A 112,195-nucleotide genomic window follows, 5' to 3' on the forward strand; every position below is an offset into this window, starting at 1 on the left:
TGCAGGCGCTGGTAGCGCCGACCTCACTCGGCACGCCGCGGCGCGCCGTGGTCGGTTGGGACTCGGCACGGCTGTCAATGATCCTGGCGGTGCTGGAAGCCCATTGCGGCGTCAGGCTCGGCCAGCACGACGTCTACCTCAACGTCGCCGGCGGTTACCGCATCTCCGAACCGGCGGCCGATCTTGCCGTCGCCTCGGCGCTCGTTTCCTCGCTTGCCGGTATTGCCCTTCCCGCCGATTGCGTCTATTTCGGCGAAGTCAGCCTGTCGGGCGCCATCCGGCCGGTTGCGCACACCGCCCAGCGCCTCAAGGAAGCCGAGAAGCTGGGTTTTTCTGCAGCACTGCTTCCATCCGCCTCCGCCGAACTGCCGAAAGGCTCCGGCGGGCGCTGGAGCGAAGTCGGAAGCCTGCCGGATCTGGTCGCGCGCATCGCCGGATCGAAGGGAGCGCTGCGTGTGGAAGACGAGGTTTGATCCTTTCATTGCCGAGAGTGGTGATGATATAGGAGCACACGATAAGGCACGACACGGCCGCCAAGCGGCAGTCCTGGAGTTGAATTTACATGCCCATTACGATTTTCGACGGTATTGTCATCGGCGTCGTGCTCTTCTCCGCCGTGCTGGCGATGGTCCGCGGCTTTTCGCGCGAGATTCTTTCGATCGCAAGCTGGGGCGGTTCGGCCGCGGCTGCCTATTACCTTTATCCGTACCTGCTGCCTTATGCGAAGAAATATACGGATGACGACCGTATCGCGATCGTCGGTTCGGCAGCGGTCGTCTTCCTGATCGCGCTGATCGTCATCTCCTTCATCACGATGAAGATCGCCGATTTCATCATCGACAGCCGTGTCGGCGCGCTCGACCGCACGCTCGGCTTCCTGTTCGGGGCGGCGCGTGGCGTGCTGCTCCTGGTCGTTGCCGTCGCCTTCTGGAATTGGCTCGTCGATGTCGACCACCGTCCGGCCTGGGTCAATGAGGCGAAGTCAAAGCCCTTCCTGGATTCGATGGTCGTGAAGCTGAAATCGGTTCTGCCGGAGCAATTTGCCCAGATGATACCGGAAAGCATCCGTGATAAGCTGCAGCCACCGGCACAGGGCGCTGGAGGCACCACTCCGCCGACGGGCGACCAGGCTCCGGCGGAAGACGCACCGACCGCGCCCGCAGGCGGCGCACAGCAGCCGGCGAATTGACACAGTGTTCAAGAGCTTGACCCGCCTTCCGGCAGTTGCCATTTGAGCGGAACATGAACTACAGCGCCGCGCGTCTTTCAGACGCGCAAAGGACGCTGTAGCACTTTAAATTCTGCATAATTTTATCCTTAAATCGATTCCGATTTAAGGAATTATGCAGTGGGTCCGGCCGGGCATTCCAGCTCCGCCGGGCTCAGCTGTTTCTGGAAATGCCGATCCATTCTTGTGAGAGCAGAGGCCCGCAGAAATGAACCAGTCCCATTCCTTCCCGACCGACGATCCGCTCGACGGAGATACGCTGCATGAAGAATGCGGGGTTTTCGGAATTCTGGGACATCCCGATGCCGCCGCGCTGACGGCTCTCGGCCTGCATGCCTTGCAGCACCGTGGACAGGAAGCGGCCGGCATCGTCTCCTTCGACGGCAAGCGCTTTTATCAAGAGCGCCACATGGGCCTCGTCGGTGACCACTATACCAATCCGATGACGCTTGCCCGCCTGCCCGGCAGCATTACGATCGGTCATACCCGCTACTCGACAACCGGCGAAGTGGCCATGCGCAACGTCCAGCCGCTCTTTGCCGAATTGGAAGAAGGCGGCATCGCCATCGCCCATAACGGCAATTTCACCAACGGCCTAACGCTGCGCCGCCAGATCATCGCGACCGGCGCCATCTGTCAGTCGACCTCCGACACCGAGGTCGTCCTTCACCTCATAGCCCGCTCCCGTCACGCTTCGACATCCGACCGCTTCATCGACGCCATTCGCCAGATGGAAGGCGGCTATTCGATGCTCGCCATGACGCGCACCAAGCTGATTGCCGCGCGCGACCCGACCGGCATCCGCCCACTCGTCATGGGGGAATTCGACGGCAAGCCGATCTTCTGCTCGGAGACCTGCGCACTCGACATCATCGGCGCCAAGTTCATCCGTGACGTTGAGAACGGCGAGGTCATCATCTGTGAAATCCAGCCGGACGGCTCGATCAGCATCGATGCGCGCAAGCCCAGCAAGCCGCAGCCGGAACGCCTCTGCCTGTTCGAATATGTCTATTTCGCTCGCCCGGACTCGGTGGTCGGCGGCCGCAACGTCTATACGACGCGCAAGAGCATGGGCATGAACCTCGCCAAGGAATCGCCCGTCGATGGCGACGTGATCGTGCCGGTGCCGGATGGCGGGACGCCGGCAGCGCTCGGCTATGCCCAGCAGAGCGGCATTCCCTTCGAATACGGCATCATCCGCAACCACTATGTCGGGCGCACCTTCATCGAGCCGACGCAGCAGATCCGCGCCTTCGGCGTAAAGCTGAAGCATTCGGCCAACCGGGCGATGATCGAAGGCAAGCGCGTGGTGCTGGTTGACGATTCCATCGTGCGCGGCACGACGTCTCTCAAGATCGTCCAGATGATCCGCGAAGCCGGCGCGCGCGAAGTCCATGTCCGCGTCGCAAGCCCGATGATCTTCTTCCCGGATTTCTACGGCATCGACACCCCTGACGCAGACAAGCTGCTGGCAAACCAATATGCCGATGTCGAAGCCATGGCCAAATATATCGGCGCGGATTCGCTCGCCTTCCTGTCGATCGACGGCCTCTATCGCGCCGTTGGCGGCGAGGACCGCAACCCGGCCCGGCCGCAGTTCACCGACCATTATTTTACCGGCGACTATCCGACCCGCCTGCTCGACAAGAACGGCGAGTCCATGGGCAACAAGATTTCGATGCTTGCCAGCAACGGCTGACACGGCGCGCCGGCTTTTCCATTGTCCCATCCCGAGGGGTTCAATCGAACCCCTCTCCCTTCGTGAGGGAACACGGCATCATGAATATCAATCTTGAAGGCAAGATCGCACTCGTCACCGGTGCGTCGCGCGGCATCGGCTATTTCACGGCGCTGGAACTTGCCAAAGCCGGCGCCCATGTGATTGCCTGCGCCCGCACGGTCGGCGGGCTCGAGGACCTCGACGATGCGATCAAGGCTGTCGGTGGCACGGCAACACTCGTGCCCTTCGACCTTGCCGACATGAATGCGATCGATGCGCTCGGCGGCTCGATCTTCGAGCGCTGGGGCAAGCTCGACATCCTCGTTGCCAATGCCGGCGTGCTCGGCGTCATTTCGCCGATCGGCCATATCGAAGCGAAAGTGTTCGAGAAGGTGATGACCATCAACGTCACCGCGACATGGCGGCTGATCCGCTCGGTCGACCCGTTGTTGGCCCGCTCGGATGCCGGCCGCGCGGTGATCATCTCGTCGGGTGCTGCCCACAAGTGCCGCCCCTTCTGGGGCGCCTATTCCGCTTCCAAGGCTGCGGTCGAAGCGCTGGCACGCACATGGGCCGGCGAGAGCCAAAGCACACCGCTGCGGGTCACCAGCGTCGATCCGGGGGCGACACGCACGGCGATGCGGGCGCAGGCAGTGCCGGGCGAAGATCCGCAGACGCTGCCGCATCCCTCCGAGGTCGCAAAGGCAATCCTGCCGTTGCTGGGGCCTGGTGTGACGGAGACGGGCAAGCTGTTCATCATCCGGGAGAACAAGCTCGTCGATTATCGCCTGCCGGAATAAGCTTGACGTTCAGTTCGCTGCAACGGCTGGGAACAGCTGCGCCAGGCCCGTTTCCGACGGGCATAGCGCATTCAGGTCAACCGGTCCCTGGATGCCGTCCAAGGTGCCGTTATCGGCAAATTGCCAGATCGACCAACGACTGCACTCTTCCTGCCTCGGCTCTCTGAACACGCTGCGCAGCCACAGATAGTGGTCGGGGAAGCGTGATTCATTGCCTTTCAGATATTGATCGAAGAACTCCTGCGTGACGTAGAAAATAGGCTTTTCCGGAAAAGTGCCGTTCAGCTCGGTGAAAAAGGCGTTCACCTCGGCAACCATTTCCTCGAGCGTCGGGATCTTGTTGCAATTGCCGACAAACTCCAGATCGACGGCGATCGGCAGAGTTCCCTGCTCCTTCGGCACGGTCGCCAGGACATTCTGCGCTTGATCCTTGCCTGAGCGGCAGAAGGTGAAGAAATGATAGGCGCCCCTGACCACTCCAGCATCTCCAGCGCGCTGCCAGTTGTCGGCGAACTTGGAATCCCGATGGTCTCCGCCTTCCGTCGCCTTCATGAAGGCGAAACGGGCATTCGGCTGCGCGGCAACAACCTTCCAATCGATATCGCCCTGGTGATGGCTGACATCGATGCCTTGGATTGGATAGTTGCTAAGAGAGGGGTTGTTGAAGCGAAGCATCCCGAAATCGTATGCGAAATATGCAGCAAATGCGACCACCAGAACCGCAGTCGCTCCGATTGTCGATCGCGCAAGTCTCCGCATCCCTTCCCCCTATTTTCAACAGCTTCTCAACTGGCTATGCGAGATTTGTGCTCCGAAAATGGCGGACGAATTTCAAGGAGCGCGCTGATCGGTTTCAAAGACGTTGGTTGCTGCAATCGATTCACCGGATAGATGGATCCCGTTGCCGCTGGATCGCTCTTCGCCCCCTTGACCGGAAGCGCGAACCGGGCCATAAAACGCGCCATGAAAACGGTTATCTGCATTATCTGCCGGAAGATTATTCGCTAGCGCGAGCGCTGGCCCGGCCGTTTTCGTCTCCCAAATAGTCAAGATGCGAAACGCCCCGGTCCGCCGGTCGCACTATTTTTCTGATCGTGCATTTGGGAGAGTGAAATGGACGCGACGCCGGAACTGAAGCTGTACAACACGCTGACACGGGAAAAATCGGTCTTTTCGCCGATCGATCCCAACAATGTCCGCATGTATGTCTGCGGCCCGACCGTCTATGACTTCGCTCATATCGGCAATGCCCGGCCAGCCATCGTCTTCGATATGCTGTTCCGGCTGCTGCGCCATGTCTATGGCGAAGACCACGTCACTTATGTCCGCAACATCACCGACGTCGACGACAAGATCAATGCGCGGGCGCTTCGAGACCATCCGGGCCTGCCACTCAATGAAGCGATCCGCGCGGTCACCGAAAAGACCGAGACCCAATATCACGCCGATGTCGCCGAACTTGGCTGCCTGGAGCCGAGCTTCGAGCCGCGCGCCACCGACAATATCGTCGAGATGACCGAGATCATCGAGAAGCTGATCGGCAACGGCCATGCCTATGTCGCATCAGGCGAAGTGCTGTTCGACACCAAATCCATGGCGGATTACGGTCAGCTTTCGAAACGTCCGCTCGACGAGCAGCAAGCGGGTGCCCGCGTCGCTGTCGACGCGCACAAGAAGAACCCGGGTGATTTCGTGCTGTGGAAGCTGTCGAGCCATAACGAACCCGGCTGGGAGAGCCCATGGGGCCGGGGCCGGCCCGGTTGGCACATCGAATGCTCGGCGATGAGCAAGCGTTATCTCGGCGATATCTTCGACATTCACGGCGGCGGGCTGGACCTAATCTTCCCGCATCATGAAAACGAGATCGCCCAATCGCGCTGCGCCCACGGGACCGAGGTGATGGCGAATGTCTGGATGCATAACGGCTTCCTGCAGGTCGAAGGCCGCAAGATGTCGAAATCCGAAGGCAATTTCATCACCATCAACGAGTTGCTTCAGACGGAAATCTTCGGCGGCCGCAGATGGCCGGGTCAGGTGCTGCGCCTTGCCATACTGATGACGCATTACCGCGAGCCGATCGATTTTTCGATCAAGCGACTGGAAGAAGCCGAACGTCTGCTCGCCAAATGGCCGGCGGCAGAAGCCGGCGATGCGCCGCCCGATGAAACCGTGCTGAACGCGCTTTCCGACGACCTCAACACCGTCGCGGCAGTGCAGGCATTGCATGCGCTGGCGCAGGCTGCCCATGCGGATTCCGCAGCCCGCGCCGTCTTTGCCGCAACGGCCGACCTTCTGGGCCTGCTGCCGAAAAAGATGGAGATCGACGAAGCCGTCGCATCGGCGGTCGATGCGCTGGTCGCGATGCGGCTCGAAATGCTGAAGGCGAAGAACTTCCCCGAGGCTGACAAGATCCGCGACGAACTGACGGCGAAGGGCATCCAGTTGAAGGATGGCAAGGATCCGGTGACCGGCGAGCGGGTGACGACGTGGGAGGTCAAACGGTGAGAGTGGCGTGTTGGGATAAGACCCCTCCCCAACCCCTCCCCACAAGGGGGAGGGGCTACGGTGCCGCGCTGCTCCGATGCGAGATCACCACGACCGCAAACATTCGAGGCGGAAGCGAAGGCGGTGCCACGAGAGAGCCCTCCCCCTTGTGGGGAGGGTTGGGAGGGGTCTTGGCGCCTAGGCTGAAATCCCAAGGGAGACATACTCGATGACGACCTATACAGGCGGCTGCCAATGCGGAGCGATCCGTTTTCGCGTCAGCGGCGACATCAAGGATTCGTCGATCTGTCATTGCCGCATGTGCCAGAAGGCGTTCGGGGCTTATTATGCACCGCTGGTCTCGGTGCGCGGCGCCGATTTCGAATGGATACGTGGAGAGCGGAAAAAATTCCGCTCTTCCAACTTTGTCGAGCGCGGCTTTTGCGGCGATTGCGGCACGCCACTCACCTATGAGGCGCCGGATGGAATAGCGATTGCCGCGGGCGCCTTCGACGATCCCTCGGCATTTCCGCCGGTGGTCCAATTCGGGATCGAAGGCAAGATCGGTTTCGTCGATCATCTGCACGAATTGCCGGGGCACCGAACGGAAGAGGATGCGCAGGCTGCTCCCTTCCTGCTTGAGCTCGTCTCCCAACAGCATCCCGATCACGAGACGCAGGTATGGCCACCCAAGGAGCTCGGATGACGGCGGAATCAGACAGAAGCGGCGGGTGCCAGTGCGGCGCGGTGCGCTACCGCGCCAAAGGCGAACTCGGCTATCCCCATCTTTGCCATTGCCGCATGTGCCAGAAGGCGGCCGGTAATTATTTCATGCCGCTTGCCGCCGCGATGCGGAGCGATTTTACCCTGACGCGCGGCGCACCGAAATGGTTTCAGTCCTCGGATCTGGTGCGGCGCGGCTTCTGCGGCGATTGCGGCACGCCGCTGTTTTATGACATTCCGGAAGCGGAATTCATCAATATCACGCTCGGCTCACTGGATGATCCCGATGCGATCAAGCCGGTGATGCAATCGAACACCGGCCGCAAGATGTCCTGGTTTCATACGCTCGACGGCCTGCCGCTGGAACCAGAGGCTGAAACGCGCGATCGCGAGAACGCGATCGCGGCAAGCAACCATCAGCACCCCGACCACGACACGAAAAGCTGGCCCCTCGGAGAAACCTCATGACGGACACGATAAAAACAGGCGGATGCCAGTGCGGTGCCGTGCGCTTCCGCATCTCGGGCAGACTGGGGCGACCCTCGATCTGCCATTGCCGCATGTGCCAGAAACAGTTCGGCGGCTTCTTTTCGGCGCTCGTCACCGCGCCTGAGGAAGGGATGGAGTGGACACGTGGCGAGCCGAGCTACTTCCAGTCCTCGGTCAATATCGACCGCGGCTTCTGCAGCAATTGCGGCACGCCGATGACCTATCGTCATCCGGGCGGGCTGGAGCTTGCGATCGGCACTTTCGACGACCGCAGTGAGCTCGCACCGCTGATCCAGGTCAATTACGAGGCCCGCCTGCCCTGGGTCGAGGAAATCTTCGAGGCGCCGGTGCTGAAGGATCAGGATTTCTACTCACGACAGGAGGCGATCATCTCCTTCCAGCATCCCGATCACGACACCGAAGTCTGGCCCACGAAAGGCGTGAAGATATGACCGAGATACTGCGCACGCTCTATCCCGAAATCGAACCTTATGCTTCCGGCCATCTCGATGTCGGCGACGGCCATGTGATCTATTGGGAGCGCTCGGGAACGCCCGGCGCCAAGCCCGCCGTCTTCCTGCATGGCGGCCCGGGCGGCGGCATTTCGCCCGCCCATCGCCGGCTTTTCGATCCTGCTCTCTACGACGTCATGCTGTTCGACCAGCGCGGTTGCGGCAGGTCGACGCCGCATGCGGAACTCCATGCCAACACGACCTGGCACCTCGTCGCCGATATCGAGCGGCTGCGCGAAATGGCCGGTGTCGACAGCTGGCAGGTGTTCGGCGGCTCCTGGGGCTCGACGCTGGCGCTCGCCTATGCCGAAACGCATCCAGAGCACGTGTCCGAGCTCATCCTGCGCGGCATCTACACGCTGACCAAGGCCGAGCTCGACTGGTACTACCAATTCGGCGTCTCGGAGATGTTCCCTGACAAGTGGGAGCGGTTCATCGCGCCCATTCTGCCGGAGGAGCGGCATGAGATGATGCATGCCTATCATCGTCGCCTGACGCATGAAGACAAGAATATACGCCTCGTGGCGGCGCAGGCCTGGAGCATCTGGGAAGGCGAAACGATCACGCTGTTGCCGGAACCTTCGACCAGCGGCAAGTTCGAGGAGCCGGAATTCGCCTATGCATTTGCTCGCATCGAGAACCATTTCTTCGTCCATGCCGGCTGGATGGACGAGGGACAGCTGATCCGCGATGCTGGCAGGCTCAGGGACATTCCCGGCGTGATCGTGCATGGCCGCTACGACATGCCCTGCCCGGCCAAATATGCCTGGCTGCTGCACAAGGCCTGGCCGACGGCGGAGTTCCACCTGATCGAGGGCGCGGGCCATGCCTATTCGGAGCCTGGGATTCTCGATCGGCTGATCCGGGCGACGGATAGGTTTGCGGGGAAGAAAGACTGATGTCGCACGCTGTGGCTAACCCCCTCTGCCCTGCCGGGCATCTCCCCCACAAGGAGGGAGATCGGCTGGGCGCAAGCTCCTTGCCAGAGCCTCGATGGTCTGCACCACAGCTCAGCGGATTTCCGATCTCGCCCCTTGTGGAGGGTAAGTCCCGAATAAAAGCAGTCAATGCCTGGGAGGCATCGTGGTGACTAAGGAAAAAATCTACCTCTTCGACACGACGCTCCGGGACGGGCAGCAGACGCCCGGCATCGATTTTTCCGTCGAGGACAAGATCGCGATCGCCGCCATGCTGGACGAATTCGGCATCGATTACGTCGAGGGCGGATATCCCGGCGCCAATCCGACGGATACCGCCTTCTTCAGCGAGAAACGCACCAGCCAAGCCAGTTTCGTCGCCTTCGGCATGACGAAGCGGGCGGGCGTTTCGGTCTCCAACGATCCCGGCATTGCCGGGCTGCTGCAGGCGAAATCCGACGCCATCTGTTTCGTCGCCAAGAGCTGGGATTATCATGTCGCGGTAGCGCTTGGCTGCACCAATGAGGAAAACCTCGAATGCATCGCCGAAAGCGTCAAGGCAGCGGTTGGCGCGGCCAAGGAGGCGATCGTCGATTGCGAGCATTTCTTCGACGGCTTCAAGGCCAATCCGGCCTATGCGCTCGCCTGCGCCAAGACGGCCTATGAGAGCGGCGCCCGCTGGGTCGTGCTCTGCGACACCAATGGCGGCACACAGCCGCCGGAGGTGCGGGCCATCGTCGAGGCGGTGATCGCCTCAGGCGTTCCCGGCCACTGTCTTGGCATCCATGCGCATAACGACACCGGACAGGCAGTTGCCAATTCGCTTGCCGCAGTCGAAGCCGGCGTCCGGCAGATCCAGGGTACGCTGAACGGCATCGGCGAGCGCTGCGGCAATGCCAATCTGGTGACGCTGATCCCGACGCTGGCGCTGAAGAGCGCCTACAACACACGTTTCGAAACGGCGATCGATGAGGAGCGGCTGCTCAACCTCACCCGGCTCTCGCATGCCTTCGACGAGCTGCTCAACCGCTCGCCCGACCACCAGATGCCCTATGTCGGCGCCTCCGCCTTCGCCACCAAGGCCGGCATCCATGCATCGGCGCTGATCAAGGACCCACGGACCTACGAACATGTGCCGCCGGAAACCGTCGGCAACTTCCGCAAGGTCATGGTCTCCGACCAGGGCGGCAAGGCGAACTTCATCAATGCGCTGAAACGGCGCGGTATCGCGGTCGCCAAGGACGATCCGAAACTCGACCTGCTGATCTCCATCGTCAAGGAACGTGAATCCATCGGCTATGCTTATGAGGGCGCGGATGCGAGCTTCGAACTGCTGGCCCGCCGCACGCTCGGCACGATCCCGGAATTCTTCACCATCGAAGGCTTCCGCGTGATGATCGAGCGCCGCTTCGACAGTCTCGGCCGCGTGAAGATCGTCTCGGAGGCGGTGGTCAAGATCACCATCGACGGCCAGACGCTGATGTCGGTTGCCGATGCCGAAGGCCCGGTCAACGCGCTCGACCTCGCGCTACGCAAGGATTTCGGCAAGTACCAGCACGAGATCGACGATCTGGTGCTCGCCGATTTCAAGGTGCGTATCCTCAATGGCGGCACCGAGGCGATCACCCGCGTGCTGATCGAATCCACCGACAGCGACGGCGTGCGCTGGTGGACGGTCGGCGTCTCCGAGAACATCATCGACGCTTCGTTCCAGGCTTTGATGGATTCGGTCATTTACAAGCTGATGAAGAACCGGCAGTTGGCGGGCAAGATCGCGGCGGAATAAAACTATTCCGTCGGTCTGGCGTAAAAACCCCAGCCCGAATACCATTCGCTTCCTTCGGACGCCGCCCTCCACCGCAGGGCGCCGGATCATCGCGTCGTCTCCCGCTTCAAATCCTCTCACCCTTCATTCAACGAAATGAATTGGCCTATTCACGGCGCTTAAGCTAGGCCGGATCAGAAGAAGAACAAAGATGGAAACACCGATGTCGACCGATGCATCCGTTCCTTTGGCCAAGAACGAAGACAGTCCGCGCGGGTTCGCCTTCGCGCTGACGGCCTACCTGCTCTGGGGCTTCCTGCCAATCTACATGAAGGCGGTGGCGCATATCTCGCCGGCCGAGGTGATCGCCCATCGCATCGTCTGGTCGCTGCCGCTGGCGGGCATTGTGCTGATCGTGCTCGGTCGCACGCAAGACATCCGAACGGCACTCGGCTCGCCGCGCATGCTGGCGATGGCGGCGCTGACGGCGTCGCTGATCACCGTCAACTGGGGCACCTATGTCTGGGCGATCGGCGCCGGCCATTCGCTCGATGCAGCACTCGGCTATTTCATCAATCCGCTGTTCAGCATCTTCCTCGGCGCTATGTTCCTCAAGGAAAAGCTGCAGCCGCTGCAGATCGCGGCGATCGCGCTTGCGGCGCTTGCCGTCGCCATTCTCGCGCTGGACAGCGGCGGCATCCCGTGGGTGGCGCTGACGCTGGCGATCAGCTGGGGGTTCTACGCCCTGTTGCGCAAGACGCTGCCGCTCGGGCCGAACCAGGGCTTCTTCCTCGAAGTGCTGATCCTCAGCGGACCGGCCCTCCTCTACATTCTCTATCTCGAATTCGGCGGCCAGGGCCACCTCTACCGCACCGGTCTTGCCGACACGACCCTGCTGCTCGGCTGCGGCGTCATCACCGCCGTGCCGCTGATGATCTATGCGAACGGCGCCAAGCTGTTGAAACTCTCGACGATCGGCATCATGCAGTATATCGCGCCGACGATGATCTTCCTGATCGCGGTCTTCGTCTTCCACGAGCCATTCGGCACGGCGCGCATGATCGCCTTCCCGCTGATCTGGGCGGGGTTGTTCCTCTATAGCTGGTCGATGCTGAAGGGAAGCCGCGGGCGTTAGCTGCGGGCTTTTCCTGGCCACACCCAAAGCATGTAGTCGGTGCTCCGTAACGATCCATCAAAGCAGGAGCGTGTTGGCTCAAAGCCAGGACACCAGCGCCGTGCGGACAAGGATTCCCGCCAATGCGCTCACGATGGCAACGCCTGCCACCGACCGGAGCGCTGGCACCGAAGCGATAAGGATGGAAAGACCAGGAAGGTCGAGAGCGTTTACCAGAAATGCGGATCCGCGAATTATTTTCTCAGGCTGAAGACGTAGCTCCTTGTGGACGTCGAGTAACAGGGTGACCGCTGCACTTGATCCTGCCAGGCACTTTGTGAGGAAGAACAGGACATCCTGCTGCGAAGCGCTGAGCAACTGAAGCAATGGCAGCGCGACGGACGTGAAGGCCGAAAGTGCGCCTGTGGTTTGGATAAGCCTGACCATTAGAAGTGAGATCACCAGCACCGGCAGGATTGCAGAAATGAGCCGAACGGCGTCTGCGCCACCGCGGTTGATCGCCGTCAGCAGATCGAGCCTTGCGGCGACGGGCTCATCCGCCTTGTAACAGGAACAGATCTGTCCAGACTGGAAACGGAGCCCAACCAGCCAGCAGGCAAGAGTGGAGGCCACAAGCGCTCCGCAAATACCGTTCACGATGATCAAGCCGGGATCGACACCGAGACTTGCGAGCGGAAAACTGGCATTTGCCGGCGCGGCCGCAAGCACCGCGGCAAAGGCAGCGGCCCGACATCTCTCCGACGTCCCCTTGTGCGCCATGAGCGACAGGGCCGAGACCGGGGCAGCCGAACTGACGAGGCTGAGCTGGATAATCGCCAAGGCTCCGAAACCGTCCAGACCGAACAATCCGAAGAGCGGATTGGCCTTGCCGGCGATCCATCGCAATGCCCTCATGCCTTCGAGATAGCGCATCAGCGAGAAGGTCACGATCATCAACGGCAGAAAGGTGAATATTGCTATGTCGACGGCACTTCGTCCGGCATCCAGAATGGCGGTGATCAGAATTGTCATGGGAACGAGTGGCTTGATGGCCGCGCCGGACTTGCGGCGGACTTAACGGAGGAAACGGGCTCCGAAATCCGATCCCGGAGCCCGTTCGTTCAAATTCTATTCCGGTTGGAAGGATTCATCGAAAAAGCGGGCAACCTCGGAATAGGCCTGCATGCGGTTGGTTTCCATGAGAGCGAGGTGCGTCGCCTCCCCGATTCCCACCCATCGCCTGTAGGAGGCGCCGGTCAGTTGCTCAAAATAGGTTCGCGCCAGATCAAGCGGAACGTCGATGTCCCATTCGCCGTGCAACAGCAGCACCGGAGAGCGGATTTCGCTCGGCCGATAGTAGGGATTTCCAGATCGCCAGTAGGTGCGGATGTCCTGGATCGGCCCATTCGTGGCCCGAAGTTGGCCTTGCTCCCTGTCAGCCTGCGACGTCTCTTCCGAAAGGGTCAGTTTGGCCCAGAGGTCGAACCAGCCCTCCGGCACAAGTCGCTCACGCGCGTATTCGGGTGCGGTGCTCAGCCAACGCGCCAAGGCCGCATGGACTGGGACAAGCCGATATGAACCGAGGACACCACCCTGGTCGATCGGGATGGGAACGTCGCTCAGCCATTGCGGCGCGAGCAGTGCAAGCTTGACGATCTTGTCGCCGTTGCTCGCAGCATATGCGCCGGCCACGGTGCCGCCCCAGGACATTGCGAAGACGTTGACGGCGTTGAGACCGCGAAGTCGAAGGACGAAATCGACAGCCGTTGCGAAGTCCATGACGCCAGTGTCGGTGCCGACAAGCGGCGGGTTGAGATCGGGCTCCGTCTGCATTTCCGGCGGGCGGGTCGACTTTCCATAGCCCCGGACATCAACCGCAAAGACATCGAAGCCTTGATGGGCGAGGAAGTCTATGAAAGAAATCCCGTTGAAGGGAACATCGTAAAGACTTCCGGACGAGAAGGTCGCCCCGTGCACCATTACGATTGTTTTCTCCGCGAGAAAGGCTTTGTGATCTCTCCTTCGCTTATTGCGGAGATAGAGCTTGATGCCATCGGTTCCGCTATCGACGTAATGCTCGTCGAATACGATCTCGCCTGCGTCAAAAGCTGAAGATGCAAGCTTGTTCTCAGACATAGGACCACCTGAATTTTTCGCCGTCGCGGGTCACATAACCAGCAGACGAGCCGGGGAAATGCGTGGAGAAGTAAATGGCACGATTATCGGCTGCGAACTCGAGGACACGCCGTCTGGACTGGGCAGCCTGATCCAGGAATTCGCAGAACACCGTGTTGAGGTCGGGACGCTCCACCTGGATCGGATGGTGCATAACATCGCCGCCAAAAAACGCCGCTTCCTTGTCCGATTCCAGAATAACGGACATATGGCCGATGCTGTGGCCAGGTGTCGGCAAGAAGGTGAATCGATCCAGGAAAGGACCGCCTGCGCTGTCGATGAAATCAGCAAGCCCCGCCTCGATCACGGGCCGCACGCTGTCTTCATAGACGCCGGAACTGGGAATGTTGACGTCGTTGTGGCTTGCCGTTGACGAGTAATATTCCTGCTCGGCGCGGGGGAAGATGTAGCGCGCATTTTTGAAGGTGGGAATCCATCTTCCGTCCTCAAGCACGGTATTCCAGCCGGAATGATCGACGTGGAGATGGGTATTGATGACGAAGTCGACGTCTTCCGGCCCGACACCCGCCTGGCGCAGCCTGTTGAGAAACGGGATGGTCTGATGGTGGAAGCTGGGATTACGCGGTCTTTCCTTGTCGTTGCCCGAGCCGGTATCGATGAGGATGATGTGGTCGGGCGTCCTTACAAGCCAAGTATGTATACTCACCACAAGGGCATCGCGGCCCTCTTCCATATCGACAGCGGAAGGCCGCGGCTCGACCGCCCTAAGTTCCTCAGAAGCGGCAGCCGGATAGAGAAACGAGGGCGGGACGTTGTGCAGATACTGCTCTTGCACCTTCCTCACCGTCACGCCGGCAATATGATATTCCTTTTCAAGATCGCTCATGGAATTTCCTTTCGAGTTGAACTGGAACCGGGGACAGCGCTGTCTGATGCCTATGGACAATAGGGAGATTTCGTGCAACGATCAAATCGATGAATGAAATTGTCTCCATCGATCATTTCAATTTGTGGTCCTTTGACCTGAACCTGCTCGTCGCATTCGATGCGCTCATGAAGGAGCGGAGCGTGACGAAAGCTGCTGTTCGTCTGAAAATCCAGCAGCCTGCCATGAGCCACAATCTCGGAACTCTTCGCACACTGCTTCAGGATGAGCTGTTCGTGCGTGTCGGCCAGGTCATGCAGCCGACCCATCGCGCGCTGCGTTTCGCCGAGGCGGTGGAGCAGATACTCAGCCGTACGCAGCAGGCGATCGTAACGCCTAATGCCTTTGAGCCCGGCAAGGCCGAGCAGATATTCCGTATCGGCTTTTCCAGCGAGCTTGAGGTGCTGCTCGTGCCGCGTCTCGCCGCTATGTTGAACGAGACGGCGCCCGGCATTAGAGTGCTCGCCCGTGCGGTCAATCCCGAGATGGTCCACAAGCTTCTGGACGACAACGTCATCGATCTCGGCGTCGGCTGCTACGATGACGGCAACAATAGACATCGGCGCAGCCTGCTGTTCGAACAATCACTGATGTGCTGCTACAATCCGAAGCTTCTCGATCTTCCCCAAGCATTGGACCGCGACAGCTATGTCGGGCTGAAGCATGCACTGGTTTCACAGAAGGATGCCATCGAAGGCTGCATTGATGATGCGTTGAAGCGGATCAACGTGCGGCTCGACGTGTCGGTGGCAGCGCCGGAATTCCTGACTGTGCTGACGGCTGTCCTGGAAGCGCCCTTGATCGCGACGCTGCCGACCAGAATTGTGAAGCGGTATGCCGGCCTATTTGGCTTGGCAGTCGCCGACGTTCCCCTCGATTTAACGGTAAGCCCGATATCGATGGTCTGGTCGGCAGCAAGCGACAATGATCCCGCCAATAGATGGATACGATCTCAGGTGACGCAGCTTGTTTCGGCTTATAGCTGAATTTGCTTGCAAAATAGCTTGACCGCGCGAGGGCCGCCTGCCCGCCTACATCTTCGAAATCACCTCGTCCTCGCCGTCACGATCGGCGGCGAGCTGGGCTGCCTGGGCCATGATCGCCGGAATGATGCCGGAGATCTCGTCGACGACGAGCGGTTGCACCCGATGGGCGGTATGCAGGAAACCTTCTTCGGTCATATGGCGCATCAGTTCCATCATCGGATCCCAGAAACCGTTGACGTTGGCAAAGACCATCGGCTTCTCGTGGCGGCCGAGCTGCGCCCAGGTCATGATCTCGACGATCTCCTCCAGCGTACCGATGCCGCCGGGCAGCGCCACGAAGGCATCGGAGCGCTCGAACATGGTGTGTTTGCGCGCATGCATGTCAGGGGTTACAATGAGTTCGTTCAGCTGACCGAGCGAGTGGCGAGTCGCTTCCATATCGATCAGGAATTCGGGAATGATGCCCGTGACCTGACCGCCGCCTGAAAGCACGCCGCTGGCAACCGCGCCCATGATGCCTTTGGTACCCCCACCATAGACGAGGCGCAGGCCGTATTCGGCGATCTCTCTTCCGAGAGCACGCCCGGCCGCCATGTGGGAAGGATCGCGTCCCGGCCTTGAGCCGCAGTAAACGCAGATGGATCGAATCGATACAGATTGTTCGGTCATGAGGGCAAAACAACTATTCCATTTCAATGCAGTCAAGAAAATTGACTGAAAAGCAGCATGCCTAGCTTGCCTAATTGCTTTGAATGCTTGTGGAAAGCAACGGGAATCGCTAGCAATTTTGGGTATTACGGCAAATTGCCGCTCTGGGAGACATAATGATGAAGAACCGTGCCGGCTTGCTGGCTCTTGCAGTCCTCGCAATCGCAATCATACTGATGGTGTTTTTCGTCATGCCGCGCATCGGCGGCGATGCAGCCAAGGTCGGCGACGCCATCAACCAAGCGAGCACGGAGCTCAAGAACACGGTTAACGAGGCGGCAAAGACATCGCGCTCCGCTGTGGGCGACGCGGCTGCGGTCGCCGACCAGGTGGGCCGCCTATCGGCCGATGCCGGCGTGTCGCTCAGCGAGCTCAAGGCGCTGTTTGCCGACGGCAAGGGCCCTGCCATCGATGTCTTCACCGCCGCCAAGACCAAGGCCGTCAGCGCGCTGACCGCGCTTGCTGATTTTACAATCCCCGAGGGCCTCGATCCCGCGACCCAGACCCTTGCCACAAAGGCCAAGGACGGCGGCGCGAAGGCGCTCGCCATCGTCCAGGCGCTGCCTGAGAACATTGCCGATGCGCTTGCCGCGATCGCCAAGGCAGAGGCTGCTCTGACCGGTGCGCCGGAGACCGCCCCTGCGGCGAACACGGCAGTGGAGAATACCGGCCCGAAACTTCCGGCCTTCGACGTATTGCGCGTCGAGCCCGACGGATCGACGGTGATTGCCGGTTCCGCCGAACCGAACGGCAAGCTCGAGGTGCTCGACGGCGAGAAGGTGGTGACGACGGCCAATGTCGATGCGAGCGGCGATTTTGCTGCCGTTCTCGACGATCCGCTTCCGGCCGGCGACCACCAACTCGTGCTCAAGTTCACGGGAAAGGACGGCAAGAGCACGCTTTCCGAAGAAGTCGCGACCATTTCCGTGCCGAAGGACGGCAATGGCGCCAATCTGCTCGCCATGGTCTCCAAACCCGGCGCGGCGAGCCGTATCATTACTGCGCCGAAGGCCGGAACCGAAGTTGCCGATGCCTCCAATCCGATGGCTCCGCCTGCGAACAAGCCGGCAACGGACGAAAGCTCGGCTACGCCTGCCGCAACAGCTGCACCAACCGGCGAGCTGGCGCTGCAGGCGCCGAACCTCACCGACACCTCCTCCGGCGGCGCAGCTACGCCATCGGATAAGACGAATGTGCCCGATGTGATGGTCAATGCCGTCGAAATCGAGGGCAGCAAGATCTTTATTGCCGGCACGACGCGCCCTAACGCCAAGGTAATCGGTTATGCCGACGACAGCCTCGTCGGCCAGGATACCGCCGGCTCCGACGGCCACTTCGTCATCGACGGCGTGGTGGCGCTCTCGGTTGGCGACCACAAGATCCGCGTCGATGTCGTTGATCCCACGGGCAAGGTGATCGTGCGCGCGGCGGTCAACTTCAATCGCCCTGCCGGCGACCAGGTCAGGGTCGCCGCGCAATCGGTACCCGCCGACACGAACAGCGCTCCCTCGATGGTGCCGCTCGACGAAGGCGAGCTCGACAAACTCAAAGCCGAAGTCGGCAAGGCCTTCGGCCTGCTCAAGGGGCTGTTTGCCGATGGCAAGCTGCCAGGCGCCGAGCAGCTCGCCGCGGCGCGCTCGGGAACGGAATTCGCTCTCCGTTCCGTCGCCGATTTCCGGCCTGCGGCCGATGCGCCGGACGCCTTCAAGCACACGTCAGGCGCCGCCTCTCAGATCGCCGGCAATGCGCTGAAACTGCTGCAGGGCCTGCCGAAGGATGCGAAATCCGTGGGCAGCGCACTCGACAGGCTCGGCGCGATGATCGCCGAACTCTCCGTTGCACCCGCGCCGGCAGCGCCGTCCGCAAACGATGTCGGAAGCAGCCAGCCGAAGACGATCGAACAGGCGCCGCTGACGGCAAACAACGCGGCAGTCATCATTCGCCGCGGCGACACGCTGTGGCAGATCTCACGCCGCACCTATGGCCTCGGTGTTCGTTACACGACGATCTACATCGCCAACGAGGACAAGATCGTCAATCCGGATCGCATCCGCCCCGGTCAGATCTTCGGCCTGCCGAAGGATGTGTTGCCGAATGCCGAAGAGCTGCACCGCAAGCGCATGTCCGGCCAGCATCTCTAAACTGCAAAACAACGCGACGAGGCCGGGTGGGATAAACGCCCGGCCTCGTCGTTTCCTTACCCCTGCATTTGTTGTATTCGTCCGCCTGGCACCCTATCTGGCGGTGGCGGCCGCGGGTTGTGGGAAGCGCTTTCAGGCACGTCCCGGTTCCGTGCTTTTGCCGGCATCGAAGCGCCGCAATCGCGGCAAGCCCATCCGGGCTGGAGACAAGCATGGCAAACGGCAAGACAGTCTCGGAATCCAACCTGCTGCAGACGCTTCTCAACCTCTGGCCCTATATGTGGCCGGCCGGCCGGCCCGACCTCAGGATGCGCGTCGTCTGGGCCTCGGTCTTTCTGCTGATCTCCAAGTTCGTATTGCTGCTCGTTCCCTATTTCTTCAAATGGTCGACCGATGCGCTGAACGGCAGGATGGATCTTGCAGGCTCTGTGCCGCCGCTGCTGGCCGGCGCCATCGCGCTGGTGATTGCTTATAACATCACCCGGCTGATCCAGCTTGGCCTCAACCAGTTGCGCGACGCGCTCTTTGCCAGCGTCGGACAACATGCGGTGCGCCAGCTTGCCTACAGAACCTTCGTGCACATGCATGAGCTGTCGCTGCGCTTCCATCTGGAGCGCAAGACCGGCGGGCTCTCGCGCATTATCGAGCGCGGCACCAAGGGCATCGAGACGATCGTGCGCTTCACGATCCTCAATTCTGTCCCGACCGTCATCGAATTCCTGCTGACGGCAGTGATCTTCTGGTGGGGCTACGGCTTCTCCTATCTCGCCGTTACCGCTTTTACCGTCTGGGCCTATATCTGGTTCACGATCCGCGCCTCCGACTGGCGCATCGCCATCCGCCGCTCGATGAACGACAGCGATACCGACGCCAACACCAAGGCGATCGACTCCCTCCTCAATTTCGAGACCGTCAAATATTTCGGCAATGAGGAGATGGAGGCAAAGCGCTTCGACAAATCGATGGAACGCTACGAGAAAGCGGCGACCGACGTCTGGACTTCGCTCGGCTGGCTGAACTTCGGCCAGGGCGTCATCTTCGGCATCGGCACGACGATCATGCTGGTACTGTCGGCGCTGGCCGTGCAGCGCGGGGAGCAGACGGTCGGCGATTTCGTCTTCGTCAATTCGATGCTGCTGCAGCTTTCCGCACCGCTGAACTTCATCGGCTTCGTCTACCGCGAAATCCGCCAGGGGCTGACCGATATCGAGCAGATGTTCGACCTGCTTGAAGTGAAGGCCGAGGTCAACGATGCGCCCGATGCGACAGAACTTCGGATCGGCCAAGGCGCGATCTCCTTCAAGGACGTGCACTTCGCCTACGATCCGGCTCGCCCGATCCTGAAGGGCATTTCCTTTGAGGTGCCGGCAGGCAAGACGGTCGCCGTCGTCGGTCCATCAGGTGCGGGCAAATCGACGCTGTCGCGCCTGCTCTATCGTTTCTACGATATCCAGAGCGGCGCGATCACCGTCGACGGTCAGGATATCCGCACGGTGACGCAGAAGAGCCTGCGCTCTCTCATCGGCATGGTGCCGCAGGATACCGTGCTCTTCAACGATACCGTCGCCTACAACATTCGCTACGGCCGCACATCGGCCAGCGAGGGCGAGGTCTTTGCGGCGGCTGAGGTGGCGCAGATTGCGCATTTCATCGAAATGCTGCCCGAGGGGTTCGAAACCAAGGTCGGCGAGCGCGGGTTGAAGCTTTCGGGCGGCGAGAAGCAGCGGGTGGCGATCGCCCGCACCATCCTTAAAGCGCCGCCGATCCTGATCCTCGACGAGGCGACGTCTGCGCTCGACACGACGACGGAGCGGGAAATCCAGGAGGCACTCGACCTGGTTTCGAAGAACCGCACGACGCTGGTCATCGCCCACCGGCTTTCGACTGTCATCAACGCCGATGAAATCATCGTACTCAAAAGCGGCGAGATTGCCGAGCGCGGAACACATGCCGCCCTCCTCGAAAGAAACGGCCTTTATGCCTCGATGTGGAACCGCCAGCGCGAGGCGACGCAGGCCGAAGAACATCTGAAGCAGGTGCGCGAAAGCGACGAGCTGGGGGTCATAAGTCGGCTTGCTCCGGCAAGCTGAGGGGGAAACCGACGCCGGCCGGCTTTTGTTGTTCAGAACCCCGGCGTGGAAACCAGGGCCGAGGCCGCAGCATTGCCCCGGAGACGGTTTTTCGCTAACCAGCAAAAATGAAAACGCAAGGAGACCGGCAGCCATGAGCCTGTTCAATACGGTTCGCAACACGATCGTCCCCGTGCACAAGGAGGGTTATCCCTTCGTTGCCGCCTTCTTCGTCGCGTCGCTTGTCTTGGGCTGGATCTTCAAGCCGCTCTTCTGGATCGGCATGATCTTCACGCTCTGGTGCGCCTATTTCTTCCGCGATCCCGAGCGCGTGACCCCGCAGGACGACGATCTGGTGATCTCTCCCGCCGATGGCAAGGTCTCGGCGATCCAGATGGTGACCCCTCCGGCAGAGCTCAATCTGGGCTCCGAGCCGATGCTGCGCATCTCGGTCTTCATGAACGTCTTCAATTGCCATGTGAACCGGGCGCCGATGCGCGGGCGCATCGTCAGCATCAACTACCGCTCCGGCAGCTTCGTCAACGCCGAGCTCGACAAGGCGAGCGAGGACAATGAGCGCAATGGACTGGTGATCGAAACCCGCCACGGCCAGATCGGCGTCGTGCAGATCGCCGGCCTCGTGGCGCGGCGTATCCTCTGCTGGGCAAACCCCAACGAACCGGTGGATGCCGGCGAGCGCTTCGGGCTGATCCGTTTCGGATCGCGGCTCGACGTATTCCTGCCCGCCGGTGCTGCGCCACGCGTCTCGCTCGGCCAGACGGCGGTTGCGGGAGAAACCGTCATCGCCGAATTCGCCTCCGCCAAGGGTCCCGTCATCAGCCGCCGCAGCTAGAGCGGTTCAGATTCACGGAAGCGACCGCTGCGCAGTTTTGCTGGAATTGCTTTAGGAACGATTGGAACGCGATATGGAAACGCCTTTTCCGCCTTTCGAGCCCAATGGGCCGGATGATTCCGCCCGCGGCCCACGTCTGCGCGAAATCCCGCTCCGGCTCGTCTTTCCGAACCTCATCACCATTCTGGCGATCTGCGCCGGGCTGACCGGCATCCGGCTGGCTTTCGAGAATCGTTACGAGCTCGCCGTCTCGATGGTGCTGCTCGCTGCCTTCCTCGACGGTATCGACGGGCGCGTGGCGCGGCTGATGAAGGCGACTTCCAAATTCGGCGCGCAGATGGATTCGCTTGCCGACATCGTCAATTTCGGCGTCGCACCCGCCCTCGTCGTTTATGTCTTCGCGCTCGACCAGGCGCGCTCGCTCGGCTGGATCGCCGCCCTGATCTATGCGATCGCCGCCGGGCTTCGCCTTGCCCGTTTCAACGTCATGGCCGAACGCGAAAACAAGGCGAGCTGGCAATCGGAATATTTCGTCGGCGTGCCGGCGCCGGCCGGCGCCATGCTGGTGCTGCTGCCGGTCTATCTCGGCTTCCTCGGGCTGGCGACGGACCGCACCTTCGCCTATCTCTCGTCGATCTATACCGTGCTTATTGCCTTCCTGCTGATCAGCCGGCTGCCGGTCTGGTCGGGCAAATCGGAAGGCAACCGCTTGCGGCGCGATCTCGTGCTGCCGATGATGCTCGGCGTCGTGCTCTATGTGGCTCTGCTGATGAGCTACACCTGGGAGGTGATGGTCTTCACCGTTGCCGCCTACCTCGTATCGCTTCCCTTCGGCGCGCGGAAATGGCAGCGGAAATATGGGACGCTGACGATCGAGGAACCCGGCGTCGGCGACGACGATATCGGCCGGCACATCTGATCTGCCAGCATTTCCGGATTTCTCCAAATGACGGAAATGCTTCTTTCCCTTCGTTCTGACGGATCCCCGTGAAAAGCATGCGTTTCCCCGGAGAAACCGTGCGCTTATCCGGGTGAAAACTGTTCCGCGCTTCCCCAGAAAACCGACTTCGCACTTTTATTGGAACTGCTCTCTTCAGTAAGTATTAACCAACATAGGCTTCAGTTAAGCCTCGCGAATTGTGGTGCGCGTTTACAAATCCTGATAAGCTACGCCCCCATTTTGTCGCTATTCGTGACGAAACATCAAACTATAAAATACCCAGGGAAGAACCACGTAAGGAGAGTATCGTGACTTCGAAGAAGAGCAGTACCGGCGAACAGCAGGCGGCCAAGCCAGACCTCGCCGCAAACTATCGCCCCGTCGGCCTGAAGGCTGTTGCCGCAGCGTCGCTGATGGCGAAGCATAAGCCGACCAGCGTCAAGAAATCCGCTTGAGGCGGAAGGCTTCACATTGGAATCATGCGTGCTTTCGGGTTACATGCGTTAGGCAGCGCTGACGAAGTGACGAGGCAATTGCCGGAAATCTCCTGACAACGCTCTGGCGACATCAGCACAACCCGAAAACCTGATGGACGAAGCGACGCATCGCCGCCGCTTATGTGAGACGTCGGCGCCGATAGGTCGCCGACGAGCCTGCTGGTGCGGCGGATAGTGTTCAGAAGAAGCTGAGCTGGCCGTCGTCAGGCTTTTGCTTTTCGGGCGCCTTCAGCGGCTTTTCGACGACGACCGGCTCCTGCAGGTCGGGACCCATATTGGCAACCTTGTTGACCTTGTCGGAGACCGGGACGGCCTCGAAAAAATTGTCCTGAACGGGCTGCATCAGGTCGACCACGTCGCGCGGTTCCCGCGTGTTGCAATCGAGCCAGCGCGAGAAATCCTCAGGTCTGACGACGACAGGCATGCGATCGTGGATCGCTGATATGGCTGAATTGGCTGATGTTGTCAGGATCGCGCCGGTATCGACCTCGGAGCCGTCGGCCGAGGACCATGTCTCCATCAGCCCGGCAAAGGCGATGACCCCGCCCAGGCGCGGCCTGATCCAGTAGGGCTGCGGCCGCTCGCCGCTTTCCTTCGACGGGCGATGCCATTCATAAAAACCGGAGGCTGGAATGAGCACGCGGCGATGACGCATGGCCGCGCGGAAGGAGGCTTTGCCGATCGCGGTTTCAGAGCGCGCGTTGATCAGCAGCGGGAAATCTCTCGGATCCTTGACCCAGCCCGGCGTCAGGCCCCAGCGCACGAGCACGGCGCGCCGGTCGGCCAAGTTGCTGCCTTGCTCCCTGCCCTCGCCGGATATGACGACGAGGATCGGTTGCGTCGGCGCGATGTTGTAGCGCGCCGGAAAATCGTCGAGATCGAGACCGGAGAAGACGTCGCTCAGGTCGGCGCTGGAGCTTGTCAGGGCGAAACGTCCACACATCGGCCTGTCTTTGCACCCGGCTCATGTCCGGTCAAGACGCCTCAGCCTCTCGGTGCGAAGAGGATGAGGCTGGCGCCAGCAAGGCAGATCAGCGCGCCGCCGATATCGTAACGATCAGGCACGCGGCTCTCGACCAGCCAGAGCCAGAGCAGCGAGGCGAGGATATAAATGCCGCCATATGCCGCGAAGGTGCGGCCGGCGGCCTCGCTCGGCACCAGCGTCAGAAGCCAGGCGAAAAGCGCCAGGGAGACCATGCCCGGTGCCAGCCACCAGAGGGGCTTTTCGAGCTTCAGCCATGCCCAGAAGGCAAAGCAGCGCGATCTCGAAGAGAGCGGCAAACGCAAATATGATGTAGGTCATGGAAGCACCTTTCGAATCTCCGCCGCACTCTTCATCCGATAAGATGGGCGATCACAGCAAGGGCAGGCCCCGATGACCTCCACCGCCAGAGCCGCCTCCTCCGCCATTCTCAAACGAGACGAGCGATTCCTCCTCGTGTTGCGGCGCAATCCGCCTTCCGCCGACATGTACGCCTTTCCCGGCGGGCGGGCCGAGCCCGGCGAAGCGCCGGAGCAAACGGCATTGCGCGAATTTCATGAAGAGACCGGCATTTCGGCACGCAATCCGCGGCTGTTTTCGACCTACGAGCTGAAGACGCATGCGGCCGACGGCAGCGTCAACAGCCATTTCCTGCTGTCGGTTTTTCGGGTTGATGCCGATGAAGACGCGGTGGCGGAAGCCGCCGACGACGCGGTCGCCCTCGGCTGGTTCACGGTGGAGGAAATCCGGCAACTGCCCGTGCCGCAGAGCGTGCTCGAATGCGCAGAGCGGCTGGCGAGCGGCGAATAGACGTGGAAACTTTGAAGCACGCCTTGTTGCTGTCATGCTGAGCGTATCAACTGGGAGCATGATTCCCGTTCGACGCGTTTTCCTGTCCCTGCTCGTGCTCGCCGGCCCTACGATGGCGCAGGGCAAGAATACGCCGCCTCCACAGGAGGAGGAGATTGCGCCGCCGATCGTGAGCGTGCCCTACGACGACAAGCTGGCGCGGTTCGCCGAGGTGCTGGGTTCGGTGCATTATCTGAGAACGCTCTGCAAGGCGCCCGGCGGCGACGAGTGGCGAAACGGCATGCAGCAGCTGCTCGATTCGGAGACCGGCAACGAGCCGCAGCGCAAGGAAAGGCTCACAGCGGCCTTCAATCGCGGCTATCGCGCCTTCGCCTCGGTCTATACGGATTGCACCCCGGCGGCCATCGTGGCAGAAGAGCGCTACCGTAACGAAGGTGCAACACTTGCCACAGAAATTACCTCGCGCTTTGGAAATTGACGTTTAATTAACCTGTTTTCGCATGCGGACGTGTCGTTTTGGGAAAAGGCTGTTAGTGTTGTTAACGGTGCAGTAAGACATGAGAAGTTCTGAGGAAAAGACAATGGAAGCAAGCCTCAACGACATCGACGACATGATCGTCCACGAAAAGATGCAGGCGGCTCTGGAGTACCAGAACGAGGCTTGGGCCGATGGCATGGCCGACGGTATCGAGCCTGAAATCATCGCTGATGCCGCCATTGCGCATGCGTTGCGCGAGACGATCAGGTTGCATGGGGAAAAGAGCGCGGAAGCCCTGCTCGATTCGCTGCGTGAGCGCATGCTTGCTGGCGAATTCTCCGCAAACCGCACCCTGCAATAATTGTTATCAGAGAGCTTGATGCACACCGGTAAAGAGAAAGTTTCGCGAATTCCGCTCGCGCCGGTGCTGCTTGCGTTCAGCCTCGCCGCCGGCAATATATTCCTTGCGCCGGCAGCCTATGCGCTTTCCGAACTGCACAAGATCCCCGGCCAGGCGGCCAACGACACGCCGCCCGCGCAGGGAAGCGCTCAGGGACAGAACCAGCCGCAGGGCGGGACCACTCCCGGCGTTCCCATGGCCGATCCGCTGGTCAACAGCCAGAACAATCAGGGTGCCGACAAGACGCCGGGCGCTCAGGACAGCTCCAAGGCCGTCGAGGTGATCTACGACATCAGCAAGGTGCCGGAGCCGGTTCGAAAGATGCGCGAGCAGATCGTCGAGGCGGCCGCCTCCGGCGATCTTGAGCGGCTGCGGCCGCTGATGGGCACCGGCGCCGACCAGACGCAGGTGACTGTGGGCGAGCCGACCGACGATCCTATCGGCACGCTGAAAGACCTTTCGGGCGATCCCGACGGAGACGAGATCCTTGCCATCATGCTCGACATTGTCTCGACCGGCTTCGTGCATGTCGGCCAGGGCACAGCAGAAGACATGTATGTCTGGCCTTATTTTGCCGAGAAAGACCTGAAGTCGCTGACACCGCCGGAGCGCGTCGAGCTGCTGCGCATCGTCACGGCCGGCGATCTCTCCGACATGCAGGAATTCGGCGGATACAATTTCTATCGCCTCGGCATTACGCCTGAGGGCAAATGGAAATTCTTCACGGCGGGCGACTGACACTCGTCTTGGCTGCGCCTTTCACGTCTCGCATGGCGCTTGCGATCCAGCTCATGAAGACATACCTCTGAGCGATGATCAACGCGACAGGTTCTGCCATGCCAGCCGTATTCCTGAAAGACCGCTCATTGCTCTTCGTCAGCGGCGCGGACGCCCAATTCTTCCTGCAAAACCTGATCACCACCGATATCAGCTCGCTTGGGCCCGACGAGGCGCGGCCCGGGGCACTCTTGACGCCGCAGGGCAAGATCCTGTTCGATTTCATGATCTGGCAGGACGGCGACGGTTACATGATCGAAACCGATGCCGGCCAGCGCGACGGGCTGCTGAAGCGGTTGACGATGTACAAGCTGCGCGCCGCCGTCACACTTGCGCCAAGCACCGAAGAGGGCGTCACCGTTTGCTGGGGCGAGGATGCCGAGGGCGTCCGGGATAGCCAGGGCGCCCGAGACAGCCGTTTCGCCAAGGCGGGCGTCACGCTGATCCGCCGGCCCGGCAAACATGGTGATGGCAAAGAAGCGCTCTACGACGCGCTGCGCATCAGCCACGGCATCGTCACGTCAGGATCGGACTTTGCCCTGCAGGACGCCTTCCCGCATGACGTGCTGATGGATTTCAACGGTGGGCTCTCCTTCAGGAAAGGCTGCTATGTCGGCCAGGAGGTCGTCTCGCGCATGCAGCACCGCGGCACCGCGCGCCGGCGCGTCGTCACGGTGTCCGCCGCAACAGCCTTGCCGGCGACAGGGACAGAGATTACCGCTGGCGGCAAGCCTGTGGGAACGCTCGGTTCGGTCGAAGGCGGCAGTGGACTTGCGATCGTGCGCATCGACCGCGCCGGCGCGGCGATGGCCGCAGGCACGCCTCTGCTGGCCGGAGAAACGCCCGTTTCTCTCACCCTGCCGGCATGGTCCGCCCTTGTCTTTCCCGCCAGCGCCGACGAGGCCAGCGCGTGACAACGACGAAAGCGCCGCGTGCCTGGCAACGCATGCTGTCCGGGCGCAGGCTCGACCTGCTCGACCCCTCGCCGCTCGATGTCGAACTCGCCGACATCGCTCATGGGCTTGCGCGCGTCGCCCGCTGGAACGGCCAGACCTCCGGCGATCATGCTTTTTCGGTGGCCCAGCACAGTCTCGTCGTCGAGGATATTTTTCGCCGCTTCAACGACGCGCGGCCGCAGGAATGCCTGATGGCGCTGCTGCACGATGCACCCGAATATGTGATCGGCGACATGATCTCGCCGTTCAAATCGGTGGTCGGCGGCGGCTATAAAACGGTGGAAAAGCGGTTGGAAGCTGCCGTGCACCTGCGCTTCGGCCTGCCGCCGCATCCCTCGCGCGATCTCAAGGACCGGATCAAGAAGGCCGACACGATCGCCGCCTATTTCGAGGCGACGGTGCTTGCCGGCTTCACCCCCGCCGAGGCACAGAAATTCTTCGGCCAGCCGCGCGGAATCAGCAAGGACATGCTGTTGATCGAGCCCCTGCCGGCGATCGAGGCGCAGCGATTGTTCTGCGAGCGTTTCGCGGCGATCGAGGCCGAGCGGGAGATGGTGTCGTGACCTTTGTCGTCGTCTCGCCGCTGTCGCGCATTGCCGAAATGGCAGTGCGCCATAAGGCGCGTGATATGATCAGCCTGATCGCCAAGGAGCAGGCCTTTCACCGGCCGGGCGTGATCGCGGCCGAACGTCATTTGACACTTGGCATGAACGACATCGTCTTCAAGGGCACCGGCGATCTCGTGGCGCCTGATGAGACGCATGTGCGAGCAATTATCGACTTTGCTGCCTCGTGGCGACAGGAGACGCCGCTGCTCATCCATTGCTGGATGGGCGTGTCGAGATCGCCGGCGGCAGCCCTCATCGTCGCGCTGTCGCTGGCACCCGATCAGAGCGAGGAAACGCTTGCCCGCCGGCTCCGGGCCGCTTCACCGTTCGCGACGCCGAATGCTCGGCTGATCGAGATCGGTGACGTGCTGCTCGGCCGCAGCGGCCGGCTGGTCGCAGCAGTACGGGCAATCGGGCGTGGCGCCGATGCCAACGGCAACGCGCCCTTCGTGCTTGCGATCCGGGACGCCGCCTGCGGTTGACGCTGCCGCCAGCCGCTCCATTTAGGCCCCGACCACGCACAGTCGACAGGGCCAGATCATGGAACAACAGGCAGCCGATGTCCTCCTCGCCACGCAAACGGCACTCAGCCAGGCAAGTGCGCTTGCGGTGCAGTATTCCTTCTCCGTCCTCGGGGCGGTGATCCTGCTCGTCCTTGGTTGGGCGCTCGCCGGTTTTACCAGCCGCTGGGCCTATGAAGGCCTGTCGCGCGTTCATGGCATCGACGAGACGCTGGCACGATTCTTCACCAATGTGCTGCGCTACGCCCTGCTCATCCTGGTGTTCATCACCGTGCTCGGTCAATTCGGCGTCCAGACCGCTTCGATCATCGCAGCCCTCGGCGCAGCAGGCCTGGCGATCGGACTGGCGCTGCAAGGGACACTGCAGAACATCGCCGCCGGCATCATGCTGCTGATCCTCAGGCCTTTCCGCGTCGGCGAATATATCGAGACCAGCAGCGTGGCCGGCACGGTGCGCGAAATCGGATTGTTTGCAACCGAGCTCAGAACCGGCGACGGGCTCTATCGGTTGGCGCCGAATTCGACGCTCTGGAACACACCGATTACCAACTTCAGCCGCGAGCCCACGCGGCGGGACGAGCTGAAAATCAGCGTCGCCCATGAGGATGACATCGATCTGGCGATGGAGAGGCTGATGGGCCTTGCCAAAGCCGATTCCAGAGTGCTGATGTCACCGGCACCCAGCGTCTTCATCGACAGCCTCGGTGACGGCGCGATCTCCGTAACGCTGCGCTACTGGGCAAAGACCGGCGATTGGTGGCTGGTCAGCCGTGACATGGTGAAGCGCGTGAAACTCGCCTTCGATGAGAAGGACAATCCCGCCGCTGTGCGGGATGTATCAGACGCAACTCCAGAAAAAAAGCACAACGGCAGGGCGGCGGCCGAAAAACCGACATCGGCGCGGCAGTGAGACGGCAGCTATTGAACAACGCCGCAGGCAAGCCGTTCACCAGCATCTCCTGACGGCTGGCTGCGATAATCATCCGAATTGACATGCACCATCAATGCGCGGCCGCGAATGCCGTCGGTCTTGCCGTCGAGTGTCACCATGGTATTGAAGATCTGTGCCCGCAGCACGCCGTCCTGCCCGACATATTGATTGGGCATATCGCCTGCGTGCGGACCGTTAGCGGCAAGGAGGCCATGCTCCGCCTTCCCGGGATTGAAATGACCGCCCGCCGATTCGAGGTGGGTCGCGGCGTCGCAGCGGCCGGTCTCATGAACGTGGAAGGCCACCCATTTGTTCGCCGGCAGTCCCGATATCTCGACTTCGATCAGGACGCCGCCATTGGCAGCAGCCGTCAGCTGCGCGCGGCCATCTTCCTTGCCGTCCTTGTCGACGAAATTGGCGACCGCCGTCTGCTTGTCCTGAGCGCCTGCCGGCAATGCAACCGCAAGCAGGCTCAAGGCGGCGATGGTGCACATGGCTTTCATGGAGATCTCCTTCCGTCCGATTGTCTTTCTGAACGTGTCAGCTTGGAAGGTGTTCCTGATTAGAGACCATCGAACAAGAAAAGCCGGCCAAACGGCCGGCTTGCAGATCACTCGAATTGAATCGCAGCTCAGGCGACGGCGTCGAAATCGAACTGGCCGTAAGTGTTGCGGTAGAGATCGTCGGACCGATTGCCTGATGTCGGCGCGATCTGTTGCAACGGATAGGAAACGGCGATGCTGTTTGCCGTGCCGCTATCGTGCGTGTCCATCATCAGAGCAATCAGGCTGCCGGAAAATTTCGGCTGCGTGTCGCTGCTGGTGTCGTCTTCCAAGATTTCTTTGATGATGCCGGGCTTCTCATCGGCGGCACGTTCGCCGCGGCTGAGGACGCCATCGCCGTTGGCGTCGAGCCGCGAAAGCGTCGCCAGATATGCATATGACGTCTCTGAAACGGATGTGGTGCTGGTCATACAAACCTCCATTCACCGCCTTTTGCCGGTGGTGTTTGTACGCAATACGAACGTGGAAAATCAGTGCTGACTCGGTGGTTAAACTGATTTGCGCAGTGCGTCAATAAGCTGTTAACTTCTCATTAACGATGATTGACAAAAGTTAACGCGGCGCCGTGAGAGTGACCTTCCGCCTGCGCCAGCCGGCCGATTTCCCACATATTTCAGCGATTTTTCACATACAAACCAATTGTCTGACGAAGTGAAGTCGCTGCTGCACTGCAACCGAATATTAATTCGGCCCATAGAAAATGGGCGTCACACAACTACCACCAGACGGTCCCGGCTTATAAAAAAGCAATTTCTGTGTTCCTTTAGAAAGGTCTTTCATGTCCGGCGCAGTGAGGCACGTGCATCAACTAAAGACGCTTTTGGTCATTGCGGTCGCGATTGCTGCGCAAGATGCGTGCACATGAAAGCTGAGGCGCTTTTCTGGCAGCAATGCACCCAGGCCGTCACCGACGATGGATCGATCGATCCGCAGCGCCTGATGGATTTTGTGATCGCGACCTATCGCGTCCATGAAAGCGACTATGACGAAATCGAGAGAAGCGCGGAAACGCTGCTGCGGGAAAACCATGTGCTGAGAGGCAATATATCAGCCCTCAGTCAGGCATTCGACGGACAGAAAAAACTCTTCGAAATCATTCTCAACAACCTGCCGCTCGGCCTCAGCGTCTTCGACGTCGAACAACGGCTGATGCTTTCCAACATCCGTTTCCGTCAGCTCTTCGACCTGACAGACGAAGATGTCACTGCCGGCGCGACAATCGCCGATCTCACGGCCAAAATGCGCGGCACTGAGAGCGCCAGCGCCAAGCTCCGCCGACGGACCGGGCGACATTCCTCCGCAACCGCAAGAAGCAGTCGTCTCCGTCGGCGCGAATGGTTGATGGACGATGGCCGCATCATCCAGAGCATGGTGACCATCCTTTCCGACGGCAGCAACATTTCCATTCATGCCGACATTACCGAGGATCGAAGGGCGGCCGAGCGTATCACCTATCTCGCCCACCACGACCCGCTGACCGGCCTTCCGAACCGCATCCATTTCCGCGAGCAGGTCGATGCGACGCTCACAGAGCGCAGGCCAGATCAGCAGATCGCCCTTGTTCACCTCAATCTCGACCGGTTCAAATCGATCAACAACACGATGGGCGTGTCGGTCGGCGACAAGATCCTGCAGCAGGTCACCGAGCGCATCCGCGCCTCCGCCGGTTCGGAAAACACCCTGGCGCGCCTCGGCTCGGACGAATTCGCCATCTTGCAGGCGGGCAAGCAGCAGCCGTGGAACGTGACGGCGCTTGTCGAACGGATCCGCCGTGAGCTTTCCGAACCATTCCTCCACGGCGAAAAACGGGTGGAGCTCAGCGTTTCCATGGGCATCGCAATCGCCCCTGATGATGGCAAGGAAACCGATATCCTGCTGAAGAATGCCGGCGTGGCGCTGTCACATGCCAAGGCCGACGGGCGCAAACAAGAGCGTTTCTTCGCCAGCGAGATGGAAGCGCAGATGCAACTGCGCCACGCGCTGGAGGCGGACCTCAGAGCAGCCGTAGGGAACGAGGAATTCGAGCTGCATTACCAGCCGCTTTATGACCTCTCGCAGCGGCGCATTTGCGGCTTCGAAGCTTTGATCCGCTGGAACCACCCGGTTCGAGGCCGCGTTCCGCCGATGGATTTCATTCCGCTTGCCGAAGAAGTCGGCCTCATCGTCGATATCGGCCGTTGGGTTTTGCGCCGGGCCTGCAACGATGCAGCGCAATGGCCGCAGGACATCAAGGTCGCCGTCAACGTTTCGGCAATCCAATTCAGCAGCAGCGACCTGACGCGAGATGTCGGCGAGGCGCTTGCCGCCTCCGCGCTGTCGCCGTCGCGGCTTGAACTCGAAATCACCGAGAGCGTGTTGATGGAAAATCTGAGCGAAGTGCTGCCGATCCTGCATGCGCTGAAGGAGCGCGGCATCCGCATCTCGATGGACGATTTCGGAACCGGCTATTCCTCATTGAGTTACCTCTCGAGCTTCCCCTTCGACAAGATCAAGATCGATAAATCCTTCGTCAACGACATCGTCGACAATAGGGAAGCGCATGCGATCATGCACGCGATCATCCTGCTTGGCGATGCGCTCGGCATGCGCGTCACCGTCGAGGGCGTCGAGACGGCCGCGCAGCTGGCGCTGCTCGAATGCGAGGAATGCGCCGAGATCCAGGGCTATCACATCAGTCCGCCGAGACCGGCGCATGACGTGCCTCATCTTCTCTCCCTGTCGCCGAAGAACGGCGGCATGATGCGTCTTCCTGAAGCCAAGCACTGAGATCCCCCTTGATTGCGACTCGCACGGCAAGCCGTTAGAACAGGATGATTTCAGGCCGAGTCGGCCTACAATCTGAATCCTGTTCTACAATATATAGTTAGAGCATGATGTCGCCCGAAAACCGCTCACACTTTTCGGCATCATGCTCCAGAAAATCGGCTGTGATTCCGAGATCTGGTTGTCGCATTCTTTTACCCGCCCGCACCCACTTCCGCGCCGATGCCCTGTCGGCGGAAAAACGATCTTCCTCATGACAGGTGGCGCAATGTTCGAGACTGAAGCCTTCTCTCCACACGAAACGCTTGCCGCGGCGTTGATTGCGCATGCGGCCGACGGCGACGACGGCTCGCACGACCTTGCCCATATCCTGCGCGTCTTCAGGAATGCCATGCGCATCCATGAGGGAGAAGGCGGCGACGGGCGGGTGCTTGCCGCTTCCGTGCTGCTGCACGACTGCGTCGCCGTCGAGAAGAATTCGCCGCTACGGGCAAAAGCATCGGCTTTGGCGGCGCAGAAGGCTTCGGCGATCCTGGCGAAACTCGGCTGGAGCGCCACGGATATCGAAGCCGCGGCCCACGCAATCACCGCGCACAGTTTCTCGGCCGGGGTGGCGCCGCAGACGCTGGAGGCGAAGATCCTGCAGGATGCCGACCGGCTGGATGCGATCGGCATGATCGGCGTCGCCCGCTGCTTCTATATTGCCGGCCGACTGGGATCTGGGCTCTACGATCCGTTCGACCCCACGGCGGCAGACCGCCCGCTCGATGACAAGCGTTATGCCATTGACCATTTCCAGACGAAGCTGTTCAAACTGGCGGAAGGATTCCAGACCGAGACCGGCCGCAGGCTGGCGGCTGCGCGCGACAAAAGCTTGCGCGACTTCCTCTCGGCCTTCATGGACGAAATCTAGGAGCACGACATGCGTGTCAGCGACCTCTTCATCTACCCGCTCAAGAGCGCCCGCGGCATTGCGCTGCCGGCCGCCGACATCGACGGTTACGGACTTCCCGGCGACCGGCGGGCGATGATCACCGATGCGCAGGGTCACTTCATCACCCAACGCGAACTGCCGGATCTCGCACGCATCGAGGTGCGACCGGAGGCAAGCGCCTTTCGGCTGCTGATGCAGGGGAAAGCGGACATATCGGTAGCAGCGCCTCAGCCTGAAACCCGCATGGATGTGATCGTGTGGAAATCCGCCGTCAGCGCCGCCGCCGCCGATCCAGAGAGCAACCGGCAGCTTTCCGAATGGCTTGGTCGCGAGGTGCGCCTGGTCTTTTTCGACGGCCAGGCGCGGCGGACGGCGAATGCCGAATGGGCCGGCAAAGGCACGCCCGTCACCTTTACCGACGGCTATCAGATCCTGGTGACGACGACGGGCTCGCTGAAGGCATTGAATGCCGACCTCGCCGCCCATGGCGAAGGCAGTGTCGGCATGGAACGCTTCCGTCCGAACATCGTCATCGATACCGACGAAGCCTGGCCGGAGGACCGCTGGGCGGCGATCGAGATCGCCGGTATCCGCTTCGATCTCGTCAAACCCTGCTCCCGCTGCATCATGACGACGCAGGACCAGATGACCGGTTCACGCGAGGGACCAAACCCGATGCCGGCCATGGGCCGCATCCGCATGTCGGCCGACCGGCGCGTGCCCGGCCCGCTCTTCGGCTGGAATGTCACGCCACGCGGCGGTGGCAGGATCACGATCGGTGACACCGTCAGCATCATTGAAGAGAGGCCGGAAGGCTGGGCGCTCAAGCGTCGCGTCGCGGCATAAAAACAACTCCAGGAAAAGTGCGAAGCGGTTTTCCGTCCGGAATTGCGTAAAAACAAAGAGTTAGAGCGTCACACGCGCGCGAGTGCGGTGTCGATCCCTGCCATGACATCGGCCGGCAGGGGTCCCTTCTCCAGCGCGCCGGCATTTTCCTCCACCTGGGCGACGGTGCGGAAACCCGGGATGGGAAGGGTGCGCGGCGAGCGTGCCCAGAGCCAGGCAAGCGCGCCCTGCGTCAGCGTGCGGCCGCCCGATGTCAGGAGATCGCGGACGGCATCGAGCCTTGCGGCGAATTCCGGGGCCATGCGGCCATCCTTGAAATAGACCATCCAGTCGAGGGCTGCACCGCGGACGTCCTTGGCGCCCACTGCCTTGTCGGCGGTGAACTTGCCGGTCAGCAGACCCATGGCCAGCGGACCACGATTGATGGAGATAAGCCCCTTCCCTTCGATCACCGCGATCATTTCCGGCACCGGCTCGAAGACGTTCATCGTATGCTGGACCGAGACGTAGCCCTGGCGGCCGGTATGACGGGCGGCGCGATCGGGAAAATCGGTGCTCCAGCCGAAAGCGTCGATCTTGCCTTCGGCGCGCAGCGCCTCCAGCGTATCGAAGACGGCATCCGATTGATCCAGCGGAAAATCATTGAGATGGAACTGCAGGAGATCGAGACGATCGCGCTTGAGGCGGCGCAACGAGGTCTCGACCGAACGGCGGATGAAGGCCTCATCGGCGAAGGCGCCGGTTGCCTGCTTGGTTTCCGGATCGGTGGCGAAGCCGAACTTGGTGGCGACGACGATATCGTCGCGATTGCCGATCGCCCGGCCGAGCACTTCCTCCGAGTGGCCGGCGCCGTAGTTCGAGGCCGTATCGAAGAAGCGGATGCCGCGTTCGATGGCACGGTTGATCGCTTCCACGGATTCATCGTCGTCGACATCGCCCCAGCCGAGCGGGGTGTCGCCGGCGAAGAAGGGACCGCCGATCGCCCAGCATCCCATGCCGAGGCGCGGAATTTCGCGGCCGTTCCAGAGCGTGATCGTCGTCGGTGATGCGGTCTTGGTCAGCATGAGGTCCTCCTTAATTGGCAATCCTGTGAAGACATAGGAAGCGCTCATGGGCAGGTAAACCGCCAAATCCGGAGGATGTTTTGCACCCGTAAAAAACGAGGTCAGGCTGAAATACCATTCGGGCCGGAAAGCGTCCGCAAGGCCGGATTAAGCGCCTTGAGCGCCGCCTGAACGAAGCCGTCGCGGGCCGCTGCGGCCTCGATGCCGCGCGGCTCGTAGACATGGCGATGCAGAAAGAACCCTGTCAGACGGAATGCGGCTGAAAGACTATCGAAGTCGGCCGCATGATTGCCTTCGACGCTGAGGAACGGCGGCAGGAGCAGCATTTTGTCGGCCCAGGGCGCACCCGCCGCACGGCTGACGGCGCGGCCGGATTTCGGCGAAACATAGGCGAGATCGGAACGGACACCGGTCGCGGCGCATTCGGCAAGATCGAGGCCGAAGCCGAGATCATTCAGCACCGCAAGTTCGAAGCGTACGAAGAGTTCGCCGGCATCGGCCGGGTTGTGCAGGTGATCGAGGATGACCTCCAGCGCATCGAAGAGGTGCGGATGCGGGTCACGCTCAGGCAGCAGCCGCAGCAGCGCGCCCATCGCCTGGACACCGTAGACGGCGGTCGCGGTTTCCATCAGTCGGGCGGCGCGGAGCGTCACCGGTTCGACGCGGAATTCGCCGAGATGCTCATCAAGCCGGGCACGCCAGATGACCTCCACGGCATTGCCCGCCTGCAGCACCGGCTGCATGGCGCGCGAGCGGCCGGAACGCACCAGGCCGAGATGACGGCCGCGATCACGCGTCATCACCTCGGCAATGACGCTCGTCTCGCCGTGGCGCTTGACGCCCAGAATGATCGCCTGATCCTGCCATTGCATCGAAAGAAGTCCCTGCGGCTGACGAATCCATCTTAATCCAAGGCCCGGTTTCTGTCATGGACCACTTCTGTCATGGACCACCTATCATGGATGGGGTCAGGCTACAGTCGGGAAAAGCCTCTGCAGGAATTCACGCATCGCCGTTTCGTCGAAAGGTTTCACCAGAAGCGGTATGTGCTGCAGGTCGGACGGGAAATCGCCGGTATCGGAATAGCCGCTGACGAAGCCGAAGGGGATGCCGAGATCGAGAAGATGGCGGGCAAATCCGAAGCTCATGCCCTCGCCGAGATTGACGTCGAGGAGGGCGAAATCATATTTCTCCGCAGCGATGGCAGCCCTCGCCTGGTCCAAACTGCCGACGATATCGATGCTCTCGACGCCTGCCAGGCGCAAAATATCTTCCGCCTCCATCGCGATGATCAGACTGTCTTCAAGAACCAGAACACGGATTGCGCTCATGATTCCATGCCCCTCGTCGGGCACCTGTCGCAGCGCCCCGGCCATTTCGCCAACATCATTGCCCTCCGCTGCCCCGCATGGCACGCTATCGGTGAATTCCGCCACCTTTTCTGAATAAACCATTTTTCTGCCCGGTCGATAAGAATCAAAATCGGAGGAAAGATGTCGACTGACCTTATTTTCCCTGCTGCTAATCTGCATTTAAAAAAGACATAACCAGACCGCTTGGCTAAAGCATGTCGGGCAAAACTGTGCAGCGGTCTTGCGACAACGACATGCGTAAAACAAAGACCTGAAGCGCCAGGAGCGAATCTGAAAGATCGCGACGCGCTTTAGATGAACGGGCGTTTGCCCTCTCCAAGCCCTTCCCAGCCGGCGATGACCATCAATTCCTCGCCGTTCAGCACCTCGCAGCCGCGCTCCTGCCAGCGGATCAACCCACGTTCGCTGAGCTTTTTCAAGGTTTTGTTGGTGTGAACGATGGAGAGACCGAGCGTGTCGGCAATGTGCTGCTGGGTGATGGGGATAAATTTGCGGCCGTTGAAAATATTGAGCTTCCGGCCGCGCTCGAACAGGAAAGCGATCAGGTAGGCTGCTCTTTCCAGCGCCGTGCGGCGGCCGATGCTCAAGAGATGCTCATCCAGGATGCGCTCCTCGCGCGCGGCGATCCAGGTAATGTCGAAGGCGAGCGAGGCGTGCTTGTTGTAGAGCGTCATCAGCCTGTCTCGTTCGAAGACACAGAGCGAAACGGGTGAAAGCGCTTCGACGGAATGCTGCATCTCGCCGCCGATGGTTCCCTGCAGTCCGATCAGGTCACCCGGCATGATATAGTTCAGAATCTGGCGACGCCCGTCCTCCAGCATCTTGTAGCGGAAGCCCCAGCCAGAGAGCACCGTGAAGAGATGAGCGCTATGGGCTCCCTCGACGAGAATGGTGGAGCCGGCATCGACGGCAAGCTCACCCCTTTTGAAGCTCGAGACGAATTCCAGCTCGTCGCGGCTGAACTCCCTGAAATGCGGCAGCGGCCGCAAAGGACATTGCTCGCATGGGGTTTTGAACGAATTGATGGGTCTCGACGTCGCCATACGTGCCCTTGCCGTCGCAAAACCGGCGCGCCAGCAGGGGCCAGCGTCTACCCGATGACATCCTTGCCATGCTTATTTCGGGAAATCGAGACCCATTTCGCGGAACCGCTCGGGATCATCACCCCAATTCTCGCGAACCTTGACGAACAGAAAGAGATGGACAGGCTGTTCGAGGATCTCCGACAATTCCTTGCGGGACGCAGTCGAGATCGCCTTGATGGTTTCACCACCCTTGCCGAGCGCAATCTTCTTCTGGCTGTCGCGCTCAAGATAGATCACCTGCTCGATCCGCACCGAGCCGTCCTTGCGCTCTTCCCACTTCTCCGTTTCGACATGCGAGGCATAGGGAAGCTCCTGATGCAGGCGCAGAAACAGCTTCTCGCGGGTGATCTCGGCGGCGAGCTGGCGCATCGGCAGGTCGGAGATCTGGTCTTCCGGATAATACCACGGCCCCTCCGGGAGCGTTTTTGCCAGATAGTCCATGACGTCGTCGCAGCCGGAGCCGTTTTCGGCGGAGATCATGAAGGTGCGCTCGAAAGCGATCTTCTCGTTGGCGGCGGCGGCCAGTGCCAGCAGATCCTCACGGTTGACGCGGTCGATCTTGTTGAGCAGCAGGATCTTCGGCTGCCGGACTTCCTTGAGGCCTTCGAGGATGGCTTCTGCATCGCCGCGCAGGCCGCGCTCGCTGTCGATCAGCAGCACGATCAGATCGGCATCCCTCGCACCGCCCCAGGCCGAGGTCACCATGGCACGGTCAAGCCGGCGGCGCGGCTTGAAGATACCAGGCGTATCCATGAAGACGATCTGGGCATTGTCGTGGATCGCGATGCCGCGAACGATGGCCCGCGTCGTCTGCACCTTATGGCTGACGATCGAGACCTTGGCGCCGACGAGGCGGTTCACCAGCGTCGACTTGCCGGCATTGGTCGGCCCGATCAGCGCGACGAAGCCCGAATGCGTCGGACCATTGGTTTCTGCGGCAGCTTCGACCGCGATATCTTCTTCTTGTGTCATTGTCCCGTCAGTTTCCGGCAGGCGATTGCTGCCAAATGCCTTCGCGCTCAAGCATCTTCGTTGCCGCGACCTGTTCGGCGGCACGCTTCGACCGCTCTACGCCGGTTTCGGGCTTAATGCCAGCAACTTCCACCGTCACCTTGAAGCGCGGATCATGATCCGGTCCGCTGCGTTCATCAACCCGGTAGATTGGCGTGACGCCGAATTTCGCGTGCGACCATTCCTGCAGCTCGGTCTTGGCGTCGCGCTTGGCACCATCGGCCCGCACCGCCCTGCCCTGCCAGTAACGCAGAATGAACCGGCGGGCAACTTCGAGGCCGCCGTCGAGATAGATCGCGGCGATCAGGCTTTCGACGACGTCGGCGCGCACGTTCATCATGCGCTTGCCGGTCAATTTCTTCACATCGGCGCCGGTGCGGATATAGAGGTGAAGATTGAGCTCGTCGGCGACCGCCGCACAGGTTTCAGCACTGACGAGCTGGTTGAGGCGAACCGAGAGCTCGCCTTCTCCCGCCGTGCCGAAAGTGCGGAACAGAAGCTCGGCGATGCAGAGCCCGAGGACCCTGTCGCCGAGGAATTCCAGCCGTTCGTAATTGCTGCCCTTTTCCGTGCGGGCGCTGGCATGGGTCAGCGCGCGGTCCAGGCGTTCCTTATCAGCGAAGTCATGACCGATCAGGCCTTCAAGCTTTGCGCGTTCCGCCGCAGAAAGCGTCTGCGCCTTACTCATTCAACAACCTTGAATAGGCGGTCCCAACGCATGTTCGTCGGCCACTTCCAGATTTCGCGGAAGGAGGTATCGTTGCCGAGCGAGAAGAAGATGACGCTGGCGCGGCCGACAAGATTTTCCGCAGGCACGAAGCCGACGTCAAAGCGGCTGTCGAGCGAGTTGTCGCGGTTATCGCCCATCATGAAATAGTGGCCTTCCGGCACGATGAACTCGCGGGTATTGTCGCCGCGCGATACCGGAGACTGATCAAGCGTGTCATAGGTCTTGCCGTTGTCGAGCGTTTCGCGGAACACCGGCACATCTGCGCCCGGATCAAGCTTGTAATCCGAGGTGAAGCTGCCGTCCGCCACCTTCGGAACCGGCTTGCCGTTAACGTAGAGCACGCCGTCGGTAACCTGGATATGGTCACCCGGCAGGCCGATGCAGCGCTTGATGTAATCGATCTCGGGGTTTGGCGGGAAGCGGAAGACGACGATGTCGCCACGCTTCGGATCGGCGCCGAACAGGCGGCCGCTGAAGACGTCAGGCGAGAAGGGCAGCGAATATTTCGAATAGCCATAAGCGAACTTGTTGACGAAGATGTAGTCGCCGACGAGCAGCGTCGGCATCATCGAACCGGAGGGAATGGTAAAGGGCTGGAACAGCACCGTACGGATCACCATCGCCAAAATCAGCGCCTGGATGATGACTTTGATATTTTCCCAGAGGGCATTCGGCTTGGCTTCGACTTTTTCGGACACGCAGTCTTATTCCTTCAAGACGCCGCGGCGGCGCAGTTCTTTCTGTCGTTCTCTCTAGCGGCTTCGGTCGGTTGCGGCAATGGCGACAACACCAAAAGCGACGAGAGGTCGCGATCAACAGCTCCCGAGGTCGCGATCAACGCTCCCGAGGTCGCGATCAAAGGCTCTCGGGCAACGCCTCGATAATGACGAAGGCCTGCGCCAAGGGATAATCATCCGTTATTGTCAAATGAATGGCGGGCCTGTGGCCCGCGGGCAGCAGCGATTCGAGGATCAGGGCGGCGCCGCCTGATAAAAGCATGGTCGGCTTGCCGCTCGACAGGTTGACGACGCCCATGTCCTTCCAGAAGACGCCCTGCGCTAGGCCGGTGCCGAGCGCCTTGGAACAGGCCTCCTTGGCGGCGAAACGCTTGGCATAGGATGCGGCACGATTTGCCCGGCGGTCAGAACGCGCGCGCTCGATCTCGGTGAAGCAGCGATGGGTGAAGCGCTCGCCGAAGCGCTCGATGGATTTCTCGACACGGCGAATGTCAATCAGATCGCTGCCAATGCCGATGATCATGCGGAACCTTCCGTCGCTTAAGAATTCTCGATCAGGTTCATACGCTCGGCATGTCGCCGGCCGGACTGGCAAGACGCAGGCGCGCCCGCTCCATCAGCCGTATGTGGCGGCGCGTCTGAAAACCCTTCACGGTGTAGAACGTCAGCGCATAGAGCGCAACGGAGGTGATCATCGCCGGCGGAATGGCGCCGACCAGCATCGGCTCCAGCACCGGCTTCCACAGCTCAGCGAAGTTCAGCTTGTGAAAAAGGGCAGCGAGATCCACCGTCTGACCGGCCAGATGATCCTCGCGGTTCAACAGCAAATGCCCGATTTCCCAGGTGATGCCCCAGATGAAGGGATAGGTCAGCGGATTGCCGAAAGCGGCGCAACCGAGGGCGGCGGCCACCATGCTGCCGGAGAGGAAATAGGTGATGACGAAAGCCATGACAAAATGCACACCGATGAAAGGCGTCCACGAGACGAAGACACCCGCAGCGACGCCGGCGGCAACCGCATGCGGCGAAGCGCTCAGGCGCAGGATGCGCATTGTCAGGTAACGGATCGGGCGAAGGAAACCTTTGCGAGGCCATAAAAGCTCCCGCATCTTTTCCTTGAATCCCGCAGGCTTGCGACGGCGAAACAACATGGCCGGTATTTAGTGCAGCGCACACCACCATGACAAGAGCGGCAAATGATACCGCTCGAAAAACCACCCCTCATTTCTCTCTGCGAAGAGGAGCTTCTTCATGCCGAGGGGCGTCCGTTATGCATAACGTCCCTCACTCGTCTCAAGTATAAAGTTCGGTATCAGCGATTGCGGAACAGACCGCGGTCGACCTGGCGCTGACGAAACTCGAGATCAATACGATCGAGCGAGCCGTTCAAATAAGCCATTTCACGTTCCTGTGTGGTCGGAGCGCGGAAGGCACGTGCGAATTTCTTGATAGGGTCAAACATTATCTTGTCTCATCTTCTGTTTACGTTTCGATGACCAGAAGATAGGCCCGAAAGAGGTTAATTACCACCGCCGCAACATGGACGCAGCCATGCACTCAACGCATCTCTTGCCCCGTTGATGCGCCGCTCCGATTATAAAATGTGCAATATTTCGGCCAACCCTCTGGGGCGGCTTAACAAAAGCTTACTCGTAGAGGCGCCGGACCGTGGCGATACAATCCAGTTCCTTCATCTGGGCGAGCAACTGGTTGAGCTGACGCAGGTCCCAGACCTCGACCTCGATCATCATTTCGGTGAAATCGGCGGCTACCCGCACCGTATTCAGCAAGCGGATATTGACGTCGAGGCCTGCAACCGTCTGGGCGACCTTGGCAAGCGTACCGGGTTCATTCAACCCATTCACCATGATGCGCGCCATGAAACGCGACTTGTTGGCTTCGTCGAGGTCCCAGCGCACGTCGATCCAGCGGTCGGGCTGATCGTCGAAGCGCTGCAGGCTCGGCGACTGGATCGGATAGATGGTGATACCCTTGCCCTGATCCATGATGCCGACGATGCGATCGCCGGGCACGGCGCCGGTCGGCGCGAACTTGACGTCGACATTGCCGGACAGGCCGCGGATCGGCCCGATATCGGCATCGGCGTCGATTTCCGAATGGCCGCCGTCGTGCCCTGTCTTGGTCTTGCCGGGGATCTTGAAGATCATGCCGGCGGCGCTGCGAACGTTGAACCAGCCGTCATCGCCCGACGGCTTCACGGTGACGCGCTCATCTTGATGATCGGGATAGACGGCGCGCAACACGTCGAGCGAGGACATCTCGCCGCGGCCGACGGCGGCGATCGCATCCTCGACATCCTTCTGGCCGAGACGGGGCAGCGCCGGCTTCATCGCCTCGCGCGAGAAGATCTTGCCGGCCCTGTTGAAGGTGCGCTCGAGAATGCGGTGGCCGAGGCCGGCATATTGCTTGCGGATCGCCATGCGGGTGGCGCGGCGGATGGCGGCGCGCGCCTTGCCGGTCACGACGATCTCCTCCCAAGCAGCGGGCGGAACCTGCACGCCGGAGCGGATGATCTCGACCTCGTCGCCATTTGCAAGCCGCGTCACCAACGGCATGATACGGCCGTTGATCTTGGCGCCCACCGTGGTGTCGCCGATATTGGTGTGCACTGCATAAGCGAAATCGATCGGGGTGGCACCGCGCGGCAGGGCAATCAACTTGCCCTTCGGCGTGAAGCAGAAAACCTGGTCCTGGAAGAGCTCGAGCTTGGTGTGTTCGAGGAACTCTTCCGGGCTGTCGCCCTCGGCCAGGGCCTCGATCGTATGACGCAGCCAAGAATAGGCATTGGATTCGCGGGACAGGATGTCGCCATCGGCATTGGTGGCGCCGTCTTTATAGAGCGTGTGGGCGGCGATGCCGAATTCGGCGATTTCGTGCATGCGCTTGGTGCGGATCTGCAGTTCGATACGCTGGCTGGAGGGGCCGACGATGGTGGTGTGCAGCGAACGGTAATCGTTCTGCTTCGGCGTCGAGATATAGTCCTTGAAGCGGCCGGGCACGACGCGCCAGCGCGTGTGGACGATGCCGAGCGCCCGGTAACAGGACGGGATGTCCTCGACGATCAGGCGGAAGCCGTAGACATCGGAAAGCTGCTCGAAGGAAAGCGACTTCGACTGCATCTTGCGGAAGACCGAATAGGGCTTCTTCTGCCGGCCCGTGACATAGGCGCTCGTCAGGCCGCTTGCGACCAGAAGGTCGCGCAGTTCGGCCTCGATCTTCTTGACGATGCCTTCGTTGCGCTTCGAAAGCTCTTCCAGCCTTTTGGTGACGGTCTCGTAGGCTTCCGGGTTCATATGGCGGAAGGAGAGTTCCTCGAGTTCCTCGCGCATGTCCTGCATGCCCATGCGGCCGGCGAGCGGCGCATAGATTTCCATCGTCTCCTCGGAGATGCGGGCACGCTTGTCGGCCGACATGTGATCGAGGGTACGCATATTGTGCAGGCGATCGGCAAGCTTGACAAGCAGCACGCGCACATCGTCTGATATGGCGAGCAGCAGCTTGCGCAGGTTTTCCGCCTGCTTGGCCTTTTTGGTGACGAGATCGAGCTTCTTGATCTTCGTCAGACCCTCGACCAGCCGGCCGATATCCTCGCCGAACAGCTCGTCGATCTCGGCGCGCGTCGCCGTCGTATCCTCGATCGTATCGTGCAGAAGGGCGACCGCGATCGTCGATTCATCGAGATGCATGTCGGTGAGAATCGCAGCGACCTCGAGCGGATGGGAAATATAGGGATCGCCGCTCGCGCGCTTTTGCTGGCCATGCTTCTGCATGGCGTAGACATAGGCTTTGTTCAGCAGTGCTTCATTGGCATCGGGCTTGTATTGCTGAACCCGCTCCACGAGCTCGTACTGCCGCATCATTCCGAAGCCACTCCGATAAAAATAAAAGCGCGCCAATCAACGATTGGCGCACACATGGGCAATAATATGCCTAAGCAATAAAGGTGCAAGATTGACGATTGGTAATCATCGCTCTTTTGCGCCGCATGCCGCTTTTTCAGGTCGCATCTGACCGATGCGACCGGAGGTGCCGCCTGCGCGCTTAGTAGTCGTCGCTCTTTTCCGGCGGCACGAGGCCTTCGATGCCGGCAAGCAGCTCTTCTTCCGACATCTGGTCGAAAGTGATCGTCTCCGGCACGTCGTCCTGCTCTTCGCTGTCGGCCGCAGTGGCACCGCCGGCGGCGATCATGCTTGCCGGATCGGGCTCGGGCTCGTCGACTTCGACATGCTTCTGCAGCGAATGGATCAGATCTTCCTTGAGGTCGTCGGGCGAAAGCGTCTCGTCGGCGATTTCGCGCAGGGCCACCACAGGATTCTTGTCGTTGTCGCGATCGATGGTGATCGAGGCACCCTGGGAAATCAGCCGGGCGCGGTGGCTGGCGAGCAGAACCAGCTCGAAGCGGTTCTCCACCTTGTCGATGCAATCTTCAACTGTGACACGGGCCATTGCCTGTCCTTTACGGTCGTCATTTCGGGATTAACACGCCCGATACAATTAAAACCGGGCAAATACAAGTTTTTCATTCCGCCTCCCCTCGCCTTTATCCGTGGCTGAGCTAAATTTCCATGGAGAATGTCATAATTCCACCGAAGGTTGCTTGGAATATGTCGAATCGTGCCCTAAATCTTTCATATATGAATAATTCATAAAGTAAGGATCAGGTCGAAATTGAAACACAAGATATTGTTTTTATTGAGGTTTGTTGCCTTCTGATTTCGATTGCTCTCATTGGATTGGTAAGCGATGTTTGACCCACGCGAGAAAATTGCACTCTTCATTGACGGCGCCAACCTCTACGCTGCATCCAAGAGCCTCGGCTTTGACATAGATTACCGCAAGCTCCTGAAAGCATTCCAGAAGCGCGGATATCTGCTGCGTGCCTATTATTATACCGCTCTGATCGAGGATCAGGAATATTCATCGATCCGGCCGCTGATCGACTGGCTCGACTATAACGGCTACAAAGTCGTCACCAAGCCCGCCAAGGAATTCACGGATTCCATGGGTCGCCGAAAGATCAAGGGCAACATGGACATCGAGCTTGCGATCGACGCGATGGAACAGTCCGAAACGGTCGATCACCTCGTCATCTTCTCGGGCGACGGCGACTTCACGAACCTGGTCGAGGCGCTGCAGCGCAGAGGCCGCAAGGTCTCGGTGATCTCAACCATGGCGACGCAGCCGCCGATGATCGCCGACGACCTGCGCCGTCAGGCCGATCATTTTATCGACCTCTTGTCTCTTAAGGCTGAAATCGGTCGCGATCCCTCGGAGCGGGCGCCACGCCCGGCCGAAGTCGCCCCGGCCAGCGATTTCGAGGACTAAGCGGGTTTTACACTTCGAAGCCGACTGGCTCGTCAAAGCGCCGCGGGCTTCTGGCGCGCCGTTCGAAACAAGTGATGAAAACCTGGCGGATGGCGACCATTGCCAGCCATCGTCATACTGTCAGCCTCTATCCTTCAGCAGGCGGCTCTTCTGCCGATTCCAATCGCGTTCCTTCTCCGACTCGCGCTTGTCGTGCAATTTCTTACCCTTGGCGAGCGCCAGTTCCATCTTCGCCCGACCACGGTCGTTGAAATAGATCTTCAGCGGGATCAGCGTCATGCCTTCGCGGTTGATGGCGGAGCGCAGGCGATGGATTTCACGGCCCGACAACAGCAGCTTGCGGCGCCGGCGCGGTTCGTGATTGAAGCGGTTGGCCTGCAGATATTCCGGTAGGTAGGAATTGATCAGCCAGATCTCGCCGCCCTCATCCGAGGCGTAGGATTCGGCGATATTGGCCTTGCCTTCGCGCAGCGACTTGACCTCCGTGCCCATCAGCACGAGGCCGGCCTCGTAGGTATCGATGATCTCGTAGTTGAAGCGGGCCTTGCGGTTTTCCGCCACAACCTTGTTCACTACACGCTGGCTGCCTTTGGGGGCCATGACGATATTCCAATTGCTTCCGAGCATGATGCCGAAAAGTGTGAGCGGTTTTCGGGTGCCATCATGCTCTATTTCTTTGATGTACGTCTGGATGGCTTTAGGCCGGTCCAGCCTAAAATCATTCGGAACTAGGGCGCGAAAAGCCGCGCCCTCATTCCTTGCCCTTTATGTAAGGGAGAGACCCTGTCTTGTGAAGAAGGCCGGTCTCGTCAGTTCAACAGGCCGGCATGGCGCATGGCGGCGTCGATGGCCGATTCCGTTGCCGGTTCCAGCGTCGAAAGCAGCGGCGAGCGGACGTTACGGCTCATCCGGCCAAGCCTGGAGAGCCCGTATTTGGCGCCGCAAAGACCCGGCTCAAGGAAAATCGCCTTGTGCAACGGCATCAGCCGATCCTGATATTCCAAGGCGCGGGCATAATCGCCTGCCAGCGTCGCTGCCTGGAAATCGGCGCAGAGGCGTGGGGCGACATTGGCCGTTACCGAAATACAGCCGACACCGCCATGGGCGTTGAAGCCCAGCGCCGTCGCATCCTCGCCGGACAGTTGCCGGAAATCCGTCCCGCAGGTGATGCGCTGTTCCGAAACGCGCTCGATCTTGCCCGTCGCATCCTTGACGCCAACGATATTCCTGTGCGCCTTGGCGAGCGCACCCATCGTTTCCGGCGTCATATCGACCACCGAGCGGCCGGGGATGTTATAGATATAGATCGGCAGATCGACGGCATCGGCGATGGCCGAAAAATGCGCAATCAAACCCTTCTGCGTCGGCTTGTTGTAATAGGGAGTGACGACCAGAACGGCGTTCGCACCGACCTTTTCGGCATGCTGGGCAAGCTCGATCGCCTCCCGCGTATTGTTCGAGCCGGCGCCAGCCATGACGGGAACGCGTTTTGCGGCAACCTCGATGCAGAGTTCCACGACCCGTTTGTGTTCGGCATGCGACAGCGTCGGGGATTCGCCCGTCGTGCCGACCGGAACGAGACCACCGCTGCCTTCCTTGATCTGCCAGTCGACATGAGCGGCGAAGCTGTCTTCGTCGATCAGTCCGGCATCGGTGAAGGGGGTGACGAGGGCGGGAATGGACCCATTGAACATGCGAAGCTCCTCACGACCAAATCCTTGCTTCGGCCGCATTCCATGAATAAGAGTTGCGCACCATAGAGCGCCGAAATCATCGCGACAAGCGCGTAGAGTTCGGTTTAGGGCAAATTCCGATAGCAGATGTGAACGAATTTTACCTGGTACGGTAAGGTTTCGTTAAGATGCCTCTAGCCTAATGGCAGGGCGTGTTTTCGTTGCGAGATCCCGGATGAAGAAAGCTGTCCTGATTCTGTCCGCCTTCGGCTTCATTGCCGCTGCGTGGGGCAGCTTTGCGTCGCCGCTTCCCGGCGAGAGCCCTTCGATGCCTGAGGTCAAGCCGCTCGGCTTCATTCCCGAGACATCCATACCGGAATCGATCACAACGGGTGCCATTCCGCACAGCCCGGCAATCGCGCCTGTCAACGGCGACCTGAAAGCCGGCCTCGATGCGCTTTCCGACAAGGACCCGCAGCTGGCGCTTTCGATCCGTGACGGCATGCGCGACGCGACGCTCGACCGCCATATCCTCACCTGGGCGATTGCCGTTTCCGGATTGAAGGGCGTTCCCTCCTATGAAATCGCCAGCGCCGCGCAGGAGCTCAAGGGGTGGCCGGGCCTTTCGCGGCTGCGCGCCTATTCCGAGCGCGCGCTCTATGACGAAAATCCCGCCCCTCCCGCCATACTTGCCGCCTTCGGCGATACCGCGCCTGAGACGATGCAGGGTACGGTCATCCTCGGCCGGGCGCTGGTTGCATCAGGCGGCCAAGCGCAAGCGGCAAAATATATCCGCAAGGTCTGGCGTGGAGAGGCTCTCGACAAGGCGACCGAGGACAAGATCCTCATCGAGTTTTCCGCGCTGTTGACACCCGCCGACCACAAGGCGCGGATGGACTATCTGATGTATCGCGGCCGTGTGGCGCAGGCCAAGCGCTTCGGCGATATGGGCGAGGCACAATCGCTCTACAAGGCCTGGGCTGCGGTCGACGCCAAAGCGGCCAACGCCAGCGCTTTGCTCAACGCCGTCGATGCGAAGTGGCGCACCGATGCCGGCCTGCTGTTTGCGCGGATCGAATATCTGCGCAAACAGGACAAATATGCCGAGGCGGCAGCACTTCTGGAGCAAATGCCGCCCGAGCGCAGCGAACTGGTCAACTCCGGCGAATGGTGGAACGAGCAACGCATCGTCAGCCGTGGTCTCGTCGACCAGGGACAATTCAAGCCTGCCTATCGCATCGTCGCAAACTACGCCGCAACGAGCCCGACGGATATCGTCGAGGCTGAATTCCATGCCGGATGGTACGCGCTTCGCGGCCTGCAGGAGCCGGCAACGGCGGAAACACATTTCCGCAAGATCCTCGAGACATCAAACGGGCCGATCTCGGTTTCACGCGCCTGGTACTGGCTGGGACGGGCAGCCGAAGCCGGCGGCCCCGGGAAATCCAGCGAATTCTATATAAAGGCCGCGAATTTTCCCGGCACCTTCTATGGCCAGCTCGCGGCCGAAAGGCTGGGGCGAAAGACGCTTAATGTCACCTATCCGTCGCCGAGCACTGCCGACCGGCAACGCTTCCAGGCACGCGAAGCCGTGCAGGCGATCGCCCGGCTGGAGGCCGCAGGTCATGGATGGCGGGCCGATATTCTCTATCTCGCGCTTGCCGATCAGTTGCAGAGCCCGGGCGAATTGGCTGTCCTTGCGGCACAGGCCGAGCAATCCGGCGATCATCATCTCTCGCTGCAGATCGGCAAAATCGCGTATGGACGCGGCATCGATGTCGCGGCGCTCGCCTTTCCGGTCGGCGTGATCCCGGCGAACGCCAATATATCAGGCTCCGGCAAGGCGCTCGCCTATGCCATCGCCCGGCAGGAAAGCGCCTTCAACCCGGCCGCCGTGTCGGCGGCCAATGCACGCGGCCTGCTGCAGCTTCTGCCGGGGACGGCCCAGGCGGTGGCCAAGCGCCACAACATCGCCTATTCGAAGGACAAGCTGACGGCCGATGCCGGTTATAATGCGACGCTTGGTGCGCATTATCTCGGCGAGCAAATCGACGCCTTCGGCGGCTCCTATATCCTCACCTTCATTGCCTACAATGCCGGGCCGAAGCGAGTACCGGAATGGATCGGCCGTTACGGCGATCCGCGCGGCAGGCCGATCGACGAGATCGTCGACTGGATCGAGCGCATCCCCTTCCCCGAAACGCGCAACTATGTGCAGCGGGTGATGGAGAATTATGAGGTCTACAAAGCCCGTCTCGGACAGCCGACCGACATTGAGCGTGACCTCATCGGCGGACGCAGCGCTTCCTGAAGCCGTTTGGCGCGGCTCGAAAAGCAAGCTACATCTGCGGGATCAAACAGGTCTCGGGGGATGCGATGCCGGATACGGATGCGGTTGGTTTCCAGGAACGATTTTACAAGTCTGCCGATGGGCTGAGGCTTTATGCCCGCGACTACCGGCCCGACGGGGCGGCAAGCCCCGGACGGCTGCCGGTGATCTGCCTGCCAGGCCTGACCCGCAATACGCGGGATTTTCATCCGCTGGCGCTGCTTCTTTCCCGCGACACGACGGCGCCACGCAGGGTGATTGCGCTCGATTCGCGCGGGCGGGGGAATTCGGCTTGGGATGAGAACAAGGCGAACTACAATCTCGCCATCGAGGCCGGCGACGTCATCGCCGCCTGCGCGGCGCTCGGCATCGAGCGGGCGATCTTCATCGGCACGTCGCGAGGCGGGCTAATCCTGCACCTGATCGCGGCGACACGGCCGGATCTTCTCGAAGCCGTCATCCTCAACGATATCGGGCCTGTGCTTGAGGCTGAGGGTCTGGCGAGAATTCGCGACTACCTCAACAGCGGCAGGAAGCCGGGGGACTGGAACGAGGCGGCCGTTATATTGAAGGAAAATCATGGCGTTTCATTTACCACGCTTGCAGAAGAAGATTGGCACGAGATGGCGCTTGCCCTCTATCGGGATATCGATGGAAGACCTGTCGCCGATTTCGATCCGGCGATCGCGGAGGCACTGAAATCGGTCGATTTCAGCCAGCCGATGCCCGATCTCTGGGAGCAATTCGACCGCTTGAGCCGATTTCCACTAATGCTGATCCGCGGCGAAAATACGTCTCTGCTTTCAAAGGAGACCGCCGATGAAATGGCGCGCCGGCATCCGAGGTTGATCCTGCATGCTGCCGATGGACAGGGACACGCACCCCTTCTGCATCACGCCGGTACTCCCGCAGCGATTGGAGCATTTCTCGCCACCTGCGGATTGCCTGATTGACGCCGGACATCCGGCACCTATCCCTGCCATTTGTCGAAATACAAAAAAAGCCCGGCTCGAGAGCCGGGCTTTCCTGATTGACCGAAATCAGATCAGATTAGAACGAACGCTGCAGGCGGAAGTAGCCCGAAGTTGTGTCGTCACCATCATCCGGATCGAGGTACTGAACCGAAGCCTTGGCGTAGAAGTTGTCGACGATCTGGTAATCGACCGTCAGACCGACCTTCCAGGCATCGCCGAGACCGTCGAAGTCATCCGGAACGACCTTGGAGCCGCCGAAGTAGTTGCCGTAGTACTGAACGGCCGGCGTGATCTTCAGCTTGTCGGTTGCCTTGATTGCGTATTCAGCAGCAACAGCCCATTCAGCCGAGGAGTAGTAGGAGTTCGGGCCGGAAGAGTATACGCCGGCGAGACCGAGCGTACCGGGACCGATGTCAACCGTACCCATTGCACGGACAGCACCGTCTTCGTTGTCGACGTCGTAGCCGGCAGTGACCTGGTAGCTGAATGCGCCGGCCTTGCCGCCGAGACCGACAGCAACGCCAACGTTGTTGGCTTCTTCGCCGGCCTTGTAAACGCCGTCTTCCAGTTCGTCGACGCTGATGCCAGCGTAGAAATCGCTGGTTTCATACTGATAGCGGATCGAGTTGTGGAGCGTTACGACCGAACCGATGTCGTCGGTTTCGCCAGAGAGACCATCGTCCCACCAGCTGTAGAACAGACCGGCGCGGAAGCCGGCAACGTCGAGGTAAGCGGAGTCGAGCTTGGAAGTCTGATCGGTGGCATTGTCAGCATTGAACTGCATGACGATGACGCCGGTCAGCGGACCGTACTCGGTGTCGCTCTTGGCCGTGAATTGAACCTGACCGCGGGTGACGGCATCCCAGTCCGAATCGCCGCCGACATCTTCGCCGACGTTAACCTGGAAACGGATGTAGCCTTCGATCTTGAGGCAGGTTTCGGTGCCCGGGATGTAGAAGTAGCCGGTACCGTAAGCGTCGCAGACGCGAACATATTCAACCGGTTCCGGCTCAGCAGCAACGATAGCGTCAGCAGCCTGAGCACCGGAAACTACTGCGAGAGCAGCAGCGGAGCCGAGAAGAAGGCTCTTGATGTTCATAAATGACCTCCAATTCAAAGTTTCGATCGGGTTTGGGATCTTTCGCTGAGCAGCGTTCCCTGCCCCATCCCCGTGTTTCAAGAAGTGGACGATCAGTCGCCCTTGCTTCCGACGCTGAAAATACAAGACGGGAGCCGTCACGCAATCACCAACTTACTCGGATAGGGGGTTTGGCGGAGCCTTCCCGAGATCCTGTTGCTGAAAGGACACAAGTCGGGCATCCGGCCTCGATTTCCTTTATGCTTTGTTAAGAAAACCCTGATTTTGCGGCTGCTTAGGTCGCGTTAACAAAGAATTGGACATACGTTTTGCGACACATTCGTGACACTTTTTTGACAAAATCCAGGCCTTGCGGGGAATATCAGGATTGTCGGAAGCGTAACCGGACATGCACCGATCCGCTTTTGCCACCTGCCGGGCATGAGCGCGGGAGGTGATTCCCGCAACCGATTCTCTCGCTTCAGGGCGGGAGAGATTTTCTCATTCGTGCGGCCCTAGACCTAGCCGACTACGCGAACGTGATTCCCTGGCAGAAACTAAAGATCGACAGCCGCTCAGGAAATCAGAATGGCGGAGAAGATGGGATTCGAACCCACGATACGCTTTTGACGTATACTCCCTTAGCAGGGGAGCGCCTTCGACCACTCGGCCACCTCTCCGGTGCGGCCTAACTATGGCGACCGGTCTGTGAATGCAAGGGTTTTTTGAGCTTTCACCAGAAGAAATGCAGCGAGCGGCAATTCGGCTGGTTGCGCAAATAGGCCTCGCCTCCTGCCGAGATCCGTGGAATTTGATCGCGCTTCGTTCTCTTCGATGAGGAGGCCGATCTCAGCCGAGCAGGCTCTTAAGGTCAGCAGAAGGGTCGGCGAGAATCGATTTGTCGGGATTGGTCCCGGATTCCAGCAGTTTTTTGCCGGTCACATAGGCTTTCGCGTCGTTGATCGCATCGACGGCGATCAGCACGCCGTCCCGGAAGTACCAGACCGAATGTGCGCCTTCGCGGGTGCCGGGACGCAGCAGCGTCTCGTCATAACCGAGATTGAAGCCGGCAATCTGCAGCTTGACGTCATATTGGTCGGACCAGAACCACGGCTTCGGCGCATAAGGCTCATTGCCGCCGGCGATGACGGCTGCCGCTGCTTCGGCCTGGTCGACGGCGTTCTGCACCGATTCGAGCCTGATGCGGCCGCCCTGCCAGGGAAGTGCGGCGCAATCGCCGGCCGCAAAGATCGCCGGATCGGAGGTGCGGGCGAATTCGTCGACGACAATGCCGTTGGCGACTTCGAGGCCGGCTTCCTTGGCAAGCTGGTCGTTCGGCGCGACGCCGATGCCGACGACGGCGAAATCGAGGTCGATGACCGATCCGTCGGAAAGTGCGGCGCCGGTGACGCGGCCATCCTTGCCGATCAAATGCTTGAGCCCTGTCTTCTCGCGGATCACCACCTCATGTGTCTCGTGGATCGCGCGCATGATGTCGGCCGTCTCCTTCGCCGCGACGCGCTGCAGGATGCGGTCGGCCATCTCGATGACGGTGACTTCCAGGCCGCGATGGCGGGCAACGGCCGCCGCCTCGAGACCGATATAACCGCCGCCGATGATGAGGACGCGGCGACCGGGACGCATCTCGTCGGCAAGCAGGTCGGCATCGCGCTTGTCGCGGGCGACATAGACGCCTTCGAGATCGCCGCCGATCGCGGCCGGCAGCCGGCGCGGCGTCGAACCGGTGGTCAGCGCCAGCGTGCAGTAATCGAGAACGGAGCCGTCCTGCAGCAGAACCTGCTTGCTGTCCGGTTTGATCTGCTCGGCCCAGGTTGAACGGCGAAGATCGACGTCATTGTCTGCATACCAGTGCTCGGCGCGGAACAGCAGGCGGTCGAAGGCCATTTCACCGAGCAGGTATTTCTTTGACAGTGGCGGACGCTGATAGGGAGCGACCTCCTCGGCGCCGAGGAGGGTGATCGGGCGCGCATCCTTCAACGCACGCAGCTTGGCCGCCAATGCGAAACCGGCCTGTCCCGCGCCGATGATCACCAGTCTATCCGTCACGATCTCACTCCTGAAGCTGCGCCCGACACCCACGCCAAGGCCTGTCCCGTAAAGCGCCGCGCATCTTTCAGACACGCAAAGGACGCTGTCGCATTTTGAGTTTCTGCATAATCCCTGAAATCGATCCCGATTTCAGGAATTATGCGGTAGCCCGTGCGCCGTCAACGGAAAGCGGCCTCTTACATTCAGCCGATCTCGATCCAGCGGCGCTCGTGGAAGGACTGTGCCATGGCATGCACCGACTTCTCTATCCTGAGACCGTCTTCGAATGTCACGATCGACGACGGCTCGCCTGATATTGCCCGGATCAGCTCGCGGCATTCGATGATCTTCAGATCGTTGAAGCCGAGGCCGTGGCCTGGTGCCGGAATGAACCGATCATAAGGCCGATGGGCAGGTGCCGCCAGTATCTTGCGGAAGCCCTGTTCGGAGCCGCGGCCGTCGGCCTGATAGAGTTCGAATTCGTTCATGCGCTCCTGGTCGTAGACGATCGAGCCTTTCGAGCCGAAAATCTGCAGGGCGATGCGGCCCTTACGGCCCCAGGCGGCGCGATTCGCCATCAACACGGCGGAAATGCCGCCGCCAAGCCGCATCAGCACGTTGGCGCCATCGTGGTTTTCGACGGCACGGCGGCCACCCTCGCTCAGCGGGCGGTCGGCATAGGGTTTTACCATATCCGTTATGACGGCCTCGACATGGCCGAAGAGATACCAGAGCAGTGACAGCGGGTGGACGGCGAAGTCGTCGAGCGCGCCGTAGCCGGCGGAAAGCTCGCTCTTCCAATAAAAGAAGACATCGGCATCGGCCATGAAATCCTCATCCATCTCGACGCGGATATGATTGACCGTGCCGATGGCGCCTTCGCCAATCAGCGTCCTGATATGCCGCATGACGGGATTCTGAATATAATTATAGCCAAGGGCGGCAACCTTGCCGGATCGCTTCGCCGTTTCCAGCATGCGCTCGGCATCGGCATAGGCCGGCGCCATGGGTTTTTCGCACCAGACATGCTTGCCGGCCTCGATGGCTGCAATCGCCATCTCGGGGTGAAACTGATTGGGCGTGGTGACGGAGACCACGTCGACCTCGGGGTCGGCGATCAGCGCCCGCCAGTCGGCCGTCGCCTTCTCGAAACCGAATTCACCGGCACGAGTCTTAGCAAGCTCGGCATTGGCTTCCGCCAGATGCACAAGACGCGGACGCTCGACATCGCCGAACACCGTCTTTACCGCATTCCACGCCAGCGCATGGCACTTGCCCATATAACCAGTGCCGATCAAACCGATGCCGAGTGGCTTCATTTCCGTCTCCTCCAGAGCTGTGCGCGGATTTTTGGAATATTTGGATCATTTTGACAAGGACCTGCTCGCAGGCATTTCTACGCCCTTCCCGAGCAGATTGTTTAAAAGCCTTCAATTACAGGGGATTAAAAACAATTAGCCGTGTCGTTTGAAATCGTTTATGTTCGATAATATGGAATGTTTGTTTCATCTCGTGAGCCGTAAGCATGGATAACGATCCCCAGAGGCACGCGCGTGTGCCGCGCGATTTCGAAAGCCTGCGTAGCGCCATCATCGAGCGCAAGGCGAGCATGCCGAAGCGGCTGGCGCAGGTCGCCGCCTTCGCGCTCGGCAATCCCGACGAAATCGCCTTCGGAACGACGGCAAGCATCGCGGCAGCCTCCGACGTCCAGCCCTCGACGCTGGTGCGCTTGGCGCATCATCTGGGTTATGGAGGCTTTTCCGACCTGCAGGGCATCTTTCGCGAAAGATTGCGGGACCGGACGCTGAGCTACGAAGAGCGCCTCGTCACGCTCGAGCAATCGAACGGCGACGATGAGGACGCCAATCTGCTCTCCGGCTTCATTGCCGCGGCAAACCAATCGGTCAACCGGCTGGCGGCGACGGTGCAGAGCGATACTTTCACCAAAGCGGTGAATATCCTTGCTAACGCCGAGACGATCTATCTGATCGCCAAACGGCGCTCTTACCCTTTGACGGCGCATATGACCTACGCTTTTTCCAAGCTCAACATCCGTCATCAGATCGTCGCCTCGCCAAACGGCGTCGACCCTGAAATGGTGCAGTTCGCAACACCGAAGGATGCAGCGATCGCGGCGAGCTTCTCGCCCTATGCGGCCGACAGCCTCAGCCAGAGCCAGGAGCTTGCCGACCGCGGCGTCCCCGTCATCGCGATCACCGATTCGGCCTTCTCGCCGCTTGCCGCCTGCGCCACGCACTGGTTCGAGGTGGCGGAGGCCGATTTTGCCGGCTTCCGCTCGCTTTCGGCCTCGATGGCGCTCACTATGGCATTGCCGGTTGCAATCGCTGAGCGGCGGCGCAAGGATCAGCAGTCAAAACCTGTAAAAGGCAAAATGGAATAAACATTCCGAATTGACAAAATATCGGAACCGATGTTTCATTATTGAAAATTCGCAGGCACTGGAAGCCGCGCAAAATCTAGCGGGAGGACATCATGGTACAATCGAATCCGGGTTCACAGCCGGAGCCGGCGCTTGATGTGATCACCATCGGCCGTTCCTCGGTCGATCTTTACGGTCAGCAGATCGGTTCGCGGCTGGAGGATATCGGTTCCTTCGCCAAGTCCGTCGGTGGCTGCCCGGCCAATATCGCCATCGGCACGGCGCGGCTGGGCCTCAAATCCGGCCTCATCACCCGCGTCGGTGACGAGCAGATGGGACGTTTCATCCGCGAGCAGTCGGCGCGCGAAGGCGTGGCGACAGACGGCATCGTCACCGACAAGGAGCGATTGACGGCGCTGGTGCTGCTGGCGGTCGAGGCCGAGGGCGTGTCGCCGATGATCTTCTATCGGTCGGACTGCGCTGACATGGCGCTCGATGAAGGTGATATCGACGAAGATTTCATCAGATCGTCGCGCGCCGTTCTCGTTTCCGGCACGCATTTCTCCCGGCCGAATACGGAGGCCGCACAACGCAAAGCTATCCGTATCGCCAAGGCGAACGGCCGCAAGGTGATCTTCGACATCGATTACCGGCCGAACCTCTGGGGCCTTGCCGGCCATGCGGAAGGCTTCGAACGCTACGTAAAATCCGACCGGGTCTCCTCGAAGATGAAGGAGACGCTGCCGGATTGCGACCTCATCGTCGGCACCGAAGAGGAAATCCTGATCGCTTCCGGCGCCGACGACGTGCTCGGCGCGCTCAAGGAGATCCGTCGGCTGTCGCCGGCGACGATCGTGCTCAAGCGCGGCGCCATGGGCTGCATCGTCTATGACGGGCCGATCGCCGACGATCTCGAAGCCGGCATCATCGGCCAGGGTTTCCCGATCGAGGTCTTCAACGTGCTGGGCGCCGGCGATGCCTTCATGTCCGGCTTCCTGCGCGGCTTCCTGCGCGACGAGCCGCTGAAGACCTGTGCCACCTGGGCCAATGCCTGCGGCGCCTTCGCCGTCTCTCGTCTGCTCTGCTCGCCGGAATATCCGACCTGGTCGGAACTCGACTTCTTCCTGACGACCGGCAGCAAGCACCGGGCGCTGCGCAAGGACGAGGCGCTCAACCATATCCACTGGGCATCGACCCGGCGCGGCGAAATCCCGCTTTTGATGGCGCTGGCGATCGACCACCGTTCGCAGCTCGTCAGCGTCGCCGATGAGCTCGGCGTCGGCCATGAGAAGATCGTCGCCTTCAAACGGCTGGCGGTGGCGGCAGCGGCGCGGGTTTCGAACGGCCGCGACGGCTACGGCATGCTGATCGACGAACGCTTCGGCCGCGACGCTTTCTTCGATGCGGCGACGAAGAATTTCTCTTGGATCGGCCGGCCGGTGGAATTGCCGGGCTCGAAGCCGCTCCGCTTCGAATTCAGCCAGGATATCGGCTCGCAGCTTGTGGAATGGCCGCTCGGCCATTGCATCAAGTGCCTGTGTTTCTATCATCCCGATGATCCGGCTGAATTGAAGACGGAGCAGCAGGAGAAGCTGCGGACGCTGTTCGAGGCCGCCCGCAAGGTCGGCCGCGAGCTGCTGGTGGAGATCATTGCCGGCAAGAACGGGCCGCTCACCGACGATACGATCGCGGCCGCGCTGGAGGAACTCTATGCGCTCGGCATCAAGCCGGACTGGTGGAAACTGGAGCCGCAAGCATCCCGTGGAGCTTGGAAGAAGATCGATGCGGTGATCGCCAAAAATGATCCATGGTGCCGCGGTATCGTGCTCCTGGGGCTCGAGGCGCCCGCCGACGAACTGATCTCGTGCTTCGAGGCGACGCTGGCAGCTCCCTCCGTGAAAGGCTTTGCTGTCGGGCGGACGATCTTTGCCGATCCGGCGCGCGCATGGCTTTCAGGCGAAATGAATGATGAGGAAGCGATCGCCGATATGGCCGGCCGTTTCCGACACCTGACAGAAGCGTGGTTGAAGACGCGCGGGCGTCAGTAGGCTTAGAACTAAGACCCCCTCCCCAACCCTCCCCACAAGGGGGAGGGACTTAACCCGGGGCACCGCCTCACGCCATCAGCAAGCTCCCCTTTGGAGGAGACATTGCGGCGAGAATGAGGGGGGCCCGGCAGGTTAGCCCCTCCCCCTTGTGGGGAGGGGTTGGGGAGGGGAAACGCGAAAAGAAAGATTGCGGGAGGACCCGATGGGCAAGACGATACGGTTGACGATGGCGCAGGCCGTCGCGCATTTCTTGAAAGTACAGATGACTGTTGTCGACGGCAAAAAGGTGCCGATCTTCGGCGGCGTCTGGGCGATCTTCGGTCACGGCAACGTCGCCGGCATCGGCGAGGCGCTCTATCAGGTGCGCGAGGAATTGACCACCTATCGCGCTCACAACGAACAGGGCATGGCGCATGCCGCAATCGCCTATGCCAAGGCGAATTTCCGAACGCGCTTCATGGCCTGCACGAGTTCGATCGGCCCCGGCGCGCTGAACATGGTGACGGCCGCCGGCGTGGCGCATGTCAATCGTATTCCCGTTCTCTTCCTGCCGGGCGACGTCTTCGCCAACCGCGCGCCGGATCCGGTGCTGCAGCAAATCGAGGATTTCGGCGACGGCACGGTTTCGGCCAATGATGCCTTCCGTTCGGTTTCGCGCTATTTCGACCGCATTACCCGGCCCGAGCAGATCATCATAGCGCTGAAGCGCGCCATGCAGGTCCTGACCGATCCCCTCGATTGCGGTCCGGTAACATTGTCGCTCTGCCAGGACGTTCAGGCAGAAGCCTTCGATTATCCGGAAAGCCTGTTCGATGAAAAAGTCTGGACGACCCGCCGGCCGCAGCCGGATGCGGACGAGTTGGCGAATGCCATCGCGCTGATCAAGACGTCGCAGAAGCCGGTGATCGTTGCCGGCGGCGGCGTGCTCTATTCGCAGGCGACGAAGGAGCTTGCCGCCTTTGCCGAGGCTCACGACCTTCCCGTCGTCGTCACCCAGGCCGGCAAGTCGTCGATCAACGAAACCCATCCGCTGGCGCTCGGCTCGGTCGGCGTCACCGGCACGTCGGCGGCGAATGTGATCGCGGAGGAGACGGACCTGGTCATCGCCGTCGGCACGCGCTGCCAGGATTTCACCACCGGCTCCTGGGCACTGTTCAAGAACGACAGCCTCAAGATGATCGGGCTCAACATCGCCGCCTATGACGCGGTGAAGCACGACAGTTATCCGCTGGTGACTGACGCCCGCGAAGGGCTGAAGGCACTGTCGGCAGGGCTTTCGGGCTGGAAGGCGCCGGCAGCCCTCATCGAGAAGGCGGCTGCGGAGAAGAAGGTCTGGATGGAGGCAGCGGACAGGGCGATGGCGACGACCAATGCCGCCCTGCCCTCCGATGCGCAGGTGATCGGCGCGGTGGCGCGCACGCTCGGCGGCGAAAATACGACGGTGCTTTGTGCTGCAGGCGGCCTTCCCGGCGAATTGCACAAGCTTTGGCCGGCGACGGCGCCGGGTAGCTACCACATGGAATACGGCTTTTCCTGCATGGGTTATGAGATTGCCGGCGGGCTCGGCGCCAAGATGGCACGTCCCGAACGGGATGTCGTCGTCATGGTCGGCGACGGTTCTTACATGATGATGAATTCCGAGATTGCCACCTCGGTCATGCTTGGCCTCAAGCTCAATATCGTCTTGCTCGACAATCGCGGTTATGGCTGCATCAACCGGCTGCAGATGGGAACCGGCGGTGCCAACTTCAACAATCTGCTGAAGGACTCCTACCACGAGGTGATGCCGGAGATCGATTTCCGCGCGCATGCCGAAAGCATGGGCGCCATCGCCGTCAAGGTCGCCTCGATCGCCGAACTCGAGCAGGCGATCGCCGACTCGAAGAAAAACGACCGCACCTCGGTCTTCGTCATCGACACCGATCCGCTCATTACCACGGAGGCCGGCGGCCATTGGTGGGATGTCGCGGTGCCTGAGGTCAGCCCGCGCGAACAGGTCAACGAAGCGCGCAAGGGCTATGTCGAAGCACGTGCTGCCCAGCGCATCGGTTAATCTACTGCATAATTCCTTAAATCGGGACCGATTTAAGGACAAAATTATGCAGCAATTCGAGGTGCTACAGCGTCCTTTGCGCGTCTGAAAGGCGCGCGGTGCTGTGGTGCTATCATTTCTCGGAGGAGCGTCCCGTCTCTTCCGCAATGCTTTTAAGGAGAATGTTGATGAAGGCCAAACTCGGCATGTCGCCCATCGCCTGGTGGAACGACGATCTTCCCGAGCTCAGCGACGATGTGTCCCTGGAGGAATGCCTGCGGCAATCACGCGGTGCCGGCTTTACCGGCATGGAAAAGGGCCGCCGCTTCCCCGACGATCCCGAGGTGATGCTGCCCATCCTTCGCGCCGCCGACGTCACGCTGTGCGGCGGTTGGTTCTCGGGCACGCTTGTTGACGAGGAGCTTGCCGCCAACAAGGACCGTATCGCGCCGATGATCGAACTGTTCAAGGCCGTCGCCGCACCTTGCATCGTTTATGGCGAAGTCGGCCGCTCCATCCAGGGCGACCGCTCCAAGCCGCTCGCGACCAAGCCGCGTCTTTCCGATGACGAGATGAGGGCCTATGCGCACCGCGTCACCCAGTTCGGAGAATGGTGCGCCGAGCAGGGCATGCCGCTCTCCTACCACCATCACATGGCCGCCGTGGTCGAAACCGAGCCGGAACTCGACGCCTTCATGCGCCATTCGGGCGAAGGCATCCCGCTGCTGCTCGATGCCGGGCATTTGGCCTTTGCCGGCGGCGACGTGCTGCGCGCCATCGAAAACCACCACGCCCGCATCAACCACGTTCACGTCAAGGATATCCGCAAGCCGGTGGTGGATGGGCTGGATCGCAGCCGGCAGTCCTTCCTCGATGCGGTGGCGCTTGGCGCCTTCACGGTGCCGGGCGACGGCTCGCTCGATTTCGCCGCCATCGTCCAGCGGCTGGCCGATCACGGCTATGAAGGCTGGTTCGTTGTCGAGGCCGAACAGGATCCGCGCAAGGCCCCGCCGCAGAAAATGGCCGAGATCGGCCACGCCGAGTTGATGCGCGTCATGACGGCTGCTGGTTATACCGTCGAAACGGAAGGCTTCCCCAAGGGATAGCGAGTACAAGACCCCTCCCCCTCCCCACAAAGGGGAGGGACTTAACTTGGCACCGCCCACACCAGACAACGGCCACCTTGCAAAAGGAACACCGTAATGTGGGCGAGACAGCACGGGAGGTTAGCCCCTCCCCCTTGCGGGGAGGGTTGGGAGGGGAATTTTCCAACTCAAGAGGAAAAACACCAATGCCAAATCTCAAGGTGAAACCGTCCGGCACCCACGGCCGCGTCACGCATGTCACCCCGGAAAATGCCGGCTGGACCTATGTCGGCTTCGATCTGCATCGAATGAAGCCGGGCGAGACCGTTTCGGGGGAGACGGGCGATCGGGAAGTCTGCCTCGTCTGGGTGACAGGCAAGGGCAAGGCGTCTGCCGGCACCAAGGATTTCGGCACGCTCGGCGGCCGGATGAACCCGTTCGACGGCGCGCCGCATGCGCTCTACATCCCGATGGAATCGACATGGTCGGTGACCGCGGAGACCGATCTGGAGCTCGCGGTCTGCTCCGCACCCGGCGGCGGTACCTATCAGGCAAAGGCCATCCCGCCCGGCACGCATCCGCAGGTGACGCGCGGCAAGGGCACGAATGTGCGCTACGTCAACAATATCATGCCGGAGGACGACAGTTCGGCGCATTCGCTGCTGGTCGTCGAGGTGATCACGCCGGGTGGACACACCTCCTCCTACCCGCCGCACAAACATGACCGGGACGACCTGCCGAACGAGAGTTTCCTGGAAGAGACCTATTACCATCGGCTCAACCCGCCGCAGGGCTTCGCTTTCCAGCGCGTCTATACCGACGATCGTTCGCTCGACGAAGCGATGGCGATCGAGGACGGCGATGTGACGCTGGTGCCGAAGGGCTATCACCCCTGCGCCGCCTGCCATGGCTACGATCTCTACTACCTCAACGTCATGGCCGGACCGCAGCGGATCTGGAAATTCCACAATGCCGCCGAGCATGAGTGGCTGCTGAAAGCGTAAGCGTCGCCTCCGATCGCTAAATAATCTGACAGCGCGAAACCGCCGCTGATGGTTCACTGCCTCCATCCAAACACGGATGGAGGATCACCATGCACAGCTCGAATTTTACGATACCGGCCCGAAATACTCGCTCTTCGCGCTCTATACGGCCCGGCCTTTTTCTTGCGATCATCACCGCTGCCCACTGGCTGGCACGCAAGGTGAGCGAACGACGCAACCTGAATGCGTTGATGGAACTTTCCGATGAGCAGCTGAAGGATATCGGCCTTTCCAGGGGGCAGACGGAAAGCGATGTTCATGTCTACAGCCGATACTGAAGTGCTGTTATAAGTACTGTCGGTCTGTCCTGTCTGATACGGAATATGCAATGTCGCAGTTCTCAACGGCACCGCTCCTGAAAACGAAGACGGTCACCATTCGTGACATCGTCTGCAATGGCGAGTGCCGGCACAAAAGCGACGAGGAATGCGCCCACAGGACGAGCCTCGTCTATCCCTATCGCGGCGTCTTCATGCGGCATGTCGGCCGCAATGATACGGTGGCCGAAGCCAATCAGGTCTTGTTCTTCAATGCCGGCCAGGGATATCGGATCAGCCATCCCATCGAGGGCGGCGACGCCTGCATAGATCTGGCGATCGACGAATCCATGCTCGAAGAGCTTACGCCGAAGGAGCAGGTGCAACCCGGCCCGCCTTTTGCCTTCCGCCGCCAGCGCCGACGGATCGATCCGCGGGCGCAGGCCCTGGTCGCTCTCCTGCGTCATGGTCTCAGCCGCAACTTCGCCGAAACGCTGGAAGCGGAAATATTGGCGCTGACGCTCGTGCGCCGTTCGCTCGGCGAGCGCACATCGCATGCCGCCGGCGCCAGCGCCGGCCGGCAGAAACTCGTCGACCGGGCAAAGCTGGTGCTTTCCTCCGATCTCGCGCGGCGCTGGACGCTCGGTGAAATCGCCTCCGAAGTGGGCGTCTCACCCGTTTATCTCACTCAGGTCTTCCAGCAGGTCGAGGCGACGCCGCTCTATCGCTATCAGCTGCGGCTGCGGCTTGCCCGCGCGCTTGATCTGCTCGACCAGTATGAGGATCTGACGGCACTCGGGCTTGATCTCGGATTTTCCAGCCACAGCCATTTCAGCGCTTCCTTCAAGCAGTCCTTCGGGCAGACTCCGGCCGAATTCCAGCGAGCGGCGCAGCTGCGGCGCAGGTGAAAGCCTACAGCGCCGTCATGTCTTTTCAAGAACCGTAAGGGACACTGCAGCACTTTGAATTATGCAGGAGGTCGATCGCTAAAGATTTCGACAGCGGCAATGCGGTGTTCGATGGTCTTATGAGACTGTCCCGATCGCAGGACGATCAACGGAGGATCCTCAGATGAAGAAGACCACATGCGCTGCCTGCGACTGCGAACTCGGCGCAGAGACCATTACCGTCAAGCTCGGCGGCAAGACTGTCGAAGTCTGCTGCCAGGAATGCGCCGAGGCTCTGAACGAGGCGGAAGCCGCGACCTCGGCCGCTTCGAGCGGCAAGGAATAGACAATGGCAGGAAAAGCCGCTCTGGTGAGTGCGGCTTTTCCGTTTCAGGTTCGTAAAAGCCCGTAGCGCCAACCGCGGCGCTTCGCATTCTGCGACAGCACCAGGAAGGCAAGGATGAACATGCCCGCCTCGGCAAAGACCGGCACCATCCAAATTCCCCGTTCGCCGAAGACGAAGGGCAGCAGGAAGGTGAGCGGCAGGGTGAGCAGATAGGGCCGCGACAGGCCAAGGATCGCCGCGCGCGGCGCATCGCCGATCGACTGGAAATAGGACGACAGGATCAGCATCTGCCCAAAGAGAAAATAGGCGCCGATCGTCCAGGGCAGAATTCGCCTGACCTCGGCGATAATTGCGGGATCAGCAACGAAGACGGCGCCGAGTCGGCCCGCCAGCAGCTCGACGGTGATCTCCACCAGAGTGCAATAGACGAGTGCTGCGAACATGGCGATCTGCAGACTGCGGCCGACGCGGAGCCCAAGGCCGGCACCGTGATTGTTGCCGGCGATGGTCTGCAGCGCGATGGAGAGGCCAAGCAGCGGCAGGTAGGTGAAGGTCATGATCCGGGTGATGATGCCATAGGCGGCCACCGTCGCGACGTAATGATGCGTGCTCCAGAGCGAGACGTTGATCAGAATGGCGGTCGAGGCCAGCGATATGCCGATGAAACCGAGGCTCATCGGCGCGCCGAAGGCGACGATGTCGCGCCATTCGGCAAGAGCCAACCCCGGGGAAGGCCTGAGTGCCGCCGGCCGGCGCCAGCGATAGGCGAGCACGGCTGCGAGACAGAGGAATTGCGACGCGATGGAGCCGGCTGCCGAACCGAGCACACCCCAATGCATCACCGCCATGAACAGCCAGTTGGCGAGGACATTGAGCAGCGAGGCCGACAGCGTCACTAGCGTCATGAAACCGATCTTGCCTTCGCAGCGCAATCCGTCGAGATGCAGCGACAGGAGGAAGCTGATCGGCGCACAGGCGATCATCGCGCCCATGAACAGCATGGCGCCATGGGCAACAGTGCCATTGCCGGCAGCACCGGCATCGATGACCTGCCGGCCCGCGCTCCAGTAGACGAGATTGAGCATGAGGGTGACGGCGAGCGCCAGCGCATGCGCACCGGCAAACACCCGACGCGCCCCATCGCGATTGCCGGCGCCGAGCCGGCGGGCGAGGATGCTCGCCATGCCGTTCGAGACCAGCGATTGCAGGGCGACCAGCAGCATCAGCCCGGGGAAAATCAGGCTGACGGCAGAGAGCGCGTCCGGGCCGACATAGGCACCGAGGAAACAGGCGTCGACGACGGTGAACAGGCCGTTGACGGTGGTGATCGCGACGATCGGTGCCGCCGTTTTGATGAAGACGCCCGGCAGCCAGCCGGTGAGAAAGGTATTGCCTTCAGAAAGATCGGTCATGGAGAAATCCGTGCGATAGGAGGCAGGGTCCGATCCGGCTTAAAAGTCATGCGGATCCGGAGGGCCTCAAAAGGATAAAAACAATCTAGAGATCGAGCACCAGATGCGGCACCCCGTTCGAGGTCTTCCTCGGCGAGACGCCGTCGGCATCGATCTGCGCGTTCACACGCCGGCGAAAGGCCGAGAAGCTCTCGAAGGTTACGACATCCACCGGCTCGTCGAAATGGATGGTGATCCTGTGAAGATCGCCGCCCGGCAGGGCCGAGAGCGCCAGAACTTCGCCGGTGAACGGCTGGTTGAGATAGCGGCCGCGAATATGCGCGCCGACGAAGAGCGGCGTCTTCGGGCTAGCATTGGGCTTTGCCGCAAGGGCCGCAAGCGTGTTCCAATCGCGCGCGCCATGCTGGCGGGCAATCATTTCCAGGGCCGCACTGTGGGTCAGCGGGGTGCCGCGATCGTTCATCGCCTGGCGCAGGCGCTTGGCCTGAGCCTTCAATTCGTCAATGGCAGGATAGGTCGTCGTCATGGACTGAGCCTTCGGAAGGCATGCTCTTCGACTGCGGATGGGAGCTCGCTTTGCCGCCAGTCAGCATGCACAAAGGGCCGTGACCATGATCGCGAGGACTTCACCATGGATTTTCATCCGCGAGCGGCCGGTGCCTCGAACCGGCCTTTGTATGCGCGAACGCCGCCGACATGTCAAGAATGGCGCATCCGCCTCAGGAATGCGCAATTTTGGGGCAAATCTGCACGAATTCGGTGCGATTTTCCCGCGGCTTTTACATAAGCATCCAATCTTAACGGTGTTCTTCAGCAAATGTCAGCATTCTTCAGCTAATATCCTGTCGTATTACAAGCGGAGGCTAAAAGGGCCTTTCAGATGCACCTCGACACAGAACACCCCAAGCCGGAACGTGCTTACAGGGAATTCAATCTCGACAGGCCCGGCAACATCATCTTCGTCGGCCATCACCTCAGCACCGGAACGCAGCTGCGCTGCCTGATCCGCACGATCACGCTTGCCGGCGCATTGCTCGAAGTCAGCCCGAACCTGGAAATGCCGAGCCATTTCTTCCTCGAAATCCTCGGCATCCATGACGAGATCGGTGCGACCGTGGTCAAGCGCGAAGGCGAATTGGTGACGATCAGCTTCAACATGCTGATCAATCCGGAATTCCTGCACCACGTGTTGCGATTGAACTTCGAAAGCTGAGGCTTTTTCCGATCCGTGAATCATCACGGCGCGTCGCCTTTGTTTCGCCGCCCCGTCTTGCGGCGAGACGCGCGATTGCCGGAACGGCCCAGAGAAATGCGCGCCACTCGGGCTTATCTAGCGGATCGGCCAAGGGATCGCGGCGGATCCGGCGATTGCGGATTTCGATCCCCCTGAAGAGAACAACCCAGTTGAGAAGCATTGCTTCATCCTCCATCTATTGCTGGAGCACTCGAGCTAAGCCTTCGCGCCCTCTCGATGTAGAGGCGCTGGGGAAAGGGGGTTTTCATCCATGAAAGATGCGAGCTGGGACGACCTGCAACTTTTCTTCCATGTTGCCACCGGCGGCGGGCTTTCTGCGGCGGCAGTGCGTACCGGGCTCAGCGCGCCGACGATCGGCCGGCGCATGCTGGCGCTCGAACGGGTGACGGGCCGATCGCTGTTCAGCCGCGGCCCCACCGGTTATCTGCTGGCGAAGGACGGGCAGGAGCTGCTCGATCGCGTCCGGCTGATGCAGGATGCGGCGCGTGCGATTTCCGACTGGCGCGGCGAGGTGCTGACACTGCCGATCGTCTCGACGGCCGCCGACAGCTGGACCTCACGCTTCGTCGCCGACCATCTGTCTAGCGTATGGACGCCGAAGGACAGCTTCCGCATGTGCTACAAGACATGCGATGCGAGCGTCGATTTCACCTATCGCGAGGCGCATATCGCCATTCGCCACAGCCGGCCGGAGAGCGGCAACGTCGCGATCCGCCGTTCGGTCAAGGTGGCGCATGCGGCTTATCAGGCGGCCAGCTATGACCCGGCCAACTGCAATTGGATCTCGCTCGGCACCGATACCGCCATCACGCCGGCGGACAAATGGACGTTCGAACAGCCGGATTCCTGGATCACCAGTTGGACGAACACGCCACACATGCTCTTTTACCTGATCCGCGGCGGTGCCGGCCGCGGCGTGCTCCCCTGTTTCATCGGCGATCAGGAGCGCAGGCTCATCCGCGCCGGACCTGTGATCGACGAGCTGACTTACGAGATGTGGATCGTTGCGCATGACGACGAGCGGCAACGGCCGGAGGTCAGGATCGTCATCGACCGCCTGGCGGCGCTCTTTGCCGATCACGAAGAGCTGTTTGCCGGGCAGAGACCATCGGCATGACACGAAAACGCGGTCGCCAGCGATTCCTCAGGGTGCCGCTAGAGTGGCAACCGCTCTATCCTTCTGTCTCTACGCAATTCCGGACGGAAAACCGCTTCACACTTTTCCTGGAATTGCTCCAACGGCTCAGGCGGCGAGATGCCGCTCGATCTCGTCGACCGGCATATTGGTATAGTCCTTCGCCACTTCCGCGGTGATCACCGCCTGCGTATCGGCGCTGAGAGCGGGCCGCAGAGCGCCTAGCGCCTTCGGGGGCGCAACGAGGATGATGCGACTGGCATTCATTTCCTGCACCAACTCGTCGAGCTTCTCCGCCACATGTTTCAGAAATTCGGCTTCGGCCTGATCCTGCCAGTTGGTCTCCTCGACAGCGCTGCGGCTGAAGCCATCGGCGGCATGGCTGCGGCCGGGCTTGTCGGCGCCGATCTCGCGATCGGGCTCACTCGGCTGCGTTAGAGTTTCCAGCACCTTCAGATTCATCAGTTGGGCGCCGCCGGCATTCTGCATGATCAGAGCCTTGGCTCCGTTGCAGACCACGACCCATGATTTCCAAGGGATTTTGACGTCGGTCATCTTCAACTCCTCGCTGTCGTCACTCGAAGCGCGCCGTGCTTCATCGATCAAGGCAGAACGCCCGGCAATTGAAAGAGTTCGGGAAAATTGCGCCGAAATCGAACGGCCGACGATCCGCCCGGCCTTTGCTCTTGTGTGACGGATACTGCTCGTCCTTTCCCGCTCACAGCATCTGTCGCAACCGGCGCGGAGCGCTGATTCACCGTCAGATTTTTTTGGCCGAAACGGCACTTCGGCAGGGAAGCCTGCGTCCCGATAATGGACAGGAGGGCGTCCCGCATAAGAACAAAGTTTGAGCTCGTTAAAATTGTAATTTTATATTTGACGAATGCGCAAAACATTCATGTGACCTTGGTTCGGAGCAAGACCAGCTTGCTCGGGATGAAGACCAGCTTGCTCAATTGACCGCCTGATTGAGATCACAGACCGCAAATGCGTCCTGACTGACGGAGAATGTGAATGACTATGCTCCGCGCTACACACCTTGCCACGGTCAAGTCCGCTGTCTACGACCTGCGCTGGGAAGAATTCATCGTCAAGCGGCCAGCCCGCATCGTCGCCGTGCGGCCGTGCCTGACCGGCGTCTCGATGCGAAGCGCCGAGATCATCGATATCTCCCAGGGCGGCGCCACCTTCGTCGTCTCAACCACGGCCGGTCTGCCGAAGCATTATTATCTCAACATTCTCGGCCTCGCCTATCGCATCGGATGTGCCGAGGTCTATCGCCACAAGGAACGCATTGGGGTGCGGTTCATCAACATCATGGATCCCGAGGTTCTGCGCCGCGTCGTGCGCACCGATTTCCTCGTCGGCAACATGGAAGCAATCGCCGCTCGAGGCGCGCCGATCTTCCGCGCGTGAACCGGTCCGTAGCAGGCTTATTGCAGAAATAATCTTGCTTGCGTTGGCCGTGCCCGGGCCTATTGTTGCCCCGACTGTCAATATGTCCGGGAAACCGCCTTCGCATGTCCGCCTTTTCGCGCTTCACACCTCTTGCCAGCGCCCTGCCCTCCACAGTTCCCTTCGTCGGTCCCGAGGCCATCGAGCGCCAGCGCGGGCTTGCCGTCCTGGCGCGCATCGGCGCCAATGAGAACGGCTTCGGCCCCGCGCCTTCCGTGTTTGCCGCGATGCGCGAGGACGCCGGCAATATCTGGAAATACAATGATCCGGAGAATTTCGCGCTCAGGGAAGCGCTTGCCGGCCATCTCGGCGTCTCGGCCGCCAATATCGCTATCGCCAGCGGCATCGACGAATTGCTCGGCCAGATCGTCCGGCTGGTGATCGAACCGGGCGCGCCCGTCGTCACCTCGCTCGGCGCCTATCCGACCTTCAATTTCCATGTCGCCGGTTTCGGCGGCCGGCTGGTGACAGTCCCCTACGCAAACGACCGCGAGGATCTCGACGGGCTGCTCGATGCGGTGAAGCGCGAGAATGCGCCGCTCGTCTATTTCGCCAATCCCGACAATCCGATGGGAAGCTGGTGGGATGCCGACAGCATCGTCGCTTTCGCTCATGCGCTGCCCGAGACGACGCTGATGGTGCTCGACGAGGCCTATAGCGAGACGGGGCCGGCAGGTTCGCTGCCGTCGATCGCCTCGCTGATCGAGATGCCGAACGTCGTTCGCACCCGCACCTTCTCAAAGGCCTACGGACTTGCCGGCTCACGCACCGGCTACGCGATCTCGACGGCAGGCACGGCGCAGGCCTTCGACAAGATCCGCAATCATTTCGGCATGAACCGGCTGGCGACCGCGGCGGCGCTCGCGGCGCTGAGGGACCAGGCCTATCTCGTCGAGGTGGTCGGGAAAATACATGCGGCGCGGGAGCGGATCGGCGGCATCGCCCGGGCGAACGGCCTCATCCCCCTGCCCTCGGCAACAAATTTCGTGGCAATCGACACAGGGCGCGACGGCTCATATGCGCGGTCGATCGTCGACGGCCTGATAGAGCACGGCGTCTTCATCCGCATGCCCGGTGTGGCGCCCCTCAACCGCTGCATCCGCATCAGCGTCGGGCCGGAGGCGGACATGGCGCTACTCGAACAGGCTCTGCCGCAGGTTCTGAAAAAGATCGGCGGATAAAACAGAAGAACCGCGGCCGGTGGAGGAAATCCGGTCGCGGTTCTCTTCTCCCGGCGTCGGCCCTGTCGAAAGCGCCCGCCAGCCCCCTCTTTTTGAGGTTGTTATTGCTGCTCTTGTCGAATTCCTGATCGGAGACGGCCTCAGAGCAAGATGCCGAAAAGCGTAAGCGGTTTTCGGATGACCTCATGCTCTAACTCTTTAATTTAGAACAGGATTCAAACTTTAGGCCGAAGCGGCCTAAAATCATCCTGTTCTAGTGAACCGTCATCCACTCGCGGGCGGCGCGCAGCGCTGCCACGAGCTGCATCTTGTCCATGGCGGCGGCCACGTCGGCACGAAGCTCGGCGGCGCGATCGTTGCCCTTGATTGCGGCGATGTTCAGCCATTTGTGGGCTGCGACGAGATCGACTTCGCAGCCGCGCCCGGTCGCATACATTAGACCCATTTCACAGAAGACATCGGCGCTGTTGTCGCCACCCATGGTGGCCGTTTCAGCATTGTGCATTTCAAAGCGTGCCATCGGTTTTATCCCTGTTAGCCTGTTTATGACTTACCCTGTTTTACCTCTGGGCCTCGCCGTCTATCGCGGCTTGCGGCCCTTCCGGTTCGGCGGGTTTGCCCCGCTCGTTTGATGGCTTCACTATGCCAAGCCGCCTTCAAAAAACGCCTAAAATGCATGATTAATTCTAGACAAACAAAGTGCAAATGCTTGGTAAATTTGGATTTTTGTTAAACATCAGATTCCTTGCGAATTAAGGATTTTCGTTTGAATTTTACGAAAGATTCAGATTTGAAAATAAACGGATCATTCATCATAAAATCAGCAGACGATATCTTTACAAGCTCGCCGCATGGCTTTTTTCTGCCGTTTCGCCCGATCTGCAGAACTGCGATCGGTCTTATTTGCCTTTACGTTCGCGTCAGATTTTCGCGGCGATCAAGGACATGGAGGAAAAGATGATCCGCAGCTTCGTTCTCGCCGGCGTCATAACAGTGATCGCGGGTGTCGCGCATGCCGAGGAGCCGATCGTCGGCAACTGGAAGACGGCTGCCGGCGATACGGCGGTGATCGCATCCTGCGGCGGCAGTTATTGCGTGACGCTGAAGACCGGCAAATATGCCGGCCGAAAGATCGGCACGCTTGCGGGAACCGGTGGCAGCTATGCCGGTGAGATCATCGACCCCGCCGCCGAGAAGACCTATAGCGGCGCAGGCAAGGTTTCAGGCAATTCGCTGAGGATGCAGGGCTGCGTGACGAAGGTCCTCTGCAAGTCGCAGACCTGGACCCGGCTCTGAGAGAACGCGGGGATAAGAGGCAAGGCCGACATGTGTTAAATTGTACACAATTCAACACAGGAGTTTCGAAATGGCCGGCAGCACGACCATGACAATTCGGGTCCGCCCCGACGTAAAAGAAAAGCTAGACAGGATTGCCGCCGATTCGCAACGCAGCAAATCGTTCCTCGCCGGCGAGGCCGTAGCGGCCTATGTGGAGCGCGAGCTTGAAATCATCGAGGGCATCAAGCGCGGCATGGCCGATGCGGAAGCTGGGCGCGTTGTACGGCACGAGCAGGCTGTCGCCGAAATGCGTGAGGTCGTCGAGGATGCCAAGCGCAGGAAGCCCTCGCCCGGATGAGGCCGGTTCCTTGGTCGAAGGAAGCACACGAGTATAATCTCGAAATTCTGCGTTGCATCGCGAAGGACAGCTCCGATGCGGCCGAAAGGGTGTGGACGCCATCGAGGACTTGGCGAATTTGCAACCGGTCGACCAGGGCGAGTAACCGGCACTTACGAAAAATCCCTCAGCCCGTTCCCCTACATAATTCCTATGAGCTGCAGTTGTCGCGGGACGTGAAAGCGTCGTTATCTTGCGTGTGATCCATACCGCGCGGGATTGACCGGCCGAAGAATGGCCGAACCAACTTATAAGCATATCGTAACGCACATGCGCAGCCATCATCCAAAACACCAAGCATGTCGACGCCGACATGCCTCCAAGCCCTTGGCGGTCGGCCGACCCTGCCCAGCAAGCTGAACGGCTGATGAACCGGCATCTCAGCACTCGTTCAGCCGTCGCATGCCAAAACTCTTCTCACGACAGAGTTGCGTATCGGGGGCAAGGGGATGAACATCTATATTCTGGCAAGACGTTTTAGCATCATCTCGCTGTTTGCAGCGATCTTCGCGATCACGTTTTCGGCGGTCGTGGTGCATAATGGCGGCGGCGGTGCGCAGTCGCATTTCGGGGCAAGCTATACCTGCCTGGAGAGAAATGGTACCTTCTGCGCGCCCACGGTGCGGTAACAAAAGCGCATCGTGCGATGCGCTTTAGGTCTTTGGTTTATGCACGTCGTTGTCCCGAAACCGCTGCGCACTTTGGGCGACAGGCATTCGCACCAGACCGGCAAGCGGATAAAAAATCGGAATCCGTCGGCGCGCGTCGTTTGCTTGTCAAAAACAACTCTCTATAATGCGTCATGAACAAACGAATCTCCCCTTTGTCGCCCCTCGACATATCCTCTCCACCACCTTTCCAGCCTGAGAGTTTCGATGATCCTGCCAAGGCGGTCGAGACGCTGACGGCGCTTTACGAGCGCAATACGGCGTTCCTGATCGAGAGCTTCACCGAACTTGCACAGGGTGCTCCGATCTCCTCGCGCTACCGCGCTTTTTATCCGCAGGTCAGCATCGAGACGACAAGCTTCGGCCATGTCGATTCCCGCCTTTCCTACGGCCATGTCACGGCACCCGGCATCTATACGACGACCGTCACCCGGCCGAAGCTCTTCAAGCATTATTTGAAGGAGCAGCTGGCGCTTTTGATGAAGAGCCACAATGTTCCTGTCATCGTCTCGGAATCGGCGACGCCGATCCCCTTGCACTTCGCCTTCGGCGAGGGTGCGCATGTGGAAGCGTCGACGACAGCATTCGTCGACGTTCCGATGCGCGATATCTTCGACACGCCCGACCTCAACACCACCGACGACGAGATCGCCAACGGCGAATATATCCCGCCGCCGGGAGAGCCCTCGCCGCTTGCGCCGTTCACCGCGCAACGCATCGACTATTCGCTCGCCCGCCTGTCGCATTATACGGCGACGCATGCAGAGCATTTTCAGAATTTCGTGCTGTTTACGAACTACCAGTTCTATATCGACGAATTCTGCAGCTGGGCGCGCAAGCTGATGGCGGAAGGCGGCGACGGCTATACCGCCTTCGTCGAGCCCGGCAATGTCGTCACCCTCCCCGGTTCGAACGCGCCGGAAATGGATGCCACCCTCACCCGGCTGCCGCAAATGCCGGCCTACCATCTCAAGAAGAAGGGCCATGCCGGGATCACCATGATCAATATCGGCGTCGGCCCCTCCAACGCCAAGACGATCACCGACCACGTCGCCGTACTGCGCCCGCATGCCTGGCTGATGCTCGGCCACTGCGCCGGTCTTCGCAACAGCCAGCGGCTCGGCGATTATGTTCTCGCCCATGCCTATATGCGCGAGGACCATGTTCTCGACGACGACCTGCCGGTCTGGGTGCCGATCCCGGCGCTGGCCGAAGTGCAGGTGGCGCTCGAAGCCGCCGTTGCCGAAATCACCGGCTATGAGGGTTTCGAGCTGAAGCGCATCATGCGCACCGGCACCGTCGGCACGATCGACAACCGCAACTGGGAACTGCGCGACCAGCGCGGGCCGGTGAAGCGGCTTTCCCAGGCGCGCGCAATCGCGCTCGACATGGAATCGGCGACGATTGCCGCCAACGGTTTTCGCTTCCGCGTGCCCTATGGCACGCTGCTCTGCGTCTCCGACAAGCCGCTGCACGGCGAACTGAAGCTGCCGGGCATGGCAACGGCCTTCTATCGCACGCAGGTCAACCAGCATCTGCAGATCGGCATCCGTGCCGTCCAGAAGCTTGCCGCCATGCCGAAGGAAGCGCTGCATTCACGCAAGCTGCGCAGCTTCTTCGAAACGGCGTTTCAATAAGATATCACGCGCGGCCGGCCTTATCCGCGCGGCCGCGCACTGTTCTCAAGCGCTTGCGGCAAGCTGCAGCGCTTCGATCAGGCCGGCAAACGCCGCCAGCACGATCACAGTCCTCACCAGCACCTTTATCACCTCTGCATTCTCAACAGGCGGCATCGTACTTGCGCCACGTGTGACGATCAGATGTGCTATTCCGATTTCAAACATGCTCATTGCTCCATCTCCTCGATGTTGTCAGACGAAGCTTTGTCGAGCGCTGCCTCGGCCTTTCGACATTGCGATCGATGAAAAGAATATTTTTCTTCCCTGTCGAAAAGCGCCTAGGCTGTTCGTCCAAGGGCTGTGAAAGCACGGCACGGAGGACAAGGAATGAAATATCTTTGCCAGGTCTGGTTCGACGGCACGGTGCTGTCTGCCATGTCGCAGGAAGAGAAGAATAAGCTCGACCGGGATTCGCTCGCCTATGACCGCGATCTTGTCGACAGCGGTCATATGATCGTTTCCCAGGCGCTGCAGTCGCCGCAATCGGCGGTCACGGTTCGTGTGCGCGGTGGCGAGATGTCGGTCACCGACGGTCCCTTTATCGAGACGAAGGAGGCGCTTGGCGGCTTCATTCTGATCGACGCCAAGGACCTCAATGATGCGATCCGTGTTGCGGCCGGCATTCCGCTGGCAAAGCTTGGCACGATCGAGGTTCGCCCCATCCATGAATTCCGCTGAGGAGGTGACGCCATGAAGTTTCTGGGCCAGATCTGGTTCGATACCGAAAAGAGCAGCCAAGTTACGCCAGAGGAATGGGAGGCCGTCACCCAAGAATGCATCGTCAGCGACGACCGCTGGCGCGAAAGCGGCCATATGTTGAGCGCGCTGGCGCTCTACGAGCCGGAGCAGGCCGTGACGCTCAGGGTTCGCAATGGCACCGTTGCCGCGACGGACGGTCCTTTCGCCGAAATCAAGGAGCATCTCGGCGGCTTCGTTGTGATCGAGGCCAGGGATATGGAGGAAGCGAAGGCGATCATTTCCACATTCCCGATCCTCAAATATGCATCGGTCGAAATTCGGCCGGCATATTCGATCAAGGATGGGAGATAGCCATGCGCTTCGTCTGCCTCATCTATAATTCCGCCGATACCGACGGCACACTCAGCCAGGCCGAGGGCGACGAGCTCGTCAGGGCGCATTTCCAGTATGACGAAGAACTTCAGCGCAAAGGCATCATGATCCATTCCGATGCATTGGAAGGTCCTGACTGTGCCTCTGTGGTGAGGGTGCGCGATGGCACTCTGTCTTCGACCGACGGGCCCTATGTCGAGACCAAGGAACATCTGGCCGGCATCTACATCATCGAGGCGGCCGATCTGGAAGTTGCACGCAAGGTCGTTGCGGGTATTCCGAGCGTCCGGGTCGGGTCGATCGAATTGCGCCCGGTGCGGCTGCTCACCCTGTCGAGGGTCGGCCCTTGAGACAGGTGATTGGGGAACAGGTGATCGAGGATATCTACCGACAACATTCGCGCCGGGTTCTGGCGACGCTGATCCGCCTGCTCGGCGATTTCGACCGGGCAGAGGAAGCGCTGCATGATGCCTTTGCGGCGGCGGCGCGGACATGGCCGGTTGACGGCATGCCCAACAATCCCGTCGCCTGGCTGGTTTCGACCGGCCGCTTCAAGGCGATCGATCACCTCAGGCGGCGGGCGCGCTTCAACGCCTCGCTGCAGCATATCGAAGACGGCCTTTATCCTGATGGCACAGAAGCGGAGATCGGCGACATGGAACCGATTGAGGACGACATGCTGCGGCTGATCTTCATCTGCTGCCATCCGGCTCTTGCTGCCGATGCACAGACCGCGATGGCGCTGCGCGAGGTCTGCGGATTGACCACGGAAGAGATTGCCCATGCCTTCCTGGTGCCGGCGCCGACCGTCGCGCAGCGCATCGTGCGCGCCAAAAGCCGCATCAGGGCGGAGAATATCCCTTATGAAGTGCCAGTCGGGTCGGAGCTTCCGGAGCGTCTCGACCGGGTGCTGCACGTCATCTACCTCGTCTTCAACGAGGGCTATTCGGCGTCCTCAGGCAACACGATCGTCCGCGCCGATCTGACAGCCGAGGCGATCCGGCTAGCGCGGCTGCTGGCAACCCTGCTGCCGCATCCGGATGTCGCAGGCCTGCTGTCACTGCTGCTCCTGCAGGAGTCGCGCCGTGCTGCCCGGCAGGATGCCGATGGCGCGCTGGTGCTGCTTGCCGATCAGGATCGCTCGCGCTGGGACCGAAGCAAGATTTCAGAAGGGCTTTCGCTGCTCGCCAGCGCCATGCGCGCGCCTGATATCGGCATCTATACGGTCCAGGCGGCGATCGCGGCGGAACACGCGAAGACCGGCAGCCCCGAGGAAACGGACTGGCGGCGCATCGCCTTCTATTACGACCTGCTGATTGCCGCCCACCCTTCAGCAATTGCCGAGCTCAACCGCGCCGTGGCAATCGCCATGTCCGAGGGGCCGGGAAAAGGACTGGCGCTTGTCGACGCCATTCTCGGCAAGGGGGAACTGACGACCTATCACCTCGCCCATTCGGCGCGGGCGGATTTTCTGCGTCGGCTCGGACGCCGGGCCGAGGCGATTCAAGCTTATGAGACGGCGCTGACATTCTGCCGGCAGGAGCCGGAACAGGTCTTTTTGCGCAAGCGCATCCTGGAGCTTACGACCTAGCCTTGCCGCGGCGGCCGAGGGGAAGCGAGATGGCCGTTCCAGTCAGGGCCGAGACAATGATCAGCAGGTGGGCGTTGACGCTCGCCTGCGCCAGCGCGGCCAAGGCCAGCCGCTCGCTCGATGCGCCCAAGGCAATGGCGCCGGCAGTGATGCCGGCCGGATAGGTGCCGACGCCGCCCGGCGCATGCATCGGCAGCACGGAGGAGAGCTCGCCGCCGAGCGCGCCGCCGAAGCTTGCCGCCATCGGAAGCACCCCCATCAGGCCGAGTGCCCACGCCAGCACCATCACCTTCACCAGCCAGTTAACGATGGTCATCGCCCAGGCGCGCGCAAAGGCGATAGCGTCGAGCGGCAAACCGTTTTCGATCTCGACGACGAACTTCTGCGCCTTCTCCGGCAGCAGCCTGGCGGCAAGGCGCAGCAACGGCTTGCGGGCAGCGAAAGCTGCGACCGGCAGCAGAAGGAAGACCGCCCAGAGCGACCAGGCAACAGCCGCATCGGCTGAAGCGATGGCAAAGCCGATGCCGGCAGCCGCCAGGAGGGCGTGCAGGTCGAGCAGCCGCATGACGAAGAGCGCCGAGGTTCCACGCGTCAGCGGAATGCCGAATTCGGTGCGCATCAACAGCGGAAAGCTGGTCTCGCCGGTGCGGAAGGGCAGCATGATGTTCAGCAGGTTGTGGATCTGCGTGACACGGAAGAGCACCGCGAACCGGCCGGCCGTTTCCTTCGGGAAATAATCGTAGATGCGCCAGGTGCGCAGGAAATAGGTGCTGGTCAGGAGCACAAGCGCGCTGACGACGGGACCTGCTCCGACATCGGCCCACTGCCTGATAATGACAGGCCAACCCCAGAACCATTGGATGAAGAGGCCATAGGCTGCGACGATGACGACCGTCAGAACGGTCATGCGATTGCGCATAAACCAGGATTGCCGGCTTTCAACGATCGAACTCTTCATGTAGTAGGCATTCCTCGCTTGGCGTCGACACAGGCATCGGTTCAGTCGCCAGGCCTTTTAGGAGAAATGAAGGTTGCGCACAACGGCGGAGTTGATGGCGACGGTGGCGAACATGCTTGCACGCCGACGATCCGATCGGCCGTGATGGCGCTTTGCCGGCTTAACGTGGAGACGAGGTTGGAGCGGATTACCAAAAGCATTACGAGCGCAAGCATTTTTCTGGCAGGCTATTTCCTGCTGAACATCGCGCTTCGCATCGCCTTGCCGCATACGCTCGATCTCGACGAGGCGGAGCAATCCTTCTACTCGCAATACCTGCTTGCCGGCTACGGCTCGCAGCCGCCCTTCTACAACTGGATCCAATATGCCATCGTTTCGGTGACCGGCATATCGATGTGGGTGCTTTCGGTGCCCAAGAACATCATTCTCTTCGGCTGCTATCTCTTCTACGGGCTTGCTGCCCGCGAGGTGCTGAAGAGCCGATCGCTCGCAGCCGTCGCCATGCTGAGCCTGATTACCCTGCCGCAGGTCGGTTTGATGGCGCAGCGCGAATTGACGCATACCGTCGCGCTGCTGTTTGCAACGTCGCTCTTCCTCTTCGGCTTTTTCCGCACGCTGCGCCAGCCGACGATCGGGAGCTATCTCATCATCGGCATCGCCACCGGCATCGGGCTCATCTCGAAGTATAATTTTGCCATCCTGCCATTTGCCGCCCTGATCGCCGTGCTGCCGGAGCGGGAGTGGCGCAGCCGTCTCATCGACTGGCGCTTGCTGCCGGCGGCCGTCCTTGCCATTCTGATCGTGCTGCCGCATGCGCTCTGGCTGCCTGACAATCTCGTCAGCGCCTCTGCGCCGACGCTGGAGCGGATGACCGCCGAACACCTGGCCCCTGCCGGCCTCCCCCGCATCGGGCAAGGCCTGCTGTCTCTCGTCATCGCCGTCCTCGGCTTCGTCGCATTGCCGATCGTTCTCATGGCGGCCGCCTTCCGGCGCGACTTCTTTCGCGCGCTCTCCTCTTCCAGCCCGATGATCCGGGCAATCGAGCGGATGATGGTCATCAGCATGCTCGCCTTCGTCGGCGTGGTCCTCTTCGCCGGCGCCAGCGATATCCACGAGCGCTGGCTCGACCCATGCCTGCTCGTCCTGCCGATCTACCTGTTCCTGAAATTGAAAACCGCAGGCCTTGATCTTTCCGCCGGTCTTGCGCGCTTCCGGCCCGTGGTGCCGGTCTTCATGGTCGTCATCCTGTCGATCCTTCTCTTCCGGATCGTCGGCATTCAATACATCGGCACGTATACGAGAACGAACGTTCCCTTTTCCGGTTACGTGGCCGAATTGACCGCGACCCGCAAGCCGGTTCTCATCGTGGCGGGAACCAAGTTCGTGGCCGGCAACATGCGGCTGGAGTTTCCCGACATCCCCGTCGTGATCCCATTCTTTCCCGGTCCCGGAGTTCCCGAATATGCGGACGCGAAGGGACCGGTGCTCGTAATCTGGCGCGGCGAGACTGCAGATGACCCGACAATTTCCCCCAGCTTCGCCAGCGATCTCGTGAGATCGGGCATTCATCTGCAAGAGTTGAACACGCTGACGCTGCCTTATCTCTTCGGTGACGGCAAACGTAGCTTCTCCATTGGCTACTCCTGGGTGGAGGGCGGCGCCAATAGCGCCCAGGCAGATCAGCCGATTGCGGGAAACCGCCATTGCCGCTGGCAACGGGCGGACACTTCATGTAGTAGCCTTCCGCAAGTGCGGCGGCAGCAGTAAAGCTTGCTCGGCCGTCCGGCCTTTTGGAGATGAAGTTGCAGACAACGGTAGAGCCCATTCGCGGTACGAATGATCCGGTACAATCGCTCGAGCTGTCGCTGGTCGTACCCATTTTCAACGAAGAGGAAAGCGTCGGCCCGCTTGTCGAGCGTGTCGTGGCTGCGATGCTCAGCTACGCCCATCCCTGGGAGCTGATCCTCGTCGATGACGGCAGCACGGATGCGACGCTCGTCAACGCCCGCAGGTACGTCGGAGGCGAGGGGCTGGCGCTCAGGATCGTCGAACTCCAGCGCAACTTTGGCCAGACTGCCGCCATGCAGGCAGGCATCGATACTGCCCGAGGCCGTCTGATCGCGACGATGGACGGCGACCTGCAGAACGACCCGAAGGACATTCCCTCAATGGTCTCCGAGCTGGAACGGCGTGAACTCGACCTCTTGGTCGGCTGGCGCAAGAATCGCAAGGACGGTCTGTTCCTGCGCAAGATCCCCTCCTGGTGCGCCAACTACCTGATCGGCCGCATCACGGGCGTCAAGCTGCATGATTACGGCTGCAGCCTGAAGATCTACCGTGCCTCGATCATCAGACAGGTAAAGCTGATGGGCGAAATGCACCGCTTCATCCCCGCCTGGGTCGCCGGTGTCGTCCCGAGCTCGCGCATCGGCGAGATGGCCGTCACCCACCATGCTCGCGAGCACGGCGTTTCGAAATACGGCATTTCGCGCACCTTCCGCGTCATCCTCGATCTGCTGTCGGTGATGTTCTTCATGCGCTACAAGGCGCGGCCGGGGCATTTCTTCGGTTCGCTCGGTCTCGGCCTCGGCGCGCTCGCCATGCTGATCCTGCTCTATCTCGGATTCGACAAGTTCATCTTGGGCAACGATATCGGCACGCGCCCGATGCTGATGGTCGGCGTCGTGCTGCTGCTGTCGTCGGTGCAGATGATCACCACCGGCATCCTGGCAGAAATGATCGCGCGTACCTACTACCGCGACGACGCTTCTCCGAATTATATCGTCCGGCAGATCTTCGACGATCAAAGCCAAGCCTAAGCCGGCAGCACGATGCTGGAACGCGCGACGAGTACGATCAGAACCGCGGGCCTGCTACTTGCAGCCTATTTCGTGCTCAACATCGCGCTGCGCATCGCGCTTCCGCATTCGCTGGAGCTCGATGAAGCTGAGCAGTCTTTCTTCTCGCAATATCTGCTGGCAGGCTACGGCCCGCAGCCGCCCTTCTACAACTGGATGCAATATGCCGTCGTTTCGGTGACGGGCATGTCGATCGGCGCGCTGATCGTTCCGAAGAACATTCTGCTGTTTCTATCCTATCTCTTCTACGGCCTTGCCGGGCGACGCGCCCTGAAGAACGAGGCGCTTGCCGCCGTCGGCATGCTGGCGCTGCTCACCCTGCCCCAGGTCTCCTATATGGCCCAGCAGGATCTGACCCACACGACGGCGCTGCTCTTTGCCAGCTCGCTGTTTCTCTACGGCTTCTTCCGCACGCTCGACAGGCCGGATATCGGCAGCTATCTCCTGCTCGGGCTTGCGACCGGCATCGGGCTGATCTCGAAATATAATTTCGCGCTAATGCCTGTCGTCGCCTTGATCGCCATCCTGCCCGATTCCGAATGGCGGCGCAGGGCGCTCGACTGGCGCATGCTGGCAGCAGCCGCCGTCACGCTCGTTATTGTCCTGCCGCACGCGATCTGGCTGCAGGACAATCTTGCATTCGCCTCTTCCGACACTCTGGTCAAGATGGCTGCCGGCAGTGAACCCGCCGGCGCCGTACGGATCGGCAAAGGCCTTCTCGCCTTTCTCGTCGCCATCATCGCCTTTGCGGCGCTGCCGGTTGTGATCTTCGCCGCCACCTTCCGCCGGGATTTTGTCCGGGCACTTTCTGCGGGCAATCGCTGGACTGGCATGATGGAGCGGATGATGCTCGCAAGCCTCGCCGGCATCGTTCTGATCGTGTTGTTCACCGGCTCCACCACGGTGCGCGAGCGCTGGCTCGACCCGTTCCTGCTGGTGCTGCCGATCTATTTCCTGGCGAAGATGCAGGCGGCCGGGCTCGACCTTTCCGCCGGGTTGCGCCGCTTCCGGCTGATCGCGCCGGTGCTGATGGCCTGCGTGCTGATCGCGCTCGGCTTTCGTGTCGTCGGCGCCGGGCTGATCGGCGCATACAGCAGGCCGAATGTACCGATGGCAGGTTTTTCGCGTGAGATGACGCGACAGGCCGAACCGGCGCTGGTGATCGCTTCCGACACTTATATCGGCGGAAACATGCGGCTGCAATTTCCCGATGTGCCCGTCGTGATCCCGGATTTTCCGACACCCGGCATTCCGGCCTATGCCGAGGCCAAGGGGCCGGTGCTGATCGTCTGGCGCGGCAAGAAGACGGCGACCGCTGCGGATGCGGTCATGCCGGAGCGGTTTTCCTCGGCGCTGACGGCGGCCGGCATCGCGCTGCAGGAGATCGGCTCGCTCTCGCTTCCCTATTATTTCGGCCGCCAGGGCGATAATTTCGCGCTCGGCTACGCCTGGGTTCGGCCGGAGACCAAATAGGATGACCGAGACCAACCGTCGTGACATCAGTTGGGTTTTCGTCCTGCTGGCGGCCTATTTCGTGCTTCAGGTCGGCGTGCGGCTCGCAACCTCGCATTCGCTCGATCTCGACGAGGCCGAACAAGCCTTCCGCTCGCAATGGCTTGCCGCCGGCTACGGCCCGCAGCCGCCCTTCTACAATTGGCTGCAATACACCGTCTTCCAGTTTGCCGGCGTCTCGCTGACCGCCCTTTCTATGGTGAAGAACCTGCTGCTCTTCATCTCCTATCTGCTGTATGGCCTGACCGCGCGGCTCGTGCTGCGCGACAAGGCGTTGGTGGCGATCGCCACACTCGGGCTGCTGACCATCCCGCAGATGGCTTTCGAGATGCAGCGCGACCTGACGCACACGGTCGCGGTGTTCTTCTCCGCCAGCATCTTCTTCTACGGCTTCATTCGCAGCCTGAAGCAGCCGAGCCTTGGCTCCTATCTCATCGCCGGCATCGGGATCGGTTTCGGCCTGCTTGCCAAATATAATTTTGCGATCCTGCCGGCGGCAGCGCTGATCGCCGCGCTTTCGGATGTGCGCCTGCGGCCGCGGATCTTCGACTGGCGGCTGGGGCTAACGGCGGCAGTGGCGCTCGTCATCACCCTGCCGCATCTCTTCTGGCTGAAGGACAATCTCGATTTCGCCACCGCGCGCACGCTGGAGAAGATGACCGCGAGCGGCCATGCGAGCTACCTCGCGCAGGTCGCCATGGGCGTCAGTTCACTGGCTCTCGCCATCATCAGCTTTGCAGCATTGACCGTGGCGGTGTTCGCGCTCGTCTTCGGCAAGAGCCTTCGTCCGGCACTGGTGGCCGGTTCGGAATGGACGCGGCTGCTCGAGCGGATGATGCTCGTCTTCTTGGCCGGCATTCTGCTTCTGATCGTCTTCGGCGGCGCGGCGGGCATCAAGGATCGCTGGCTGGTGCCGATGCTCTTCATCCTGCCGCTCTATTTCTGCCTGAAGATCGAGGCATCAGGCGTCGCGACAGACAGGGCGTTCCGGCGTTTCATACCCATAGTTGCCGTCATCATGATCGGCGTGCCGGCGGCCCTCTACGGCAGCGTCGCAGCCGCACGCTTCACCGGCCATTACGAGCGGCTGAACAGGCCCTATGCCGGCATGCTGGACATCCTGCGCAAACGGGCCGAACCGGCGGCAATCCTTGCCGGGGACAGCCTGCTTGCCGGTAATCTCAGGCAGGATATTCCCGGCGTGCCGGTCCTTTCGGTGGATTATCCCGGTTTCAACCCAGATCTCTCCGGCCGGCGGCCACTTCTCCTGGTGTGGCTCCTCCCGCAGAAGGGGGGAAGCGAAGCGCTTCCGCCTGATATGGCTCAGTGGCTGCAGGCCAATCTCGGCTCATCCGCACCCGAGGCATCGGTGATCGACGTGCCTTATTTCTATGGGCGCGGCGACGACCGCTATCGTTTCGGCTATGCCTGGATCAACCAGCCGGGCTGAGCGGCATCAGGATTTCAGTTCCTTCCAGGCCAAATCCAGCGCCAGCCTGGTAATCCTCGCCATCTCGTCCACCTCGGCGTGGCTGATGACGAGCGGCGGCGAGGCGAGCATGCGGTCGCCGGTGGCGCGCAGCACGAGGCCGTTCGCCAGCGCGTGGTTGCGCACCAGCGCACCGACCTGATCGGGCTTGGCATAACGGGTGCGCGTGCTCTTCTCGGCGGCAAGCTGCAGGCCGCCCATCAGGCCGATACTATCGGCCTCGCCGACCAGATCATGTTCGGCCAGCGCTGCCCAGGCCCTGCCGAAATAGGGACCGATATCGTCGCGCACCCGTTCGACCAGTTTTTCCTCCTCGATGATGCGCAGGTTTTCGAGTGCGGCGGCGGCGCAGACCGGGTGGCCGGAATAGGTGAAACCATGATTGAAGTCGCCGACATCGTTGATCAGCACATCGGCGATGCGGTCGCTGACGAGGACGCCGCCAATCGGCAGGTAGCCGGAGGAAAGCCCCTTGGCGATCGGCGCCAGATCGGGCTCGACGCCGAAATGCTGGTGGCCGAACCAGGCGCCCAGCCGGCCGAAACCGCAGATCACCTCGTCGGTCACCAGCAGGATATTGCGCGCCTTGCAGATGCGGTCGATCTCCGGCCAGTAGGTCTCGGGCGGGATGATGACGCCGGCAGCCCCCTGCACCGGCTCGGCGACGAAGGCAGCAACATTCTCCTCGCCGAGTTCGTCGATTTTCGCTTCGAGCTCGCGGGCGACCTTGAGGCCGAATTCGGCGGGCGACAGATCGCCGCCCTCTCCGTACCAATAGGGCTGGCCGATATGGACGATGCCCGGGATCGGCAGGTCGCCCTGCTCATGCATGTATTTCATGCCGCCGAGGCTGGCGCCGGCGACGGTCGAACCGTGATAGCCGTTCTTTCTCGATATGACGATCTTCTTCGACGGCTTGCCGACAGCGCTCCAATAGACGCGCGCCATGCGGAACCAGGTGTCGTTCGCCTCCGAGCCGGAGCCGGTGAAGAAGATGTGATTGAACCGCTCCCCGGCATGGGAAGTGACCTTCTGCGCAAGCAGCGTCGCCGGCGTCGAAGTCGTGCCGAAGAAGGTGTTGTAATAGGGCAGCTCATTCATCTGCCTGGTGGCAGCGTCGGCAATCTCCCGGCGGCCATAGCCAATATTGACGCACCAGAGGCCAGCGAAGCCATCGAGATATTTCCTGCCGTGATTGTCGAAGATGTAGACGCCCTCGCCGCGCTGGATGATACGCGTGCCCTCGACATTCAGCTTCTTCATGTCGGCGAAAGGGTGCAGGTGGTGCGCGGCGTCGATCGCGGCAAGGTTCGAGGGTGGGTAAGTATCGGGCATGATGGTAAAGACCCTCGCGGATTGAAAGGCTGATATCGATGAGATAGGAGCTTGGCCTTGTCCCGGAGGATTTTCAAGGTCATGGCGAGCGACAGGATGGACGGCAAGGCCGACGGCGGCGATCCGCGTTTCGAGATCTTGATCGTCGGCATGAATGGCGACCTGCGCGGCAAGCAGCTTCCGCCCGGCGCCGAAGACAAGATCTGGGCCGGAGATATCCGCCTGCCGACCTCGACGCAATCGCTCGACATCTGGGGCGACGACAATGACGACATCACCGGCCTGTCGCTGACGATCGGCGATCCTGACGGCAAGGTCGTCCCCGATCGGCGCAGCCTGGCGCCGATGCCCTGGGCGCCCGAGGGCTCGATGCAGGTGCTCGCCACCATGCACGAATTCGACGGCAGCCCGAGCTTCATGGATCCGCGCGCCATCCTCGCTTCCGTGCTGGAGCGCTATGCGGCGCGCGGGCTGACGCCCGTCGTCGCCACCGAGCTTGAATTCTACGTGATGTCGGGAGACTGGCGCGAGACCGGACGCCCTGCCCCGCCGGAAAGCCTCACCTGTCGAGGCGAAGCGAACGGTTTCCAGCTCTACGACATGAGCGCCGTCGACGCGCTCGATGGCTATTTGCAGACGCTGAGGGCCTATGCGAAGGCGCAGGACCTGCCGGCGGATGCGACGACGGCGGAATTCGGTCCGGGCCAGTTCGAGGTCAACCTGCTGCATCGTGCGGATGCGCTGGCTGCCGCCGACGATTGCCTCTATCTCAAGCGCATCGCCGAACAGGCGGCGCGCCGCCACGGGCTGAAATCGACCTGCATGGCCAAGCCCTATTCCGAACATGCCGGCTCCGGTCTGCATGTGCATGCGAGCATCATCGACGGGCAAGGCCGCAACATCCTCGATGCCAAAGGCGGCGAGCCGAAGCTCATCAAATCGGTGATATCAGGCCTGCTCGACACCATGCGCGCGGCGCAGCTGATCTTCGCCCCCTTCGCCAATTCCTACCGGCGCTTCCAGCCCGGCTCGTTCGCGCCTGTCGATCTGACCTGGGGCAGCGGCCATCGCGGCACGGCGATCCGCATCCCCGACAAGGATGGACCGGCCGCACGCATCGAACACCGCGTCGCCGGCGCCGATGCCAATCCCTATCTGCTGCTGACGGCGATCCTCGGCGGCATGCTCACCGGTCTCGACGGCGATCTCGACCCCGGCGAAGAGACGACGCCCTCGCACACACCTGCGAATACGGCGCGACTGACGCATGATTTCCTGAGCGCCGTCGACACCTTCCGCACCTCGCCCTTCATCGCCGATATCTTCGGCGCGCGTTATCAGGCGCTCTATGGCGACACCAAGCGCAAGGAGGCGCTCGCGCATCTGCGCACCGTTTCGGATTTCGACTACCGCACCTATTTGCCGCGGCTCTGAAATTACGCGGGGCCGACTTACGCGGCGGGCTCGCGGCGTTCGTCCGCATTCACTTGAGCGGCGAGCCCCTGTTTGACGAGAACCTTCAATTCGCCCGGATGCAACCGGATCGAGACGTCACGTTCGAGCGGCAGCAGCTCGCCGTCCATGACGCAATTGGCCTTGGAGCGCAGTTTGGGGAAATGCAGGTGCACTTCGGCCGGGTGCATCACCATGACATCGGCATTCTCGCGGACCTTGCCGCGCAGCATGTCGATGGCGAGACGAGCGACGCCGAGAGGCTTCAGCGGATTTGCCGTGTAGAAGCCGAGTTCGCCGCTCGTCAAATTATCGGCGTAAAGCAACGCGTTCTCGCCAAAGGGATTGTTGGAGACCGAGATCGCCGACACTCTGCGGCGCTCGCGCATGCCGGCAGCCTCGAACTCGACCTCGAACTCCGGGGGATTGAAGATGACGCCTAAAGCCGCCTTTGTGCTCGCCCGCATTTTGCCCAGCCGGGAACGGTAGCTGTAGGCGTTGCGGTAGCGCACCATGCGGGCATGCAGGCCGGCGGAAAACTGGTGGATGAAGGGCCGGCCGTTGGCGCTGGCGATATCGACATTGTCGATCTCGCCGGAGGCAAGCACATCGAGCGCCTGCCAGATATCGAGCGGCACACGCAGCGAGCGGGCAAAGAGGTTCATTGTGCCGGCCGGCACGACGCCGAGCGCAATGCCGTTTTTCCAGGCGATCGATGCCGCCGCCGAAATCGTGCCGTCGCCGCCGCCGGCGACGATGCCGTCGATATCATCGCGCTTGGCCGCCCGCTCCATGGCAGGAATGATTTCCTTTCCGGAGAAGACGATGGCGTCGAAATCGTGCCCCGCTTCGCGGAAAGCCGCCTCCGCCCTCTTCTCATAAGCCGGCATGTCGGTGGTCTTGAAGGTCCCGCCGTCGCGGTTGAAAAAGCCTACAAGCTTCATAAGGGCTCCCGTCTCGGGCGTGGAAATGCTCCTGCCTCGCCCCTGAGATGGTTGCGATACCGGCTATTTCAAGCGCAGCCATCTTTCCTGGCAAAGGACAGAAATGCAAAAATTGCAATAGACGTATGCAGATAGCAGGACGCTGCACTGCAAAAATTGCACTCGACGGCAGCCGAGACCTCACGGATAGATGGCCTATCGGAGACATCGTCTCTACCTCCCGCCATCCCACCGATCGGCTCGCGGCTGCGCCTGCGCCAGGGGTCATTGCCAAGCAGAAACCGCCTCGAGGAGCTCTCGTGAGTGAGATTGCCGCCAATATTTCAGTCGATAGCCAGGATGAAGCGCTGCCGTCGGCAATGACCGTGGCGCTGGTTCAGCTGGCGCTCGCCTGCGGCGGCTTCGGCATCGGCACCGGCGAATTCGCGATCATGGGGCTGCTGCCCAACGTTGCCGACACCTTCTCGGTCACCACGCCGCAAGCCGGTTACGTCATCAGCGCCTATGCGCTCGGCGTCGTCGTCGGCGCGCCGCTCATTGCCGTGCTCGCCGCGAAGATGGCGCGCCGCACGCTGCTTTTGATGCTGATGCTGATCTTTGCCGCCGGCAATATATCAAGCGCCATGGCGCCGACCTTCGAAAGCTTCACGCTGCTGCGCTTCGTCAGCGGCCTGCCGCATGGCGCTTATTTCGGTGTCGCGGCCCTTGTCGCCGCCTCGATGGTGCCGGTGCATCGCCGCGCCCGTGCCGTCGGGCGCGTCATGCTCGGCCTGACCGTTGCGACCCTTCTCGGCACGCCGTTGACCACGTTCTTCGGCCAGTCGCTCGACTGGCAGGTGGCGTTTTTCTCGGTCGGCATGCTCGGCCTGTTGACCGTGGTGCTGATCTGGTTCTACGTTCCGAAGGACAGGGTTTCCGAGGAGGCGGGGTTCCTCCGCGAACTCGGCGCCTTCCGCCGGCCGCAGGTGTGGCTGACGCTCGGCATCGCCGCCGTCGGTTACGGCGGTATGTTCGCGATGTTCAGCTATATCGCCTCGACGACGACTGAGGTGGCGTTGCTGCCGGAAACGGCCGTCCCGATCATGCTGGTCCTCTTCGGCGTCGGCATGAATGCGGGCAATTTCATCGGCTCGTGGCTCGCCGACAAATCGCTGCTCGGCACGATCGGCGGGTCGCTGGTCTATAATATCGTCGTGCTGACCACCTTCTCGCTGACCGCGGCCAATCCCTATATGCTGGGGCTTTCCGTTTTCCTCGTCGGCTGCGGTTTTGCCGCCGGCCCGGCGCTGCAGACGCGGCTGATGGATGTCGCCGCCGACGCGCAGACGTTAGCTGCCGCTTCCAACCATTCCGCCTTCAACATCGCCAATGCGATCGGCGCCTGGCTCGGCGGCCTCGTCATCGCCGGGGGTTACGGTTTTGCGGCAACCGGTTATGTCGGTGCAGTACTATCCTTCCTCGGCCTCTTCGTCTTTGCAGCCTCGCTACGCCTCGAGCGCCGCGACCGGAGCGCGCAGGCCGTCTGAGGCCAGGCGCAGTTCGCGGCCTTCCGGGCTGCAAAAGACATAATCGTCTCCCCAGGCGGCCAACGCCTGGATGACCGGCTTCAGCGTCATGCCGAGCGGCGTCATTGCATATTCGACCCTCGGCGGCACAACCGGATAGACGGTGCGTGATACCAGACCGAATTCTTCCAGTTCCCGCAACTGCTTGGTCAGCATGCGCTGGGTCACGGCCGGCAGCTTACGCCGCAATTCGTTGAAGCGCAGGGTTCCCTCCATCAGATGAAAGAGGATCACACCCTTCCACTTCCCGTCGAGGTAAGTCAGCGTCGCTTCGACCGGGCAGCCGGGAAAATTCTTGACGAGCTTGGCGCGCGGCAATGACATTTTACAGTATCCTTTTGGGTACTACGTACAGAATTTGTGCATTCTTGCGTTGTCGGACCATAGTGCGCATCTAGCTTCCGTGCAACGAACACAGGAGTTTCCCATGCGCGCCGTCGCCTATAAAACGCCCCAGCCGATTTCCGCCGAGACCTCGCTGATCGATGTCGAGCTGCCGATGCCGGAGGCCAAGGGCCACGATCTGCTCGTCGAAATCAAAGCCGTTTCGGTCAATCCCGTCGATGTGAAGGTGCGCGCCCATTCCGCGCCGCCCGCGGGCGAACTCAAGGTGCTCGGCTGGGATGCCGCCGGCATCGTCAAGGCCATCGGCGCCGATGTCACCCTGTTCAGGCCCGGCGACGAGGTGTTCTATTCCGGGGTCATCAGCCGCCCGGGCAGCAATGCCGAATTCCATCTCGTCGACGAGCGCATCGTCGGCGCCAAACCGAAGAGCCTCGACTTCGCGGCCGCGGCCGCCCTGCCGTTGACCTCGATTACAGCCTACGAGGCGCTGTTCGATCGGCTGAAGGTGCAGGACGCGGTTTCGGGAGCGGGACGATCCATCCTGATCATCGGCGGCGCCGGCGGCGTCGGCTCAATCGCCATCCAGATCGCCCGGGCATTGACCGACCTGACGGTGATCGCCACGGCCTCGCGAGCGGAAACGCAGGACTGGGTGAGGGAACTCGGCGCACATCACGTCGTCGACCATTCCAAACGAATCGCGCCTGAGGTAGCAGCGCTCGGTATCGGCGCGCCGGGGTTTATATTCTCAACCACCAACACGGACAGCCATATCGGGGACATCGTCGAAGCGATTGCGCCACAGGGCCGCTTCGCGCTGATCGACGATCCGAAGACGCTCGACATCGTGCCCTTCAAGCGCAAGGCCGTCTCCGTTCATTGGGAACTGATGTTCACCCGCCCGCTCTACGGCACGCCCGACATGATCGAGCAGCACAAGCTGCTGAACAGGGTTTCCGAACTCATCGACGCCGGAAAGATCCGCACCACGCTTTCAGAGATCGTCGGGCCGATCAATGCGGTAAACCTCAAGACGGCGCATGCCATGGTCGAAAGCGGCAGGATGAAGGGCAAGGCGGTGCTTGCAGGATTCTGAGACAGTTTCGGGCCAGCAAAGTCTACAAACCATACCACCGGCCATACCCGCCTAGAATGCCGCATCGCGGGGGTGCGGCATTCTGGCGTTAAGCATTTATCCCGCTTGACTTTTTCCGCGTCCGGGACCACCTAGCATTCACGTGGGTGACACTCGTCGGCCACGTATTTCAACGGAGCCATCATAACGATGCCAAGCGACAGTAGCAGTCGATTGCCCTTGCCGTACGCGGCCCTCGTGCGCTGACCGACTCCTGCCGGCTCGCCCGGTCGGACGCTACGGCGGATCGACGGAAAGGCGAGCCTCAAATGAACATCAATCGCTTCCCTCTTCGGGCAGGCCATGCCGCCCGCGCCTTCATCAACAACAGCCGCGGCGCAACGATCGCCGAACGCGTCGAATCGTTGAATACACTCAGCGTCCAGGACGCCGGGCGGGTGCTGACCAGCATGCCGCTCGACTATGCGGTCAACATTCTCGACCGGCCGGAGCTTCGCAATGCTGCGCACATCCTTGCGCTGATCAGCGCCGAGGACGCCGCGCGGCTGCTGCACGGCATGTCGAACGACCGCGTCGCCGACGTGCTGCTCGAACTCGACGGCGAGACCCGCGCCCGGCTGTTCTCCAGCCTCGACGAACCGGTGCGCATCGCGATCCAGCACCTGATGGGCTATCCGCCGCGCACGGCCGGCGGCATCATGACGACGGAGTTCGTCAGCGTGCCTGACAGCTGGACCGTTGCCCGGACGCTCGATCATGTGCGCCAGGTCGAACGCTCGCGCGAGACCATCTACGCCATTTATGTGCTCGACGACGTAAGCCATGCACTGATGCATGTGGTGACGCTACGCCGCCTCATCACCGGCGAGCCGGAGGCTTCGATCCTTTCGGTGGCACAGAAGGGCGCGCCGGTTTCGGCCGATCCGCTGATGAAGCAGGAGGATGTCGCCCGGCTGATCCGCAAGCACGACCTGCTCGCCCTGCCCGTCACCGACGAACATGGGCAGATGCTCGGTATCGTCACCGTCGACGACGTGATCGACACGATGATCGCAGACACGACGGAAGCGGCCCAGAAGTTCGGCGGCATGGAGGCGCTCGGCCAGCCCTACATGAAAATCGGCTTCGCCGGCATGATCCGCAAGCGCGCCGGCTGGCTCGCCGCCCTGTTTCTCGGCGAAATGCTGACGGCAAGCGCGATGCAGCACTTCGAAGGCGAGCTGGAAAAGGCCGTGGTGCTGACGCTGTTCATCCCGCTGATCATGAGCTCGGGCGGCAACTCGGGTTCACAGGCGACGTCGCTGATCATCCGGGCGCTGGCACTCGGCGAACTGAAGCTTTCGGACTGGTGGAAGGTACTTTTGCGCGAACTGCCGACCGGCGTCGTGCTCGGCGCGATCCTCGGCCTGGTCGGCTTCATCCGCATCGTATTCTGGCAATCGGCCGGGCTCTACGACTACGGCCCGCACTGGCAAATGGTCGCCGTCACGGTGTTTGCCGCCCTGATCGGGATCGTCACCTTCGGTTCGATCTGCGGCTCGATGCTGCCTTTCGTGCTGCAGAAGCTCCGGCTCGATCCGGCCAGCGCCTCAGCCCCCTTCGTCGCCACGCTGGTCGACGTCACCGGGCTCGTCATCTACTTCTCGGTGGCGCTGCTCATCCTCAGCGGAACGCTGCTCTAACCCACAAGCAAGCCCGAGGGGGATTATTTTCCCTCGGGCAGCTTCAACGGCCCATGCGTCTTCATGCTGCGGATGGCGAAGTTCGAGCGGATGTCGCTGACATTCGGCAAGGTCAACAGCGTTTCCGTCAGAAGCCGTTCGTAGGCGGCGAGATCCTCCACCACCACTTCGGCGAGGAAATCGGCCGTACCCGAAATCAGGAAGCAGGAGACGATCTCGGGGATGGCGAGCAGCGCCTTCTGCTGCGCCTCGGAATTTTCGCGGCTGTGCTGGACGACCTTGAATTCGACGAAGACGGTGAGGCCGAGACCGACCTCCTTGCGGTCGATATCCGCCGTGTAGCCGCGGATGATACCGGAGCGTTCGAGATTGCGGATGCGGCGCAGGCAGGGCGACGGTGAAAGGTTCACCTTCTCGGCGATCTCGACATTGGTGGCCCGCGCATCCTCCTGCAGGCACTTCAGGATGGCGATATCGAATTTATCGAGATTTGGCATTTTCGCGATCCCCATTGCCCTCGATTGGCAGAAGATTGCGCATAGCATGATTTTAGAGCTAGAGATAGCAAGGACATGCCTTGGGCTCTGGCGCTAATCTTTTCTTCAACCGTACAGGCTCCGGATGAAGGAAAGGACTAAGACGATGACCACCATTGCATTTTCCAACGACAAGTCGCCGTCGCAGGTATTGGGTTATGCCGGCGGCACCATTACCGTGCTGATCTGGGCGACATGGTTTCTCGTCACCCGCCACAGCGCAGCAACACCGCTCGGCTCGATCGACATCGGGCTGATCCGCTTCGGAATTCCGGCTCTGGTGCTTTCGCCTGTCTGGCTGAAGACGGGGCTGCTGCCGAAGGGCCTGCCGCTTCACCTACTGGCGATCATGGTGTCCGGTTCCGGCGCCGTCTTCTTCCTGCTGACCACGCTGGCAATCCATTCGACGCCGGCCGCCTCCTCGGGGATTCTGCTCGGCGGCTCGATGCCGCTCGCCGCGGCGCTGATCGGAATCGCGCTGTTTCGCGAAAGACCCGACGGCACACGCATTGCTGGGCTCGTTGCGATCGTCGCCGGCGTGCTGATCCTCCTCACGAAGAGCCTTGCGGACGCCTCGCTGCCTTGGACGAGCTTCGTGCTGCTGCCGGCCGGCGCCATTCTCTGGGCGAGCTATACGCATGCCTTCCGCCGCTCCGGCCTGACCGCCGTGCAAGCGAGCGCCCTGATCGCCGTCTGGTCCTTTCTGATTATGGGCACGCTTGCCCTCATCTTCGGCATCTCGCTGCCACAGGCTCCGCTTCAGGAAATCGGCCTGCAGGTGCTGAGCCAGGGCGTTCTTTCCGGTCTCGTCGCCATGGTCGCCTACGGCACCGCCGTCAGAACACTCGGCGGAACACAGGCTGCCGCCTTCACGGCGCTGACGCCGGTTCTGGCGACGCTCGGCGGCGGCTTGCTGCTTGGCGAAGCGATCGGCATGACGGAAATCAGCGCCGCCGTGATCACCGGCATCGGTGTGGCGCTTTCGACCGGTATTGCGGCACCGCGCCGCTAACCAGCTAGGACCGACACTTCGAAAGCCGCCGGCAGCGATCGCTACGGCGGCTTTTTCGTGAGAAATGCCGTCTCTGTATTGCTTAAGCCTGGATGACGACGACCCTGGCGCCGACTTCGACGCGGCTATAGAGGTCGATCACGTCGTGGTTCATCATGCGGATACAGCCGCTCGACATGGCAAGACCGATCGATTGCGGCTGGTTGGTGCCATGAATGCGAAAATGCGTATCGTTGCCGCCGCGGTAGAGATATATCGCCCGCGCACCGAGCGGGTTGTTCGGGCCGCCCGGCATGCCGCCGGCAAGCTTGCGATAGCGCTCTTCGCGGCGCTGCATGTTTTCCGTCGGCGTCCAGCTCGGCCACTCGGCCTTACGGCCGATATAGGCATTGCCGGCAAATGCCAGCCCCTCGCGGCCGACACCGACCCCGTAGCGCATCGCCCTGCCGCCACCGAGGACGTAATAGGCGCGGCGCGCGGGTGTGTCGACGACTACGGTGCCGGCAGCATGCGTGGTTTCGTAGGCCACTTCTTGGCGGCGAAGTTCCGGCTTGATCTTGTCGATCGGCACCTGCCCCAAGGGGAATTTTTCATCCGGAAGTGCGGCGTAATTCGTCTGGCTGTTCAGGCCGGTCGAAGAGCAGCCGGCCACGAAAAGCGGTAGAGCGATCAGGAAGCCCCGGCGCGAGATCGTCATGAACGTGTCCTTAGTGCGTCAACATGATGTCGCAAGCTAAGGAAATTATGGTTAACGAACGGCTAACAGCCTCCGGCAGGAGGCGATCACGAAGGCGTCAGCACGCAAGAATTGTCGACCGCGAGGACAATCCGCCTCACATATTCGGATAGACCGGCCCCTCGCCGCCCTGCGGCGGCACCCAGTTGATGTTCTGGTTGGGGTCCTTGATGTCGCAGGTCTTGCAGTGCACGCAGTTCTGGGCGTTGATGACGAAGACGTCCTTGCCGTCCTTTTCCACCCATTCATAGACGCCGGCCGGACAGTAACGCGTCGACGGGCCGGCATAGATGTCGTGTTCCGAACTCTTCTGCAGCGCCATGTCCTTGACCTGCAGATGAACCGGCTGGTTTTCCTCGTGATTGGTGTTCGACAGGAACACCGAGGACAGGCGATCGAAGGTCAAGACGCCATCGGGCTTCGGATAGGCGATCGGCTTGTGCTGCGAGGCCGGCTCAAGCGATTGGGCATCGGTCTTGCCGTGCTTCAGCGTGCCGAAGAAGGAGAAACCGAGGAGCTGGTTCGTCCACATGTCGAGCCCGCCGAGCGCCACGCCGAGCGCTGTGCCAAACTTCGACCACAGCGGCTTGACGTTGCGCACGCGCTTCAAATCCTTGCCGATGTCGCCCTTGCGCCATTCGCTCTCGATCTCGGTCACGTCATCATGGCTGCGGCCGGCGGTAATCGCGGCGGCAATTTTCTCGGCCGCCAGCATGCCCGACAGCACCGCATTGTGGCTGCCCTTGATGCGCGGCACGTTGACGAGACCGGCCGAACAGCCGATTAGCGCCCCGCCGGGGAAGGAAAGCTTCGGCACCGACTGGTAGCCGCCCTCGGTGATGGCACGCGACCCATAGGACAGCCGCTTGCCGCCCTCGAAGGTGGTGCGGATCGCCGGATGGGTCTTGAAGCGCTGGAATTCCTCGAAGGGATAGAGATAGGGGTTCTTGTAATTGAGGTGGACGACGAAGCCGACGGCCACCAGATTGTCTTCCAGGTGATAGAGGAAGGAGCCGCCGCCGGTCTTCATGCCGAGCGGCCAACCGAAGGAGTGCTGCACCAGGCCCGGCCTGTGGTTTTCCGGCTTGACCTGCCAGAGCTCCTTGATGCCGATGCCGAATTTTTGCGGTTCACGGTCTTTTTGCAGATCGAACTTGGCGATCAGCTGCTTGGCGAGCGAGCCGCGCACACCCTCGCCGATCAGCACATATTTGCCGAGCAGTTCCATGCCGCGGGTATAGTTCGGCCCGGGCTTACCGTTCTTCTCGATGCCCATATCACCCGTCGCAACACCGATGACGGCGCCCTCGTCGTTGTAGAGCACTTCGGTTGCAGCAAAGCCCGGATAGATCTCGACGCCGAGTTCTTCGGCCTTCACCGCCAGCCAGCGACAGACGAGCCCAAGCGAGACGATGTAGTTGCCGTGGTTGTTCATCAGCGGCGGCATCAGCACATTCGGCAGGCGAACAGAGCCAGCCGGGCCGAGCAGCAGGAAGTGATCGGCGCTGACCTTGGTCTTAAAGGGATGATCGGCCTCGTCGCGCCAACCGGGCAGCAGCCGATCGATACCGATCGGATCGACGACGGCGCCAGACAGGATATGCGCGCCGACTTCCGCGCCCTTCTCCAGCACGACGACGGAGAGTTCCGGATTGACCTGCTTCAGCCGGATCGCCGCCGCAAGACCGGCAGGACCTGCGCCGACGATCACCACGTCGAATTCCATGCTCTCGCGTTCTGGCAGCTCAGTCGTCTCGGTCATTCACTCGTCTCCGCTTGGCGGCACGCGGCCGTCATCCCGTCATGGCACTTTCTTGTCAAAACGAGAAAGCATTGTCGAGCCGGGATACGACAGCCAATCTTCCAATTCGCACAATGATGACGCCTCGTGAGGCAGAATTGCATAACGCTTACGTCAACATCAATTATCAAACATCCCCAGTCCGGTCACATCCCCTTTCCTTTTCCGCCGCTTGCGCCTTATACATCGCTCGACACTATCGGAGGACAATCATGGATCTCGGCATCAAAGGCAAACGTGCACTCGTCCTCGCCTCCTCGCGCGGCCTCGGCCTCGGCATCGCCGTGGCGCTGGCGCGGGAGGGCGCAAATGTGCTGCTCTGCGGGCGCAGCGGCGAACAGCTGGAGGCCAATTGCAAGGCGATCAATGGTGAAGGCAACGGCCGGGCCAACTGGATCTGGGCCGATCTCGGGGACGAACGCTTCGTCGAGATGACGACGACGGCGGTGAAGGAGAAGTTGGGCGGGCTCGATATCCTCGTCAACAATACCGGCGGGCCGACGCCCGGCACCACGGAGGAGATGACGGGCGAAAAGCTCGAAAGCTATTTCCTCTCCATGGTCGTGCGGGTGATCACGCTCACCAATGCGCTGCTGCCCGGCATGAAGGCGCAGGGCTGGGGCCGCATCCTGACGGTTGCCTCATCCGGCGTGATCGAACCGATCGCCAACCTGGCGCTGTCGAATACGCTGCGCCCGGCCCTTGCCGGCTGGAGCAAGACGCTTGCCACCGAAGTGGCGGTCTTCGGCGTCACCACCAACCTGCTCTTGCCCGGCAGCATCCTGACGGCGCGGCTCGACGATCTCGACGGAGCGGCGGCAAAGCGGACCGGCAAGAGCCTCGAGGAGATCCGTACCGACAAGGAAGCGCGTATTCCGGTCGGCCGCTACGGCAAGGTCGAGGAATTCGCCGCAACGGCTGCCTTCCTGTGCAGCCAACCGGCAAGCTACATCACCGGCTCGCTCATCCGCTGCGACGGCGGCGCAGCACGATCCGTCTGACCATTCCCTCTCAGCCGACGCGGACCGCCGCCGCCCATGTCGCCACACTTCGGATCATCTGTTCGACGTTCGCCGGATCGTCCGCAAGTTCGGCGAGCTCGGACAGACGATGGAAGCCGGTCAGGATCGCAATGCGCCGCCGGTCGAGCCTGCGTCCGGTCAGCATTTCATAGGCCGATATGATGCGGGCGGTCAGATCGGGCGAGATGAAGTTCGAGTAGATGAATTCCTGGTGCAGCGGGCCAAAGCCGGAATCGGCGAAATCGTAAATGCCGTTCAGCCTCCTTTGCGCATGATCGAAGGCCATGTTCCAGCCGTGACCGTCGAAGAAGCCGTAGATGTTGCCGTAGGGATCGGGCGGCAAGGCTTCGAAATCCGAAATAATGGCCTGCGCAAAACTCCTGATGTCAGGCGGCAGCAACGGCAAAGCCTTTATTCGCACCGTCTCGGGCAATTGCCATGGCTGGATTGCCCCGGCACCCGCCGAGCGTATGCGATCGGCATCAAGCACATGCAGCTCGGCGTAAAAACGCGCGAGATCTTCCGCGAGGCGCTGACGATCGCTTGCGCCAAGCGCATCGTAATCTTCGGCAATGAGATGTTCGCCCTCGATCTTGGTATGGCTGGAGAAGATCGGCGGCCCGTCGTGAATGCGCATGTCGGGAACCGCCATCGACAGCGACGGTCGAACAATGTCGAGCAAGGCGGCTTCTTTCACAAGCGCTCTTTCCGCGCCGAGATTGCGGGGAAATTTGAAGATCAGCGTGTCATCGACGTCGACGGCAAGCGAATCCCAGCCCCTGGCCGCCAGCTTAAAGACGGAGGCCGTCAGTTCAGGAAACACGCTTATTATGAGAGAGCGAAATTCGCTAGTGTCCAACTCGGTCATGACGACCTGCCTTCTTGGTTTTTCCCATGTTCTTCCCGAGCGCTGAACGGCAGGCGGATCGACATCGCCTTCTGCCGAACCGCTTGCGTCGCTTCCGCCAAACGGCATTGGGTAACACTGAGGCTATATTAGTACAGTTTGAATATTACGGAATATTCATTACAAAAATTTAAGCCGTTATAACCACTTAGTGATCGCACCCCCGGGAATTATGTCTTTTTTGAGCCGCAATATAAGTGGCTTAATCGGGGTATAATATTCGCAACCTTGCTCCCCGCAACCTTGCCCAAACACCGGTCTCGCCCATGAAGAAATTTTGGATCACCGTCAGCGTTATCGCAGTTGCCGCCGTCGGCGTCTGGCAATTCGGGAATCAGGTCCCTTATGCCTCCCGCATTCCCTACCTCTCGCAGTTCATCAAGCAGCCGGAAGCCGGCAAAGGCGGCGGGCAGCAGGCGCAGGCCGATCAGGGGCAGGCCAATCAGGCGCAAGACAATGGGCAACATCAAGGCGGCGGGCGCAGACGCGGCGGCGGGGGCCCGACCGTCGTCAAGACGGTTGCAGCCGTGAAAACGGCGCTGCCGATGGATGTGACGGCGACCGGCTGGGCCGATGCCGATGACAACACGACCATCGCCGCGCAGGAGCAGGGTCTGGTCGTCAGCATCGATGCGCCGGATGGGGCAACCGTGAAAGCCGGCGACCTGATCGCCAAGCTCGACGACCGGACGGCCAAGGCGACCGTCGACAAGGACAATGCGATGATCGTCCGCGACGCGGCAACGCTTTCGGAAGCCGAAACCGCATTGACGCGCGCGCAGGATCTCTTCAATCAAAAGGCCGGCACCCAGCAGAGCCTCGACCAGGCGGTCGCCGCCCGCGACACCGCTGCAGCTACTGTTGACGCCGACAAGGCGTCGCTTGCCTCCGATCAGATCTTCCTCGAGCACACCGACATCCGCGCGCCCTTCGACGGCCGGCTCGGCGATATCGCTGTCAGCAAGGGTGCATTCCTCAGTGCCGGTGCGGCAATCGTCACCATTGCCAAATACGATCCGATCTATGTGAAATTCCACCTGCAGGAGCGCTATCTGCGGGAGCTGAAGAGTGCTTTGGCAAGCGGTCCGGTCGAGGTCAGCACGGCTCCCAATTCCACCAAGGGCAAAGTTCGAAAGGGCGAGATCAGCTTCTACGACAATACAGTCGATACGGCCTCGGGCACGATCCTCGCCAAGGCGAAATTCGAAAATGCCTCCGGCGCGCTCTGGCCCGGCCAGTCGGTCAACATCGTCGTGCATTTCAACAATAACGAACAGCAGGTGGTGGTGCCGACGGTTGCCGTCAGCCCCGGCCCGGAGGGTTTCTTCGCCTTCGTCGCCAAAGACGGCAAATCGCATCTGACGCCCGTCACCATTGCCCGCGCAAATGGCGGCTTCACCGCCATAGAATCAGGTCTTCAGGCAGGCGATCATGTCGTCGTCGAGGGCCAGGGCCAGCTCAGCGACCAGCAGGCGATCAACGAGCAGTTCGACGAAAAGGCGCTGGATGTCGCCTCCGCCGAAGCGCCTCGGCAACAGCAGCCCTCCGAGACGATCGCGGTGGGAGCTCAGCAATGATCCCGAATTTCTGTATCCAGCGCCCCGTCGCAACGACGCTGCTTGCCATCGGCGTCATTCTGGCCGGTCTTGCCGGTTATCAGCTCGTACCTGTCGCGGCGCTGCCGCAGGTCGATTTTCCCACCATCAACGTTTCGGCGCAGTTGAGCGGCGCCTCGCCGCAGACGATGGCGACCTCGGTTTCGACACCGCTGATCAAGCAGTTCGAGACCATTCCCGGGATCACTGAAATCAGCGCCTCCAGTTCGCTCGGCAGCACCAGCATCGTGCTTCAGTTCGACCTCAGTCGTAATATCGATGCGGCCGCAGCCGACGTGCAGGCCGCGATTTCGCATGCCACCCGGCAACTGCCCGACAATCTGACGACGCCGCCGAGCTATCGCAAGACCAACCCCGCCGATGCGCCTGTCATGCTGCTCTCCGTACAGAGCAACACTATGCCGCGCAGCAAGCTTGACGAGATCGCCGAGAACATCATCTCGCCGTCGCTATCGACACTTCCCGGCGTTGCCCAGGTCAGCGTCTACGGTGCGCAGACCTATGCCGTGCGCGTCGAGGTCGATCCCAACAAGCTTTTAACCCGCGGCATCGGCATCGATACCGTCAACAAGGCGCTTGCTGCCGCCAACAGCCAGCAGCCTGTGGGAACGCTGCAGAATAATTCACAGAGCATGACGATCACGGCGAACACGCAGCGCACCAGCGCCGAACAATTCCGTTCGCTCGTCATTGCCAATCCGAACGGCGCGCCGATCCACCTGGGCGATATCGCCGATGTGCAGGACAGCGTTCAGAACCAGTATACGGGCAGCTGGTATGACGGCCAACGCGGCATCATCCTCGCCATCCAGCGTCAGCCAGATGCCAACACGGTCGATGTCGTCGATGCGATCAACGCCAAGCTGCCGCAGCTTCACGCCGAAATTCCGCCTTCGGTCAACACCGTCGTCATGAACGATGCCGCAAAGCCGATTCGCGATGCCATCTCCGACGTGAAGTTCACGCTGCTGCTGACGATCGGCCTCGTCGTTCTCGTCATCTACCTCTTCACCGGCCATGCCACAGCAACCATCATCCCGGGGCTCGCCGTTCCGCTGTCGCTGATCTCGACCTTCGGCATGATGTATGTGCTGGGCTACAGCATCGACAACATCTCGCTGCTCGGGCTGACGCTCGCGGTGGGGCTCGTGGTGGACGACGCGATCGTCATGCTCGAAAACATCCTGCGCCATGTCGAAGAAGGCATGCCGGTGCGGGAAGCGGCGATCAAGGGTGCGGGCGAAGTCAGCTACACCATCATTTCCATGTCGGTGTCGCTGATTGCGGTGTTCATCCCGATCCTGCTGATGGGCGGCGTCGTCGGCCGCGTGTTCAACGAATTCGGCATGGTGGTTGCCATCGCCATCATCTCCTCGGCTATCGTCTCGCTAACCGTGACGCCGATGCTCGCCTCACGTCTGTCCAACCACCAGAGCCGCCCGCCGCTCCTCATCCGCATCTTCGATGCCGGCTTCGAACGGACGCTGCGCGGCTATGACAGGGCTGTCGGCTGGTGCCTTCAGCATCGCCTGACGATCCTCGGGGTTTTCCTCGGCTCGGTGGCGCTAACGATCTATTTCTTCATGGCGCTGCCGACGAGCTTCTTCCCGCAGGAAGATATCGGCCGGCTGACGATCAGCACACAGGCCCGGCAGGACATTTCCTATTCCGCCATGGAGGCGCTGCAACAGCAGGCGGCAGCCGCCGTCAAGGCGAACCCGGCGGTCAACCACGTGATGTCGACGATCGGCGGCAATCCCAACAAACCACAGAACAACGGCTCGATGTTCGTCGAACTCAAGGACAAGAAAGAGCGTCCGCCGCTAGATCAGACGCTGCGCGAGCTGCGCACGGCGATCAACAAGATCCCAGGCGTCCAGGCCTTCGTGACGCCGAACCAGAGCTTGCGCTTCGGCGGCCGCCAGACCGCGAGCCAGTATCAGCTGGTGGTGCAGGCGCTGAGTGCGGATCAGACCAACCTCTGGGCCGGCAAGATTCAGGCGGCGATGCGCAAGGAGCGGCTGTTCACCGACGTGACATCGGATGCCCAAAACAACGCCCTGCAGGCCAATATCGTCATCGATACCGAGCGGGCAGCCGCCTACGGCATCGACAACGACACGCTACGCACGACGCTGCAGGAATCCTTCAGCGGATATTCTGCCGCGGAAATCCAGTCGACCGGCGACAGCTACGACGTCATCGTCGAATACGATACCAGCAAACCCTGGGACGATCAGAAGCTCTCGGAGATCCGTGTCGCTTCTGCCAATGGCAGCCTGGTGCCGCTTTCGAACTTCGCGCATGTCCAACGCACCACCGGCCCGGTCACCATCAACCAGACGGGCCAGTTGGTCTCGACCACCGTTTCCTTCAACCTGCCGGAAGGCGTCTCGCTCAGCGATGCGACGGCGGCGATCGACCAGATCAAGAAGGACATCAGCGTGCCGGCAGACGTCTTCACGTCCTATGGCGGTACGGCCGAGATCTTCCAGCAGTCGCAGGGCAATACGCCCTATCTGATCCTGGCGGCGGTGCTGACTATCTATGTCGTGCTCGGCGTGCTCTATGAAAGCTTCATCCATCCGCTCACCATCCTTTCCGGCCTGCCGGCTGCTGCATTCGGCGCACTGCTGGCCCTTAAGATCGTGGGCTTCGACTTGTCGATCATCGCCCTCATCGGCCTGCTGATGCTGATCGGCATCGTCAAGAAGAACGCGATCATGATGATCGACGTGGCGGTGGAGACCATGCGCACGAGGGGCGAAAAGGCGACGCCTGCGATCCACGAAGCCTGCGTGCGACGCTTCCGGCCGATCATGATGACGACCTTCTGCGCCCTGCTCGGCGCCCTGCCGATCGCGCTCGGCACCGGCGCAAGCTCGGAACTGCGCCAGCCGCTCGGCATCGCCGTCGTCGGCGGCCTGATCGTCTCGCAGATGCTGACGCTCTTCATCACCCCCGTCATCTTCGTCGAGATGGACCGCTTCGGAAACTTCCTCGGCCGGCTGACTGGCCAGAAGAAGGTCGAGGAGCCGGAGTTGCAAGAGGCAAGGGCGATGGCCGCCGAGTGACGGCGGCGTGCAAGCTTCGGCAGTGCTGACTTGCCTTGCGACGACCTTCTTCGCCCGCCAGGGAGAAGAAGGGAAGGCAGCGTAGCTACGAGACATATAGACCCTTAAATCCCCTTGAATGTGTCACGCCCCTGTGGCATCACCCGCCCTCCTGAATCCGGGCGTCTCACGCCCTTTTTGCGGAGCGATGCTCCGTCTCCAATAACAATCGGCATGAAGAGGTGCGGGCATGGCTCAGGCGCTGGGTTTCGACTTCGGCACGACGAATACGGTTCTCGCCATGGCGGACGGCGGGGCGACGCGCTCGATGGCGTTCACGAGCACGGAGGGTACGGCAGACAGCATGCGCACGGCGCTTTCCTTCATGAAGGATGCCCAGCTCGGCGCTTCCGCACTGAAGGTGGAGGCCGGCCATGCGGCGATCCGCCAATTCATCGACAATCCCGGCGAGTGTCGCTTTCTGCAGTCGATCAAGACCTTTGCGGCGAGCGCGCTGTTCCAGGGCACGCTGATCTTTGCCAAGCGGCATAATTTCGAGGATCTGATGGAGGTCTTCGTGCGGCGCCTGCGCAACTATGCCGGCGACAACTGGCCTTCAGACGTCAGCCGCATCGTCACCGGCCGACCGGTGCATTTTGCCGGCGCCAGCCCCGATCCGGCGCTGGCGACCGAACGCTACAATGAGGCGTTGTCGCGCTTCGGTTTTCCCGAGATCCACTATGTCTATGAGCCGGTCGCCGCCGCCTTCTACTTCGCGCAGAACCTAAAGCGGGATGCCACCGTGCTGGTCGCCGATTTCGGCGGCGGCACGACCGACTATTCGCTGATCCGCTTCGAAACCGTCGCCGGCAAGCTGACGGCAATGCCGATCGGCCATTCCGGCGTCGGCGTCGCCGGCGACCATTTCGACTACAGGATGATCGACAACATCGTTGCGCCGCTGATCGGCAAGGGCAGCCATTTCAAAAGCTTCGACAAGATCCTCGAAGTGCCGTCCAACTACTATTCGAGCTTCGGCCGCTGGAACCAGCTGTCGATCTTCAAGACGACGCGCGAATTCGAGGATCTGAAGAAGCTGGTGCGCACCAGCCTGGAGCCGGAAAAGCTCGAAATCTTCATCGACCTCATCGACCATGACGAGGGCTACCCGCTTTATCAGGCGGTGTCGGCGACGAAGATGGCGCTGTCGGCCTCGGAGGAAGCGCCTTTCGATTTCGCGCCACTCGGTCGCGGTGGACATCGCAGCATCAAGAGGAGCGATTTCGAAGGCTGGATCGCCGACGATCTCGCCCGCATCGAAGGCGCGCTCGACGACGTGCTCGACAAGACCGAAACGAAGCCTGCGGAGATCGACAAGGTGTTCTTGACCGGCGGCACTTCCTTCGTGCCGGCGGTGCGCCGCATCTTCACCGAACGCTTCGAGCGCGACCGGATCGAAAGCGGCGGCGAACTGTTGTCGATCGCCCATGGTCTGGCGCTGATCGGCGAACGCGACGACATCGCGCAATGGACTGTGCAATAGCGAAGACAAGGGCGGGCAATCTGCCACCCGCCCTTTCAATGCCCCTGTCACTCCGCTAGACTTGCCGCATGATCTCCGCCAACGACCTTTCCCCCGCCGAGCTTGCAGCGCTTCTGCATTTCCATGCGGATGCCGGCGTGGAATGGCTGCTGGAGGAAGAGGCGATCGACCGCTTCGCCGAGTTCGAGGCGATGAAGGCCGCCCGCCGCCCGGCGGCGGCGGCGCAGCAGCAACCTGCCGCTGGGGAACGCCCTGCGGGTCAGGCACCGCCGCGTCCGAATGCAGCGGCCCGCCCAGCGCCTGCCGAACGCGCAGCGCCCGGCCCACAACCTGCGATCCCTGACGGCGAGGCGGTGCAGCAGGCGCGGTTCGTCGCCGAAACCGCGCGATCGCTTGTCGAACTCAAGACCGCGATCGAAGCCTTCAACAGCTGCAACCTCAAGCACAGCGCCCGCTCGACGATCTTTGCCAGCGGCGATGCCGAAAGCGGGATCATGGTGATCGGCTCGGCGCCGAGCGCCGAGGACGATCGCGAGGGCATGCCCTTCTCGGGGAAATCCGGCCAGCTGTTCGACAAGATGCTGGCGGCGATCGGGCTGAAGCGCTCAGCCATTCTGCTGACGCAGGTCATCCCCTGGCGCCCGCCTGGCAATCGTGCGCCTTCGGCGGCGGAAATGGATATCTGCCGCCCCTTCATCGAGCGGCAGATCGCACTTGCCGAACCGAAGGCGATCCTGCTTCTCGGCAATTTTTCGGCGCGTTTCTTCTTCGGCGAAAACGATACGATTCACGGGTTGCGTGGCCGCTGGAAGGAGATTGCCGTTGCCGACTGTGTCATTCCTGCCATAGCCAGCCTGCATCCGCAGGATCTGTTAACTGCACCTGTAAACAAGCGGCTGGCCTGGAACGACCTGCTGGCTTTTCAAGCGAAGCTTAAATCCCTCTCTTTGCTTGGAAATTAGCCAAAGTTGAATAATTTATGAATCAACCTATGCATTCTTCGCATGACTGCATCCCGTCATGATGCATTGCGGAATTAATGCTGCATTGCAATATGAGCTGTGTCTTGGGAGGAATCACAGGAACCAAGGCCATGAGCAAACGTTTTCGTCCTATCCATAGCGGGTTTGAAACCCTTCGCCTCGCCGGCGACCAGGTTCGTTCCACTCAAGGCTACAGCCGTTTCGGCTTTGCCACGAACGAACAGATGATTGCCCGCGGCACCGGCATCAACAGCCGCACTGCGCGTCCGAACGCCATTTTTTCGGACTTCCAGCAGTATTGAGCAGGAATTCAACATGTCGCAGCGTCCTTTGCGCCTCTTAAAAAGACGCGCGGCGCTGTAGGCGCATTGCCTGCGCTTTGTATAAGAGTACCCCAACATGTCGACGATCCTGATATCGCTTCTGCGCCACATCGAAACATTCGAGCATATCCGCGTCGCCGTCTGTGCCGCGCGGGAATATGAGCGCGAACTTTCGGTCAAGCCGGCCGATGCCGGATCCCGCATTGGCGCAGGTACAGCGGCGATCGTTCTCTAGAACATTTCCGAGTCATGGAAATGCTCTATCTCTTGTTTTCACGCATTCCGGACGTAAAACCGCTGCGCACTTTTGCTGGAAGTGCTCTGGTCAAATGGCCATTTCCTCGATCTGGGCCTTCGCCCATTCAAAGGCTTCGTCGACATAGGCGAACTTGACCGCCTGCCAGGCGCAATATTCCTCGACAAAATCCCGCGATATCCAAAGATGCGTCTTGCGCGGTTCGTCATACCAGCCGACGCAGCCGCGTTGCGCCGCCTTTGCCAATAGCCGTTGCAGATGGGTGCGCGACATCATGAAATCGGCGGCGAGCGCACGGGTTTCGACGCGGCCGACCGACAATCTCCTCGGCTCGCTGCCTTCCATATCCATCCGGGCGATGAAATTATCGACGACGAGGCCGCCGGCTTCCGTCCAGAGGAACAGCGCCACCTGTTCCGGCGGTTCGCGCCAGGCGGCATCTTCGAGGCAATGGCGGGCAATGCGCGGCTGAATGAGCCGCATCACTGATGGATTTGCCTGGAAAAAGGCTGCCCTTTGACCGCCGTCGAGCAGGTCGAGCGCACCGAGATTGGAGAAAAGCCAGGCAAACATCCCCTGATGGCTGACATCGGCCGGTTCGAAATGACGTGGCCGCCGCCGCTCGTCGCCGGGCGTGTGGGTTATGAAGCGGTAGGTATAGAGTTCTTCGATGAAGGCGAGCACCGTGTTGCGGCTCGCGACCTTGTGTGCGGTGATGCGCCCGGTCAGCCGCACGGCGGTGAAACCCGACGTCGGGTCGCGCGGATCATATTCCAGGTGGAGGGCATAGGCAGTCTGGGTCAGAACCCAGCGTTGATGAGAAGCGAGCAATCGCGCCAGCCGCGGACCGGCATCGAACATGCCGCGCATCTGCCCAGCCAAAAAGCGAATGCTCATCAGAAAGGAAGAGTTCCCCACCAATTGCTCCGCTGTGAATGCCATTCTGCTTTTCTCCACCTCCGCTCGCTGGCCAGCGTTCGGAGCAACGATACCGAGAGCTCATCCGGCATCAGCGGCCATTCAGACATGCACAGCTTGGAATAAATGATACTCTCTCATCTTCAACAATCATATTCCACAGGCCGACGGTATCCCAAGAATTCACCACTCTTTTCAGTCGTTGAGAGCAAGTTTCAAGCCACCGCAATCCCCGCGTTAAAACCTTGATAACATGCGCCTGTCGCTCTCAGGCTTGCGGCGTCGTGGCCTTGCGCGCCTCTCTCTGCTCGATGCCCAGCTGATGCTCGCGATAGATGATGAAGATGCCGGCGGCGATAACGATGACGGTGCCGATCAGCATGGTCACGCTCGGCACGTCGCCGAAGACGAAATAGGCGACGATGCCGCCGAGCAGGATCGACGTATATTCGAACGGCGCGATGGTGGAGACATCGGCATGGCGATAACTTTCCGTCAACAGGATCTGCGCGACGCCGCCGCAAAAACCGGCGGCGATCAGATAGAGCGCTGTCGGCCATGGCAGGATGAGCCAGCCGAAGGGAAGAGAAGCCAGCGAGAAGACCGAGGCGGTGATCGAGAAATACAGCACGATCGTCGCCGTTTTCTCCTCTTCGACGAGGCGGCGCACCTGGATCATCGCCATGCCGCCGAGAACGGCCGAGAACAGCACGCAGAGCGCGCCGACAGCCTGTTCGGCTTCCATGCCGCCGTCGCGAAACAGCGTGAGTTTCGGCCAGGAAACGATGGCGACGCCCACGATGCCGACCAAGACGGCGCTCCAGCGATAGATGCGCACGGTCTCGCCGAGGAAAACGGCGGCGAAGATGACGGCGACGAGCGGCAACGCGTAGCCAAGCGCGATCGCCTCCGGCAGCGGCAGATGCAGGAGGCCGTAGAAACCGAAAGCCATCGACAAGATGCCGATCGTGCCGCGCTTGAGGTGACCGATTGGATTGGCCGTGTAGAAGGCGGCGCGCAACTGCCTGTTATAGGCCAGATAGGCCATGATCGGGAAAAGCGCGAAGAACGACCTGCAGAAGGTGACCTGGCCCGGCGGGATGTCCGAGCCGGCCAGCTTGATGAAGGTCTGCATGGCCAGGAAGACCACGACCGACGAGACTTTCAGCGCAATGCCTCTCATCGGGTTTCTGAGAACCGAGTGCATGATCCTGGCTCTTGATACTGACTTAACCGGAACGGGGGACGCGTTCGACTCGGGAACGCAACGGGTGACGGCTTCCATCGTAGCGAAAGAAAAACCCGATTGGCGAAAAAATCGCGAGCAAGGCGGGAGAATCGCAAATCGCCTTTCAGCCTCGGGCTCAATCGTGCCGTATCTGCGCCACTGCTCCGAAATCACCCTCTTTTCAGCCATTCCCCCTAAAATGTTCGCCTCTGACTGCTCAGTCGTTAACCAATTGAAAACCATAGGCAAGCATCGTTTTTTTACGCTGATCTCGAAATTTTCTTCACCGCACAAACAATTCCCCGCTCCTTCCAGGATCATGTTTGATGAAGCCGCTTAGCGCCGAAACCATTGCCCAGTCGCAGAATGCGACACCGCGGTCCATGCGCGTCGTCACCGACGGCATCAGCACCGACCTCGAGCGCTTCAGCGCCGACAACACCCATATCGTCAAGCAGATCAAGTTGCTGGCGATCAATGCGCTGATCGAGGCGGCCAGGGCCGGCGAGACCGGAAAGGGCTTTGCCGTCGTTGCCAACGAGGTGCAGCGGCTAGCGCAGATCGCGACCGACATCACCGGCAGGTTCGAGAGCAACGTGCTCGGCCGCATCGGCCTCAGCCGCGCCATGGCCGATTCGCTGGTCGAAGAGATGGAGGGCGTTCGCCTCACCGATCTGGCGCAGACGCTGGTGCAGCTCATCGTCCGCAATCTCTTCGAGCGCACGGCCGATGTGCGCTGGTGGGCGACGGACCCGTCACTCTGGCAGGCGCTGCAGAACCAGAGCCGGGAAACCGCCGCCTTTGCAGCGGAGCGTCTCGGCGCCATCAACCGCTTCTACACCGTCTATCTCGATCTCGTCATGACCGATCTCTCGGGCAAGGTGGTCGCATCCGCCAATCCCAAGTTCCAGCGCAAGATCGCAGGCACGAGCCTTGCCAGCGATCCGTGGTTCCGCGCAGCGTCGGCCTGCTCCTCCGGCGACGCTTATATCGTCGACGATGTCAAAGCGAGCCCGCTGCACGATAACAGGCATGCGCTCGTTTATGCCACAGGCATCCGCGAAGAGGGCAAGCTCGACGGGCGGCTGGTCGGCACGCTCGGCGTCTATTTCGACTGGCAGAACCAAGGCCAGGCGATCGTCGAGAAAGAGGCGAACCTGCCGCCGCAGCTGGCGGAAAGAACGACGGTCATGCTGCTCGACGGCAAGAGCCGGGTCATCGCCACCACCAATCCCGCCTTGTTGTTTTCCCATTTCGCGCTCGCCAATCCGTCCGGCCAGGCGAAAGGCAGCTACTACGACAATAACGGCTCGATCGTCGCCTTCGCGCACACTCTTGGCTACGAAGATTACGACGGGCTCGGCTGGTACGGCGTCGTCGTCCAGCAGACCGAAAACGACGCGACAATCAAGGCCGCACTCAATCTGAAGTAGCGGCATTTTCCCGCTGCTGCGTTCATCCGTTGCCAATAAGATATTTTGCCCGCAAACTTGGTGTTCGCGGGCAATTTGCTTTAAGTTTAGTTCAGACTTTAATGTAATCATCCCCGGCAAAATTTAAGGCAGAGTGCGCCCGCCTCTGTATTCCGCGGTTGTCAAATAACGGTCTTCAGGAAACACCATGCGAACAGATACCGGCCAGGTCATTCATCTGGCAGATTACCGTCCCACCGACTTCGTGCTGGAACGCGTGGACCTCACTTTTGAACTCGACCCGACAGAGACCAAGGTCGAGGCGCGCCTGATCTTTCATCGTCGCCCGGGCGCCGATCCGGCGGCGCCGATCGTTCTCGACGGCGACGAACTGACGCTGTCGGGGCTGCTGTTAGACCAGGTGGAGCTGGACCCTTCGCGTTACGATGCAACACCGGAAAGCCTGACGGTGCGCGACCTGCCGGAGAGCGCGCCCTTCGAGTTGACGATCACCACGATTATCAACCCCGAGGCCAATACCGAACTGATGGGCCTTTACCGCACCAGTGGCATCTACTGCACGCAGTGCGAGGCGGAGGGTTTCCGCCGCATCACCTATTTCCCGGACCGGCCCGACGTGCTTGCGCCCTTCACGGTCAACATCATCGCCGACAAAGACGCCAACCCGCTGCTTTTGTCGAACGGCAACTTCCTCGGCGGCGCCGGCTACGGCCCCGGCAAGCATTTCGCCGCCTGGTTCGACCCACATCCGAAGCCGAGCTACCTCTTCGCGCTCGTCGCCGGCGATCTCGGCGTCGTCGAAGACACGTTCACGACCATGTCCGGCCGCGAGGTGGTCCTGAAAATCTATGTCGAGCACGGCAAGGAACCGCGCGCAGCCTATGCCATGGACGCGCTGAAACGCTCGATGAAATGGGACGAAGAGAGGTTTGGACGCGAATACGATCTCGATATTTTCATGATCGTCGCCGTCTCCGACTTCAACATGGGCGCAATGGAGAACAAGGGCCTCAACGTCTTCAATGACAAATACGTCCTAGCCGATCCGGAAATCGCGACCGATGCCGACTATGCCAATATCGAAGCGATCATCGCGCATGAATATTTCCACAACTGGACCGGCAACCGCATCACCTGCCGCGACTGGTTCCAGCTGTGCCTCAAGGAAGGCCTGACGGTCTATCGCGACCACGAATTCTCTTCCGACCAGCGCTCGCGCCCGGTCAAGCGCATCGCCGAAGTGCGCCACCTGAAATCGGAGCAGTTCCCGGAGGACGGCGGCCCGCTCGCCCATCCGGTGCGGCCGACGACATATCGCGAGATCAATAATTTCTACACGACGACCGTCTACGAAAAGGGCAGCGAAGTCACGCGCATGATCGCGACGCTGCTCGGCAAGGACGGCTTCAAGAAAGGCATGGACCTCTATTTCGACCGCCATGACGGTCAGGCCGTGACGATCGAGGATTTCGTCAAATGCTTTGAGGATGCAAGCGGACGCGACCTCTCGCAATTTTCGCTCTGGTACCATCAGGCCGGCACGCCGCTCGTCACCGCATCGGGCAGCTATGATGCGGCGGCCGACAGCTTCACACTGTCGCTCGAACAGATGATCCCGGCAACGCCCGGCCAGCCGAGCAAGGAGCCGATGCATATTCCGCTCAGCCTCGCGCTGTTTGGCGAAAACGGCGGCAAGATCGAACCGACTTCGGTTGAGGGCGCGGAATATGCCGGCGGGGTGCTGCATCTCACCGGCCGCACGCAGACGGCCGTGTTCCATGGCATCGGCTCGCGGCCGATCGTTTCGATCAACCGCAGCTTCTCGGCGCCGATCAACCTGCATTTCGATCAGAGCCCGGCCGATCTTGCCCATCTCGCCCGCCATGAGACCGATCATTTTGCCCGCTGGCAGGCGCTGACCGATCTGGCGCTGCCGAACCTCTTGAAAGCGGCACGCGACGCTCGCGAGGGCAAGCCAGTCGTCTGCGAGGCGACCTTCATCGAGACGCTGATCACGGCCGCCGACGACGACAACCTCGAGCCTGCCTTCCGTGCCCAGGCGCTGGCTCTGCCGAGCGAATCCGATATCGCCCGCGAACTTGGCAGCAACAACGATCCCGATGCTATCCATGCCGGCCGGCAGGCGATCCTGAAACAGATTGCCGATGCCGGAAAGGACGTCTTTGCCGGCCTCTACGCCGCGATGACGACATCAGGCGATTTCAGCCCGGACGCAAAAAGTGCCGGCCTGCGGGCGCTGCGCAATAGCGCCCTCACCTACCTCTCGCATGCCGAACAGACGCCGGCGCGCGCCAAGGCCGCCTTCGATGCGGCCAACAACATGACCGATCTCAGCCATGCGCTGAC

110 protein-coding genes, 1 tRNA gene and 2 pseudogenes (2 of these 113 cut by a window edge) are annotated in these 112,195 nt (G+C 61.0%); 70 read left to right on the forward strand and 43 right to left on the reverse strand.

Annotated features, from left to right (window positions below):
• The 4 genes from radA to ACIPSK_RS20825 all read left to right on the forward strand — a co-directional run.
• Nucleotides 1-473, forward strand: the end of a protein-coding gene (radA, locus tag ACIPSK_RS20810) for a DNA repair protein RadA (protein WP_162118498.1). Its footprint begins 928 nt before the window's first position; 473 of the gene's 1,401 nt are visible here — the last part of the coding sequence; its start codon lies off the left edge, out of view; its stop codon occupies nucleotides 471-473.
• A gap of 89 nt (nucleotides 474-562) precedes the next feature.
• Nucleotides 563-1,189, forward strand: coding sequence for a CvpA family protein (locus ACIPSK_RS20815; protein ID WP_017963702.1), 627 nt, complete (start codon nucleotides 563-565; stop codon nucleotides 1,187-1,189).
• 247 nt (nucleotides 1,190-1,436) lie between these two features.
• Entirely contained in the window at nucleotides 1,437-2,927 is a 1,491-nt protein-coding gene (gene purF, locus ACIPSK_RS20820; protein WP_029872970.1) for an amidophosphoribosyltransferase, read from the forward strand.
• A gap of 80 nt (nucleotides 2,928-3,007) precedes the next feature.
• Entirely contained in the window at nucleotides 3,008-3,748 is a 741-nt protein-coding gene (locus ACIPSK_RS20825) for an SDR family NAD(P)-dependent oxidoreductase (RefSeq protein ID WP_162118499.1), read from the forward strand.
• A 9-nt stretch (nucleotides 3,749-3,757) separates the two neighbouring features.
• On the opposite strand, the gene ACIPSK_RS20830 is transcribed toward ACIPSK_RS20825, so the two are convergent.
• A complete protein-coding gene (locus ACIPSK_RS20830; RefSeq protein ID WP_162118500.1) occupies nucleotides 3,758-4,507 on the reverse strand; it encodes a glycoside hydrolase family 25 protein in 750 nt (249 codons plus the stop codon).
• Nucleotides 4,508-4,861: 354 nt separating this feature from the next.
• Here ACIPSK_RS20830 and cysS point away from each other — a divergent pair, with 354 nt between their 5' ends.
• The 7 genes from cysS (at nucleotide 4,862) to rarD (ending at nucleotide 11,773) form a co-directional block, all read left to right on the forward strand.
• Nucleotides 4,862-6,253 carry a cysteine--tRNA ligase gene (gene cysS, locus ACIPSK_RS20835; protein ID WP_162118501.1) on the forward strand — a complete coding sequence of 464 codons (1,392 nt, stop codon included), beginning with the start codon at nucleotides 4,862-4,864 and terminating at the stop codon, nucleotides 6,251-6,253.
• Nucleotides 6,254-6,461: 208 nt separating this feature from the next.
• Nucleotides 6,462-6,938, forward strand: a complete 477-nt coding sequence (locus ACIPSK_RS20840; protein WP_162118502.1) for a GFA family protein — start codon at nucleotides 6,462-6,464, stop codon at nucleotides 6,936-6,938.
• Nucleotides 6,935-7,423: a GFA family protein gene (locus tag ACIPSK_RS20845; protein ID WP_162118503.1), complete on the forward strand. Its 489-nt coding sequence runs from the start codon at nucleotides 6,935-6,937 to the stop codon at nucleotides 7,421-7,423. The genes ACIPSK_RS20840 and ACIPSK_RS20845 overlap by 4 nt, the downstream gene beginning before the upstream one ends.
• The gene (locus ACIPSK_RS20850; RefSeq protein ID WP_162118504.1) at nucleotides 7,420-7,896 is read left to right on the forward strand and encodes a GFA family protein; all 477 of its coding nucleotides are present in this window, start codon (nucleotides 7,420-7,422) and stop codon (nucleotides 7,894-7,896) included. Before ACIPSK_RS20845 ends, ACIPSK_RS20850 begins: the two co-directional genes overlap by 4 nt.
• A complete protein-coding gene (gene pip, locus ACIPSK_RS20855; RefSeq protein ID WP_162118505.1) occupies nucleotides 7,893-8,855 on the forward strand; it encodes a prolyl aminopeptidase in 963 nt (320 codons plus the stop codon). Before ACIPSK_RS20850 ends, pip begins: the two co-directional genes overlap by 4 nt.
• A 187-nt stretch (nucleotides 8,856-9,042) precedes the next feature.
• The gene (cimA, locus tag ACIPSK_RS20860) at nucleotides 9,043-10,659 is read left to right on the forward strand and encodes a citramalate synthase (RefSeq protein ID WP_162118506.1); all 1,617 of its coding nucleotides are present in this window, start codon (nucleotides 9,043-9,045) and stop codon (nucleotides 10,657-10,659) included.
• A gap of 202 nt (nucleotides 10,660-10,861) precedes the next feature.
• Nucleotides 10,862-11,773, forward strand: a complete 912-nt coding sequence (gene rarD / locus ACIPSK_RS20865; RefSeq protein WP_026154088.1) for an EamA family transporter RarD — start codon at nucleotides 10,862-10,864, stop codon at nucleotides 11,771-11,773.
• Nucleotides 11,774-11,851: 78 nt separating this feature from the next.
• Here the strand turns inward: rarD and ACIPSK_RS20870 are convergent, their stop codons facing one another.
• The 3 genes from ACIPSK_RS20870 to ACIPSK_RS20880 all read right to left on the reverse strand — a co-directional run bounded on the left by ACIPSK_RS20870 (nucleotide 11,852) and on the right by ACIPSK_RS20880 (nucleotide 14,852).
• A complete protein-coding gene (locus ACIPSK_RS20870; protein ID WP_162118507.1) occupies nucleotides 11,852-12,784 on the reverse strand; it encodes a hypothetical protein in 933 nt (310 codons plus the stop codon).
• Between the two features lie 96 nt (nucleotides 12,785-12,880).
• Nucleotides 12,881-13,888 carry an alpha/beta hydrolase gene (locus tag ACIPSK_RS20875; RefSeq protein WP_162118508.1) on the reverse strand — a complete coding sequence of 336 codons (1,008 nt, stop codon included), beginning with the start codon at nucleotides 13,886-13,888 and terminating at the stop codon, nucleotides 12,881-12,883.
• Nucleotides 13,881-14,852 (reverse strand): MBL fold metallo-hydrolase, encoded by a 972-nt coding sequence (locus ACIPSK_RS20880; protein ID WP_446532964.1) that lies wholly within the window; start codon nucleotides 14,850-14,852, stop codon nucleotides 13,881-13,883. The genes ACIPSK_RS20875 and ACIPSK_RS20880 overlap by 8 nt, the downstream gene beginning before the upstream one ends.
• Nucleotides 14,853-14,863: 11 nt before the next feature.
• On the opposite strand from ACIPSK_RS20880, the gene ACIPSK_RS20885 reads away from it, so the two are divergent.
• Nucleotides 14,864-15,799, forward strand: coding sequence for a LysR family transcriptional regulator (locus tag ACIPSK_RS20885; protein ID WP_017963688.1), 936 nt, complete (start codon nucleotides 14,864-14,866; stop codon nucleotides 15,797-15,799).
• 45 nt (nucleotides 15,800-15,844) lie between these two features.
• On the opposite strand, the gene ACIPSK_RS20890 is transcribed toward ACIPSK_RS20885, so the two are convergent.
• Nucleotides 15,845-16,468, reverse strand: a complete 624-nt coding sequence (locus ACIPSK_RS20890) for an LOG family protein (protein WP_003558142.1) — start codon at nucleotides 16,466-16,468, stop codon at nucleotides 15,845-15,847.
• A gap of 155 nt (nucleotides 16,469-16,623) precedes the next feature.
• On the opposite strand from ACIPSK_RS20890, the gene ACIPSK_RS20895 reads away from it, so the two are divergent.
• The 5 genes from ACIPSK_RS20895 (at nucleotide 16,624) to ACIPSK_RS20915 (ending at nucleotide 22,965) form a co-directional block, all read left to right on the forward strand.
• Nucleotides 16,624-18,648 carry a LysM peptidoglycan-binding domain-containing protein gene (locus ACIPSK_RS20895; RefSeq protein ID WP_162118510.1) on the forward strand — a complete coding sequence of 675 codons (2,025 nt, stop codon included), beginning with the start codon at nucleotides 16,624-16,626 and terminating at the stop codon, nucleotides 18,646-18,648.
• 212 nt (nucleotides 18,649-18,860) lie between these two features.
• Nucleotides 18,861-20,738 (forward strand): ABCB family ABC transporter ATP-binding protein/permease, encoded by a 1,878-nt coding sequence (locus ACIPSK_RS20900; RefSeq protein ID WP_017963686.1) that lies wholly within the window; start codon nucleotides 18,861-18,863, stop codon nucleotides 20,736-20,738.
• Nucleotides 20,739-20,766: 28 nt separating this feature from the next.
• Nucleotides 20,767-21,570 carry a phosphatidylserine decarboxylase gene (locus ACIPSK_RS20905; RefSeq protein ID WP_261320923.1) on the forward strand — a complete coding sequence of 268 codons (804 nt, stop codon included), beginning with the start codon at nucleotides 20,767-20,769 and terminating at the stop codon, nucleotides 21,568-21,570.
• A gap of 73 nt (nucleotides 21,571-21,643) precedes the next feature.
• Nucleotides 21,644-22,489 (forward strand): CDP-diacylglycerol--serine O-phosphatidyltransferase, encoded by an 846-nt coding sequence (gene pssA, locus ACIPSK_RS20910; RefSeq protein WP_026154087.1) that lies wholly within the window; start codon nucleotides 21,644-21,646, stop codon nucleotides 22,487-22,489.
• A 329-nt stretch (nucleotides 22,490-22,818) separates the two neighbouring features.
• Nucleotides 22,819-22,965, forward strand: coding sequence for a hypothetical protein (locus ACIPSK_RS20915; protein ID WP_003558132.1), 147 nt, complete (start codon nucleotides 22,819-22,821; stop codon nucleotides 22,963-22,965).
• Nucleotides 22,966-23,185: 220 nt separating this feature from the next.
• Here ACIPSK_RS20915 and ACIPSK_RS20920 read toward each other — a convergent pair whose 3' ends face one another.
• Entirely contained in the window at nucleotides 23,186-23,950 is a 765-nt protein-coding gene (locus ACIPSK_RS20920; protein ID WP_162118511.1) for an SOS response-associated peptidase, read from the reverse strand.
• Between the two features lie 41 nt (nucleotides 23,951-23,991).
• A pseudogene (locus ACIPSK_RS20925) lies at nucleotides 23,992-24,310 on the reverse strand (YnfA family protein).
• Between the two features lie 72 nt (nucleotides 24,311-24,382).
• Between ACIPSK_RS20925 and ACIPSK_RS20930 the strand changes: the two are divergent.
• From ACIPSK_RS20930 to ACIPSK_RS20965, 8 genes are all read left to right on the forward strand, one after another.
• Nucleotides 24,383-24,799, forward strand: coding sequence for an NUDIX hydrolase (locus ACIPSK_RS20930; protein WP_162118512.1), 417 nt, complete (start codon nucleotides 24,383-24,385; stop codon nucleotides 24,797-24,799).
• Nucleotides 24,800-24,833: 34 nt separating this feature from the next.
• Nucleotides 24,834-25,277, forward strand: a complete 444-nt coding sequence (locus tag ACIPSK_RS20935) for a TIGR02301 family protein (RefSeq protein ID WP_017963680.1) — start codon at nucleotides 24,834-24,836, stop codon at nucleotides 25,275-25,277.
• Nucleotides 25,278-25,380: 103 nt separating this feature from the next.
• On the forward strand, nucleotides 25,381-25,638 hold the full coding sequence (locus ACIPSK_RS20940) for a hypothetical protein (protein WP_003546972.1): 258 nt from the start codon (nucleotides 25,381-25,383) through the stop codon (nucleotides 25,636-25,638).
• A gap of 18 nt (nucleotides 25,639-25,656) precedes the next feature.
• Nucleotides 25,657-26,415 carry a hypothetical protein gene (locus ACIPSK_RS20945; RefSeq protein ID WP_162118513.1) on the forward strand — a complete coding sequence of 253 codons (759 nt, stop codon included), beginning with the start codon at nucleotides 25,657-25,659 and terminating at the stop codon, nucleotides 26,413-26,415.
• Nucleotides 26,416-26,513: 98 nt separating this feature from the next.
• Nucleotides 26,514-27,368: a CAF17-like 4Fe-4S cluster assembly/insertion protein YgfZ gene (ygfZ, locus tag ACIPSK_RS20950; protein ID WP_162118514.1), complete on the forward strand. Its 855-nt coding sequence runs from the start codon at nucleotides 26,514-26,516 to the stop codon at nucleotides 27,366-27,368.
• Complete coding sequence (locus tag ACIPSK_RS20955; protein ID WP_017963677.1) at nucleotides 27,365-27,973, forward strand: YfbR-like 5'-deoxynucleotidase; 609 nt, start codon at nucleotides 27,365-27,367, stop codon at nucleotides 27,971-27,973. Before ygfZ ends, ACIPSK_RS20955 begins: the two co-directional genes overlap by 4 nt.
• A complete protein-coding gene (locus tag ACIPSK_RS20960) occupies nucleotides 27,970-28,500 on the forward strand; it encodes a tyrosine phosphatase family protein (RefSeq protein ID WP_162118515.1) in 531 nt (176 codons plus the stop codon). The genes ACIPSK_RS20955 and ACIPSK_RS20960 overlap by 4 nt, the downstream gene beginning before the upstream one ends.
• Before the next feature lie 58 nt (nucleotides 28,501-28,558).
• Complete coding sequence (locus ACIPSK_RS20965; RefSeq protein ID WP_162118516.1) at nucleotides 28,559-29,449, forward strand: mechanosensitive ion channel family protein; 891 nt, start codon at nucleotides 28,559-28,561, stop codon at nucleotides 29,447-29,449.
• A gap of 8 nt (nucleotides 29,450-29,457) precedes the next feature.
• Here ACIPSK_RS20965 and ACIPSK_RS20970 read toward each other — a convergent pair whose 3' ends face one another.
• Together ACIPSK_RS20970 and ACIPSK_RS20975 are read right to left on the reverse strand one after the other, a co-directional pair.
• A complete protein-coding gene (locus ACIPSK_RS20970) occupies nucleotides 29,458-29,973 on the reverse strand; it encodes a superoxide dismutase family protein (protein WP_162118517.1) in 516 nt (171 codons plus the stop codon).
• 128 nt (nucleotides 29,974-30,101) lie between these two features.
• Nucleotides 30,102-30,455 (reverse strand): hypothetical protein, encoded by a 354-nt coding sequence (locus ACIPSK_RS20975; RefSeq protein WP_170257615.1) that lies wholly within the window; start codon nucleotides 30,453-30,455, stop codon nucleotides 30,102-30,104.
• Nucleotides 30,456-30,894: 439 nt separating this feature from the next.
• On the opposite strand from ACIPSK_RS20975, the gene ACIPSK_RS20980 reads away from it, so the two are divergent.
• From ACIPSK_RS20980 to ACIPSK_RS20990, 3 genes are all read left to right on the forward strand, one after another.
• Nucleotides 30,895-32,799 (forward strand): putative bifunctional diguanylate cyclase/phosphodiesterase, encoded by a 1,905-nt coding sequence (locus ACIPSK_RS20980; protein WP_162118519.1) that lies wholly within the window; start codon nucleotides 30,895-30,897, stop codon nucleotides 32,797-32,799.
• 265 nt (nucleotides 32,800-33,064) lie between these two features.
• A complete protein-coding gene (locus tag ACIPSK_RS20985; protein WP_162118520.1) occupies nucleotides 33,065-33,709 on the forward strand; it encodes an HD domain-containing protein in 645 nt (214 codons plus the stop codon).
• Nucleotides 33,710-33,718: 9 nt separating this feature from the next.
• Entirely contained in the window at nucleotides 33,719-34,576 is an 858-nt protein-coding gene (locus tag ACIPSK_RS20990; protein WP_162118521.1) for an MOSC domain-containing protein, read from the forward strand.
• A gap of 68 nt (nucleotides 34,577-34,644) precedes the next feature.
• Here the strand turns inward: ACIPSK_RS20990 and ACIPSK_RS20995 are convergent, their stop codons facing one another.
• From ACIPSK_RS20995 to rpoZ, 12 genes are all read right to left on the reverse strand, one after another.
• The gene (locus ACIPSK_RS20995) at nucleotides 34,645-35,640 is read right to left on the reverse strand and encodes an aldo/keto reductase (RefSeq protein WP_162118522.1); all 996 of its coding nucleotides are present in this window, start codon (nucleotides 35,638-35,640) and stop codon (nucleotides 34,645-34,647) included.
• Nucleotides 35,641-35,741: 101 nt separating this feature from the next.
• Nucleotides 35,742-36,512, reverse strand: coding sequence for a DNA repair protein RecO (gene recO, locus ACIPSK_RS21000; protein ID WP_017963669.1), 771 nt, complete (start codon nucleotides 36,510-36,512; stop codon nucleotides 35,742-35,744).
• A 96-nt stretch (nucleotides 36,513-36,608) separates the two neighbouring features.
• Nucleotides 36,609-37,094 carry a hypothetical protein gene (locus tag ACIPSK_RS21005; RefSeq protein WP_162118523.1) on the reverse strand — a complete coding sequence of 162 codons (486 nt, stop codon included), beginning with the start codon at nucleotides 37,092-37,094 and terminating at the stop codon, nucleotides 36,609-36,611.
• Between the two features lie 209 nt (nucleotides 37,095-37,303).
• Nucleotides 37,304-38,056, reverse strand: coding sequence for a Crp/Fnr family transcriptional regulator (locus ACIPSK_RS21010; RefSeq protein WP_017963667.1), 753 nt, complete (start codon nucleotides 38,054-38,056; stop codon nucleotides 37,304-37,306).
• Between the two features lie 72 nt (nucleotides 38,057-38,128).
• Nucleotides 38,129-39,070, reverse strand: a complete 942-nt coding sequence (gene era / locus ACIPSK_RS21015) for a GTPase Era (RefSeq protein WP_162118524.1) — start codon at nucleotides 39,068-39,070, stop codon at nucleotides 38,129-38,131.
• 7 nt (nucleotides 39,071-39,077) lie between these two features.
• Complete coding sequence (rnc, locus tag ACIPSK_RS21020) at nucleotides 39,078-39,797, reverse strand: ribonuclease III (RefSeq protein WP_017963665.1); 720 nt, start codon at nucleotides 39,795-39,797, stop codon at nucleotides 39,078-39,080.
• On the reverse strand, nucleotides 39,794-40,537 hold the full coding sequence (lepB, locus tag ACIPSK_RS21025; protein ID WP_131702305.1) for a signal peptidase I: 744 nt from the start codon (nucleotides 40,535-40,537) through the stop codon (nucleotides 39,794-39,796). The genes rnc and lepB overlap by 4 nt, the downstream gene beginning before the upstream one ends.
• A 157-nt stretch (nucleotides 40,538-40,694) precedes the next feature.
• Nucleotides 40,695-41,099: a holo-ACP synthase gene (gene acpS / locus ACIPSK_RS21030; RefSeq protein ID WP_017963664.1), complete on the reverse strand. Its 405-nt coding sequence runs from the start codon at nucleotides 41,097-41,099 to the stop codon at nucleotides 40,695-40,697.
• Between the two features lie 37 nt (nucleotides 41,100-41,136).
• Entirely contained in the window at nucleotides 41,137-41,727 is a 591-nt protein-coding gene (locus ACIPSK_RS21035; RefSeq protein ID WP_017963663.1) for a DUF2062 domain-containing protein, read from the reverse strand.
• A gap of 161 nt (nucleotides 41,728-41,888) precedes the next feature.
• Nucleotides 41,889-42,038 (reverse strand): DUF3563 family protein, encoded by a 150-nt coding sequence (locus ACIPSK_RS21040; RefSeq protein ID WP_003558084.1) that lies wholly within the window; start codon nucleotides 42,036-42,038, stop codon nucleotides 41,889-41,891.
• Between the two features lie 184 nt (nucleotides 42,039-42,222).
• Nucleotides 42,223-44,457: a RelA/SpoT family protein gene (locus ACIPSK_RS21045; protein ID WP_017963662.1), complete on the reverse strand. Its 2,235-nt coding sequence runs from the start codon at nucleotides 44,455-44,457 to the stop codon at nucleotides 42,223-42,225.
• 181 nt (nucleotides 44,458-44,638) lie between these two features.
• Nucleotides 44,639-45,043, reverse strand: a complete 405-nt coding sequence (gene rpoZ, locus ACIPSK_RS21050) for a DNA-directed RNA polymerase subunit omega (protein ID WP_017959757.1) — start codon at nucleotides 45,041-45,043, stop codon at nucleotides 44,639-44,641.
• 297 nt (nucleotides 45,044-45,340) lie between these two features.
• On the opposite strand from rpoZ, the gene ACIPSK_RS21055 reads away from it, so the two are divergent.
• Nucleotides 45,341-45,922: a LabA-like NYN domain-containing protein gene (locus ACIPSK_RS21055; protein ID WP_003546927.1), complete on the forward strand. Its 582-nt coding sequence runs from the start codon at nucleotides 45,341-45,343 to the stop codon at nucleotides 45,920-45,922.
• A gap of 120 nt (nucleotides 45,923-46,042) precedes the next feature.
• Here ACIPSK_RS21055 and smpB read toward each other — a convergent pair whose 3' ends face one another.
• The gene (smpB, locus tag ACIPSK_RS21060) at nucleotides 46,043-46,522 is read right to left on the reverse strand and encodes an SsrA-binding protein SmpB (protein ID WP_026154084.1); all 480 of its coding nucleotides are present in this window, start codon (nucleotides 46,520-46,522) and stop codon (nucleotides 46,043-46,045) included.
• A 209-nt stretch (nucleotides 46,523-46,731) separates the two neighbouring features.
• The gene (dapA, locus tag ACIPSK_RS21065; RefSeq protein ID WP_162118525.1) at nucleotides 46,732-47,616 is read right to left on the reverse strand and encodes a 4-hydroxy-tetrahydrodipicolinate synthase; all 885 of its coding nucleotides are present in this window, start codon (nucleotides 47,614-47,616) and stop codon (nucleotides 46,732-46,734) included.
• 214 nt (nucleotides 47,617-47,830) lie between these two features.
• On the opposite strand from dapA, the gene ACIPSK_RS21070 reads away from it, so the two are divergent.
• Both ACIPSK_RS21070 and ACIPSK_RS21075 read left to right on the forward strand, forming a co-directional pair.
• On the forward strand, nucleotides 47,831-49,906 hold the full coding sequence (locus tag ACIPSK_RS21070; RefSeq protein ID WP_162118526.1) for a lytic transglycosylase domain-containing protein: 2,076 nt from the start codon (nucleotides 47,831-47,833) through the stop codon (nucleotides 49,904-49,906).
• A 65-nt stretch (nucleotides 49,907-49,971) separates the two neighbouring features.
• Nucleotides 49,972-50,877 carry an alpha/beta fold hydrolase gene (locus ACIPSK_RS21075; RefSeq protein WP_162118527.1) on the forward strand — a complete coding sequence of 302 codons (906 nt, stop codon included), beginning with the start codon at nucleotides 49,972-49,974 and terminating at the stop codon, nucleotides 50,875-50,877.
• Nucleotides 50,878-50,974: 97 nt separating this feature from the next.
• On the opposite strand, the gene ACIPSK_RS21080 is transcribed toward ACIPSK_RS21075, so the two are convergent.
• The 4 genes from ACIPSK_RS21080 to ACIPSK_RS21095 form a co-directional block, all read right to left on the reverse strand.
• On the reverse strand, nucleotides 50,975-51,997 hold the full coding sequence (locus tag ACIPSK_RS21080) for a porin (protein ID WP_017963657.1): 1,023 nt from the start codon (nucleotides 51,995-51,997) through the stop codon (nucleotides 50,975-50,977).
• A 568-nt stretch (nucleotides 51,998-52,565) separates the two neighbouring features.
• A tRNA-Ser gene (locus tag ACIPSK_RS21085) sits at nucleotides 52,566-52,656 on the reverse strand.
• Nucleotides 52,657-52,825: 169 nt separating this feature from the next.
• Nucleotides 52,826-54,043: an FAD-dependent oxidoreductase gene (locus ACIPSK_RS21090; RefSeq protein WP_162118528.1), complete on the reverse strand. Its 1,218-nt coding sequence runs from the start codon at nucleotides 54,041-54,043 to the stop codon at nucleotides 52,826-52,828.
• Between the two features lie 185 nt (nucleotides 54,044-54,228).
• Nucleotides 54,229-55,344 (reverse strand): Gfo/Idh/MocA family protein, encoded by a 1,116-nt coding sequence (locus ACIPSK_RS21095; RefSeq protein ID WP_017963655.1) that lies wholly within the window; start codon nucleotides 55,342-55,344, stop codon nucleotides 54,229-54,231.
• Between the two features lie 206 nt (nucleotides 55,345-55,550).
• Here ACIPSK_RS21095 and ACIPSK_RS21100 point away from each other — a divergent pair, with 206 nt between their 5' ends.
• The 8 genes from ACIPSK_RS21100 (at nucleotide 55,551) to ACIPSK_RS21135 (ending at nucleotide 64,103) form a co-directional block, all read left to right on the forward strand.
• Entirely contained in the window at nucleotides 55,551-56,426 is an 876-nt protein-coding gene (locus ACIPSK_RS21100) for a MurR/RpiR family transcriptional regulator (RefSeq protein ID WP_017963654.1), read from the forward strand.
• A gap of 92 nt (nucleotides 56,427-56,518) precedes the next feature.
• Nucleotides 56,519-58,453: a bifunctional 5-dehydro-2-deoxygluconokinase/5-dehydro-2-deoxyphosphogluconate aldolase gene (locus tag ACIPSK_RS21105; protein ID WP_017963653.1), complete on the forward strand. Its 1,935-nt coding sequence runs from the start codon at nucleotides 56,519-56,521 to the stop codon at nucleotides 58,451-58,453.
• Between the two features lie 202 nt (nucleotides 58,454-58,655).
• A complete protein-coding gene (gene iolD, locus ACIPSK_RS21110; RefSeq protein ID WP_026154083.1) occupies nucleotides 58,656-60,506 on the forward strand; it encodes a 3D-(3,5/4)-trihydroxycyclohexane-1,2-dione acylhydrolase (decyclizing) in 1,851 nt (616 codons plus the stop codon).
• 167 nt (nucleotides 60,507-60,673) lie between these two features.
• Complete coding sequence (gene iolE, locus ACIPSK_RS21115; protein ID WP_162118529.1) at nucleotides 60,674-61,591, forward strand: myo-inosose-2 dehydratase; 918 nt, start codon at nucleotides 60,674-60,676, stop codon at nucleotides 61,589-61,591.
• Nucleotides 61,592-61,776: 185 nt separating this feature from the next.
• Entirely contained in the window at nucleotides 61,777-62,574 is a 798-nt protein-coding gene (gene iolB / locus ACIPSK_RS21120; protein ID WP_162119003.1) for a 5-deoxy-glucuronate isomerase, read from the forward strand.
• Between the two features lie 89 nt (nucleotides 62,575-62,663).
• Nucleotides 62,664-62,891, forward strand: a complete 228-nt coding sequence (locus ACIPSK_RS21125; protein ID WP_162119002.1) for a DUF1127 domain-containing protein — start codon at nucleotides 62,664-62,666, stop codon at nucleotides 62,889-62,891.
• 50 nt (nucleotides 62,892-62,941) lie between these two features.
• On the forward strand, nucleotides 62,942-63,778 hold the full coding sequence (locus tag ACIPSK_RS21130) for a helix-turn-helix transcriptional regulator (protein WP_162119001.1): 837 nt from the start codon (nucleotides 62,942-62,944) through the stop codon (nucleotides 63,776-63,778).
• Nucleotides 63,779-63,941: 163 nt separating this feature from the next.
• Nucleotides 63,942-64,103: a hypothetical protein gene (locus ACIPSK_RS21135; protein WP_017963647.1), complete on the forward strand. Its 162-nt coding sequence runs from the start codon at nucleotides 63,942-63,944 to the stop codon at nucleotides 64,101-64,103.
• A 44-nt stretch (nucleotides 64,104-64,147) separates the two neighbouring features.
• Here the strand turns inward: ACIPSK_RS21135 and ACIPSK_RS21140 are convergent, their stop codons facing one another.
• Nucleotides 64,148-65,515 carry an MATE family efflux transporter gene (locus tag ACIPSK_RS21140; RefSeq protein WP_162119000.1) on the reverse strand — a complete coding sequence of 456 codons (1,368 nt, stop codon included), beginning with the start codon at nucleotides 65,513-65,515 and terminating at the stop codon, nucleotides 64,148-64,150.
• An 85-nt stretch (nucleotides 65,516-65,600) separates the two neighbouring features.
• Nucleotides 65,601-66,041, reverse strand: coding sequence for a glyoxalase superfamily protein (locus ACIPSK_RS21145; protein ID WP_017963646.1), 441 nt, complete (start codon nucleotides 66,039-66,041; stop codon nucleotides 65,601-65,603).
• Nucleotides 66,042-66,395: 354 nt separating this feature from the next.
• On the opposite strand from ACIPSK_RS21145, the gene ACIPSK_RS21150 reads away from it, so the two are divergent.
• Nucleotides 66,396-66,728, forward strand: coding sequence for a hypothetical protein (locus ACIPSK_RS21150; RefSeq protein ID WP_162118999.1), 333 nt, complete (start codon nucleotides 66,396-66,398; stop codon nucleotides 66,726-66,728).
• Here the strand turns inward: ACIPSK_RS21150 and ACIPSK_RS21155 are convergent.
• Nucleotides 66,679-66,930 carry a hypothetical protein gene (locus ACIPSK_RS21155; RefSeq protein WP_168724953.1) on the reverse strand — a complete coding sequence of 84 codons (252 nt, stop codon included), beginning with the start codon at nucleotides 66,928-66,930 and terminating at the stop codon, nucleotides 66,679-66,681. The genes ACIPSK_RS21150 and ACIPSK_RS21155 overlap by 50 nt on opposite strands.
• A gap of 90 nt (nucleotides 66,931-67,020) precedes the next feature.
• Here ACIPSK_RS21155 and ACIPSK_RS21160 point away from each other — a divergent pair, with 90 nt between their 5' ends.
• The gene (locus ACIPSK_RS21160) at nucleotides 67,021-67,887 is read left to right on the forward strand and encodes a LysR family transcriptional regulator (RefSeq protein ID WP_162118998.1); all 867 of its coding nucleotides are present in this window, start codon (nucleotides 67,021-67,023) and stop codon (nucleotides 67,885-67,887) included.
• Between the two features lie 126 nt (nucleotides 67,888-68,013).
• Here ACIPSK_RS21160 and ACIPSK_RS21165 read toward each other — a convergent pair whose 3' ends face one another.
• A complete protein-coding gene (locus ACIPSK_RS21165; RefSeq protein ID WP_162118997.1) occupies nucleotides 68,014-68,460 on the reverse strand; it encodes a baeRF12 domain-containing protein in 447 nt (148 codons plus the stop codon).
• A gap of 459 nt (nucleotides 68,461-68,919) precedes the next feature.
• Here ACIPSK_RS21165 and ACIPSK_RS21170 point away from each other — a divergent pair, with 459 nt between their 5' ends.
• Together ACIPSK_RS21170 and ACIPSK_RS21175 are read left to right on the forward strand one after the other, a co-directional pair.
• A complete protein-coding gene (locus tag ACIPSK_RS21170; protein ID WP_017963642.1) occupies nucleotides 68,920-69,321 on the forward strand; it encodes a pilus protein PilZ in 402 nt (133 codons plus the stop codon).
• A gap of 104 nt (nucleotides 69,322-69,425) precedes the next feature.
• On the forward strand, nucleotides 69,426-70,541 hold the full coding sequence (locus ACIPSK_RS21175) for a pyridoxal phosphate-dependent aminotransferase (RefSeq protein ID WP_162118996.1): 1,116 nt from the start codon (nucleotides 69,426-69,428) through the stop codon (nucleotides 70,539-70,541).
• A gap of 253 nt (nucleotides 70,542-70,794) precedes the next feature.
• Here ACIPSK_RS21175 and ACIPSK_RS21180 read toward each other — a convergent pair whose 3' ends face one another.
• On the reverse strand, nucleotides 70,795-71,061 hold the full coding sequence (locus ACIPSK_RS21180; RefSeq protein ID WP_018071017.1) for an SEL1-like repeat protein: 267 nt from the start codon (nucleotides 71,059-71,061) through the stop codon (nucleotides 70,795-70,797).
• A 437-nt stretch (nucleotides 71,062-71,498) separates the two neighbouring features.
• Here ACIPSK_RS21180 and ACIPSK_RS21185 point away from each other — a divergent pair, with 437 nt between their 5' ends.
• From ACIPSK_RS21185 to ACIPSK_RS21200, 4 genes are all read left to right on the forward strand, one after another.
• Nucleotides 71,499-71,837, forward strand: coding sequence for a DUF2147 domain-containing protein (locus ACIPSK_RS21185; RefSeq protein ID WP_162118995.1), 339 nt, complete (start codon nucleotides 71,499-71,501; stop codon nucleotides 71,835-71,837).
• Between the two features lie 70 nt (nucleotides 71,838-71,907).
• A complete protein-coding gene (locus tag ACIPSK_RS21190; RefSeq protein ID WP_162118994.1) occupies nucleotides 71,908-72,177 on the forward strand; it encodes a CopG family ribbon-helix-helix protein in 270 nt (89 codons plus the stop codon).
• A 488-nt stretch (nucleotides 72,178-72,665) separates the two neighbouring features.
• Entirely contained in the window at nucleotides 72,666-72,845 is a 180-nt protein-coding gene (locus ACIPSK_RS21195) for a hypothetical protein (protein ID WP_162118993.1), read from the forward strand.
• 173 nt (nucleotides 72,846-73,018) lie between these two features.
• Nucleotides 73,019-74,521 carry an AMP nucleosidase gene (locus ACIPSK_RS21200; protein WP_162118992.1) on the forward strand — a complete coding sequence of 501 codons (1,503 nt, stop codon included), beginning with the start codon at nucleotides 73,019-73,021 and terminating at the stop codon, nucleotides 74,519-74,521.
• Nucleotides 74,522-74,566: 45 nt separating this feature from the next.
• Here the strand turns inward: ACIPSK_RS21200 and ACIPSK_RS21205 are convergent, their stop codons facing one another.
• Nucleotides 74,567-74,734, reverse strand: a complete 168-nt coding sequence (locus tag ACIPSK_RS21205) for a hypothetical protein (RefSeq protein ID WP_168724952.1) — start codon at nucleotides 74,732-74,734, stop codon at nucleotides 74,567-74,569.
• Between the two features lie 156 nt (nucleotides 74,735-74,890).
• Between ACIPSK_RS21205 and ACIPSK_RS21210 the strand changes: the two genes are divergently transcribed.
• The 4 genes from ACIPSK_RS21210 to ACIPSK_RS21225 are packed head-to-tail and all read left to right on the forward strand — an operon-like array spanning nucleotide 74,891 to nucleotide 77,225.
• On the forward strand, nucleotides 74,891-75,241 hold the full coding sequence (locus ACIPSK_RS21210; RefSeq protein WP_162118991.1) for a YciI family protein: 351 nt from the start codon (nucleotides 74,891-74,893) through the stop codon (nucleotides 75,239-75,241).
• Nucleotides 75,242-75,253: 12 nt separating this feature from the next.
• Nucleotides 75,254-75,613 (forward strand): YciI family protein, encoded by a 360-nt coding sequence (locus ACIPSK_RS21215; protein WP_162118990.1) that lies wholly within the window; start codon nucleotides 75,254-75,256, stop codon nucleotides 75,611-75,613.
• A gap of 2 nt (nucleotides 75,614-75,615) precedes the next feature.
• A complete protein-coding gene (locus ACIPSK_RS21220; protein ID WP_162118989.1) occupies nucleotides 75,616-75,984 on the forward strand; it encodes a YciI family protein in 369 nt (122 codons plus the stop codon).
• 5 nt (nucleotides 75,985-75,989) lie between these two features.
• A complete protein-coding gene (locus ACIPSK_RS21225) occupies nucleotides 75,990-77,225 on the forward strand; it encodes a DUF6596 domain-containing protein (RefSeq protein ID WP_162119005.1) in 1,236 nt (411 codons plus the stop codon).
• Here the strand turns inward: ACIPSK_RS21225 and ACIPSK_RS21230 are convergent.
• Nucleotides 77,215-78,183, reverse strand: coding sequence for a lysylphosphatidylglycerol synthase domain-containing protein (locus ACIPSK_RS21230; protein ID WP_162118988.1), 969 nt, complete (start codon nucleotides 78,181-78,183; stop codon nucleotides 77,215-77,217). The genes ACIPSK_RS21225 and ACIPSK_RS21230 overlap by 11 nt on opposite strands.
• 144 nt (nucleotides 78,184-78,327) lie before the next feature.
• Between ACIPSK_RS21230 and ACIPSK_RS21235 the strand changes: the two are divergent.
• The 4 genes and pseudogenes from ACIPSK_RS21235 to ACIPSK_RS21250 all read left to right on the forward strand — a co-directional run.
• Nucleotides 78,328-79,845, forward strand: a pseudogene (locus tag ACIPSK_RS21235) (ArnT family glycosyltransferase); the annotation flags it as partial.
• A 140-nt stretch (nucleotides 79,846-79,985) separates the two neighbouring features.
• A complete protein-coding gene (locus tag ACIPSK_RS21240) occupies nucleotides 79,986-81,002 on the forward strand; it encodes a glycosyltransferase family 2 protein (protein WP_162118987.1) in 1,017 nt (338 codons plus the stop codon).
• Nucleotides 81,003-81,014: 12 nt separating this feature from the next.
• A complete protein-coding gene (locus ACIPSK_RS21245) occupies nucleotides 81,015-82,514 on the forward strand; it encodes a glycosyltransferase family 39 protein (protein WP_162118986.1) in 1,500 nt (499 codons plus the stop codon).
• Nucleotide 82,515: 1 nt separating this feature from the next.
• Entirely contained in the window at nucleotides 82,516-84,003 is a 1,488-nt protein-coding gene (locus tag ACIPSK_RS21250; protein WP_162118985.1) for an ArnT family glycosyltransferase, read from the forward strand.
• A gap of 6 nt (nucleotides 84,004-84,009) precedes the next feature.
• Here the strand turns inward: ACIPSK_RS21250 and ACIPSK_RS21255 are convergent, their stop codons facing one another.
• Entirely contained in the window at nucleotides 84,010-85,377 is a 1,368-nt protein-coding gene (locus tag ACIPSK_RS21255; protein WP_162118984.1) for an aspartate aminotransferase family protein, read from the reverse strand.
• 81 nt (nucleotides 85,378-85,458) lie between these two features.
• Between ACIPSK_RS21255 and ACIPSK_RS21260 the strand changes: the two genes are divergently transcribed.
• Complete coding sequence (locus ACIPSK_RS21260; RefSeq protein ID WP_162119004.1) at nucleotides 85,459-86,811, forward strand: glutamine synthetase family protein; 1,353 nt, start codon at nucleotides 85,459-85,461, stop codon at nucleotides 86,809-86,811.
• Nucleotides 86,812-86,828: 17 nt separating this feature from the next.
• Here the strand turns inward: ACIPSK_RS21260 and ACIPSK_RS21265 are convergent, their stop codons facing one another.
• Complete coding sequence (locus tag ACIPSK_RS21265) at nucleotides 86,829-87,773, reverse strand: diacylglycerol/lipid kinase family protein (RefSeq protein WP_017963622.1); 945 nt, start codon at nucleotides 87,771-87,773, stop codon at nucleotides 86,829-86,831.
• 299 nt (nucleotides 87,774-88,072) lie between these two features.
• On the opposite strand from ACIPSK_RS21265, the gene ACIPSK_RS21270 reads away from it, so the two are divergent.
• The gene (locus ACIPSK_RS21270) at nucleotides 88,073-89,299 is read left to right on the forward strand and encodes an MFS transporter (RefSeq protein ID WP_162118983.1); all 1,227 of its coding nucleotides are present in this window, start codon (nucleotides 88,073-88,075) and stop codon (nucleotides 89,297-89,299) included.
• Here ACIPSK_RS21270 and ACIPSK_RS21275 read toward each other — a convergent pair.
• A complete protein-coding gene (locus ACIPSK_RS21275; protein ID WP_162118982.1) occupies nucleotides 89,258-89,662 on the reverse strand; it encodes a winged helix-turn-helix transcriptional regulator in 405 nt (134 codons plus the stop codon). The genes ACIPSK_RS21270 and ACIPSK_RS21275 overlap by 42 nt on opposite strands.
• 103 nt (nucleotides 89,663-89,765) lie before the next feature.
• Between ACIPSK_RS21275 and ACIPSK_RS21280 the strand changes: the two genes are divergently transcribed.
• The gene (locus ACIPSK_RS21280) at nucleotides 89,766-90,779 is read left to right on the forward strand and encodes a zinc-binding alcohol dehydrogenase family protein (protein WP_162118981.1); all 1,014 of its coding nucleotides are present in this window, start codon (nucleotides 89,766-89,768) and stop codon (nucleotides 90,777-90,779) included.
• A 308-nt stretch (nucleotides 90,780-91,087) separates the two neighbouring features.
• Entirely contained in the window at nucleotides 91,088-92,461 is a 1,374-nt protein-coding gene (gene mgtE / locus ACIPSK_RS21285) for a magnesium transporter (RefSeq protein ID WP_162118980.1), read from the forward strand.
• Between the two features lie 23 nt (nucleotides 92,462-92,484).
• On the opposite strand, the gene ACIPSK_RS21290 is transcribed toward mgtE, so the two are convergent.
• Entirely contained in the window at nucleotides 92,485-93,006 is a 522-nt protein-coding gene (locus tag ACIPSK_RS21290) for an Lrp/AsnC family transcriptional regulator (protein WP_170257645.1), read from the reverse strand.
• 97 nt (nucleotides 93,007-93,103) lie between these two features.
• Here ACIPSK_RS21290 and ACIPSK_RS21295 point away from each other — a divergent pair, with 97 nt between their 5' ends.
• A complete protein-coding gene (locus ACIPSK_RS21295) occupies nucleotides 93,104-94,009 on the forward strand; it encodes a DMT family transporter (protein ID WP_162118979.1) in 906 nt (301 codons plus the stop codon).
• A gap of 82 nt (nucleotides 94,010-94,091) precedes the next feature.
• On the opposite strand, the gene ACIPSK_RS21300 is transcribed toward ACIPSK_RS21295, so the two are convergent.
• Nucleotides 94,092-94,706 (reverse strand): L,D-transpeptidase, encoded by a 615-nt coding sequence (locus ACIPSK_RS21300; RefSeq protein ID WP_162118978.1) that lies wholly within the window; start codon nucleotides 94,704-94,706, stop codon nucleotides 94,092-94,094.
• A 136-nt stretch (nucleotides 94,707-94,842) separates the two neighbouring features.
• A complete protein-coding gene (locus ACIPSK_RS21305; RefSeq protein WP_162118977.1) occupies nucleotides 94,843-96,507 on the reverse strand; it encodes an electron transfer flavoprotein-ubiquinone oxidoreductase in 1,665 nt (554 codons plus the stop codon).
• Between the two features lie 251 nt (nucleotides 96,508-96,758).
• Between ACIPSK_RS21305 and ACIPSK_RS21310 the strand changes: the two genes are divergently transcribed.
• Entirely contained in the window at nucleotides 96,759-97,547 is a 789-nt protein-coding gene (locus tag ACIPSK_RS21310; RefSeq protein ID WP_162118976.1) for an SDR family oxidoreductase, read from the forward strand.
• Nucleotides 97,548-97,557: 10 nt separating this feature from the next.
• Here ACIPSK_RS21310 and ACIPSK_RS21315 read toward each other — a convergent pair whose 3' ends face one another.
• Nucleotides 97,558-98,436: a phosphotransferase family protein gene (locus ACIPSK_RS21315; RefSeq protein ID WP_162118975.1), complete on the reverse strand. Its 879-nt coding sequence runs from the start codon at nucleotides 98,434-98,436 to the stop codon at nucleotides 97,558-97,560.
• A gap of 305 nt (nucleotides 98,437-98,741) precedes the next feature.
• Here ACIPSK_RS21315 and ACIPSK_RS21320 point away from each other — a divergent pair, with 305 nt between their 5' ends.
• From ACIPSK_RS21320 to ACIPSK_RS21345, 6 genes are all read left to right on the forward strand, one after another.
• Entirely contained in the window at nucleotides 98,742-100,052 is a 1,311-nt protein-coding gene (locus tag ACIPSK_RS21320) for an efflux RND transporter periplasmic adaptor subunit (RefSeq protein ID WP_162118974.1), read from the forward strand.
• Nucleotides 100,049-103,165 (forward strand): efflux RND transporter permease subunit, encoded by a 3,117-nt coding sequence (locus ACIPSK_RS21325; RefSeq protein ID WP_162118973.1) that lies wholly within the window; start codon nucleotides 100,049-100,051, stop codon nucleotides 103,163-103,165. The genes ACIPSK_RS21320 and ACIPSK_RS21325 overlap by 4 nt, the downstream gene beginning before the upstream one ends.
• 229 nt (nucleotides 103,166-103,394) lie before the next feature.
• Nucleotides 103,395-104,687, forward strand: coding sequence for an Hsp70 family protein (locus tag ACIPSK_RS21330; RefSeq protein ID WP_162118972.1), 1,293 nt, complete (start codon nucleotides 103,395-103,397; stop codon nucleotides 104,685-104,687).
• A 68-nt stretch (nucleotides 104,688-104,755) separates the two neighbouring features.
• Nucleotides 104,756-105,649 carry a uracil-DNA glycosylase gene (locus ACIPSK_RS21335; protein ID WP_162118971.1) on the forward strand — a complete coding sequence of 298 codons (894 nt, stop codon included), beginning with the start codon at nucleotides 104,756-104,758 and terminating at the stop codon, nucleotides 105,647-105,649.
• A 131-nt stretch (nucleotides 105,650-105,780) separates the two neighbouring features.
• Entirely contained in the window at nucleotides 105,781-105,972 is a 192-nt protein-coding gene (locus tag ACIPSK_RS21340; protein ID WP_017963605.1) for a hypothetical protein, read from the forward strand.
• A gap of 97 nt (nucleotides 105,973-106,069) precedes the next feature.
• Nucleotides 106,070-106,228 carry a hypothetical protein gene (locus ACIPSK_RS21345; protein WP_168724950.1) on the forward strand — a complete coding sequence of 53 codons (159 nt, stop codon included), beginning with the start codon at nucleotides 106,070-106,072 and terminating at the stop codon, nucleotides 106,226-106,228.
• A 90-nt stretch (nucleotides 106,229-106,318) separates the two neighbouring features.
• On the opposite strand, the gene ACIPSK_RS21350 is transcribed toward ACIPSK_RS21345, so the two are convergent.
• Both ACIPSK_RS21350 and ACIPSK_RS21355 read right to left on the reverse strand, forming a co-directional pair.
• Complete coding sequence (locus ACIPSK_RS21350) at nucleotides 106,319-107,191, reverse strand: hypothetical protein (protein ID WP_162118970.1); 873 nt, start codon at nucleotides 107,189-107,191, stop codon at nucleotides 106,319-106,321.
• 244 nt (nucleotides 107,192-107,435) lie between these two features.
• Nucleotides 107,436-108,374, reverse strand: a complete 939-nt coding sequence (locus ACIPSK_RS21355; protein ID WP_162118969.1) for a DMT family transporter — start codon at nucleotides 108,372-108,374, stop codon at nucleotides 107,436-107,438.
• Here ACIPSK_RS21355 and ACIPSK_RS21360 point away from each other — a divergent pair.
• From ACIPSK_RS21360 to pepN, 3 genes are all read left to right on the forward strand, one after another.
• Nucleotides 108,373-108,735 (forward strand): hypothetical protein, encoded by a 363-nt coding sequence (locus ACIPSK_RS21360; RefSeq protein ID WP_162118968.1) that lies wholly within the window; start codon nucleotides 108,373-108,375, stop codon nucleotides 108,733-108,735. The genes ACIPSK_RS21355 and ACIPSK_RS21360 overlap by 2 nt on opposite strands.
• Nucleotides 108,722-109,828, forward strand: coding sequence for a methyl-accepting chemotaxis protein (locus ACIPSK_RS21365; RefSeq protein ID WP_162118967.1), 1,107 nt, complete (start codon nucleotides 108,722-108,724; stop codon nucleotides 109,826-109,828). Before ACIPSK_RS21360 ends, ACIPSK_RS21365 begins: the two co-directional genes overlap by 14 nt.
• A gap of 187 nt (nucleotides 109,829-110,015) precedes the next feature.
• Nucleotides 110,016-112,195, forward strand: the 5' portion of a protein-coding gene (gene pepN, locus ACIPSK_RS21370; RefSeq protein WP_162118966.1) for an aminopeptidase N. It continues 469 nt past the right edge of the window; 2,180 of the gene's 2,649 nt are visible here — the first part of the coding sequence; the start codon lies at nucleotides 110,016-110,018; its stop codon lies off the right edge, out of view.

It is taken from the genome of Rhizobium sp. LARHSG275, assembly GCF_052871115.1.

Coding starts and splice junctions, on each gene's coding strand:
- ACIPSK_RS20815 (WP_017963702.1), top strand. CDS start 563: ATGCCCATTACGATTTTCGACGGTATTGTCATCGGCGTCGTGCTCTTC.
- purF (WP_029872970.1), top strand. CDS start 1,437: ATGAACCAGTCCCATTCCTTCCCGACCGACGATCCGCTCGACGGAGAT.
- ACIPSK_RS20825 (WP_162118499.1), top strand. CDS start 3,008: ATGAATATCAATCTTGAAGGCAAGATCGCACTCGTCACCGGTGCGTCG.
- ACIPSK_RS20830 (WP_162118500.1), bottom strand. CDS start 4,507: ATGCGGAGACTTGCGCGATCGACAATCGGAGCGACTGCGGTTCTGGTG.
- cysS (WP_162118501.1), top strand. CDS start 4,862: ATGGACGCGACGCCGGAACTGAAGCTGTACAACACGCTGACACGGGAA.
- ACIPSK_RS20840 (WP_162118502.1), top strand. CDS start 6,462: ATGACGACCTATACAGGCGGCTGCCAATGCGGAGCGATCCGTTTTCGC.
- ACIPSK_RS20845 (WP_162118503.1), top strand. CDS start 6,935: ATGACGGCGGAATCAGACAGAAGCGGCGGGTGCCAGTGCGGCGCGGTG.
- ACIPSK_RS20850 (WP_162118504.1), top strand. CDS start 7,420: ATGACGGACACGATAAAAACAGGCGGATGCCAGTGCGGTGCCGTGCGC.
- pip (WP_162118505.1), top strand. CDS start 7,893: ATGACCGAGATACTGCGCACGCTCTATCCCGAAATCGAACCTTATGCT.
- rarD (WP_026154088.1), top strand. CDS start 10,862: ATGTCGACCGATGCATCCGTTCCTTTGGCCAAGAACGAAGACAGTCCG.
- ACIPSK_RS20870 (WP_162118507.1), bottom strand. CDS start 12,784: ATGACAATTCTGATCACCGCCATTCTGGATGCCGGACGAAGTGCCGTC.
- ACIPSK_RS20875 (WP_162118508.1), bottom strand. CDS start 13,888: ATGTCTGAGAACAAGCTTGCATCTTCAGCTTTTGACGCAGGCGAGATC.
- ACIPSK_RS20885 (WP_017963688.1), top strand. CDS start 14,864: ATGAATGAAATTGTCTCCATCGATCATTTCAATTTGTGGTCCTTTGAC.
- ACIPSK_RS20890 (WP_003558142.1), bottom strand. CDS start 16,468: ATGACCGAACAATCTGTATCGATTCGATCCATCTGCGTTTACTGCGGC.
- ACIPSK_RS20895 (WP_162118510.1), top strand. CDS start 16,624: ATGATGAAGAACCGTGCCGGCTTGCTGGCTCTTGCAGTCCTCGCAATC.
- ACIPSK_RS20900 (WP_017963686.1), top strand. CDS start 18,861: ATGGCAAACGGCAAGACAGTCTCGGAATCCAACCTGCTGCAGACGCTT.
- pssA (WP_026154087.1), top strand. CDS start 21,644: ATGGAAACGCCTTTTCCGCCTTTCGAGCCCAATGGGCCGGATGATTCC.
- ACIPSK_RS20920 (WP_162118511.1), bottom strand. CDS start 23,950: ATGTGTGGACGTTTCGCCCTGACAAGCTCCAGCGCCGACCTGAGCGAC.
- ACIPSK_RS20930 (WP_162118512.1), top strand. CDS start 24,383: ATGACCTCCACCGCCAGAGCCGCCTCCTCCGCCATTCTCAAACGAGAC.
- ACIPSK_RS20935 (WP_017963680.1), top strand. CDS start 24,834: ATGCTGAGCGTATCAACTGGGAGCATGATTCCCGTTCGACGCGTTTTC.
- ACIPSK_RS20940 (WP_003546972.1), top strand. CDS start 25,381: ATGGAAGCAAGCCTCAACGACATCGACGACATGATCGTCCACGAAAAG.
- ACIPSK_RS20945 (WP_162118513.1), top strand. CDS start 25,657: ATGCACACCGGTAAAGAGAAAGTTTCGCGAATTCCGCTCGCGCCGGTG.
- ygfZ (WP_162118514.1), top strand. CDS start 26,514: ATGCCAGCCGTATTCCTGAAAGACCGCTCATTGCTCTTCGTCAGCGGC.
- ACIPSK_RS20965 (WP_162118516.1), top strand. CDS start 28,559: ATGGAACAACAGGCAGCCGATGTCCTCCTCGCCACGCAAACGGCACTC.
- ACIPSK_RS20970 (WP_162118517.1), bottom strand. CDS start 29,973: ATGAAAGCCATGTGCACCATCGCCGCCTTGAGCCTGCTTGCGGTTGCA.
- ACIPSK_RS20975 (WP_170257615.1), bottom strand. CDS start 30,455: ATGGAGGTTTGTATGACCAGCACCACATCCGTTTCAGAGACGTCATAT.
- ACIPSK_RS20980 (WP_162118519.1), top strand. CDS start 30,895: ATGAAAGCTGAGGCGCTTTTCTGGCAGCAATGCACCCAGGCCGTCACC.
- ACIPSK_RS20985 (WP_162118520.1), top strand. CDS start 33,065: ATGTTCGAGACTGAAGCCTTCTCTCCACACGAAACGCTTGCCGCGGCG.
- ACIPSK_RS20990 (WP_162118521.1), top strand. CDS start 33,719: ATGCGTGTCAGCGACCTCTTCATCTACCCGCTCAAGAGCGCCCGCGGC.
- ACIPSK_RS20995 (WP_162118522.1), bottom strand. CDS start 35,640: ATGCTGACCAAGACCGCATCACCGACGACGATCACGCTCTGGAACGGC.
- recO (WP_017963669.1), bottom strand. CDS start 36,512: ATGCAATGGCAGGATCAGGCGATCATTCTGGGCGTCAAGCGCCACGGC.
- ACIPSK_RS21005 (WP_162118523.1), bottom strand. CDS start 37,094: ATGGTTTATTCAGAAAAGGTGGCGGAATTCACCGATAGCGTGCCATGC.
- ACIPSK_RS21010 (WP_017963667.1), bottom strand. CDS start 38,056: ATGGCGACGTCGAGACCCATCAATTCGTTCAAAACCCCATGCGAGCAA.
- era (WP_162118524.1), bottom strand. CDS start 39,070: ATGACACAAGAAGAAGATATCGCGGTCGAAGCTGCCGCAGAAACCAAT.
- rnc (WP_017963665.1), bottom strand. CDS start 39,797: ATGAGTAAGGCGCAGACGCTTTCTGCGGCGGAACGCGCAAAGCTTGAA.
- acpS (WP_017963664.1), bottom strand. CDS start 41,099: ATGATCATCGGCATTGGCAGCGATCTGATTGACATTCGCCGTGTCGAG.
- ACIPSK_RS21035 (WP_017963663.1), bottom strand. CDS start 41,727: ATGTTGTTTCGCCGTCGCAAGCCTGCGGGATTCAAGGAAAAGATGCGG.
- ACIPSK_RS21040 (WP_003558084.1), bottom strand. CDS start 42,038: ATGTTTGACCCTATCAAGAAATTCGCACGTGCCTTCCGCGCTCCGACC.
- ACIPSK_RS21045 (WP_017963662.1), bottom strand. CDS start 44,457: ATGATGCGGCAGTACGAGCTCGTGGAGCGGGTTCAGCAATACAAGCCC.
- rpoZ (WP_017959757.1), bottom strand. CDS start 45,043: ATGGCCCGTGTCACAGTTGAAGATTGCATCGACAAGGTGGAGAACCGC.
- ACIPSK_RS21055 (WP_003546927.1), top strand. CDS start 45,341: ATGTTTGACCCACGCGAGAAAATTGCACTCTTCATTGACGGCGCCAAC.
- smpB (WP_026154084.1), bottom strand. CDS start 46,522: ATGGCCCCCAAAGGCAGCCAGCGTGTAGTGAACAAGGTTGTGGCGGAA.
- dapA (WP_162118525.1), bottom strand. CDS start 47,616: ATGTTCAATGGGTCCATTCCCGCCCTCGTCACCCCCTTCACCGATGCC.
- ACIPSK_RS21070 (WP_162118526.1), top strand. CDS start 47,831: ATGAAGAAAGCTGTCCTGATTCTGTCCGCCTTCGGCTTCATTGCCGCT.
- ACIPSK_RS21075 (WP_162118527.1), top strand. CDS start 49,972: ATGCCGGATACGGATGCGGTTGGTTTCCAGGAACGATTTTACAAGTCT.
- ACIPSK_RS21080 (WP_017963657.1), bottom strand. CDS start 51,997: ATGAACATCAAGAGCCTTCTTCTCGGCTCCGCTGCTGCTCTCGCAGTA.
- ACIPSK_RS21095 (WP_017963655.1), bottom strand. CDS start 55,344: ATGAAGCCACTCGGCATCGGTTTGATCGGCACTGGTTATATGGGCAAG.
- ACIPSK_RS21100 (WP_017963654.1), top strand. CDS start 55,551: ATGGATAACGATCCCCAGAGGCACGCGCGTGTGCCGCGCGATTTCGAA.
- ACIPSK_RS21105 (WP_017963653.1), top strand. CDS start 56,519: ATGGTACAATCGAATCCGGGTTCACAGCCGGAGCCGGCGCTTGATGTG.
- iolD (WP_026154083.1), top strand. CDS start 58,656: ATGGGCAAGACGATACGGTTGACGATGGCGCAGGCCGTCGCGCATTTC.
- iolE (WP_162118529.1), top strand. CDS start 60,674: ATGAAGGCCAAACTCGGCATGTCGCCCATCGCCTGGTGGAACGACGAT.
- iolB (WP_162119003.1), top strand. CDS start 61,777: ATGCCAAATCTCAAGGTGAAACCGTCCGGCACCCACGGCCGCGTCACG.
- ACIPSK_RS21125 (WP_162119002.1), top strand. CDS start 62,664: ATGCACAGCTCGAATTTTACGATACCGGCCCGAAATACTCGCTCTTCG.
- ACIPSK_RS21130 (WP_162119001.1), top strand. CDS start 62,942: ATGTCGCAGTTCTCAACGGCACCGCTCCTGAAAACGAAGACGGTCACC.
- ACIPSK_RS21135 (WP_017963647.1), top strand. CDS start 63,942: ATGAAGAAGACCACATGCGCTGCCTGCGACTGCGAACTCGGCGCAGAG.
- ACIPSK_RS21140 (WP_162119000.1), bottom strand. CDS start 65,515: ATGACCGATCTTTCTGAAGGCAATACCTTTCTCACCGGCTGGCTGCCG.
- ACIPSK_RS21145 (WP_017963646.1), bottom strand. CDS start 66,041: ATGACGACGACCTATCCTGCCATTGACGAATTGAAGGCTCAGGCCAAG.
- ACIPSK_RS21150 (WP_162118999.1), top strand. CDS start 66,396: ATGCACCTCGACACAGAACACCCCAAGCCGGAACGTGCTTACAGGGAA.
- ACIPSK_RS21155 (WP_168724953.1), bottom strand. CDS start 66,930: ATGCTTCTCAACTGGGTTGTTCTCTTCAGGGGGATCGAAATCCGCAAT.
- ACIPSK_RS21160 (WP_162118998.1), top strand. CDS start 67,021: ATGAAAGATGCGAGCTGGGACGACCTGCAACTTTTCTTCCATGTTGCC.
- ACIPSK_RS21165 (WP_162118997.1), bottom strand. CDS start 68,460: ATGACCGACGTCAAAATCCCTTGGAAATCATGGGTCGTGGTCTGCAAC.
- ACIPSK_RS21170 (WP_017963642.1), top strand. CDS start 68,920: ATGACTATGCTCCGCGCTACACACCTTGCCACGGTCAAGTCCGCTGTC.
- ACIPSK_RS21175 (WP_162118996.1), top strand. CDS start 69,426: ATGTCCGCCTTTTCGCGCTTCACACCTCTTGCCAGCGCCCTGCCCTCC.
- ACIPSK_RS21180 (WP_018071017.1), bottom strand. CDS start 71,061: ATGGCACGCTTTGAAATGCACAATGCTGAAACGGCCACCATGGGTGGC.
- ACIPSK_RS21185 (WP_162118995.1), top strand. CDS start 71,499: ATGATCCGCAGCTTCGTTCTCGCCGGCGTCATAACAGTGATCGCGGGT.
- ACIPSK_RS21190 (WP_162118994.1), top strand. CDS start 71,908: ATGGCCGGCAGCACGACCATGACAATTCGGGTCCGCCCCGACGTAAAA.
- ACIPSK_RS21195 (WP_162118993.1), top strand. CDS start 72,666: ATGAACATCTATATTCTGGCAAGACGTTTTAGCATCATCTCGCTGTTT.
- ACIPSK_RS21200 (WP_162118992.1), top strand. CDS start 73,019: ATGAACAAACGAATCTCCCCTTTGTCGCCCCTCGACATATCCTCTCCA.
- ACIPSK_RS21205 (WP_168724952.1), bottom strand. CDS start 74,734: ATGAGCATGTTTGAAATCGGAATAGCACATCTGATCGTCACACGTGGC.
- ACIPSK_RS21210 (WP_162118991.1), top strand. CDS start 74,891: ATGAAATATCTTTGCCAGGTCTGGTTCGACGGCACGGTGCTGTCTGCC.
- ACIPSK_RS21215 (WP_162118990.1), top strand. CDS start 75,254: ATGAAGTTTCTGGGCCAGATCTGGTTCGATACCGAAAAGAGCAGCCAA.
- ACIPSK_RS21220 (WP_162118989.1), top strand. CDS start 75,616: ATGCGCTTCGTCTGCCTCATCTATAATTCCGCCGATACCGACGGCACA.
- ACIPSK_RS21230 (WP_162118988.1), bottom strand. CDS start 78,183: ATGAAGAGTTCGATCGTTGAAAGCCGGCAATCCTGGTTTATGCGCAAT.
- ACIPSK_RS21245 (WP_162118986.1), top strand. CDS start 81,015: ATGCTGGAACGCGCGACGAGTACGATCAGAACCGCGGGCCTGCTACTT.
- ACIPSK_RS21250 (WP_162118985.1), top strand. CDS start 82,516: ATGACCGAGACCAACCGTCGTGACATCAGTTGGGTTTTCGTCCTGCTG.
- ACIPSK_RS21255 (WP_162118984.1), bottom strand. CDS start 85,377: ATGCCCGATACTTACCCACCCTCGAACCTTGCCGCGATCGACGCCGCG.
- ACIPSK_RS21260 (WP_162119004.1), top strand. CDS start 85,459: ATGGCGAGCGACAGGATGGACGGCAAGGCCGACGGCGGCGATCCGCGT.
- ACIPSK_RS21265 (WP_017963622.1), bottom strand. CDS start 87,773: ATGAAGCTTGTAGGCTTTTTCAACCGCGACGGCGGGACCTTCAAGACC.
- ACIPSK_RS21275 (WP_162118982.1), bottom strand. CDS start 89,662: ATGTCATTGCCGCGCGCCAAGCTCGTCAAGAATTTTCCCGGCTGCCCG.
- ACIPSK_RS21280 (WP_162118981.1), top strand. CDS start 89,766: ATGCGCGCCGTCGCCTATAAAACGCCCCAGCCGATTTCCGCCGAGACC.
- mgtE (WP_162118980.1), top strand. CDS start 91,088: ATGAACATCAATCGCTTCCCTCTTCGGGCAGGCCATGCCGCCCGCGCC.
- ACIPSK_RS21290 (WP_170257645.1), bottom strand. CDS start 93,006: ATGCTATGCGCAATCTTCTGCCAATCGAGGGCAATGGGGATCGCGAAA.
- ACIPSK_RS21295 (WP_162118979.1), top strand. CDS start 93,104: ATGACCACCATTGCATTTTCCAACGACAAGTCGCCGTCGCAGGTATTG.
- ACIPSK_RS21300 (WP_162118978.1), bottom strand. CDS start 94,706: ATGACGATCTCGCGCCGGGGCTTCCTGATCGCTCTACCGCTTTTCGTG.
- ACIPSK_RS21305 (WP_162118977.1), bottom strand. CDS start 96,507: ATGACCGAGACGACTGAGCTGCCAGAACGCGAGAGCATGGAATTCGAC.
- ACIPSK_RS21310 (WP_162118976.1), top strand. CDS start 96,759: ATGGATCTCGGCATCAAAGGCAAACGTGCACTCGTCCTCGCCTCCTCG.
- ACIPSK_RS21315 (WP_162118975.1), bottom strand. CDS start 98,436: ATGACCGAGTTGGACACTAGCGAATTTCGCTCTCTCATAATAAGCGTG.
- ACIPSK_RS21320 (WP_162118974.1), top strand. CDS start 98,742: ATGAAGAAATTTTGGATCACCGTCAGCGTTATCGCAGTTGCCGCCGTC.
- ACIPSK_RS21325 (WP_162118973.1), top strand. CDS start 100,049: ATGATCCCGAATTTCTGTATCCAGCGCCCCGTCGCAACGACGCTGCTT.
- ACIPSK_RS21330 (WP_162118972.1), top strand. CDS start 103,395: ATGGCTCAGGCGCTGGGTTTCGACTTCGGCACGACGAATACGGTTCTC.
- ACIPSK_RS21335 (WP_162118971.1), top strand. CDS start 104,756: ATGATCTCCGCCAACGACCTTTCCCCCGCCGAGCTTGCAGCGCTTCTG.
- ACIPSK_RS21340 (WP_017963605.1), top strand. CDS start 105,781: ATGAGCAAACGTTTTCGTCCTATCCATAGCGGGTTTGAAACCCTTCGC.
- ACIPSK_RS21345 (WP_168724950.1), top strand. CDS start 106,070: ATGTCGACGATCCTGATATCGCTTCTGCGCCACATCGAAACATTCGAG.
- ACIPSK_RS21350 (WP_162118970.1), bottom strand. CDS start 107,191: ATGGCATTCACAGCGGAGCAATTGGTGGGGAACTCTTCCTTTCTGATG.
- ACIPSK_RS21360 (WP_162118968.1), top strand. CDS start 108,373: ATGATCCTGGCTCTTGATACTGACTTAACCGGAACGGGGGACGCGTTC.
- ACIPSK_RS21355 (WP_162118969.1), bottom strand. CDS start 108,374: ATGCACTCGGTTCTCAGAAACCCGATGAGAGGCATTGCGCTGAAAGTC.
- ACIPSK_RS21365 (WP_162118967.1), top strand. CDS start 108,722: ATGAAGCCGCTTAGCGCCGAAACCATTGCCCAGTCGCAGAATGCGACA.